Origin of the sequence: Polynucleobacter sp. AP-Kolm-20A-A1, assembly GCF_018688315.1 — a bacterium.
Lineage (GTDB): Bacteria > Pseudomonadota > Gammaproteobacteria > Burkholderiales > Burkholderiaceae > Polynucleobacter.
Window position 1 is genome coordinate 57,672 of record NZ_CP061315.1, and the last position, 112,026, is coordinate 169,697.

Genomic DNA, 112,026 nt, shown 5'->3' on the forward strand with positions numbered 1-112,026 from the left:
TTCCGGTCTTTTTGCTTGTCAAGATTGGGTTTTCGGGATAGAATCTAAGGCTTCGCTCATTTATTTGGGCGAAAATCTTAGTTTTATCAGCACTAAAAACGTTGTAAGTTATTGATTTAGAAGTACTTTTACTTGTAAATCACTTAAATTAATTTTGCCGACCAATCGAAGTCGGCGTGGAGCATGAATATGAGCTTAGGCTTAATCGGCCGCAAGGTCGGCATGACCCGTCTATTTACGGACGAAGGGGATTCAATCCCTGTAACCGTAATTGACGTGAGCGACAACAGAATCGCTCAAATCAAGACCCAGGCAACTGATGGCTATGATGCTATCCAGTTGGCACATGGCACACGTAGAGCTACTCGCGTTACCAAAGCAATGGCTGGTCACTTCGCCAAAGCTGGTGTGATGGCTGGTAATGGCCTCAACGAATTCCAATTAGACGCAGCGAAAATCGCAGAAATGACACCAGGACAAGTAATTCCTGCTGACACTGCATTTACTGCTGGTCAAAAAGTGGACGTACAAGGCGTGTCTATCGGTAAGGGCTACGCAGGTACCATCAAGCGTTATCACTTCGCTTCTGGTCGTGCATCCCACGGTAACTCACGTTCACATAACGTACCAGGCTCAATCGGTATGGCGCAAGATCCAGGTCGTGTTTTCCCTGGTAAGCGTATGACCGGTCACTTGGGTGACGTTACACGTACAGTTCAAAATTTAGTCATCGCACGCATTGATGCAGAACGTAATCTCATCATGGTTAAAGGCGCTATTCCAGGTGCCCCAGGCGGTAAAGTTATTGTTACTCCAGCGGTTAAGACACCGTTGAAGAAGAAATAAGGAGAGCGAATATGGAACTTAAGCTTCTCCAGGACAACGGTACTTTAGGTGCAGGCGTACAAGCTTCACCAGAAGTATTCGAACGTGAATATAACGAAGCATTGGTACACCAAGTTGTAGTGGCTTACCAAGCAAATGCACGTAGCGGTAATCGTGCGCAAAAAGACCGTGAGCAAGTTAAGCACACAACCAAGAAACCTTGGCGTCAAAAAGGTACTGGTCGTGCACGTGCTGGTATGAGCTCTTCCCCGCTGTGGCGCGGAGGCGGTCGTATATTCCCAAATTCTCCAGAAGAGAATTTCAGCCAAAAAGTAAACAAGAAAATGTACCGCGCTGGTATGAGATCAATTTTGTCTCAGTTAGCTCGCGAAGGTCGTTTGAATGTTGTTGATCAATTTTCTCTTGATGCTCCAAAGACTAAAGTTTTAGCTGACAAAGTTAAAGCAATGGGCTTGGATTCAGTGTTGATTATTGTTGATCAAGTTAGCGAGAATTTGTACTTGGCATCACGCAACTTGCATAAGGTTGCTGTATGTGAGCCACAGCATGCAGATCCATTAGCTTTAGTTCAATACAAAAAAGTATTGGTAAGCAAAGCTGCGATCGCAAAAATTGAGGAGTTGCTGAAATGAGCCAAGTCCGTAAAAACGATCACAACCTGATGAAGGTTCTGCTTGGACCGGTGATCTCTGAAAAAGCCACAATGGTTGCAGAGAAAAACGAACAAGTAGTTTTCCAAGTAGCTCGCGACGCAAACAAGAGCGATGTAAAACAAGCAGTTGAATTGCTCTTTAAAGTGCAAGTTGACTCAGTTCAAATCGTGAATCAAAAAGGTAAGCCTAAGCGCTATGGCCGTTTTGAAGGTCGTCGTGACCACACTAAGAAGGCCTATGTGAATTTGAAGCCAGGTCAAGAAATTAACTTTGAAGCGGAGGCGAATTAATCATGCCTTTGATGAAGACAAAACCGACCTCACCAGGTCGTCGTTCAATGGTCAAGGTGGTAAATCCTGACCTGCATAAAGGTAAACCTTTTGCAGCGTTGGTAGAGCCACAATTCCAAAAAGCAGGCCGTAACAATAATGGCCACATCACTACCCGTCATAAGGGTGGTGGTCATAAGCATCACTATCGTGTTGTTGATTTCAAACGCAACGACAAAGACGGTATTCCAGCAAAGGTTGAACGCTTGGAATACGATCCAAACCGCAGCGCAAATATTGCACTGATTTTGTTTGCTGATGGTGAGCGTCGCTATATTCCTGCTGCTAAAGGCATGACAGTTGGCCAGGCAATCATGAGTGGTGCAGAAGCGCCAATCAAGTCTGGTAATAACTTGCCAATTCGCAATATTCCAGTTGGTAGCACTATTCACTGTGTAGAAATCATGCCAGGCAAAGGTGCACAAGTTGCACGTTCAGCCGGTGGTTCAGCAGTATTGTTAGCTCGTGAAGGCGTATACGCTCAAGTGCGTTTGCGCTCCGGTGAAGTTCGCCGTGTTCTGATTGAGTGCCGCGCCACTATTGGTGAAGTTGGTAACGAAGAGCATAGCTTGCGTCAAATTGGTAAAGCAGGTGCAAATCGCTGGCGTGGTATTCGCCCAACCGTTCGCGGTGTGGCAATGAACCCAGTAGATCACCCACACGGTGGTGGTGAAGGTAGAACTGGCGAAGGCCGCGTACCTGTATCTCCATGGGGCACTCCAACCAAAGGTTATCGCACACGTCGCAATAAGCGTACAACTTCGATGATCGTTCAACGTCGTCAAAAACGTTAAGCGATAAGGATAAATAGATATGACACGTTCAGCTAAAAAAGGCCCATTTTGCGAAGCCAGCTTAGTAAATAAAGTTGAAGTCGCACAAGCCAATAAAGACAAAAAACCGATTAAAACTTGGTCACGCCGTTCAACAATCCTCCCAGACTTTATTGGTCTGACGATTGCTGTGCATAACGGTCGTCAACACGTTCCGGTATATGTATCAGAAAACATGGTGGGTCATAAGTTAGGCGAATTTGCCTTGACCCGTACTTTCAAAGGTCACGCTGCTGACAAGAAAGTAACGAAGAAGTAAGGGGATGATGATGGAAGTTAAAGCTATTCACAAGGGCGCCCGCATTTCTGCGCAAAAGACACGTTTGGTCGCAGACCAAATTCGTGGTTTGCCGATTGCCCGCGCATTAAACATTTTGAACTTCAGCCCCAAAAAAGCTGCCTTCATTGTGAAAAAAGTTGTTGAGTCCGCAGTGGCCAACGCTGAACACAATAAAGGTGCTGATATTGATGAGCTTAAGGTTTCAGCAATTATTGTTGATAAAGGCACTTCATTGAAGCGCTTTACCGCACGCGCTAAGGGTCGTGGCAATCAAATTGAAAAACAAACTTGTCACATTAGCGTGACCTTGAGTAACTAAGGAAATATATGGGCCAAAAGATAAACCCAACCGGATTCCGACTCGCGGTAACGAAGAATTGGACATCACGTTGGTATGCAAACAATACTGACTTCGCAAAGATGTTGAAAGAGGACGTTGACGTTCGCATCTATCTGAAGAAGAAGTTGAAGAATGCATCCGTTAGTAAAGTTGTGATTGAGCGTCCTGCAAAGAATGCCCGTATCACTATCTATAGCTCACGTCCAGGCGTTGTAATCGGTAAAAAAGGCGAAGACATTGAAGTTCTCCGCCGCGAATTACAAAAGCGTATGGGCGTTCCAGTTCACGTGAACATCGAAGAAATTCGTAAGCCTGAAGTTGACGCGCAATTGATCGCCGACTCTATTACTCAACAGTTAGAGAAGCGCATTATGTTCCGTCGTGCGATGAAGCGCGCAATGCAAAATGCAATGCGTCTTGGCGCACAAGGTATCAAGATCATGTCATCCGGTCGTTTGAACGGTGCTGAAATTGCACGTCGCGAATGGTACCGTGAAGGTCGCGTTCCACTTCATACATTGAAGGCTGATATTGATTACGCAACATCAGAAGCGGAAACAACATACGGCATCATCGGTGTAAAAGTTTGGGTATACAAAGGCGACACATTGGGTCGTGGTGCAGAAGCTCAAGTAGCCGCTCCATCCGCTGAACCAGCTGCCGAAGAAAAGAAAACTCGTCGTGCTCCAAGCAAGACAGCTGCTCGTAAACCAGCTGCTGGCACAGACAAGCCATTAGTTGCTGCTAAACCAGCAGTAAAGCGTGTGCGTAAGGTTGAAACACCAGCCGCAGATACGCAGAAGTCAGGAGAGTAAGCATGCTACAACCAAAGCGTCGCAAGTATCGTAAGGAACAAAAAGGCCGTAACACTGGCGTGGCAACACGCGGTAGTTCTGTAGCCTTTGGTGACTTTGGATTGAAGGCCGTTGGCCGTGGTCGTTTGACTGCTCGTCAAATTGAGTCAGCACGTCGTGCAATGACTCGTCACATTAAACGTGGTGGCCGTATTTGGATTCGCATTTTCCCAGATAAGCCAATTTCACAAAAACCTGCTGAAGTACGTATGGGTAACGGTAAAGGTAACCCAGAGTACTACGTAGCTGAAATTCAACCAGGCAAAGTGCTCTACGAGATGGACGGTGTTGATGAGCAATTGGCGCGCGAAGCTTTCAAGCTTGCTGCTGCTAAGTTGCCTTTACAGACCACTTTCGTGATTCGCCACTTAGGTTGATCGGGATAGAGATTATGAAAAATACAGAATTAGCTTCAAAAGATCTGAATGCATTGAATGCAGAGTTAACCGAGTTGCTTAAGACCGGTTTCAAGCTCCGTATGCAAAAAGGCACTCAGCAACTCACAAATACCAGCCAATTGGGTAAAAATAAGCGCGACATCGCTCGTGTGAAGACTTTTATCGCCCAAAAGACTGCACAGAAATAAGGAAAAAGGGATATGACAGAATTATCTAAACCCTTGCGCCGCACCCTTGTGGGCCGCGTTGTTAGCGACAAAATGCAAAAAACTGTGACGGTGTTGGTTGAGCGTCAAGTTAAGCATCCAGTGATTGGTAAGTACGTTGGCCAGTCCAAAAAGTACCACGCTCATGACGAAGCTGGCACATACAAGATGGGTGATACCGTTGAAATTGCTGAATCTAAGCCAATTTCACGTACTAAATCTTGGGTTGTGACCCGTTTAGTTGAAGCTTCAAAGGGTATTTAAAGAAATATTGGGGATTTTGGCGAAGTTTCTTCCCAAATCCCTGTTTTACGTAGTAGAATAGAAGGCTTCTCTGGTTTTATTGGAGAAGCAGTGTTTTTCATTAATTCCGGGTTTTAGCTTTCGTTAAAACCCATAGACGGAACCAAGACTGTTTGCCTTTGGCCAATAAGTTGGGGATTAGAAATGATACAAACCGAAAGTAGATTACAGGTTGCCGATAACACAGGCGCCAGTGAAGTGTTGTGCATCAAGGTATTGGGCGGCTCTAAGCGTCGTTACGCCAGTATCGGTGATGTCATCAAAGTCAGCGTTAAGTCTGCTGCTCCACGTGGCCGTGTAAAAAAAGGTGACATTTATAACGCCGTAGTAGTGAGAACTGCTAAGGGTGTTCGCCGTCCAGATGGTTCATTGATTAAGTTCGATGGCAACGCTGCGGTATTGCTCAACGCTAAGTTAGAGCCAATTGGCACACGTATCTTTGGACCAGTGACGCGCGAGTTGCGTACTGAAAAGTTCATGAAGATCGTTTCTCTCGCCCCCGAAGTTATTTAAGAGGCTGATATGAAAAAGATTCGTAAAGGTGATTCCGTAGTTCTGTTGACTGGCCGCGATAAGGGCAAGCAAGGAACTGTTACAGCCGTTCTCGAGAACAAACTAGTGATCGAAGGCGTAAATATTTATAAAAAGAGCGTTAAGCCAAATCCAGCAGCCGGTGTTACTGGCGGCATGATTGACAAGACGATGCCTGTTCACATTTCTAATGTGGCTGTGGTTGACGGTAACGGCAAACCATCACGTGTTGGTATCAAACTCGTGGACGGTAAAAAGCAACGTTTCCTCAAAACCACTGGCGCAACTTTAAGCGCATAAGGGGCACGGAGAAATTATGAGCACACGTTTTCAAGAGCACTATCAAGCTAAAGTTGTTGCAGATTTGATCGCCAAGTTTGGTTACAAGTCTGTAATGGAAGTTCCACGTATCACTAAGGTAACCCTGAACATGGGCTTAGGCGATGCAGTGAACGACAAGAAGATTATCGAAAATGCAGTTGGTGATTTAACTAAAGTTGCCGGCCAAAAGCCTGTTGTAACTAAAGCTAAAAAAGCGATTGCAGGATTCAAAATTCGTCAAGGCTACCCAATCGGTGCCATGGTGACATTGCGTGGTGCACGCATGTACGAATTCTTGGATCGTTTCGTTACTGTTGCATTGCCACGCGTACGCGACTTCCGCGGTATCTCTGGTAAAGCATTTGACGGCCGTGGTAACTACAACATCGGCGTTAAAGAACAGATCATTTTCCCTGAAATCGAATACGACAAGATTGATGCCCTCCGTGGTCTCAATATCAGTATTACGACGACTGCTAAAACCGACGAAGAAGCAAAAGCTTTGTTGGCAGCATTCAAATTCCCTTTCCGCAATTAAGAGGCTAACGTGGCAAAACTATCCCTGATTGAGCGCGAGAATAAGCGCGCAAAAACTGTAGAGAAGTACGCTGCCAAGCGTGCTGAACTCAAAGCGATCATTGCTGATCAATCACGCAGCGATGAAGAGCGCTATGAAGCTCGCTTGAAACTACAGGCACTTCCACGTAACGCAAGCCCGATTCGTCAAAGAAATCGTTGTTCATTAACCGGTCGCCCACGTGGCACATTCCGTAAGTTCGGTTTGGCTCGTAGCAAGATTCGTGAAATCGCCTTCCGTGGCGAAATCCCCGGTTTAACCAAGGCCAGCTGGTAAGCGGCGAAAGAATTAGGAGAACTCATGAGTATCAGCGATCCAATCGCCGACATGTTGACAAGGATCCGCAATGCGCAAGCAGTGCAGAAACCCGTAGTCTTGATGCCGTCGTCAAAAGTTAAAGTAGCCATCGCAAAAGTTTTGCAAGATGAAGGCTATATCGAAAGTTTCGAAATCAAAGGTGAAGCAGCTAAGCCAGTGCTCCACATTGATCTCAAATACTATGCAGGCCGTCCTGTTATTGAGCGTATTGACCGTGTATCTACACCAAGTCTGCGTATCTATAAAGGCCGTCATGACATTCCAGAAGTAATGAATGGCTTGGGCATTGCAATTATTTCAACCCCTCAAGGCGTAATGACAGACCGTAAAGCACGTGCAACAGGCGTGGGCGGCGAAGTTATTTGCTACGTAGCTTAAGGAGCGAAATATGTCCCGCGTAGGTAAATCACCAATTACAGTTCCTAAGGGCGCTGAAATCAGCATCAACGGTGCAAACATTACTGTTAAAGGTCCATTGGGCACTTTGACACATAACTTGCATCCTTCTGTTGGTTTGAAACAAGAAGATGGCGTATTGACAGTTGTTTTAAATAACGACTCACCAGAAGCTGGTGCTCAGTCAGGTACAGCCCGCGCCTTGGTTAACAACATGGTTGTTGGCGTAACTACTGGCTTTGAGCGCAAGCTCAGCTTGGTAGGCGTTGGTTACCGTGCTGCTGCTCAAGGCGAAACATTGAAATTGCAGTTGGGTTTCTCACACGACATTATTTACAACCTGCCAAAGGGTGTAAAGGCTGAGACTCCAACTCAAACTGAAATCATTATCAAAGGTTCCAACAAGCAGCAAGTTGGCCAGGTCGCAGCTGAAGTTCGCGCATACCGTTCACCAGAGCCATACAAAGGCAAGGGTGTTCGCTACGTGGATGAGGTTGTGCATCTGAAAGAAACTAAGAAGAAGTAAGCGAGATTAGAAAATGAATAAAGACGAATCCAGACAAAGACGTGCTAGGCAGACTCGTATTCGCATTGCCGAAGCATTGGCAAATCGCTTAACAGTTATCCGTAGCAACACACATATTTCTGCTCAGGTTTATAGCCCATGCGGAACCAAAGTTGTGGCAGCTGCTTCAACAATGGAAAAAGATTTGCGCCAAGCGATCAAAAACGGCGGCAACGCTGAAGCTGCAAAACAAATCGGCAAGTTAGTTGCTGAGCGTGCTGTTAAGGCAGGCGTTGTTGATGTTGCTTTTGATCGTTCCGGTCATCGTTACCACGGCCGTATCAAGGCCTTAGCTGAAGCTGCGCGTGAAGCCGGCCTGAAGTTCTAATAGGGTTTAGGAAAAAACATGGCAAAAATGCAAACTAAGATGCAAAACGAAGAGCGTGATGATGGTCTTCGCGAGAAGATGATCGCTGTTAATCGTGTAACTAAAGTGGTTAAGGGTGGTCGTATTCTCGGCTTCGCTGCACTCACTGTAGTTGGCGATGGCGACGGCCGCATCGGCATGGGTAAAGGCAAGTCAAAAGAAGTTCCAGTTGCTGTTCAAAAGGCAATGGACGAAGCTCGTCGCAAGATGATCAAGGTTACTTTGCGTAAAGGTACTTTGCAGCACACTGTTACTGGTCAGCATGGCGCGTCACGCGTTTTGATTTCTCCAGCTAAAGACGGTACTGGAATTATTGCCGGCGGCCCAATGCGCGCGATTTTCGACGTAATGGGTGTAACAAACGTGGTTGCTAAGTCACTTGGCTCTACAAACCCATACAACTTGGTTCGTGCAACGATTGATGGTTTGAGCAAGATGAGTACTCCTGCTGAGATTGCTGCTAAGCGCGGCAAGTCAGTTGAAGAGATTCTCGGCTAAGACCAAAAGATTAGGAATCTATAAATGACAACATCTAACTCCAAAGTCAAACTGCAATTAGTACGCAGCTTGATCGGCACACGCGAAAGCCATCGTGCAACTGTACGTGGCTTAGGCCTTGGTCGTATCAATTCAGTTTCTGAATTGGAAGACACTCCAGCTGTTCGCGGCATGATTAATAAAGTTTCTTATCTAGTTAAAGTCATTGGCTAATAACTAGCAAGTAAATAGGCGAAGAATATGCAACTCAATACAATCAAACCAGCAGAAGGCTCCAAGAAAAACCGTCGTCGCGTAGGTCGCGGCATTGGTTCTGGTCTTGGCAAAACTGCAGGTCGTGGTCACAAAGGTCAAAAATCCCGTTCAGGTGGTTTCCACAAGGTCGGGTTTGAAGGCGGTCAGATGCCTATGTACCGTCGTTTGCCAAAGCGTGGTTTCGTGTCTTTGACACGTCGTCATGTTGGTCAAATCACTTTGAATGACTTAGCAAAAATCAACTTGCCAGAAGTAGACTTATTGGTATTGAAAGCACACGGCTTTGCTGGTGAGCAAATCAATGCAGTAAAAGTAATCAAAACTGGCGAACTCAAAATTGCTGTAACCCTCAAGGGCATCACAGCAACTGCCGGCGCTAAAGCAGCTATCGAAGCAGCTGGCGGCAAATTGGTTGAATTGGCTTAATAGGTCTTTTTAGAAAAATGGCATTAGCACCTACCAATAACGCAAGCACTTCAACAGCAGGAGGCAAGTTTGGCGAATTACGCCATCGCTTGATTTTCCTGGTGTTGGCTTTGCTCGTGTTCCGTTTGGGTGCGCATATTCCAGTTCCTGGAATTGATCCAGACCAATTGGCACAGTTATTTGCAGGACAAAAAGACGGCATCTTGGGAATGTTCAATCTGTTCTCAGGCGGTGCATTATCGCGCTTTACAGTCTTTGCCCTGGGAATCATGCCCTATATCTCTGCATCGATCATCATGCAATTGATGACCATTGTTGTTCCATCATTGGAGTCTTTGAAAAAAGAAGGTCAGGCTGGTCAACGCAAGATTACGCAGTACACCCGTTATGGCACTGTATTCTTGGCAACCTTCCAAGCATTAGGTATTTCTGTTGCTTTGCAGGCTCAACCAGGTTTGGTTGTAAACCCGGGCTTGATGTTTGAATTAAATACCGTAGTGACTTTAGTTACTGGCACGATGTTCTTAATGTGGCTCGGCGAGCAAATTACTGAACGCGGCTTAGGTAACGGCATTTCCATCATTATTTTCGGCGGCATTGTTTCTGGCTTGCCAAATGCATTAGCTAGCTTGTTAGAGTTGGTTCGTACCGGCTCTATGAATATTATTTCTGCATTGCTGATCGTAGTAATTTGCGTGGCAGTAACTTATTTTGTGGTGTTTGTTGAGCGCGGTCAGCGCCGCATCTTGGTTAACTACGCTAAGCGTCAGGTTGGGAACAAGATTTACGGTGGCCAGTCTTCTTACTTCCCATTGAAGTTAAATATGGCTGGTGTTATCCCCCCAATTTTTGCTTCTTCAATCATTTTGTTTCCTGCAACGATTGCTGGCTGGTTTACTTCAGGTGAGCCAACCAATATGTTCAGCAGAATTATTAAAGATTTAGCGGCAACTTTGGCCCCTGGTCAGCCCGTGTACACAATTTTGTATGCAGCAGCGATTATTTTCTTCTGTTTCTTCTATACCGCACTGGTATTTAACAGCCGCGACACTGCTGAGAATTTAAAGAAGAGCGGTGCTTTTGTTCCAGGCATTCGTCCTGGCGATCAAACAGCGCGTTACATCGACAAGATCTTGGTGCGTTTGACTTTGGCTGGTGCAATTTATATGGTTCTGGTTTGCTTGTTGCCAGAATTCTTGGTGTTGAAGTACAACGTGCCGTTTTATTTCGGCGGTACTTCATTGTTGATTATTGTTGTTGTTGCAATGGATTTCATGGCTCAAGTTCAGTCATTTGTCATGCAACAGCAGTACGGCTCTTTGATGAAAAAAGCCAACTTTAAGATGGGCGCTTAACTGAATGTCTAAAGACGATGTAATTCAGATGGCGGGAGAAGTTGTAGAGAATTTGCCGAACGCGATGTTTCGCGTGAAGCTGGAAAACGGACATGTGGTTCTAGGGCACATTTCCGGAAAGATGCGGATGCATTACATCCGTATTTTGCCGGGAGATAAGGTGACGGTGGAGATGACTCCTTACGACCTGACGCGCGCCAGAATCATTTTCCGTGCGAAGTAAAGATTAAGTAGTACCTATTTTTAAGAGGTGAGTTATGAAAGTTTTAGCATCCGTTAAGTGTATTTGCAGAAATTGCAAGATCATTAAGCGCAAACGCGTTGTGCGCGTGATCTGTTCTTCAGACGCACGTCATAAGCAGCGTCAAGGCTGATCTGGTTAATTAAGAGGAAATCTCATGGCACGTATCGCTGGGGTAAATATCCCAAATCATCAACATACTGTTATCGGTTTAACAGCAATTTTTGGCATTGGCACAACTCGTGCTCGCAAAATTTGTGAAACCACAGGTGTTGCTATCGACAAAAAAGTTAAAGACCTTACTGACGGTGACTTGGAAAAGTTGCGTGATGAAGTAGGTAAGTTCATCACTGAAGGTGACCTTCGTCGTGAAGTAACTATGAACATCAAGCGTTTGATGGACTTAGGTTGCTATCGCGGTGTTCGTCATCGTAAGGGCCTGCCTGTACGTGGTCAACGTACAAAGACTAACGCGCGTACCCGTAAGGGCCCACGTAAGTCTGGCGTGCAACTGAAGAAATAATCAAGAAAGTTTATTGACATGGCAAAACAACAATCCGCTTCCGCCGCTTCACAGCGCGCTCGTAAGAAGGTTAAAAAGAACGTTGCTGACGGTATTGCACACGTTCACGCTTCTTTTAATAACACCATCATTACGATCACTGATCGTCAAGGAAATGCTCTTTCATGGGCAACTTCTGGCGGACAGGGCTTCAAAGGCTCACGTAAATCAACACCTTTTGCTGCTCAGGTAGCTGCAGAAGTTGCTGGTAAGACAGCCATTGAATGCGGTATCAAGAACTTGGAAGTTCAGATCAAAGGCCCAGGCCCAGGTCGTGAATCAGCTGTTCGCGCATTGAACTCATTGGGCATCAAGATCACTGAGATTCAAGACGTAACTCCAGTTCCACATAATGGTTGCCGTCCTCCTAAGCGTCGTCGTATCTAAGCTAGGAAGTTGGCAGTACAAGTTTTAGTAGTTTTTTATTAAAGCCCACTGTTCGCCTGATTTAAAGGGCGAACTCACCGCCGGTCGTAAGACTGCGGCAAAGAAAGGAAAGCATCGTGGCACGTTACTTAGGGCCTAAGGCCAAATTAGCACGTCGGGAAGGTACCGACTTATTTTTAAAGAGCGCACGTCGCGCCCTGTCAGACAAGTGCAAGTTAGATACTAAGCCTGGTCAACATGGCCGTACATCTGGCTCAAGAACATCTGATTACGGTAATCAATTGCGTGAAAAGCAAAAGGTTAAGCGTATCTATGGCGTATTAGAGCGTCAATTCCGTCGTTACTTCGCAGAAGCTGAGCGTCGTAAGGGCAACACTGGTGAAACATTGCTCCAGTTGCTTGAGTCACGTTTAGATAACGTGGTTTATCGCATGGGCTTTGGTTCAACTCGCGCTGAAGCACGTCAGTTGGTTTCCCACTGCGCAATTTTGCTCAATGGCAACCCTGTGAATATTCCATCAATTCAGGTTAAACCTGGTGATGTAGTTGCTATTCGTGAAAAAGCGAAGAAGCAAGCGCGTATTACAGAATCACTCAATTTAGTTGGACAAATGGCAGCTGTTACTTGGGTTTCAGTAGACGCAGCTAAGCTCGAGGGAACATTTAAGCAAGTGCCTGACCGTGAAGATATTAGCGGTGAAATTAATGAAAGTTTGATCGTCGAATTGTATTCACGCTAATTAGGCACTCTCAAGGAAAAAATATGCAAACAAATTTGCTCAAGCCAAAGATTATTTCTGTTGAAGCGCTTACCGCCAACCAAGCTAAGGTTGTTATGGAGCCGTTCGAGCGTGGCTATGGCCACACACTCGGAAATGCATTACGTCGTGTACTTTTGTCCTCGATGGTTGGTTATGCGCCAACTGAAGTAGCTATTGCTGGTGTTGTTCATGAGTACTCCACATTGGATGGAGTTCAAGAGGACGTAGTAAACCTCTTGTTGAACCTCAAAGGTATCGTATTTAAGTTGCAGTCACGTGACGAAGTTACTATCAATTTGCGTAAAGAAGGTCCAGGCGTTGTTACTGCAAAAGATATCGATTTGCCACATGATGTAGAAATCATGAACCCTGATCACGTGATCGCTCACTTGTCAGCTGGTGGCAAGTTGGACATGCAGATCAAGGTTGAAAAAGGCCGTGGTTATGTGCCAGGTAACGTACGTCAGTACAGCGACGAAGCTACTAAGATTATTGGCCGTATCGTGTTGGATGCGTCATTCAGCCCGGTAAGCCGTGTTAGTTATGCTGTTGAGTCTGCTCGTGTTGAGCAACGTACCGACCTCGATCGTTTAGTAATGACGATCGAAACTAACGGTGTGTTGTCTCCTGAAGAGGCGATTCGTCAAGCAGCTAGCATCTTGGTTGATCAATTAGTTGTATTCGCAGCCCTCGAAAGCAGCGAAGTTTCTGGTGATTTAGCACCAAGCCGCTCATCAATGGTTGATCCAATGTTGATGCGTCCGGTTGATGATCTCGAGCTCACAGTTCGCTCTGCAAACTGCTTGAAGGCTGAGAACATTTACTACATCGGTGACTTGATTCAACGTACAGAGAATGAATTGTTGAAGACGCCTAATCTAGGTCGCAAATCTTTGAATGAAATCAAAGATGTTTTGGCGGCTCGTGGCTTAAGTCTTGGCATGAAACTCGAAAGCTGGCCTCCAGCTAACCTCGAGAAATAATTAGAAAGGAAGCATCATGCGTCACGGAAACGGCTTACGCAAACTTAACAGAACATCATCACATCGCTTAGCGATGCTGCGCAATATGTCCAATTCACTCTTGGAGCACGAAGTTATTAAAACAACTTTGCCAAAAGCTAAAGAATTGCGCATGGTTGTTGAGCCTTTGATTACCTTGGGTAAAAAAGATAACTTGGCAAACCGTCGCTTGGCATTCAATCGCACTCGTGATCGCGATATCGTAACCAAGCTCTTTACAGAACTCGGCCCACGTTACGCAACACGTCCAGGCGGCTACCTTCGCATTTTGAAGTTTGGCTTCCGTCATGGTGATAATGCACCTATGGCTTTGGTTGAGTTGGTTGATCGCCCAGAAGTTGAAGAAACAGCAGCAGTAGCTGAAGAGGCTTAAGTCTCCCAGTTACACTAAAAAGCCAGGCTTCGGTCTGGCTTTTTTCATTTATCGGTTTATAAATACAGAATGTCTGAAAACCTCCCAGTCAACCCCAGCAAGCTTTTGGTGGTGCTAACCAGTCTTCCTAATATGGAGGCCGCCAAGGGCTTGGCAAGGTCCTTGGTGGAGGAGAATTTAGCCGCTTGTGTGCAAATTACTGAAGGAGCTCACTCAATTTATCGTTGGGAGGGCAAGGTTTGCGAAGAATGCGAAGTATTGCTTTGCGCGAAGACAGCTAAAGCAAAGTGGCTTGAGATCTCCACCTTTATTAAAAATACACATCCATACGATCTTCCAGAGATATTGGCCTTTTCTCCTGAGCAATATGAAGAGCAGTACGGCAAGTGGGTAGAGTCTGAGGTAAATTCGAAGTCATGAAATTACATTCTTCCCTCGTGAGAATTTTTGCGCTCCTGTTGTTTTTCTCTGCACAAGTATTTGCCGCACAGGACTTCTTGTCTCCAGAAAAGGCCTTTCGAGTTGAAGCTAGTTGGCTGGAAAATTCCAACCAAGTCGAGCTGGAGTTTCTGCCTGCAAAGGGCTATTACATCTACCAAGAATCTTTAAAGTTTCAAGTGGGTACACAGGCTGCGAAGCTAGATAATATAAGGCCCACATTGCCAAAGGGCGTAGAAAAGTTTGATGATACTTTTCAGAAAAAACTGCAGGTATACAAAGATCCGTTCTTAGTTTTTTTAGAGATCAAGTCGGTGGCTGGACAGCCCGTTCATTTGGAGGCCACTCTTCAGGGATGCGCTGAAGCAGGTATTTGCTATCCACCCATGACCCTTAAATTTTTACTTGCTGGACCTGGTGTGAAAGCAGCACCAATTCCGGATGTATTAGATGGCGTTCCCTCGTCTAGCGTGAAGGCGAATGACCAATTTAGCTTGGCAGATTTATGGCGTGAGCGCGATGACGTTAATGCTATTGGCCGATTCTTAGAGAGCACATCCACAGGATATTTATTCTTAGCATTTTTTGTTTTGGGTTTGGCTTTAGCTTTTACGCCTTGCGTGCTTCCAATGCTGCCTATACTTTCAAGCGTTATCTTCGGCACCCAGGGTGGTAAAGCTGTATCCAAGAGCCGTGCTAGCGTCTTAGCGCTGGCTTATGTGCTGGGCATGGCTTTGGTATATGCCTTAGCTGGCATGCTGATGGCGGCTCTAGGGGGTAGCGTGCAGCGCGCCTTACAAAGCCCTTTTGCGCTGGCAATATTCGCCTTATTGCTCTTAGCGCTTTCAGGAAGTTTGTTTGGTCTCTACGACTTACGTTTACCGCAATCCTGGCACCAGCAGATTGATAATTTGGCTGGTCGACAAAAGGGCGGCAGTGCAGTAGGCGCTTTTGCGTTGGGGGGCATCTCTACTTTAGTGGCTAGCCCATGCATTACTGCTCCGTTGGCCGGTGTGTTGGCGTTTATTGCGCAAACAGGCTCTATGAGCCTGGGCGCTGGATTGCTCTTCGTAATGGCCTTGGGAATGGGATTGCCATTGCTATTTATTGCAGTTGAAGCCCGTATTTTGATACCGTCTACCGGGATTTGGATGGTGTGGTTGCAACGTACCCTAGGTGTTTTATTGGTAGCGACAGCAGCTTGGATTGCATCTCCCTTGCTGCAAAAAAGTGACACTGCTAGCACTATACAAACAGTGAATGGCCAGAGAATTCATCAGGTCGGAGAACTTTCATTTGTGGTTATTCAGTCTCCAGCAGAGCTTGATGCGCAATTAAGCAAAGCTCGAGCAGAAAAGAAATTTGTCCTCTTAGATTTCTATGCTGACTGGTGTATCAGCTGCAAAGAGATGGAAGTGAATACTTTTGCAAATCCAGAGGTTAGCAAGGAGCTAAAGCAGTTTGTTTTATTGCAGGCAGATGTAACTGCAAATAGCCCTGAGAACCAAGCATTACTTAAGCGCTTTGGTTTATTTGGCCCGCCAGGTATTTTGATCTTTAATCAAAATTCAGAAGAGCAAAAAGAGCAACGCGTTATTGGTTATATGCCGCCACAGCGCTTTATTGAGCGCTTAAGAAATATATTGAAAAATTAAAGCGGCTAAAAATTATTTAGTCGCTTTAATTAAACGTGCAGCTTCTAGCGCAAAGTAAGTAAGAACGCCGTCAGCGCCCGCACGTTTAAATGCAAGTAATGATTCCATCATGACGGCATCGTGATCTAGCCAACCATTTTGTGCGGCCGCCTTAAGCATGGCGTATTCCCCGCTCACTTGGTAGGCATATGTCGGGTAATTAAATTCTTCTCTTACGCGACGCACGATGTCCAGGTAAGGCATGCCAGGCTTGACCATCACCATATCAGCACCTTCGCTAATATCGAGCGCAACCTCCCGCAAAGCCTCGTCGCCATTGGCACAATCCATTTGATAGGTTTTTTTATCGGCCTTGCCAAGATTCTTTGCAGAGCCTACGGCATCTCTAAATGGGCCGTAAAAAGCAGAGGCGTACTTTGCTGAATAAGCCATGATGCGTGTATGAATCAATTGCTTTTGTTCAAGTGCTTCACGAATTTTTCCAATACGACCATCCATCATGTCTGATGGTGCAACGATATCGACACCGGCCTCAGCTTGAGTGACTGCTTGCTTTACCAAGATTGCAGTGGTCTCATCATTTAGGATTCTGCCTTGCTCATCGAGTACGCCATCTTGACCATGGCTTGTGTAAGGATCAAGTGCTACATCAGTCATGATGCCTAAATTAGGGAAGCGTGTTTTAAGTTCGCGAACAGCAGTCGGAATGAGGCCATTTGGATTAAAGGCTTCCTTGCCATCAGGTGTTTTTAGGGTGCTATCGATTACTGGAAATAATGCGAGGACTGGAATACCTAGGTCAACACACTCTTGCGCAACAGAAAAGAGTAGATCCAAAGAAACGCGATAGACACCAGGCATTGAAGCAACAGCTTCAGACTTACCTTGGCCTTCAAGTAAAAATACTGGGTAAATCAGGTCACTTGCGCAGACACTATTTTCTTGCATGAGACGACGTGACCAATCATCGCGGCGCATCCGGCGCGGACGATGCCCTGGAAAGTTAAGCAATGATTTAGCTGGTGATCTCATCTTCTTTAGTCTCTGCTTCAAATAACCATTTAATGACAATATTGTCGGCCTCTTCAAGACCAATACGTTTGGTGCTCGAAAATAATTGTGCCGTAAGTTGTGTGGACTCGCCATTACCATCGGGTAGGGCTGGGTCATATTGCTGCAATTGCTTGCGCACTGCCTCCAGCGCATGTTTGCATTCGCTTTTGTTGAGTTTGTCGCATTTGCTGAGCAAAACGTGGATTGGTTTGCCGGTGGGTACAAACCACTCAATCATTTGCTCGTCCAGGTCGGTGATACCGCGCCTAGAATCCACAATCAGGATCATGCCTACCAACTGCTCTCGCTCTTGGAGATAGTCGCTTAGAAGCGCATTCCAGTGGTATTTGGTCTCATGATTGACGGCTGCATAGCCATATCCTGGTAGGTCGACTAAGTAGCCCAATAAGTCATCTTTTGCAAAAATCCCAAAATAGTTGATATGTTGGGTGCGCCCAGGCGTTTTACTGGCAAAAGCGAGCCTTTTTTGGTTGCAAAGGACGTTCAGAGCGCTAGATTTGCCCGCATTTGAGCGGCCAGCAAAGGCTACCTCGCGCAGGGGAGTGGCAGGCAGGCAATGGGTGTCATTGACTGTGGTGGCGAATCGGGCTTGAAAGAGTTTAGACATGTCCAGAAGCTATTGTAAAATCACGCAAAATCATGAAATATCTCATGGTGTTGGGTAAAAGGTTGTAAATGCAGGGCCCAAACACTTTTAGGAATTTTTGCCAAGGTAAACATAATGCGTCAAACCTCTCAAATCTCCAAATTAACTAGCTTGCGTGCTGGTTTTGCGGCCGTCTCTATTTTCGCTCTGATCGGCGTTTCAGGTGCAGTTTTTGCTGCCGATGCCGCTCCAATGGCTCCTGCTGCAGAAGCCAAGGCTGCTGTGCCAGGTAAACCAAAGGTTGACCCGGCTGCTGGTGAGGCGCTCTATTCCAATGGCGATGCGTCACGTGGCGTTACTGCCTGTCTTACTTGCCATGGCCCAAAGGGTCAAAGTGCAACAGGTACTTGGCCTAAGTTATCTGCTCAGCATGCGGCTTACACAACCAAGCAATTGAAAAATTTCAAAGATGGCAGTCGCGCAAATCCTGTGATGATGGGTATGGCAGCAACTTTGACAGAGCAAGATATGCAGAACATTGCAGCATTCCTATCTAAGCAACCAATCTCACAAGGCGTTGCTCAAAACAAAGCATCGATTGAGTTGGGGCAGAGTATCTACCGTGGCGGTATTGCTGCTAAAGGCGTTCCAGCTTGTGCTGCATGTCATAGCCCAACTGGCGCTGGCATCCCTGCTCAGTACCCACTCTTAGGCGGTCAATGGGCTGAATATACAAATACACAACTGCTCGCGTTCCGTGAAGGCATTCGTAAAAATAGTAGCCAAATGACTACTATTGCTACCAAGCTTTCTGATCAAGAAATGAAAGCAGTTTCTGATTACATCGCTGGTTTACATTAATTAGCGCAAGACTTGAAACAAAAAACCCCGCTGAGTTAGCGGGGTTTTTTGTTTCTCATGATTTGCTGTTAATTCGGCAGCACCGTTTCACTTGCAAATAAGTCGGCTGTTTTTTCACGAGCACGAATAACGTAAGCATTCTTTCCATCAACCATAATTTCTGCAGGTTTAGGGCGCGTGTTGTAGTTAGAGGCCATGACAAAACCATAAGCACCGGCAGATAAGATGGCGAGTAAATCACCTTCTTCTACTGCAAGGTGGCGATCTCTACCCAGCCAGTCACCGGATTCGCAAACAGGACCAACAACATCATAGGCCACGCTCTTTGCCGGTTTAGTTTGTACGGGAACGATGCCGTGATGAGCTTCATAGAGGGCGGGCCGCATCAACTCAGTCATTGCTGCATCAACAATACAAAAGTTTTTCTCAACACCTGGCTTTAGGTATTCCACAGTAGTTAGCAATACACCAGCATTACCTACTAGTGATCTGCCGGGCTCCAAAACGATATCGAGATGTCCAAAACCACGCTCAGTCACATGGTTCAACAGCGTGTTCGTGAACTCAGTAATATCCGGCGGAGTTTCATCGCTGTAAGAGATTCCAAGGCCACCACCCAGATCCAGATGATGAATCACAATGCCTTCGCGTTTGAGATGTTCCACTAGATCCAACACTTTATCTAAGGCATCTAAATAGGGTGCGGTGGTTGTGATTTGAGAGCCGATATGGCAATCGATACCAACAACATCAATTTGAGAAAGTTGCGAAGCCTCGCGATAGGTTTTTAAAACTTCGTGATAGGCAATACCAAACTTATTACCCTTTAATCCGGTAGAAATATAAGGATGTGTTTGTGCATCGACATCTGGATTCACGCGTAAAGAAATCGGCGCACGGCAGTTCATTTCTGTCGCTACGCGATTAATCTGGTGAAGCTCGGCAATTGACTCCACGTTAATGCATTTGACGCCGGCTTTTAGTGCGGCCGCAATTTCTGAGGCGGATTTGCCAACGCCAGCAAATACCAGGCTTTTTGGGTCGGCGCCAATTGCTAATGCGCGGGCTAGTTCGCCACCGCTGACCAAATCAAATCCTGCACCAAGTTTTTTAAAGCAATCAATTACCGCTAAATTGCTATTGGCTTTCATGGCGTAATGCACTCGGGCACGACGCTTTCCTTTGCCGTCTACGCAGGCCTTATCGTAGGCTTGATAAGCTTCAGTCAACGCCTTCTTGCTGTAGATGTAGAGCGGTGTACCAAATTCTTTTGCTAAATCGGCCAATGGAATTTCTTCGGCATACCAGTTGCCATCACGCTCTGTAAATCCAGATAACTTAGGGAGTGGAATTGCTTTCATTGTCATTGCTTGGTCGATGTCGAATTGCTTGGGCTGGCAGAGGTTTGAGGTGGGTAAAGCTTGCCCTTAGGTTCTGGCTCGGTAGGAGCAGGAGGAACTGGTGGCACATTTGGCAAATATAGCTGACCCCTAACCCCACATCCAGCAAGGGCTATTAGAAGGCTAATACCGAGGGCTCTATTAAGAATCGCTATCATGAATGTCTCTAAAACGAATGATTGAATATAGCATGCAGGACTCGACTATGAATCCAAATAATTCAGGCGTAGAAGCCATTGATGACAAGCAGTTTTATCAGCTGGGAAGCAATTTATTGCATTCTATTGAGGTGGCATTAGAGGCTGCTGATGATGCGCTTGATCTTGATTTAGACGTAGAGCGTCAAGGCGGCAATGTCATCAATATTCGCTTCAGGGATAAAAGTGTCATCGTAGTGAACACTCAGCCCCCTTTGCATGAAATTTGGGTGGCTGCCAAATCAGGTGGTTATCACTATCGCTGGGCTGGAACGATGGCACAGCCCTTGTGGCTAGATACCAAGACTGGGAAAGAGCTTTTGAGTGACCTGACTGAATTTGCAAGTGCGCAAGCAGGTCAGGCAGTCAAGATCGGCCTTATAAAAGGCTAGCAATAAATTAAGCGGCACCTGTGGCGTTTAAGGTGTCGATGACCTGAGCATCTGGCGCACTTTTAATTTGAGCTTTGCCAATCTTTTCGAGCACTACGTAACGAATCTGGCCACCCTCAGTTTTTTTGTCGACCTGCATCAGCTCCATATATCTAGCGGCACCAAATTTTGGTGGAACAATCGGCAAGTTCATTGACTGAATAATGTTAGTAAGTCTTGCTACATCATTGGCACTAATCAGATTTAAGCGATGGGATAGATCGGCACCCATCACCATTCCACAGCCAACAGCTTCGCCATGCAACCATTCGCCGTATCCCATGCCAGCTTCAATCGCATGACCAAAGGTATGACCAAAGTTTAGAGTTGCACGAATGCCACCCTCTCTTTCATCGGCGGAAACTACTGCAGACTTAATTTCACAAGAGCGCAATACTGCATGACCCATAGCCTCGGTGTCACACGCTAATAAAGCTTTTGCGTTTGACTCAATCCAATCTAAAAATTGCGCATCAGCAATGGCGCCATGTTTGATTACTTCAGCTAGGCCGGCAGATAGCTCTCTTGGGGGCAGAGTTTTCAGGGTATTGAGATCGGCAATAACGGCGGCAGGCTGATGAAAGGCGCCAATCATGTTTTTCCCAAGGGGGTGATTGATGCCTGTTTTGCCGCCTACAGAAGAGTCAACCTGCGCCAGCAATGTGGTGGGAACCTGAATAAAGCGAACGCCACGCATAAAGCTTGCCGCGGCAAATCCGGTCATATCTCCAATGACGCCACCACCCAATGCAACCAACATCGTTTGACGGTCGGCGCCAAATTTTAGGAGGTCATCAAAAATCAGTTGGAGGTTTTTCCAGTCCTTATATGCTTCCCCGTCAGGAAGAATGATGGTTCTAACTGACTTGCCAAAGCTCTCCAAAGTTTTGCTTAAGCGCTGCGCGTAAAGCGGCGCTACTGTTGTGTTTGTAACGATGTAAATCGATGTGGCTTTTTCACAAGCGGAGAATAGACTGGGTTGATCAATGAGATCGGTGCCTATGTATATAGGATAGCTACGATTGCCAAGATCAACTTCTAGTGTTTTCATCATAGTGCCAATGTATTTAAGCGGATAGTTCAAGTTGCATGATTAAAGTGTTGACCAATTGATTGACGCTTGGTTTACCGGTTTCAATCACATGGTCTGCAATTTCTCGATAGAGTGGATCGCGGATAGCATACAAATTTTCAAGTATTTTTTTTGCGTCACCATTCTTTAAAAGAGGGCGTCCCTCACCACCTTTGGTGCGATGCCAAAGTTCGATGGGGTTTGCATGTAAATAAATAACAGTGCCGCGCTCTTTTAATGCCGCGCGATTTTCGGGTAGCAAAACGGCGCCACCACCGGTTGCTAAAACAATATCTTGTTCGCTAGTGACTTCCCGAATGGCTTGTGCCTCGCGTTTGCGAAAACCATCCTCACCTTCCATTTCAAATATGACTGGAATTTTGACGCCACAGCGTTCCTCAATGACATGATCGGCATCTAAAAAGCGACGCCCCAGTTTCTTTGCCAATACTTTTCCAACGGTCGACTTCCCGGCACCCATGAGGCCGATTAGAAAGATGTTGTTTGTCGAAGAGTTCACCCTTCGATTTTATTAGGGTTTGTCGAGAACGGTCGGGGTTAAGAAGACAAGCAGCTCAGTTTTGTCTCGTAATTTAGATTTATGACGAAATAAGTGCCCAATTAGAGGAATATCGCCAAGCAAGGGGACTTTGACCTCATCCTCTCGTTCGGTTGTCTGAAAAATCCCCCCGATGATCGCCGTACCCCCATTTTCAACCGTTATTTCTGAGCTCAAACTTTTGGTGTCTATGGCATAACCCTGCTCGGTTTTCATGCCGATAGTGTCTTTATTGATTCCAACAAGCAATGAAATGTTCCCGTCTGGATGAATTTTGGGAATTACCTCTAAACGGAGGTTTGCTTTTCTAAATTGCAGCTTGCTGCCATTTTGGGATGTGGTTTGGTAAGGGAGCTCGGTACCTTGTTCGATAGTGGCTTTGACCTGATCCCCAGTCATGATTCTGGGATTAGAAAGAATCTTTCCCTGACCATCGGACTCGAGGGCAGACAACTCCATTTGTAAAAGGCGGCTGGCGTTTTTTGAAACCAGTGTCGCTGCTACTGTCGCTGGATTAAAACCATTGAGACCTGCACCGCCTAAATCAAAGCCCCCGGAAATTTTTTGATCTGGATTTCCTTGAATTGAATTGGCTTGATACCCAAGCTTTACCCCTAGCTCACGGGCAAAGCGTTCATCTGCCTCAACAATACGGGCCTCAATCAGAATCTGCCGTGGACTATGAATATGATCGCCGCCAAAGGGTAGGGCGGCATCTTCGCGACGATATTTTTGAAAGGCCAAAATTTCTGCATGGGGCCCAATCCAGTAAATGTCACCGTTTCGCACTATTCGTAAACCTTTGCTTGCCAGTATCGAATGGACTGCGGTTTGCCATGGCGTATGGATAAGATCTATCGTAATCTTGCCCTTAATGGAATCACTCAGTAGGAAATTGGTGTTGCCAAGTTTGGCCAAAATTTGCAAAAGCTCAACCAGATCGATATCGGTAAATTGCAAACTAATTGGTGTTTGCAAGGGGTTTTGCGAAGGAGCGTTTCCTTGTGCGGGGCATGCTAAAAAAATGAGGGCAAGGGCCACACTCCCCAAATATTTTTTTAATCTTTCTCGCATGTTTTTTGGGTTCAAGTTCATTCACTCTTAGATGCTGTGAGCGCGAGAGATTTCCCCTGGGGGTGCGTCAGAGTGACGACATCCTTTTGAATGTGACTTAGACGCCAATCGCCTAAAACAGATGCTCCCATTTCGAATGTAGACCCACCCTTGCCGGTATGGAAATAAGCGCGCTGGGAGTGACCCATTTGAAGGCTCCCCAAATATCTCCAACGCCGTAATTCAGCCTCATGGGGAATGGGCGGAGGTTTGTAGATAACCTTGTTTTCTGCCTTCTTTTCTTTAAAAGAGTGAATACTCACTTCTAATGATTCTATTTCTTTATATATATCATCCAGGCCATCTTGTAGCTCATTGCGCAAAACAGCTACTTCTTTTTGAAGCTCAGTTAGTTGGTTTTGGGCGCTTTCAATCTGTGCTTGAGAGTTTGATTTCAATGATTCATAGGCACCAAAAAACACCAATCCGAGGACAGCTAGAAAGGCAAATCCAGCGACTAATCCGCTTATCTTTTTGAGTTGAGGTGTTAAGTGAAGACTTTGGAGAGCGTCCAATTTTGGCTGGTTTGTATGTATGCCCAAGGTCTCTGAATGATTATTTTTGGCGGTCTTGGGTTTGCGGATTCCATGGGGATCTGGGATTGCAGGATCGTCACCAAGATCACTCAAAATCTCATCAAATGCATGGTTGGGAATATGGCGTGATGGCATGCCCACATTTTCAAAGTGAGGGCGTTCAATATCTATAGGCCTAACTTGAATGGCTCGTCAGAATATGACTTGAAAAAAGACAAAAACAAGGGTTTTGGAGCTTTTAGGTAAATTGTCCAAGCACCCTATAATTTGAACATATGGCGCTACCCCCAAAAGACAAGCCGACGCTCAATCAGAGACCAACCCGTCCAATCGACAGACGTCCTCGGCAACCGCGAGTTGATGGCGGCATACCTCGCAAGTCTTCCAGCAATCCACTCGTTAAGGCGTTACTCATTATTGGCGTGGTTTTTGCTTTGGTGGTTACCCTTCTGATGGGGTACGCGTTTTTGGTTGCAAAACCAAACTTGCCAAAAATTTCTGCATTAACGGATTACAACCCGAAAACACCATTGCGCATTTATACAGCTGACAAAGTGTTGATTGGCGAATTTGGTGAAGAGCGTCGCAAAGTGATTCCGCTCAATGAAATTCCGCAAAATATGCGCAATGCAGTCTTAGCTATTGAGGATGACCGCTTTTACTCTCATGGTGGTGTCGATTATGTTGGCATTCTGCGCGCTGCTGTCACGAATTTACGAGGTCACCTCTCACAGGGCGCCTCAACAATCACTATGCAGGTGGCCCGCAATTTTTTCTTGAGTAATGAGAAGACCTTTAGTCGCAAAATTTATGAGGTGTTGCTCGCGTGGGAAATCGAATCGCAACTCACTAAGGACAAAATTCTCGAAATCTACATGAACCAGATTTTCTTGGGCCAGAGAGCATATGGTTTTTCTAGTGCAGCACAAATTTACTTCGGCAAGGATCTAAAGGACATTACGATCGCTGAGTCTGCAATGTTGGCGGGCTTGCCTAAGGCGCCTTCAGCTTATAACCCCGTGACAAATTTCCGTCGCGCCAAGATTCGTCAAGAATATATTCTGCAGCGCATGCGTGATCTGGGATACATCTCCTCAGATGAATATCAAAATGCCATGATTGAAGAGTTGCGTATCCGTGGCCTTGGCAATGAGTTTGCGGTACGCGCAGATTTCCCTGCGGAGATGGTTCGCCAACTTCTCTTTACGCAATACGGCGAGGCAATTTACTCGCAGGGCATTGATGTCTACACCACTATTCTGAAGGCAGATCAAGACGCTGCATATAAAGCAGTGCGTCGCGGTATTTTTGAGTACGACTTACGTCATGCTTATCGTGGCCCAGAAGGATTTATTGATCTTCCAGAAGACCCTGTAAAACGTCAGCGCGCAATTGATGAGGCTTTGTTGGCCTACCCCCAATTAGATGATTTGCAGTCTGGTGTAGTGCTTGATGTAAAGCCTAAAGAAATGCAAGTCATGATTGCTACCGGAGATACCATCACCCTCAAAGGCGAAGGCATGAAGTTAGCGGCAGCCTCCTTAACGGATAGTGCGCAACCAAAGAAGCGTTTGCGTCCAGGTGCTGTTGTTAGGTTGCTTTCTGATGCGGGCGTTTGGAAGCTTGCGCAGTTGCCACAAGTGGAGGCTGCCTTCGTTTCCATGAATGCGGAGACGGGCGCGATTCTGTCTTTAGTTGGAGGCTTTGATTTCCGTCGCAATCAATTTAATCACGTGACTCAGGCGCTGCGTCAGCCGGGCTCATCCTTCAAACCATTTATCTATGCCGCCGCACTTGAAAAAGGTTTTGCACCCAGCACAATGGTGAATGACGCGCCTTTATCTATTGGCAGTATGGAGACGGGTAGCCAGGCATGGGAGCCAAAGAACTACGATGGCAAATATGACGGCATGATGCGTCTACGCACTGCCTTAGCAAAGTCTAAGAACTTGGTTTCCGTAAGAATTATCCGGGCGATCGGCCCATCCTACGCTCAAGAATATATTCAGCGCTTTGGATTCGAGCCAGAGAAACACCCACCTTATTTGACAATGGCTTTGGGTGCTGGCTCGGTAACACCTTTGCAAATGGCATCAGCCTATAGCGTCTTTGCAAATGGCGGTTATCGTGTTGATCCTTTCTTAATCGATAAGATGATTGACTCCAAGGGCACAGTTTTGTTTGAGGCAAAACCGACGCATGCACGGCAAGATGCACCTAGGGTATTGGATGCCAGAACTGCATTTGTAATGGATAGCATGCTGCAAGAGGTTACAAAGTCAGGTACCGCTGCAAGTGCACGAGGCAAATTAGGGCGCACTGATATTGCTGGAAAAACCGGAACAACCAACGAGTCTCATGACGCATGGTTTGCAGGCTACAACCCCAAGGTGGTTGCGATTGCCTGGATTGGTTTTGATAAGCCCGCTAGCTTAGGTGATCGAGAAACAGGTGGCGGCTTAGCATTACCAATGTGGATTTCTTATATGTCAGTTGCTCTAAAAGATTCACCACAAGAGGCACGCGAAGTACCTGAGGGCGTAACCCAATTTGATGGCGATTGGTTTATTCCAGAGTTCTCGCGCAATAGCGGTCCACGCGAACTGCAGTAGTGCATCTTTAAAATGGCTCGGCAAGCGCGCACTGTAATACCCGGCCAAGCAATGCATGTCATGGTGCGCGGAAATAATCGAGAGATGCTTTTCTTTGGTGATGAGGATCGTCGCATTTATTTAGAGTGGTTGCGCGATGCGGCAAAACAATTTGCATGTGCGGTACATGCATTTGCTCTAATGCCAAATCACGTGCACTTATTGATGACACCCCAAAATGAAGATTCGCTTGCCAAGACCATGCAGTCTTTGGGGCGTCGTTATGCGCAATATTTCAACCAGCAACATCATCGCTCTGGGACTATTTGGGAGGGGCGCTATCGCTCGTCTTTGATTGACCCAGAATATTTCTTACGTTGTCAGCGCTACATCGAGCTAAATCCAGTGAGGTCTGGTTTTGAATCAAGCCCCCAGGATTCTGGATGGACTAGCTTTTCGAGCCATATTGGCGGAAACCTTGAGCCATGGCTTGTAGATCACCAGTATTTTTGGAAATTGGGTAATACGCCATTTGAGAGGCAAATGGCATGGGCTAGCTTTGTAAAAGAGGGCGCCCCTCACTGGGAAGATAAGCAGATTACGGAATCCTTAATTCGTTCTAAGCCTTGGGTGAGCGATATTTACGCTAATAAGCTATTTAAAGACAATCCAGAACTTGCTCAGATCCGTCATCGTGGGCGCCCAAAGAAAATTACCTCTTTAAATTCAATAGCTTAAGAAATTTCTTGCTATCCCTCCCTTGTTTTAATGGGATTGAATTTATTGACTCTGTCCCCATATATGTAATTCATATTGGTGCGACATCGAATTAAATGGGACAGACTCATTTTATTTCTATTGCATCAGCATGGGTATTCACCTATATTTGATCCTCCAAAAGTAATCAGGCCTTTGTCGCCCCTCGGAAACACTATGACTACACAATTGAATTCAGATCTTCGTCCAATCGCTCAAGGTCTATATGACCCACAAAATGAGCATGATGCCTGCGGCGTAGGATTCGTAGCGCACATTAAAGGCAAGAAATCCCATGAGATCGTTTCTCAGGGTTTGCAGATTCTTGAGAACTTAGATCACCGGGGGGCGGTTGGTGCCGATCCTTTGATGGGTGATGGCGCTGGTATTTTGATTCAGATTCCAGATACCTTATATCGCGAAGAAATGGCCAAGCAAGGTGTGACATTGCCACCCTTGGGCGAGTATGGCGTTGGCATGATTTTCTTGCCTAAAGAGCACGCCTCTCGTTTGGCTTGCGAACAAGAATTAGAGCGCACAGTTCGCTTAGAGGGCCAGGTTGTTTTGGGCTGGAGAGATGTTCCGGTTGATGTGAAATTGCCGATGTCTCCAACAGTGCAAATGACAGAGCCATTCATCCGCCAAATCTTTATTGGCCGTGGTCGCGACATCATGACAACCGATGCGCTTGAGCGTAAGTTATATGTGATTCGCAAAACAGCAAGTCATGCTATTCAAGATTTACATTTGAAGCATGGCAAAGAATATTTTGTTGCTTCAATGTCTGCTAGAACCATTGTGTATAAGGGCTTGCTGTTGGCTAACCAGGTCGGCGCTTACTACCAAGATTTGCAAGATAAGCGCACTGTATCGGCGCTTGCTTTGGTTCATCAACGCTTCTCTACAAATACTTTCCCTGCATGGGAATTAGCGCATCCATATCGCATGATTGCGCACAACGGTGAGATCAATACCGTTAAAGGCAACGTAAATTGGGTGAATGCACGTGAAGGCGCAATTAGCTCCCCAGTGCTTGGCGATGATCTCCAAAAATTGTGGCCACTGATTTATCCAGGACAGTCTGACACTGCATGTTTTGATAACTGTTTAGAGTTGTTGGTGATGTCTGGCTATCCATTGGCTCAAGCCATGATGATGATGATTCCCGAGGCATGGGAACAGCATGCATTGATGGATGACAATCGTCGCGCCTTCTATGAATATCACGCAGCGATGATGGAGCCATGGGATGGCCCTGCTGCAATGGCATTTACCGATGGTCGTCAAATCGGCGCAACTTTGGATCGCAATGGTTTGCGCCCAGCCCGCTATTACGTTACTGATGATGATTTAGTCATTATGGGTTCTGAGGCAGGTGTATTGCCTATTCCAGAAAGCAAGATTGTTCAAAAGTGGCGCCTGCAACCAGGCAAGATGTTCATGATTGATATGGAACAAGGCCGCATCATTGATGACGTTGAGCTCAAGAACGCCGTTTCTAAAGCGAAGCCATATAAGAGTTGGATTGATGCCGTTCGTGTGAAGTTGGACGAGGTTGATGCAAGCAAGGCCGACTTGGTTGATGAGAAAACGACTATTCGTCCAGCCGCAAAATTGCTAGATCGCCAACAGGCATTCGGCTACACCCAAGAAGATATCAAGTACCTCATGGCTCCAATGGCCATGAATGGCGAAGAGGCAATTGGTTCAATGGGTAACGATAGCCCATTGGCAGTTCTCTCTAATAAGAACAAGCCACTTTACAACTACTTTAAGCAATTATTTGCGCAAGTTACCAATCCCCCGATTGATCCGATTCGCGAGAATATGGTGATGTCATTGGTGTCGTTTATCGGACCAAAGCCGAACTTGTTAGATACAAACAACATCAATCCACCAATGCGCTTGGAAGTTAGTCAGCCAATTTTGGACTTTGATGACATCACCAAGATTCGTCACATTGGTCACTACACCAATGGTAAGTTCCGCTCATATGAGTTGGATATCTGTTACCCGGCTGCATGGGGCAAGGCTGGTATCGAAGCGCGTTTGGCGTCTTTGTGCGCTGAAGCGGCCGATGCAGTTCGCTCTGGATACAACATCTTGATCGTGAGCGATCGTCAGGTTGACGAGAAGCACGTAGCAATTCCTGCGTTGTTAGCTACTTCTGCAATTCATCAGCATTTGGTGCAAAAAGGCTTGCGTACTAGCGTTGGTCTAGTGGTTGAGACAGGTAGCGCTCGCGAGACTCATCACTTTGCCCTCTTGGCTGGTTATGGCGCGGAAGCTGTTCACCCGTACCTCGCTATGGAAACTTTGGCTGAAATGGCCAAAGGTTTATCTGGAGATTTGTCTGCCGAAAAGGCAGTGAAGAATTTTGTAAAAGCAGTTGGTAAGGGCTTGCAAAAAGTAATGTCCAAAATGGGCATCTCTACTTACATGTCTTACACCGGCTCACAAATTTTTGAAGCCATTGGTTTAAACCGCGACATCATTGATCAGTATTTCAAGGGCACCCCATCAAACGTTGGTGGTATCGGTGTATTTGAAGTTGCTGAAGAAGCCTTGCGCATGCACACTGCTGCGTTTGGTAATGATCCAGTGTTAACCAATATGCTGGATGCTGGTGGTGAGTACGCTTTCCGTATTCGTGGCGAGAACCATATGTGGACTCCTGACACGATTGCGAAGCTGCAACACTCCACCCGTATTGGTGCAGAGAAGGGTTATCAGACTTATAAAGAGTACGCAAACATCATCAATGATCAGACCAAGCGTCAAATGACTTTGCGCGGTTTGTTTGAATTCAAGATTGATCCAGCAAAAGCTATTCCGTTGGATGAGGTTGAGTCTGCAAAAGAAATCGTTAAACGTTTTGCAACGGGCGCGATGTCTTTAGGTTCTATCTCTACTGAAGCCCATGCTACTTTAGCTGTGGCAATGAACCGTATTGGCGGCAAGTCTAATACCGGTGAGGGTGGCGAGGATCCAAATCGTTATGTAAATGAACTCAAAGGCATTCCAATCAAGAAGGGCGAGACTTTAGCCAGTATCTTGGGTAGCGATGTTGTTGAAGCCAATATCCCGTTGCTCGATGGCGATTCATTGCGCTCCAAGATCAAGCAAGTAGCTTCTGGCCGCTTTGGTGTGACAACAGAATATTTGCGCTCAGCTGATCAGATTCAGATCAAGATGGCTCAAGGTGCTAAGCCTGGTGAAGGCGGTCAATTGCCTGGTGGAAAAGTTTCTGACTACATCGGTAAGTTGCGCTTCTCAGTGCCAGGCGTAGGTTTGATTTCACCTCCTCCACATCATGACATTTACTCAATTGAAGATATTGCTCAATTGATTCATGACTTGAAGAACGTCAATCCAAAAGCTGATGTTTCTGTGAAGTTGGTATCAGAAGTGGGTGTTGGTACTGTTGCTGCTGGTGTTGCTAAGGCAAAAGCTGATCACGTTGTGATTGCTGGCCACGATGGCGGTACTGGCGCATCTCCTTTATCTTCAATTAAGCATGCCGGTTCTCCATGGGAATTAGGCTTAGCTGAAACACAGCAAACATTGGTTCTCAATGGTTTGCGTAGCCGTATTCGTGTTCAGGCTGATGGTCAAATGAAGACTGGGCGCGACGTTGTAATCGGCGCACTATTAGGCGCAGATGAATTTGGTTTTGCTACTGCGCCATTGGTGGTTGAGGGTTGCATCATGATGCGTAAGTGTCATTTGAATACCTGCCCAGTAGGCGTAGCAACACAAGACCCAGAATTGCGTAAGAAGTTCTCTGGAAAACCAGAGCATGTCGTGAACTTCTTCTTCTTTATTGCTGAAGAAGCTCGCGAGATCATGGCGCAATTGGGTATTCGTAAGTTCGATGATTTGATTGGGCGTGTAGATTTACTCGATACCCGCAAAGGTATCGAGAACTGGAAAGTACATGGCTTAGATTTCACTAAGATCTTTGCTGCTCCACAAGTCGCTGCAGAAGTTCCACGATATCAAGTGCTTACTCAAGATCATGGCCTGTCAAATGCACTCGACAATATCTTGATCGAGAAAAGCGAGCCTGCACTAGAGCGCGGTGAAAAAGTTTCCTTCATCGTTCCGGTGAAAAACGTGAACCGTACTGTGGGTGCAATGCTTTCAGGTGAAGTTGCTCAACGCTATGGTCATGCAGGCTTGCCTGATGACACCATTCATATTCAATTGAATGGCACTGCGGGTCAGAGTTTTGCGGCATTCCTTGCGCGTGGCATCACTCTAGATTTGGTGGGCGATGGCAACGACTATGTTGGTAAAGGTCTCTCTGGTGGACGTGTCATTGTGCGTGCTCCGCATGAATTCCGTGGCGATACGGCTAAGAACATTATTGTTGGTAATACCGTTCTCTACGGCGCAATCGCCGGTGAAGCATTCTTTAACGGTGTGGCTGGCGAGCGTTTCGCAGTTCGTAATTCTGGCGCTACTACTGTTGTTGAAGGCACTGGTGATCACGGTTGTGAATACATGACTGGTGGAACAGTAGTTGTGTTGGGCGCAACAGGTAGAAACTTCGCGGCAGGTATGAGTGGCGGTATTGCTTATGTTTATGACGAAGATGGTTTATTCGATAAGCGTTGCAATACCAGCATGGCAAGTTTAGAAAAAGTATTGCCTTCGGCTGAACAGATCGCCAAGATTCCTCAGTCTCAGTGGCATGCCCCTGTTGATGTGAAGGATGGCGGTGAGCGCTTAACTGACGAGCAAATTCTGAAGACTTTGATTGAGCGTCATTTCCGTCATACAGGCTCAGAGCGTGCAAAAGCGCTCTTGGCTGATTGGGAAAACGCCCGTGGCCGTTTTGTGAAGGTGCTTCCTACTGAGTACAAGCGCGCTCTTGGTGAGCTGTGGGAAAAAGCTCAGAACAAAGCAGTCGTTGCTTAAGTCACTTAACAACCTAGACAGATATTAAGAAAAGATACTAAGGATTAGATATGGGTAAGGTCACTGGATTCATGGAGTTTGAGCGCGTTGATGAAACATACGAAGCGCCGGTTAAACGTCTCCACCATTACAAAGAGTTTGTAGCGGCATTAACTGATGAAGAGGCAAAAGTTCAGGGTGCACGTTGTATGGACTGCGGCATTCCGTTTTGTAATAACGGCTGCCCAGTAAACAACATCATTCCTGACTTTAACGACTTGGTATTTCATAACGATTGGAAGAATGCATTGGATGTATTGCAATCTACCAATAACTTCCCTGAATTTACTGGACGTATTTGCCCTGCACCATGCGAAGCGGCTTGCACCTTAGGTATTAATCGCGCCCCTGTTGGCATTAAGTCAATTGAGCACGCCATTATTGATAAGGGCTGGGAGAACGGTTGGGTTAAACCACAACCATCTAAGACTAAGACTGGCAAAAAAGTGGCTGTTGTTGGTGGCGGCCCGGCAGGCATGGCAGCTGCACAGCAATTAGCGCGCGTTGGTCATGACGTTACCGTATTTGAGAAGAACGATCGTGTTGGCGGATTGCTGCGTTATGGCATCCCTGATTTCAAAATGGAAAAGTGGTTAATTGACCGTCGCGTTGAGCAAATGCAAGCTGAAGGCGTGAAGTTTGAGACAGGTGTATTTGTTGGTAAAGAAGCAATTGGTGCGGAAGTAAAAAATTACTCCACTAAAACAGTTTCGCCTGAGCAGTTGATGAAAGACTTTGATGCAGTGGTCATTACTGGTGGTGCAGAGCAGCCACGTGATTTGCCTGTGCCTGGCCGTGAATTGGCTGGAGTGCATTACGCATTGGAATTCTTGATTCCACAGAACAAAGAAAATGCAGGCGACTTTAAGAATGAAATTCGTGCAACTGATAAGCACGTAGTTGTTATTGGCGGTGGAGATACAGGCTCTGATTGCGTAGGAACCTCAAATCGTCATGGTGCTACGAAGATCACTCAGTTTGAGTTGTTGCCACAGCCACCAGAAGTTGAGAATAAGCCTTTGGTGTGGCCATATTGGCCAACTAAGTTGCGCACTTCTTCATCTCATGAAGAGGGCTGTGATCGTGATTGGTCAGTTGGCACTAAGCGTTTTGAAGGCAAAAACGGCAAAGTTGAAAAACTGATTGGCGTTCGTTTGGAGTGGAAAGACGGCAAGATGGCAGAAGTGCCAAACTCTGAATTTGAGATCAAGGCAGATTTAGTACTTTTAGCGATGGGTTTTGTATCCCCAGTGCAACAAGTGTTGAATGCTTTTGGTGTTGAAAAGGACGCGCGCGGTAATGCTAAAGCTACTGTAGATGGTCAAAACGCTTATCAAACTAATGTTCCGAAGGTATTTGCAGCCGGCGATATGCGTCGCGGCCAGTCTTTGGTGGTCTGGGCGATTCGCGAAGGACGTCAATGCGCTCAAGCAGTGGACGAGTATTTAATGGGATCATCTGTTTTGCCCCGATAATATCGAGGATATGAACAGTGACCAGTTAAACCCTTTGGATGTAAGCAAGCAAGCTACGGGTGAAGTTGTCGTTTCGATCAAGGACGTCAACTTCTCTTACGCTCCAGGTGAGCGTCAAATTCTATCTGGCCTGAATATGGAGTTTCGTCGCGGCCAAGTAGTTGCCGTAATGGGCGGCTCTGGTTGCGGCAAGACAACGATTCTGCGTCTCATTGGCGGACAATTTACCGCACAATCTGGACAAGTTTTATTTGAAGGTAAAGACATTGGCAATATGAGCGGCGACCAGCTAATGGCCGCTCGTCGTCGCATGGGAATGCTGTTCCAGTTCGGCGCTTTATTTACAGACTTAAGTGTTTTTGAAAATGTCGCATTTCCTTTGCGCGAGCATACTGATTTAAGTGAAGAGTTATTGCGCTCTTTGGTGCTCATGAAATTAAATGCAGTAGGTTTGCGTGGGGCGCGTGATTTAATGCCTTCACAAATTTCCGGCGGCATGGCAAGACGCGTTGCGCTTGCTAGAGCGATTGCCTTAGACCCACCACTCATCATGTACGACGAGCCGTTTGCCGGTTTAGATCCTATTTCCCTTGGCATCACGGCGCGCTTGATTCGCGATCTTAATAACGCCCTGGGAGCCACGAGTCTATTGGTTACGCACGATGTCGAAGAGACCTTTGAAATCGCAGACTATGTTTACTTTATTGCAAATGGACAGATTGGTGCACAAGGCACTCCAGAAGAGCTCAGTCGATCAACCGATCCTTTTGTAAGACAGTTTTTGGATGCATCACCTGATGGTCCAGTACCTTTCCACTATCCAGGAAAAAGCTTGGCAGAAGATTTTGGAGTGAGATCCGAATGATCATCCTTCAAAAAATTCTCAATCTCTTTGGCGATCTCGGATTTTTTATTCGTCGCAATTTAACGAGTCTTGGTCTCGCTGCCAGAATGTTTGCGGCAGTGATTTTGCGCTCCGGATTTTTGCTCAAGAGGCCGCGATTAGTGGTTGATCAGATTCTGTTTGTGGGCAATCACTCGTTTGTCATCATTGCGGTATCTGGTTTATTCGTTGGCTTTGTATTGGGTCTGCAGGGTTACTACACCTTAAATCGATATGGCTCAGAACAGGCTCTAGGATTATTGGTAGCTTTATCTCTCACTCGTGAATTGGGCCCAGTAATCACGGCCTTATTGTTTGCTGGTAGAGCTGGCACCTCACTGACCGCAGAAATCGGCCTGATGAAGGCTGGCGAACAGCTGAGTGCAATGGAGATGATGGCTGTGGATCCTTTGGGGCGCGTGATTGCTCCGCGATTATGGGCTGGCATTATTTCAATGCCTATTTTGGCTACGATTTTTACTGCGGTTGGCGTTATAGGCGGCTACTTTGTGGGCGTTCCTCTGATTGGCGTGGATTCAGGGGCATTCTGGTCTCAGATGCAAGGTGGAGTCGATCTTTTCTCTGACATTGGAAACGGCTTAATTAAAAGCATGGTCTTCGGTGTTGCTGTGACCTTTATCGCGCTTTATCAGGGCTATGAAGCCAAACCAACGCCAGAAGGCGTTTCGCAAGCCACCACACGTACTGTGGTGATCTCTTCTTTGTCGGTTTTAGCATTGGACTTCTTGCTGACCGCGATGATGTTCTCAAATTAGAAAGAATAAACTGGGGCTCTTATGAGAAAAAGTGCAATTGATATTTGGGTAGGCATCTTTGTTGCCATTGGTCTATTGGCCGCATTATTTTTGGCGCTCAAAGTAGGCAATATGAATGCAGTTTCATTCGCGCCAACATACAAAATTTCCGCTCGCTTTGACAATATTGGTGGGTTAAAGCCGCGCGCACCAGTGAAAAGTGCTGGCGTAGTGGTTGGAAGAATTGCCAACATCTCGTTTGATGACAAAACTTATCAAGCTACTGTAGTGATGACCATTGAAGAGGCTTATAAATTTCCAAAAGATTCTTCAGCTAAGATTTTGACCTCAGGGTTATTGGGCGAACAGTACATTGGTCTTGAGGCAGGCGGGTCAGATGATATGTTGACCGGCGGTGAAAAGATTGCACAAACTCAATCCGCTATTGTTTTGGAAAATTTGATTAGTCAATTTCTTTATAATAAGGCGGCAGATAGCGGCCAAGACAAGGGCGCAACAAAGTGATGCAGGTAGTTTTGCATAAAGCCAGGCGATTTTTCTTGCTTGGCTTTGCCGCTTTATTAGTCGGCTGCGCCTCAATTCCTGCGGGCGTAGAGCGCTCCCCTCAAGATCCTTGGGAGCCGTTTAATCGCTCAGTATTCGAGTTTAATGAAGGCTTGGATGCTTATGTGCTTAAGCCAGTAGTTGCAGGTTATCGCTTTGTGTTGCCGGAATTTGTGCGCGAAGGTGTTTATAACTTCTTTAGTAATTACAGTGATATCTACACGGCCCTCTATAACTTATTGCAGGGCAAGCCTGGCTATGCCTTTAATGATTTTATGCGGGTAGTGGTTAACACAACAATGGGTTTAGGTGGTCTTCTCGATTTGGCGTCATCCGGTGGCCTTGAAAAACACAAAGAAGACTGGGGTCAAACCTTTGGTGTTTGGGGTGTGCCTGCTGGACCATATGTGGTTTTGCCTTTCTTTGGGCCAAGCAACGTGCGCGATACATTTGGAACGGTTGCCGACTTAGAGTCTGACTACCTGTTCCGCTTGCTGCCAGACGTTGCCTTACGAAATAGTTTGACGGGTTTGCGAGTTATCAATGCGCGAAATACCTATTACGAAGCCGGCGATTTATTAGATGGCGCCGCAATTGATAAATACAGCTTTATGCGCGATGCTTATATTCAAAGACGTGCCTATCAAATTAATGAGGGCAGGGATGATGAAGAGCCGCAGATGCCTGTATACGAAAATCCATACGAATAAGTAATGCGGTTTAAAGGGCTAAAATTGGCTCTAAACCAGTTTAGATAATGGCAGCAAATGAATAGGGCGGGACAAGGGATTATGAAAAGCTATAAAAGAATTTCTCAATGCTTGGTTGCAGGTTTATTTCTGATCTCGAGTGCTATTTTTGCGCAAACTCCGGATCAATCTACTCCTCCTGATGCCCTTATTAAGATGGTTGTCACCGATGTAATGGCCACAGTGAAATCTGATCCGGATATTCAAAAAGGAAGCATTCCTAAGATCGTGGATTTGGTTGAGAAAAAAATTGTTCCTTATACCGATATGCGTCGTACGACTGAAATGGCGATGGGTCCTAATTGGAAAAAGGCGACACCAGAGCAGCAAGCTCAACTCTCAATGGAGTTTAAAAATTTATTGATACGCACATACTCTGGCGCCTTAAGCCAGTTGCGTGATCAAACTGTTCAATTTAAGCCATTGCGTGCCGCCCCTGATGACAAGGAAGTTGTTGTAAAAACTGTTGTAATGGGGCGTGGAGACCCAGTTCCACTCGACTACCGTTTAGAAAAAACGGCGAACGGTTGGAAGGTCTATGACATGAATATCATGGGCGTTTGGTTAGTTGAGGCTTATCGCAATCAGTTCTCTAATCAGATTAGTCAAAATGGTATTGAGGGTTTGGTGAAATTCTTGCAAGATCGCAACAAGCAATTGGCTGCTGCCAAGCCATCTAACTAATCGAAAAGTACACACACCATGCCTTTTCTATTGCCCAAAATTGTCACGCAGGAAAATGCCCTGCAGTTGCAAAAAGAGGGCTTGTTGAATGCTGCCACATTAAGAACGGTTGACTGTTCTTCACTCAAGGACTTTGATTCGACGGTGCTAACAGTGCTGTTGGCATGGCAAAAAAAGCTGCAAGCTGATGGACATTCCATTGCGGTAGAGCATGCCCCTGAAAAATTAAAAGTCTTGGCTGGTGTTTACGGCGTTTCCGCGTTGCTAGGTTTGTAACGGCATGCATCCAGCCATTTCAATTAAAAATATATCGAAGCATTACGGAGCACTACAGGCTTTAGATGATGTTTCTTTGGCGATAGAGCAGGGCGAATTCTTTGGCCTGCTAGGCCCAAATGGCGCCGGTAAAACAACCTTGATTTCTATTTTGGCCGGCTTAGTCACGCCAGATAGTGGGCACGCAGCCATCTTGGGTGCTGATGTACAAAAGTCATTCCGTGAGGCTCGTCGCATGTTGGGCGTAGTCCCCCAAGAGTTGGTGTTTGATCCTTTTTTCACTGTTCGCGAGACTCTGCGCTTTCAGTCTGGCTATTTCGGTATTCGCAATAACGATGCATGGATTGATGAGATTCTGGCCAACTTAGATCTCACCTCAAAAGCAGATAGCAATATGCGTTCTTTATCTGGCGGCATGAAGCGACGTGTATTGGTTGCGCAAGCTTTAGTTCATAGACCACCAGTAATTATTTTGGATGAGCCCACTGCCGGTGTTGATGTGGAGTTGCGTCAATCTTTATGGCAATTTATTAGTAGATTAAATCAAGACGGCCATACGATCGTTTTGACGACGCACTACTTAGAGGAAGCCGAGGCTTTATGTCAGCGCATCGCCATGCTGAAGCAGGGTGAAATTGTCGCTTTGGACACCACCGCTAACTTATTGACTCGCTATGGCTCAGTTAAAAAAGATGGTGAAGGTAAAACAGATCTTGAGGATGTATTTGTCAATATTATGTCTGGAGGCGCCTTGTGAAACAGGGGTTAAATAGACCTCCTCTTGAGTATGGCAGCGGTTTTCCGACGCTTTTACATAAAGAAATAAAGCGTTTTTATAAAGTTGCTTTCCAAACGGTTGCTGCACCAGTCTTAACGGCAGTGTTGTATCTCATGATCTTTGGCCACGTGCTCGAAGGTAGAGAAGTTTATGGTCGTCTGAGTTATACGGCCTTCTTGATACCGGGTTTAGTCATGATGAGCGTTTTGCAAAATGCCTTTGCAAATACTTCCTCATCGCTGATTCAGTCAAAAGTAACCGGCAACCTCGTGTTTGTCTTGCTTGCCCCATTGAGTCACTTAGAGTTTTATGCGGCTTATATTTTGGCGGCAGTATTTCGGGGTGTGGTTGTTGGATTCGGCGTGTTTTTGATTACCGCCTGGTACGGTTTGCCGACCTTGGAATACCCTTTATGGATTTTGACGTTTGCATTTTTAGGTGCAGCAATCTTAGGAAGTTTGGGATTAATTGCCGGTATCTGGGCTGACAAATATGATCAGCTAGCTGCCTTCCAGAACTTCATCATCATGCCTGCCACGATGTTATCTGGTGTTTTCTATTCAATTCACTCATTGCCGCCAGCCTGGCAAGCTGTTTCCCATTTCAATCCATTTTTCTACATGATTGATGGATTTCGCTACGGCTTCTTCGGGGTTTCTGATATCTCACCTTGGAATAGCTTGGCGATCGTTGCTTTCTTTTTTGTAGTGGTGTCAGCAATCGCTCTGAGATTGCTTCAAAAGGGCTATAAGCTTAGACATTAAGTGTTTTAGGAGAAAAAATGTTACCAACCCCAGAGCAAATTGAAGGCTACATCAAACAAGGTATCAATTGCACCCATATTCAAGTTGAGGGTGACGGTCAGCATTTTTTTGCCACGATTGTGAGCCCAGAGTTTGATGGCAAACGTTTAGTGCAACGTCATCAATTGGTATATGGTGCAATGGGCGATCGGATGAAAGCCGAGGTGCATGCTTTGTCCATTAAAGCATTTACACCCGAAGAGTTTGCACAAAATTCTGCCGCATAAATATATTAGTTATTAATTACCTGTTTTTTCTGGAAGTGTTTCATGGATAAATTACGAATGGTTGGTGGGACCCCACTCAAGGGTGAGGTGCTTATCGCTGGCGCAAAAAATGCTGCATTACCAATTCTTTGTGCCTGCTTATTGACCGATCAACCTGTTGTGTTGCGCAATGTTCCAGATTTACAAGATGTGCGCACCATGCTCAAGATTTTGCAAGAAATTGGTGTGTCAGTTGGCTTTCCAGATGCTGGTGATCGCAGTCATGTTGTTTTAAGTGCAGCAGTAATTAAAAGCGCAGAGGCAACATACGAGATGGTTAAGACCATGCGTGCCTCTATCCTGGTTCTTGGGCCGCTCTTAGCCAGAATGCATTCTGCCAAGGTCTCCTTGCCAGGCGGCTGCGCAATTGGCGCACGTCCAGTTGACCAGCACATTAAAGGCTTAAAGGCTATGGGTGCTGTGATCAAAATTAAGAGTGGATATATCCAGGCAGAGACAAAGTCGCAAAATGATCGCCTTAAAGGCGCCTCGATTTTGACCGACATGATTACGGTGACTGGTACAGAAAATTTATTGATGGCAGCCACGTTGGCATCCGGAACAACCATTTTAGAAAATGCTGCGCGTGAACCTGAAGTTGGTGATTTGGCTGAGTTGCTAGTGAAGATGGGCGCCAAAATTACTGGAATTGGCAGTGATCGTCTCGTTATTGAAGGCGTTGAAAAGTTGCATGGTGCAGAGCATTCGGTGATCCCTGATCGCATTGAAGCGGGCACCTTCTTGTGTGCAGTTGCAGCTACTGGTGGCGAGATCGTAGTGAAGCGCTGTCGTCCAGATACATTAGATGCAGTCATCGTGAAGTTAAAAGAAGCTGGCCTCACCATGGAAGTCGGTCCAGACTGGATCAAGGCCTCAATGCAAGGACGCCCAAAGGCTGTAAGTTTTCGCACTTCCGAATATCCCGCCTTCCCAACCGATATGCAGGCTCAATTAATGACGGTCAATGCGGTGGCGAGCGGAAGCTCAACAATTACCGAGACGATTTTTGAGAACCGATTTATGCACGTTCAAGAATTAAATCGCCTAGGTGCTGATATTGCAATTGAAGGTAATACCGCTATTGCCCAGGGGGTAGAAAAGCTTTCGGGGGCAATTGTGATGGCCACCGATCTGCGTGCCTCAGCCAGTTTGGTGATTGCAGGTTTGGCGGCCCAGGGCGAAACCCAAGTCGATCGGATCTACCATTTAGATCGGGGTTATGACCGCATGGAGCAGAAATTAACACTCTTGGGCGCCAACATTGAGCGTGTGAAGTAAGCCTGAGAGATAATTAGGTCATGAAATTGACTTTAGCCCTCTCTAAAGGGCGCATCTTCGAAGAGACCGCAGAGATCCTATCCAAGGTTGGTATCGTGCCGCTGGAGGATCCCGAGAAGTCACGCAAGCTCATTATTGAAACGACTAACCCCGATGTTCGTTTAATTATTGTTCGCGCCTCAGACGTTCCCACTTATGTTCAGTTTGGTGGTGCAGATTTTGGCGTTGCTGGTTTAGATGTATTGATGGAAAAAGGTGCTGATGGTTTGTATGTGCCTTATGACTTAAACATCGCGAAGTGCCGTATGTCAGTTGCTGTGCGCGAAGGTTTTGATTACGCTGGTGCAGTCAAACAAGGCTCTCGTCTTAAAGTTGCCACCAAGTATGTCAATTGCGCGCGTGAACACTTTGCTAATAAAGGTGTGCATATCGACACTATTCAGCTCTATGGCTCTATGGAGCTTGCGCCTTTAGTTGGCTTGGCTGACGCTATCGTGGATTTAGTTTCCACTGGCAATACACTCAAGGCGAATGGCTTAGTTGAGGTAGAGCCGATTGCTGACATCAGCGCACGTTTAGTTGTTAATCAAGCTTCTTACAAGCGTAAGCGTGCACAGCTACAACCCATTTTTGAGTTGCTAAAGTAATTAACGACCATATAGAAGTCTTCAATCCATGTCTTCATCAATCAACGTTAAGCGTTTAAACAGCAAGGATGCTGGCTTCAGAGAGGTTTTGCTGTCCAGCCTTTCTTTGCCCATGGCTGATGACGAAGCTATTGATACTGCGGTGGTCAAAATTTTGGCAGCGGTAAAAACAAAGGGTGATGAGGCGGTATTGGGTTTTACGAAGCAATTTGATCGCTTAGATGTTGCAGCGGTTTCTGATTTAGAAATTCTCCGTAAGGATTTAGAGCAAGCCTATAAATCTTTATCCGCCGAACAAAAGAATGCGCTTGATATTGCTGCACAAAGAGTGCGGGCGTATCACGAGAAGCAAAAAATTGAAGCGGGTTGCCACTCTTGGGAATATGAAGAGGCGGATGGTACGCGCTTGGGTCAAAAAGTAACGCCATTAGATCGAGTGGGCATTTATGTGCCAGGCGGTAAGGCTGCTTACCCATCCTCTGTATTGATGAATGCTATTCCCGCGAAAGTGGCCGGTGTTGCTGAGGTCATTATGGTTGTGCCCACCCCTGATGGCGCACGCAACCCATTGGTTCTAGCGGCGGCATATCTTGCGGGCGTGGATCGTGTCTTTACGATTGGCGGTGCTCAAGCTGTTGGTGCATTAGCCTACGGCACCAATACGATACCTGCGGTAGATAAAATTGTTGGCCCTGGCAATGCATATGTGGCGGCAGCTAAGCGCAGAGTATTTGGAACTGTGGGTATTGATATGATCGCCGGCCCATCAGAAATCTTGGTACTTTGTGATGGCTCTAGCAATCCGGATTGGATTGCGATGGACTTGTTTTCTCAAGCCGAGCACGACGAGCAAGCGCAATCGATTTTGCTTTGCCCTGATCTAGCCTTTATTGAGCAAGTTCAAGCAAGCATCAACAAATTGCTCTCAGAAATGCCGCGCGCAAAAGTTATTGAAGCATCGTTAACAAATCGCGCATTATTGATTCAGGTAAAAGATATGCAGGAGGCTTGTGAGATAGCCAATGCTATTGCAGCAGAACATTTAGAAATTTGCGCCCTCGATCCGCGTAAGTGGGCGGATCAAATTCGCCATGCTGGCGCAATCTTTATGGGTAACTACACCAGTGAGTCACTCGGTGATTACTGTGCTGGGCCCAATCACGTATTGCCAACCGCACGCACTGCGCGCTTCTCTTCACCTCTGGGTGTTTATGATTTTATTAAGCGCTCTAGCATGATTGAGGTGAGTGAGGCTGGCGCTCAAACGCTGGGCGCGGTAGCGAGCACATTAGCTCATGGCGAAGGCCTGCAGGCCCACGCGCGTGCAGCTGAGATGCGTCTTAAAAAATAATCTAAAAATTTATTCGCTGTTTGATTAAGCGAGGATTTCTTTTAAAGCGGCGACGAGTTCGCCGCTTTGCTCATCTGTGCCAATCGTAATACGCAAGAACGCATCTATACGTGGTGACTTGAAATGGCGCACGATGATGCCGCGATCCCGCAATGCCTGATATAGCTTGGCGCCCGCATGCGTAGGATGACGAGTAAAAATAAAATTTGCAGTAGATGGCAGTGTTTCAAAGCCTAAGGCGCTTAACTCAGTTACTAATGAGGTGCGAGTGTTGATAACTTTTTTAGAGGTTTTCTCGAGATGTGCTTGATCTTCAATTGCAGCTATTGCTCCCGCTTGCGCTAGTCGACCGAGTGGATAAGAATTAAAACTATTTTTTACACGCTCTAGACCTTCAATTAAGGTAGGGTGACCAACAGCAAAACCAACTCGAAGTCCTGCTAGTGCTCTCGATTTAGAAAGTGTATGCACTACTAAAAGATTTTCTGGGCAAGCAGCACCTTGTAAAAGTGGGATGCAAGATTCTGTACCGTAATCGACATAAGCCTCATCAATGACTAGTACTGAATCTTTGTTGCTTGCAAGGAGTGACTCAATTTCTGAGCGCGGAATAGATCTACCAGTTGGCGCATTAGGATTGGGGAAAATAATTCCTCCATTAGGCGCTTTGTATTGAGTTGTATTGATCTCAAAGTGATCACCTAGCGGCACAGTTTTATAGTCAATGCCAAAGAGTTTGCAGTACACCGGATAAAAGCTGTAGGTGATGTCTGGAAAATGAACGGGTTTACTTTGTTTGAGTAGGCCGGCAAAAACATGAGCCAGCACCTCATCCGAGCCATTACCTAAAAAAACCTGATTTGGGTTCAATCCATGTAACTTTGCGATTGCTTGCTTAAGGGCAACGCCCTCAGGGTCTGGGTAAAGGCGCAAATCATCGTTATTTTGAGCCTCAATTGCAGCAAGCGCCTTGGGCGAGGGTCCGTATGGACTTTCATTGGTGTTGAGCTTAACCAACCGCTGCATTTGCGGCTGCTCCCCCGGGACATAGGGGGTTAGGGTTTGAACAACGGGGCTCCAAAAACGGCTCATGAGGGTACTCGGGTCAAAAATCACAAGGAAAATGCTGCAGCATCCATATTTATATTGCTTCTAGGAATGATATTATGAGGCTTCAATCAACACTTCGCCTCGCGGCGCAATGAAGCATGCGGCAAGCCGACGTTACCCGAAACACTTCGGAAACCAAAATTCAGATTTCCATCAATTTGGATGGTACCGGTAAGGCTCAGCTAGCCTCCGGCGTTCCTTTCCTGGATCATATGCTGGATCAGATTGCCCGTCACGGCATGATTGATCTCAAAGTGGTTGCGCAGGGCGATACCCATATTGATGATCACCACACCGTTGAAGATGTCGGCATTACTCTAGGCCAGGCCTTTGCCAAGGCTGTAGGTGATAAAGCTGGCATTACACGTTATGGCCATTCTTATGTGCCCTTGGATGAAACTTTGTCTCGCGTTGTGGTCGACTTCTCTGGTCGTCCAGGACTTGAGTTCAATGTTCCATTTACTCGTGCTCGTGTAGGTGACTTTGATGTTGATCTCAGTATTGAGTTCTTCCGTGGATTTGTGAATCACGCCGGCGTTACTTTGCATATCGATAATTTGCGCGGTATCAATGCGCATCACCAGATTGAGACCGTATTTAAAGCCTTTGGCCGTGCGTTGCGCATGGCCTTGGCGCTTGATCCACGGGCATCCGGATCTATTCCCTCAACTAAAGGAAGTCTGTAATCTAGACCTCTTTTAGTTGCTCAGCAGACAACAGTAGACAACAGGTAAATTTTGGCGCAAACCATTGCGATCGTTGATTACGGAATGGGTAACCTTCGTTCCGTTTACCAGGCATTCCATCACGTTGCGCCTGATGACAATGTATTGATTGCCCATAAGCCTGAAGAAATTCGCTCTGCCGATCGCGTTGTTTTGCCGGGTCAAGGGGCGATGCCTGATTGCATGAAGCACCTTGAGGAGTCTGGTTTATTGGAGGCCTTATTAGAAGCCTCTAAAAACAAGCCACTTTTGGGCGTTTGTGTTGGTGAGCAAATGTTATTTGATCAAAGCGCTGAAGTGCGCGCAAATGGAGTTGATCATTGGACGCCTTGTTTGGGTTTAATCCCTGGAGAAGTTCGTCGCTTTGAGTTGGCAGGCAAAAAGCAGGCTGATGGGTCTGCTTATAAAGTGCCGCATATGGGCTGGAATCAAGTACGCCAAGACCGTAAGCACCCTCTATGGGTCGGTATTCCGGATTTAACGAGCTTTTACTTTGTGCACAGCTACTATGTTGTGCCGCAGCGCAGTGAAGACACTGCTGGCTCTACAGAATATAGCGATTGGTTTACATCTGCTGTGGCAAGGGATAATATTTTTGCTACACAATTTCATCCTGAAAAAAGTGCAGAATACGGATTAAAGCTTTATCAAAATTTTGTTTCTTGGCAACCTTAAAAATTTTTAACCTATTGTTATGCTGCTGATTCCCGCAATTGATCTTAAAGATGGCCACTGTGTTCGACTCGAACAGGGTGATATGGATAAGGCCACAGTTTTTTCTGAAGATCCAGGTGCAATGGCTGCGCATTGGATTAGTAAAGGTGCGCGACGTTTACATCTCGTAGATCTGAATGGCGCTTTTGCCGGCAAGCTAAAAAACGAATCTGCAATTAAATCTATTCTTAAAGCGGTTGGAAATGAGATTCCAGTTCAATTGGGTGGCGGTATTCGTGATCTTGAAACAATTGAGCGTTTATTAGACGACGGAATTAGCACTGTCATTATTGGTACTGCGGCCGTGAAAAATCCTGGCTTTGTACAAGATGCTTGCACTGCCTTTCCGGGTCATGTGATGGTTGGCTTAGATGCAAGAGATGGCAAAGTCGCTACTGACGGCTGGAGCAAGATTACAGGGCATGAAGTGGTTGATCTTGCTAAGAAATTTGAAGACTGGGGCGTTGAAGCCATCATTTATACCGATATTGGTCGGGATGGCATGCTCAAGGGCGTTAACGTTGAGGCTACGATGAAGCTAGCGCAAGCCATTCGTATTCCGGTAATTGCCAGTGGCGGCCTTTCCAATAACCAAGACATCGAAGCCTTATGCAAAGCTGAGGAAGAGGGTGTGATGGGCGTGATTGCTGGGCGCTCTATTTATTCAGGCGACCTTGATCTCGCCGCCGCTCAAAAATATGCTGATGAGCTAACGCTTAAGTACGCAAAGAAAACTATCTAGTGTTAACCAAAAGAATTATTCCCTGTTTAGATGTCACCGCAGGGCGCGTGGTTAAGGGTGTAAATTTTGTTGGGTTGCGTGACGCAGGTGACCCAGTAGAAATCGCCAAACGTTATGACACTCAGGGTGCAGACGAACTCACTTTTTTAGATATCACTGCGACCTCTGACGGACGTGATCTGATTTTGCACATCATTGAGGATGTGGCATCGCAAGTATTTATCCCATTGACAGTTGGTGGTGGTGTGCGTGCAGTGGCTGATGTGCGGCGCCTGCTTAATGCTGGCGCAGATAAGGTCAGCATGAATTCATCTGCGGTTGCTAACCCCGATTTAGTTTCTGATGCGGCTGCATATTATGGTTCGCAATGTATCGTTGTCGCAATTGATGCCAAACAAACCGAGGCTGGTAATTGGGAAGTCTTTACGCATGGCGGTAGAACTGCTACCGGCATGGATGTAGTGGAATGGGCGACAGAAGTGGCTAAGCGCGGTGCCGGCGAAATTCTGCTAACCAGCATGAACCGTGATGGCAGTAAAGATGGTTTTGATTTGGCATTGACTGCCGCCGTTAGTGATGCAGTGTCTGTGCCTGTAATTGCCTCTGGTGGAGTGGGAAATCTTCAGCACTTGGTCGATGGCATTACAAAGGGCCATGCCGATGCGGTTCTTGCTGCCAGCATTTTTCACTACGGTGAATACACGGTGGGACAGGCAAAAGAATATATGGCGGCCCAGGGAATCCCAGTCCGCATTTAAGTTGTATCAACACTTTGGCAAGATTTCCAAAGCCCTCAAGATTCCCTGTAAAGTTCAGATATGAGTCAAATTACATTTCAACCAATTGAATCTATGCAACCCGGTCAGTGGCTCGATGCTGTTGCCTGGAATGAGCAAGGTTTAGTTCCGGTGATTGCCCAGGAAGTTGGTAGCAAGGACATCTTGATGATGGCCTGGATGAATCGCGATGCTTTATTGGCTACCTTACGTTTGGGCGAGGCCGTTTACTGGACACGTTCCAGACAAAAGCTTTGGCATAAAGGGGAAGAATCTGGCCATACCCAAAAGGTTAAAGAAATTCGCTTAGATTGTGACGGGGATACGATATTGCTCTTGGTTGAGCAAAAAGATGGGATTGCCTGTCATACAGGTGAGCATAGCTGCTTCTTTTTGCAATGGGATTCCGCTAAATCAGCTTGGGTTGATGAGTCCAAATCAAAGAAGTGAATCTTCTGAATAAACAACATAAAATACCTAGATGACTAGCGCTGCAAATAAACCCTCTTCTTTAGACTCTGGATTGGCTCACTTGGCTGACGTGGTAGATCAACGTCGAGACGCTTTCAAGGCGGGTCAATCCGATCCCAAAACTTCTTATACCGCTTTGCTCTTTTCTAAGGGTGATGACGGCATCTTAAAAAAGATTGGTGAAGAGGCAACCGAGGCAGTAATGGCGGCCAAAGACGCCCGCAATTCTAATTTGGCGGCTGAGCAGCAAAAACTCTTGGTCGGCGAAATGGCCGATTTATGGTTTCACTGCTTAATTGCACTCTCGCAATTTAACCTGCGACCAGAAGATGTGATTAGCGAGCTTGACCGTCGATTGGGCACTTCAGGGATTGAAGAGAAGGCAGCCAGAAAAGCCGCCGGCAAGGAGTAGTCATGTCGCACGACCCCAATTGCTTGTTTTGTAAGATTTCTCAAGGATTGATTCCATCCCAGAAGGTTTATGAGGACGAAGAAATTTTTGCTTTTAAAGATATCAACCCGGCTGCACCGGTGCATTTTTTGATGATTCCTAAAAAACACATTCCCATGTTGGAATCCACGGAAAGCATTGATGCGCCATTGCTGGGTAGAATGATGGAATTAGCACCCCGTCTTGCCAAAGAGCAGGGCTGTCGACCTGGAAAGGATGGCGGCTTTCGATTGATGGTAAATAATGGGGTAGATGGTGGGCAGGAGGTTTATCACTTGCACCTGCATGTGATGGGCGGTCCGCGCCCCTGGAAAAAATAATCCAAGGAGATTAAAGATGGGTTCATTTAGCATTTGGCATTGGTTAATTGTTTTGGTCATCGTGATGTTGGTATTTGGTACCAAGAAATTGCGCAATATTGGCCAAGATTTAGGTGGAGCTGTAAAGGGCTTTAAAGACGGCATGAAAACTTCTGAAGAGCCTAAAGAGCAAATTCAGCAAAGTGCTACATCTACTGAAAAAACAGTTGATGTGCAAGCTAAAGACGTCAACAAGTAACCATTGATAGCGCAGATAGAAACTCATGCGGTTCTTAGTTAGCTTGTTCAGATGATTGATCTTGGAGTTTCAAAGCTTGCGCTGATTGCTGTGGTTGCTTTGGTCGTAGTTGGACCAGAGCGCTTGCCCAAAGTAGCTCGTATGGCTGGAAATTTATTTGGTCGCGCTCAACGCTATATGGCTGACGTTAAAGCTGAAGTGAGCCGCCAGATGGAAGTTGAGGAGTTTAAAAAATTCCGCGAAGAGAGTGCCACCACTCTCAAAGAAGTCGAAAATAGCATTCACTCGACTGTACAAGAGGCTAGCTCAAGCCTTAGTGATCAAGCCGATATCTTCGAAACCAGCTTTGAAAAACCCCCGCTTGATGAAAGCGAAGTGCTTCGCAAGACGAAGCGGCAAGGCCGCAATAGTTGGGGTGTTAGGCGTGCAGCTAGGCCTATATGGTTCAAGCGTTCATCCGGGGTGCGTACGCGCGTGCAATCTGGTGCTGCAAGAATGAAGCGCTTTCATCATGCTGCTGGTAAATAAAAAATAATCTTCGTATGACGCAAAATAATTCCACCGAAGATTCAGGTTTACAAGAAACTTTTCTATCGCATTTATTTGAATTGCGCGATCGCGTAATCAAGGCGGCCCTGGCAATTATTGTTGTCTTCGTCTGCTTGGTGTATTGGGCGCCAGATATTTTTCATATATTTGCGCAACCTTTATTACAGGCCCTGCCTGCTGGCGGCAAGATGATTGTGACAGACGTCACTGGCTCATTTTTTGTGCCTATGAAAGTTACGATGCTGGTGGCATTCTTAATTGCATTGCCTGTAGTGATGTATCAGTTGTGGGCCTTCATTGCGCCTGGACTGTATTTGCACGAGCGTAAATTAATTTTGCCCTTGGTAATCAGTAGCTATAGCTTGTTCATTATTGGTATGGCGTTCGCATACTTTTTAGTATTCCCAACCGTATTTAATTTCATGGCAAGTTATAACGCTCCATTAGGCGCAGAAATGTCTACTGACATTGATAACTACTTAAGCTTTGCGATGACGACTTTCTTGGCGTTTGGTATTACGTTTGAGGTGCCGGTAGTGGTAGTTGTTCTAGTGCGCATGGGCATGGTCCCTTTGGCTAAGCTAAAAGAGATTCGCCCTTATGTGATTGTTGGGGCATTTGTGATCTCAGCGATTGTGACGCCCCCGGATGTGCTTTCTCAACTACTTCTTGCTGTGCCAATGACCTTACTCTACGAACTCGGTCTTTTGATTGCGCGGTTTTATGTGCCCAAGTCTTCTGAGAATGACTCCGAAGATAAAGCGGGCGCTGAAATTTAAGTCATTGACTTAAATTAAGCAGGCTCTGCGTCAGTCGGGGCTTTAGAAAAGGTGCTTGTTAACCAGCTGGTCACTCGATCAAAGCGGTAACGTCTCTGACGCAAATTTCCTTCAATATCCAATTCTGATCCTGCAAATGCTTTGCCCGCGGCCAATAAGGCGCGACGTTGCTGAATCGTTTCAATCTGAATTAATCTGGGCAAAATCTTCGGTAATTCCCAGCGAATATCCACCACCACGCAATGTTCATGTTGTAGCTGGCCTACCTCGCAAAGAAGTAACTCGGCTTTGGTGAAATTGAATTGGTTGGCGATGACAATGCGATGGCATAGCAATAGCCAGTCTTCATCTAGCTTATGTTCCGCATGGTGATTAATGGCTTGTTCAGCGAATTGCGCAAGTTCCAGCCAGTCGTTTGCCTTTGGGTTAGGACAACTCTCTAAAATTTTGCCAAGCAATTCTTTTGCTTCTGGAACGCCCTGTTGATGTGCGTGCCAAACCCAGTAGGATGCTTGCAGGCCGCGTACTTTTTCATCGCTCTTCTCGCGCTTACGCCAGAGATTTGCCCCTTTGCGAAGTTGTGCTTGCGGGTGAGCAAGGTCGGCTGCGCGATCAAAACAGCGATCACTCTCTGTTGCGTTGTATCCAGAAAATTGCGGACGGCGATAGATTTCGCCTAGCGCATACCAAGCATCGCGATCACCATCTTTTGCAGCAAGCTCCAGCCAGTGAGCTGCTTTTTTCAGAGACGCGTTTGGCTTTCCTTCTGTGGAGGCTTCACTGCCATCTAGTTGAGCAAGACGCAAACCAAGCGTGAGTTTTGCAATGGTTAAGCCAAGCTCTGCCGCCTGAGCCAGAGCATCTTCATTCTGCTCCTCAAGCCAGGCATTCCAAAGTGAGGTGAGCGCCTCATTCTTAGGCTGTAATTTAATTAGCAACTCTTTGGCATTCGAAGCAAAAACTGAATCGCTTTCTGCCAATTCTTGCAAATACTGCTTCACTATTTTTTGCAGCCCAGTGAAATCTAGGTGATTAATCTTTTCGAGAGATGTTTTTTCTTTTCTGGTTTTGATCCAATCGACCAGGCTAGATTGGATCTCTTGATTGAGTGGGTTAACCAACAAATTAACTAGTTGCCATTTGGCCGCAAGCTGGATCGCGGAGTCGACATTCTCTTCCGCCAATCTCCAGAAGGTATCCCAACCAAAGCCAAATGCTGGGGAACCAAAGGTCTCAGCTAGCGGGATATTGGCAATTTGGGATACAACATCCAGGATGGCTGGGTTGTAGGCGCTTTGCCCTTCAAGCTTTTGATTTGTAATGGAAAAATAGGATTTCTCTAGCCAAATCAAGGCATTAGCAGGCTGTATAGGGGTTTTAAATGCCCCTGTAAGGTAAGCTTCGGCCAATTTTTGTTGCGCTGATACATCACCCAAGCGGGCTGAACTGAGTATTTTTAAGAATTCGCGACTTGCCATATGACAATTTTGGCATTGCAAGGGCATAAAAGACAGAAAACAAAGGTCTTGTTGCCGAGATACAACGACAAAAGCCAAAAAACTACCTTTTGACAAGCAAAAAGAGGTCCTAAATACCCTTACCCCCAGTCTAGTGGGGCAAAAGAAGCAAAATTCGTAGGTCCCAGTTTTATTTGGGCATTACTTTTAATTTTTGGAGATTTAAAGAATGAAAAAATCGCTATTCGCTCTCGCAGCTACAACAGCTATCGCTGGCGCTGCTCAAGCTCAGTCCAGCGTAACCGTTTATGGTTTATTGGACGCGGGCTATGTTGGTGGTAACAGCAAGACTGTTACTGCTGCTGGTGCAACAACCAAACAAACTGTTAGTGCGTTTGGTCAAAACCAAGAGAACACTTCACGTTTGGGCTTCAAAGGTACTGAAGACTTAGGCGGCGGTTCTTCTGCGTTCTTCACCGTTGAAATGGGATTGACACCACAAAACCCTAACCTCAGCGGCGCATCAACAGGCTGGGACAAGTTGCAAAACAACCAAAACGGTGGCGGATCTGCATTGGATAACCGTCAAGCATTCCTCGGTTTGAAGAAAAACGGTATCGGTCAATTCGCTTTCGGTCGTCAATACACCCCAATCTTTAACCAAGGCGCTGCTACTGACCCTTCACAATATGCAAACGTTGCTGGTAACGTTATCTATTTGAGCCCTGGCATCACTGCTGATGCAAACAGTGGTCAAGCAGCTGGTTATGGCTTTACAAACCGTGCATCAAATGCGCTCACATTCAAGACTGATAACTTTGCTGGTTTCAGCGCTTCAGGTATGTACGCATTGAACAACTCTAACTCTACTGTTACTACTGCGGCTGGTACAACAGCTGGTGGCAATGCTAACTGGAACGGTTGGGGTCTTGCTGCTGACTTTACATGGAAGAAATTGTATGCAACTGCTGCATATCAGTCTTTCAAAACTGCATACACAAACATTCAACAGCAAGCTGCTGCTGAAACTAACTTGAACGGTGCTGGCGTAACTAGCGGCCAGGTTGTTCCTGCTGCCGCTTCTTTGTTTGCTGCACAACAAACTGCTGATAAGCAAACTTATGCTGCTGTTACTTATGACTTCGGTATCTTGAAGGCATACGCTCAATGGATTGGCCGTAAGATTCAAAATGACTACACTGTAACTGCTGGTGCAGCTGGTCAACAGTTGAATCGTACTGCACAGCAGATCGGTGTCCGTAGCTATATCACTCCAACAATCGAGGCTTGGGCTTCTGTTGGTACTGGTAAGGTTAAGGGTCCTATCGCTGCTAACGTAGAGCCATCATCTGTTAACATCTTCGGCTATCAGTTGGGCTCTAACTACTACTTGAGCAAGCGTACAAACTTGTATGCTATCTATGGTCAATCACAATCTACATCATCAGCTTCTTCAACAGCTGGTTCTGGTGCTAGCGTGAACCAATACACAGTAGGCTTGCGTCACACTTTCTAATTTTTGCGGTTAACTAACCGCTTAACTTAGAATTGCAACAAATTAACCACCCCTCGGGGTGGTTTTTTATTTCTGAGTTTTAGTTCGCTTTCTTATAGATTTGCTATGGAATTTAAGATTGTTGCTTGAATCTTATCCAACGGCCAAATACCGCGTTGTTCTTGGCGGATTAATTGGGTGTTGGGGTACCAGGGACTTATTTTCACCTCAGTCATAAACATAAAGTCTGGTGGGTCGGGTAGCAAAAGAAGTGTTTGATTACCCAATGCGCCGGCAAGATGCCCTACAGCGGTATCGATGGAGATAATGAGGTTTAGCTCTGCAATGAGCGCAGCCGTATCTGCAAAGTTATTGAGCAAATGAGAATGTAGGAAAAGGTTTCTTGGACATCCTTTACTTGGAATATCTTCCAAATCCTTTTGTATTGCATGAAATTCGATGGGATATGTCTCCATGGAGTTTATTAAAGAGCATATTTCGTCAAAAGAAACATCTCTTTTATGATTTTTCTTGCCGGCATAGTGACCAGAGCCTGACCAGGCAATGCCCACTCGGAATGGTTTATCTATTGCGGAGGCTTGATTTAATCTGTTTTCCCAGGACAGTCTTTTCTCTGAAGTGGCGAATAAGTAAGGTGTTTGATTCGGAACTGTGTCTAGCGTGGTCCGCAGCGCAAGGGGTAGACTCATTACTGGGCACTGAAATTCTGGCGCGTCCTGTATTTGTTTCTCAAGTGACGAATTGGAGCTAATCACTGCAATCTCGGACCCCAGTGAGCGCATCAGTTCGGTAAGGGAGGGAGGAACTTCAAAAATTACCTTGGCGCCATTTTCTTTGGCGAGAAGCGGTAGGTAGCGACTCATTTGAATGGCGTCACCAAAGCCCTGTTCCGCGTGAATCAAAATGGTTTTTCCTGCCAGCGATTGATTTCCAAGCCATAATTGAATGTTTTGATGCCTCGCATGCTCCGCCATTCCAGAGATGTGCCAGCGCGATTCATAAAGTTTCCATCCCTCTTCGAATTGACCCAAGCGTAATAGCGAAAGCGCTTTATTCCATTGGGCTTGAAAGTTCTGAGGGTTAATTGAAAGAGCTTCAGATAAGTGCGCCAGTCCCAGTGAATATTCTTTAAGCTCATTATGCAGATTGGCTAAACCTATGTGCGCCTCTTCCAGGTGCTGTCCTAGCTTGTGGGCTGTTTCGAAGCAGCTACGCGCATCGGCAAATAATTCTTTTTCCAGCAAAATATTGCCTTTGTTGACCCAGGCTGAGCTTGAGTTGGGATCGATTGCCAGCGCTTGATTAAAGTAGTCAAGAGCACTGTCAAGGTTATTAGTATTCTGTGCGCAGATTCCTAAATTAATAATGCCTTCAATGCTATTGGGTTCAACGACTAATAATTCAGCACAAATATCTTTAGCATCACCCCACTTGCTTTGGCGTATCAGTACTGCAGATAAATTGGCTAGGATTGAAGGTCTGGCGGGTGCGCATTTCAATGCTTTGCGTAGCTCAATTTCAGCTTGTGCATCATTATTTTCTTCAAGAGCAGTGAGTGCAGCCTCAAAGTGGTGCTTAGCAACTTCCAGATTTTCAGTCATTGAATACTGTTCTTGACGAATGTTTTGTATAGATGCACTTCTATTTACTCTGCTAATTTTTTCGGTTTTGGCCGCTTGCCAGTTTGAACTTTTAAATTGAAGTCTTTACCATTACGTAAAATTTTAAGTTCAACCTCCGTTCCAGGGGCAATGCTCGCAATAGTATCTAGCAGATCTCTAACGCTATTAGTTGGGGTGGCATTGACTGAAAGCAGAACATCCCCAGGCTTTACGCCGCCACGCGATGCCGGCCCACCCTCCAAAATTCCGGATATCAATACACCCTTTGCATTTGCGGGCAGCCCTAGCGATTCGGAAAGTTCAGGATTGAGATTTTGAGGTTCGACCCCAACCCATCCCCGGGACACGCTCCCATTTGCCAAAATGGATTGCATTACTTGTTTTGCTAGACTGATTGGGATTGCAAACCCAATACCCATCGATCCGCCATTATTTGAAAAAATAGCCGTATTAATTCCAATTAAATTTCCGCGAGTATCAATTAAAGCGCCTCCAGAATTTCCGGGATTGATTGCTGCGTCTGTTTGAATAAAGTTTTCAAAAGTATTGATGCCTAAGTGATTTCGGCCTAGAGCAGAAACAATGCCTGAGGTCACGGTTTGTCCAACACCAAAAGGATTGCCTATGGCCAATACAACATCGCCGATACGAACGGATTCCGAGTTTCCAAACGTTATAGGTGTTGGCAGCTGTTTTCCGTCAATTTTTAAAACTGCGATGTCAGTCTCGGGATCGCTGCCAACCACTTTTGCTTTTAGTTTGCGCCCATCAGAAAGTGCAACATCGATATTGTCTGCATTACTGATGACGTGATGATTAGTAAGAATGTATCCTTCGGCGCTCACAAGCACGCCAGATCCGAGGCTTGAGCTGGGCTCTTCTGGCGGTTGGTCGCCAAAGAAGAATTTAAAGAGTGGGTCTGCTGAATTAGGTTTGTTGCCGGAGCGTGCCCTAGGTTTTACTGTGCTTTTGCTAGTAAAGATATTTACTACAGCTGGCATGGAGCGTTTTACGGCTTCATGATAAGATCCCGGACTTACTTGATCTTGCTGTCTAATTTCGTTAATCGGAATGGTATTTGCCAAAGAGCTCACACCCGAGCTGGGTATCCAGTCTGGCTGGAGAGTGACAACAATAAATACGGCCGCTAGAAGGATAGTGACGGTTTGCGCAAACAAGAGCCAGAGCTTATTAAATGTAGTGGGCATATTTATTGTTGTTTTCTCATTTGCCCGATTAAAAAAGCTTCAAGGCTACGAATAGGTTCTAGATTATTAAAAACTCTATGAAGATTTTCTTTGATACGTTTTTTATAGATCTTTTGTATTTCTGGATTTTGAATCAATTCCACTGCTCGATCAATATACTCTTCGTCTGAGTGGCAGATGAGGTCTAAAAGTGCCATTCGCCTCAAAATGGCGCTAGCAAGTCTGCCGCGCATGAAGTCACCCTCGATGGTGACAATGGGCAAGTTGCAACTCAGCGCCTGTATAGCAGTATTAAAGCCAGAAAATCCAATGGTGTCCAAGTAAAGATGAGACTGCTGCATGAGACTGTGAAATTCTTCTTTCTGTAAAAAAGGAATGAAGTGAATAAACGACTCTGCATGGAGGCTTTCTTTTATGAATGCAGTGTGCAATCGTTCTTTTAGGGTGCTGGTGAGGGTTTCAGAGAAATCAAAAAAGATAAATTGGCAGCGCCCTAGTCGTTTGGCAATTTGAGTAAAGACATGGTCGTTCTTGGGGTTGTATTTAGAGGGTGATCCAGCGCAGATCAGTATCGGTAGATTGGCGTCTATCCCGAGCTGGTCTAAATTAATATCAGCAGTTTTAGTTGATTGGGATTCAATATAAGTCCCAAGGCTAGGTAGCTTAATTAACCCTTCGCTGTAAAACAGCTTTGATGTCTCGCCCTCAAAGAGTTCTGCAGACAGGTAATAGTCGATGGTTGAGAGACCGGTTGTTTCAGGATGTCCCCATGCCACCATCTGTGTGGGCGCTAATCTAAGGCATGCCAAGGCCCTAGTGGCGGTATCCATGCCAATTTCTGGGTAGAGTAAAACATCTAGTTCGTGGCTTTTAATGAGGCGGGCAGCATCGATAGTGGATTGCCCGCAATTAAGGTACCTCCCTTTTAATTTGGCTATGGACGTTTCTTCATCTTCGGCTCCATTGGTATTAAAGAGGAAAACTTCAAATTGCCCGGGATTTAAATGGCTTACCAATCCCTTTGTGATGGCATGCCAGACGGGATGATTGCAAAAATAGTTGCTGACAATACCGATACGAATCTTCTCTGAAGAAATTAGGCAATTCTGGATTGAATCAACCTGGTGCTGAATTGCCTGCGCATGGCGTATTCCGAATGCCCCAAATTGTGAGAGCAGGGGCTTATTATTAAGATCTTGATAGGCAAGGTAAAAGGGGTGCCGATATAGAATTTTTTCGTCAGCTTTGAACGGCTTTAACGAGTCATCACCTAACGGAAAGAAATCCAGATGCTGTGCAAATGCATTCCTGGATTCTTTAATCTCATCTTGGCTGCTATATACCTTGGGTATTTGTGCGATAGTCAATGCAACCCGCACCTCAAGATTTTCTGGGTCCAGGGCCAATGATTTTGAATAGTTCTTCTTAGCCGAGTTTGACTCACCCATCTCGTAGTAAGTCTCACCCAATAAATTACAAGTAACTGGGTTGTTGGGATCGAGTTGCTCTGCACGTTGATAGCATTCAATGGCGCCACTAAACTGCTTGCACTTTTTTAGACAATTACCAAAGTTGAGATAGGCCTCTAAATAATTGGGGTTTAGTTGAATAGCGCGTTCAAAACACTGAAAGGCAACGTCATAATTCTCGATTTGAGTCAGAGCATTTCCGAGGTTGTTAAAGCCAATAGAGAATTGAGGATTTGCATGAACCGCTTGCTCCAAAAATTCAATTGCTTTCCCAAACTTTTCATCTTCTAAAAAGATTACGCCTTGATTATTAAGGGCTTCAGCGTAATTAGGCCTTAGAGAAATTGCTTTTGCATATGCTTCTAAAGCCTCTGATTTTCTAGTCAATCCCTTTAGCGCGTTTCCGCGATTGTTGTGCGTCTCAGCAATGCGGCTATCCGCCGATATAGAGAGATCAAAAAAGTGAAGTGCTTCGGAATATCGTCCAAGCGCATTTTGAACCAGGCCAATGTTTCCAAGGGTTGGAGCGAAGTGAGGCACACGTAGATTGGCCTTATTTAAAAAATCTAAGGCTTTTTCAAATGATTGGTTTTGATAATGCCGAATACCTAAGAGATTAAGTACATCGACATTGCTAGGATCAAGCCTGAATGCCTCATTAAGCAATTCATCAGCTTTTTCAAGCTCACCCTTTTGAAGCAATGAAAAACTATTGTGCAAAATTTGTTTTGCACGTGCTTCTTCCGTTAACGTTTTTTCAGAAGGCAAGTGTTATAACCTTGGGCGCGCGAATGAATGGGTGATTAGCAATTTATTTATTCAGACTATCGCGAATTTCACGCAACAAAACAATATCTTCTGGTGTTGGGGGTGCAGGGGGCGCATCGAGAAGCCGCACTTTATTGACAACCTTGACCATTTGAAAAATCACAAATGCCAAGAGGATAAAATTGATGGAAATAGTGATGAAGTTTCCGTAGGCAAAAATTGGGACGCCTGCTTTTTTTAGGGCATCAAAAGTTCTTGGCACGCCTTCAGGAATATGGCCTAAAACGACAAAAAGATTTGTAAAGTCGATATGACCGCCCAAAAGGGTTGAAATGACGGGCATCACGATGTCGTTGACGAGGGAATCCACGATTTTTCCAAATGCACCGCCAATAATGACACCCACCGCCAAATCGATCACATTTCCCTTAACGGCAAAGTCCCGAAACTCCTTTAAAACGCTCATAAATGCTTCCTTTTTTGATTTGATACTGATTAACCCGAGATTAACCCCAGAACTTTCTTGCTTACCCCACTTTTTACTTTAAAATCCTACCTTTAAGCAATTTCCACCCATAAATACCCTTTTTAGGAATTTTGTAAATGAGTGACAAGCCCTGTATGGACAAGGATCGCCGCAATTGGCTGATCGCCACTTCGGCAGTTGGTGGCGTAGGTGCAGCCGCAGCCCTTTACCCTTTTGTGGACAGCTTTGAGCCTTCTGAGCGTGCTAAAGCCGCTGGAGCAGCTGTTGAGATCGATATCGCGGGCATGCAGCCTGACGAAATGAGAATGGTTGAATGGCGCGGTAAGCCTGTATGGGTGGTGCGTCGTACGCCTGAGCAGGTTGCTGAACTCTCTAAAATTGATGGCGAATTGGCTGACCCTGATTCATTGCGTGATCCAGCCCAATTTACCCCTCCTTACGCCCAGAACCAATGGCGCTCAATTAAGCCTGAGTACCTTGTGGTTGTTGGTATTTGCACCCATTTAGGCTGCTCCCCAACACCAAAATTCGAGTCAGGTGCTCAGCCATCCCTCCCAAATACTTGGCCAGGCGGCTTCCTCTGCCCATGTCATGGCTCTACATTTGATATGGCAGGCCGCGTATTTAAGAACAAACCAGCCCCAGATAACCTTGAAGTGCCGCCACATATGTATTTGAGCGACACCAAGATTCTGATTGGCGATGATAAGAAGGCCTAAGGAGAAATAAATGGCATTTCACGAAAAAGAAGTCCCAGCAAACGCTCCTGTTGCCCAGAAGGTGTTGGCTTGGGTTGATTCCCGTTTTCCTCTCACTTCCTCGATTAAGGCTCATTTAACCGAGTATTACGCACCTAAAAACCTCAATTTTTGGTACTTTTTTGGTTCCTTAGCGATTGTGGTTTTGGCTTTACAAATCATTACCGGTATTTTCTTGGTAATGAACTACAAGCCTGATGCTGCCAAGGCTTTTGAGTCTGTTGAGTACATCATGCGTGAAGTTCCATGGGGTTGGATGATTCGTTACCTCCATTCCACAGGCGCTTCAATGTTCTTCGTGGTTGTGTATTTGCACATGTTCCGTGGTTTGATCTACGGCTCTTATCGCAAGCCACGTGAGTTAATTTGGATCTTCGGTTGCGCAATTTTCTTGTGCTTGATGGGCGAGGCTTTCTTTGGTTACTTGCTCCCATGGGGCCAAATGTCCTACTGGGGCGCTCAAGTAATCGTGAACTTGTTCTCTGCAATCCCATTCATTGGTCCAGACCTTTCTTTATGGTTGCGTGGTGACTATGTTGTGGGTGATGCAACCCTCAATCGCTTCTTTGCATTCCACGTGATTGCAATTCCATTGGTATTGATTGGTTTGGTTGCTGCTCACATTATTGCTTTGCATGAAGTTGGCTCAAACAATCCTGATGGCATTGAAATCAAAGAGAACTTAGATGCAAATGGTCACCCTGTAGATGGCATTCCATTCCACCCTTACTACACCGTCCATGACGTGTTTGGTCTTGGTGTGTTCTTGATGATTTTTGCTTGCATCGTGTTCTTTGCACCAGAGATGGGCGGTTACTTCCTTGAAGCTAACAACTTCATCCCTGCAAATCCATTGCAAACGCCTCCGCACATTGCACCGGTTTGGTATTTCACGCCGTTCTACTCTATGTTGCGTGCGACAACTACCAACTTCCTGTTGCCTCTGTGGATCTTCTTGGCAGTCATTCTTGGAATGTTTGCTAAAACTTCAAACGATAAGAAAGTCAAAGGCGCTTGCGTAGCAATTGCTGTTATTTTGGCCGCTGGTTTCTATTTGTTTGATGCGAAGTTCTGGGGTGTTGTGATCATGGGCGGTTCAGTTGTGATCATGTTCTTCTTACCTTGGCTTGATAAATCACCGGTGAAATCGATTCGCTATCGTCCACAGTTCCATAAATATATTTATGGTGTGTTCGTAGTGAGTTTTGTGATCTTGGGCTATTTAGGTATCGAGCCACCATCACCAGTATTTGAAAAGATTTCTCAGGTATGCACTATTTATTATCTGGGCTTCTTCTTGGCAATGCCGTTCTGGAGCACGCGTGGCACGTTCAAGCCTGTTCCAACACGCGTTACTTTTAAGTCCCATTAATTCACGCCTGAGATATTGGCAAAGAGAAATTAGGAATTAGCATGAAACGAATCCTGCAAACTTTGATGGGCGTCTGCCAAGCTACGGTTTTGGTTGCTGCCCTTGGCTTTGGTGTTGCTGCCAATGCAAACGAAGGCGGCTTTCCATTGGATAAAGCCCCTGACCGTGTAAGCAGCAATGCTTCATTGCAAAACGGCGCCAAGATATTTGTGAACTATTGCTTGAACTGCCACGCAGCTTCAAGCATGCGTTACAACCGCTTGCGTGATATCGGCTTGACCGATCAGCAGATTAAAGACAATCTCATTTTGAACGACGCTAAAGTTGGCGATTTGATGACCATCTCCATGACACCAAAAGAAGGCAAAGCGTTCTTTGGTAAAAACCCACCAGATTTATCAGTTGAGGCTCGTGCTCGTGGTACTGATTGGCTCTACACCTACTTCCGCACTTTCTACAAAGACGATACTACGCAAACGGGTTGGAATAACTTGGTTTACCCAAGCGTAGGTATGCCGCATGTTCTTTGGCAGTTGCAAGGTGAGCGTGCTGCGAAGTTTGAAGAGCACAAGGATCCGCATGACGAAGGCAGAATGGAAAAGGTTTTCGTTGGCTTTGAGCAGTTAACTCCAGGCACAATGAAGCCGCAAGAGTACGACGACAATATCGCCGACTTGGTTGCCTTTATGTCATGGATGGCTGAGCCAGTGCAGTTGGAGCGTAAACGTCTTGGCGTAATCGTGCTCCTATTCTTGGCAATCTTCACCATATTGGCATGGCGTTTAAATAAAGCCTACTGGAAAGATATTCACTAATTCGAATTAATGGGCCCTGAAGCTAGGGCCCATGAGTGAAAAGATTTAACGCTGTTGTGCGTTTGTTGTATTGAAGTAGAAATTTAAGGAAATAAATTTATGATGGTGTTGTACTCGGGTACTAACTGCCCATTCTCGCAACGCTGCCGTCTGGTGCTTTTTGAAAAAGGCATGGACTTTGAAATCCGCGATGTTGACTTGTTTAACAAGCCTGAAGACATTTCGGTAATGAACCCTTATGGCCAAGTGCCAATCTTGGTTGAGCGCGATTTAATTTTGTATGAGTCAAACATCATCAATGAATATATTGATGAGCGCTTTCCTCATCCACAGTTGATGCCGCCAGACCCAGTAGCTCGTGCCCGTGCGCGCCTTTTTCTCTTTAATTTTGAGAAAGAGCTGTTTGTACACGTAGCGGCTTTGGAAAATGAAAAAGGTAAAGCTGCTGAGAAGGTTCATGAAAAAGCACGTTTAGCTATTCGTGATCGTTTAACTCAGTTAGCCCCAATTTTTGTTAAAAACAAATACATGTTGGGCGATGAGTTCTCAATGCTTGACGTAGCAATTGCGCCATTGTTATGGCGTCTTGAGCACTACGGTATTGATCTTTCTCGAAATGCTGCGGCTTTGTTGAAGTACGCTGAGCGTATTTTTAGCAGACCTGCTTATATCGAGGCATTAACTCCTTCTGAAAAGGTAATGCGCCGCTAAGCATCAACTTGCGGTTCATTACAGGTCAGTATGTCTGACGTTCCAAGCAATAAACCCTACCTAATCCGTGCCCTACATCAGTGGTGCACGGATTTTGGTTTTACGCCCTTCATAGCGGTTTTTGTTGATGCCAGGGTTGAGGTGCCCATGGAGTTCGTTAAGAACGATGAGATCGTTTTAAACCTCTCCCTTGAGGCGTGCCATCAATTGCAGCTTGAAAATGATTGGATCAGCTTTCAGGCCCGATTTGGGGGAATTCCAAGGAAGATTATGGTTCCGGTTAGTCATGTCCTAGCAATTTATGCCCGGGAAAATGGCCAGGGAATGTCTTTTCCGTTTGACCCGGCGCAAGCTAGGGATTTGCATGTGGCAGACTCTTCAGATCAACCCCCAGAAAAGCCAAAATCCAAGAAACCATCCTTGACGATTGTGAAATAGGCTAAAATATCACCGTTGCCCCTTTAGCTCATCTGGTAGAGCAACTGATTTGTAATCAGTAGGTGGTCTGTTCGAGTCGGACAAGGGGCACCACTCATCTCATCATTTTTCAGAATTTTCCCCAGGAAAAATATGTCTAGAGGAATATTGTCTATCTATTGGGGTGATGAATCCAAGCTTCCTTTAGCTCGTCTTAAAGCGTCTGTTCAAAGATTTCATCCTGAGCTAAAGCATGAAATTATCAAAGTTGACGCTCCCACTGGAGATCTTGCTAGCTTAAATAAGAAAGCATCCATGTTTGAGCTTTCACCATTTGATGAAACTTTATTCTTAGATATTGACACGGTAGTAATGGGAAATCTAGATTTTGGATTTCGGAAAGCGGCGCAGTTTGGTTTAGCCATGAGCATCTGCGAGGCTCCATGGGCTAGAAGGTACCCAAGAATATTTGTTGGTGATGAAGTGGAGTACAACACTGGCGTAGTTTTCTTCTCAAGGAAGGCTGAGCCTTTATTCTGCGAGTGGAAGGGGCTTGCCTTGACTGCAGACACCACCTTGGTTGGCGCAAATGATGGCAAGGTCTATGAGGTTCCAGTGCAAGATCAAGGCTCATTCGCATTAGCAGTTGAAAAAACAGGCTTTCACCCGTTTGTTTTGCCTTTAAATTGGAACTTTAGACCGCTTTGGCATGGAAGCTTCTTTGGGCCCATTAAGGTTTGGCATGACTATGCTGACCCACCACCCTTCTTTGACGAGTTAAATACTTACTATTCCAAAAAAGATTCAGTCATCCAGTTTCATCGGGGATAATTTTTAAATGAATACAGTACAAATTCTTAGTACGCCCGACACTTTAAATTCTGCTTTAGAGACATGGTTTATTCAAAACAATCTTTTTGGGGGTGCGCCATATAGCCTTGGCGTAGATCAGGCAAAATTGGACAATTCACCTGTGGTGTATCTGGAGCTCCATCAAATTAATGTCGAACTGATTCGGTTCATCAAATCCTTAGGTAATAAAGTGGTCCTCTACCATATGGGTGGGGAAAGGCTTGATAAAGATATCTCGGCGTATGCCGAATGTGATCTAGTGATCCGAAACTATTATTTCTCTAGCATTATTGAAGGATATGGCCCTGGTAGCAAAGTTATGTGGGCCCCGAATGGCTTTAGAACTGGTGTTGGCCCTCGACATAAAGATTCTTTGAAAAAAGCATCGCAACGCCAGTGCTTGGCTGCATTTTTGGGTTGGATTAATAACTCAGCTTCTTACAATAATGAGCGCGCCAGCTTTTCTGGGCCTGCAACCGCTTGCGGCGAGAATTTGTACGTAATGCCTTCCAATGGATTCGCGGGTGGATATAACGTAGGCTTATATTCTGCAATCATGGAGGATAGTATTTTTGCCCCCTGTCCTTCGGGTAACAATCCAGAAACAATACGTTTGTATGACGCCTTAGAGTTGGGTTGCATCCCCATTTCCCTGCCCCATGAGTTTTTATCATCCCCGGACGCCTTGGGATTGGTTGGTCCCGCTCCCTTCCCAATTATTGAGTCGTGGGCTCTATTGCCGGAATTTTTGAATCAAATGAAAAGTAAAGCAGCCTCTAATCCAGAAGGGATTCTAGAGTTGCAGGCGCGCTGCATCAATTGGTGGGCAGCTTTTAAGGATGCCATTCAAAATAAAATTCTCGAAAGAATTCTTTCGCCCTGAATCTTTTCGCCTAGAAATCAAGTAAGAAGTTGAAGTTAATAATGCATCTTGCTTTAGAAGTTCTGGGTGGATGGTTTGCATGTAAAACCGTTTCATTGAAGTAAACCAGCGAACCTTTCTTTGGTGTGAAAGTATCCTCTACTTCATATACCCCAGAATCATTCTTTTCTTTAAAGAAAAGGGTGTCACCATCCGAATCATTCACGTAGTAAATCGCAACTACAGCCTTATCAGTCGTGTCGTAATGTGCCGGAAAGTGATCGTTTTCTCCAAACTCCGGATTGGGGAATGTTAGGTTTAACTTGCAGCTGGCAATTTTTGGTTCTAGGCCGAGCTTGGTCACTAGCGCTAACGCAATAGGCTCAATTAGACCCCACTCATTTGAGACTAGCTGACCTTCATGAACAAACATGTGATTAAGCCGATAACCATCTTTGGTGTTGGGATCAGAAAATGCTGTTTTGTTATCTAGGTTAACTGATCTTGGGTTTAAAAAGAGCGGGAAGTTCGGTCCTAAGAATCTTTCTTCAATAGCATTTTGTTGCTCTATGGGCACGATGTTTTCAATGACGTTCAATGACATATTTATGAATCTTTTTGAAGGTTACTAATTGAACTAAGTCTAATCTACTTATTAAGCAAATTGAGCTTAGTCTCTGGTAAATACATTGCGGCAATTATTGCGGCGCTCAATAAGAAAACGACAGGGTACCAAAGGCCGGTGAGATTATTTCCTGAAACTTGATTGATCCAGGTAACTGCCAAAGGGAGTAATCCGCCTACCCAGCCTGCGGCCAGATTATGGGGTAATGTGGCCGCGCTATTTCTATTTTTTGCAGGAAAGAGTTCTGCCAGTAGCGCAGTCTGGGGTCCTACTACTAAGGCTAGCGCCAAAGCTAGTGTCACGAGGACAATGCTTAAGCCCAAAAGAGAAGATGCGCTATTTGTTTGTATGTACGCTATTCCATAATTCTCTAAAAGCTTAAATGCCGGAATAATAAAAATGGCGCCAAGCATAACCCCTCCTACAATTACAGGCTTACGTCCAATCTTGTCCGAAAGCCAGCCTGAAAAAATAGTTAATGGAAAGAGCATTAGTGTGGCGCCAATACTCAGTTGATCAACCAACTCAGGCGGAAGCTGAATCGTAGTCTTTAAGAAAATGGCCACATAAACTTGAACGCAGAAAAACAAAATAGCTCCGCTAGATGAAATACAGAAGAATAATAAAAACATTCTTTTGCGTATCTCCGGATCTTTAAAGTTATTTGCTAGCTGCGATTCTGCTTTGCCATTTTTCTTCGTAATTTCTAAAAATACTGGCGTCTCTTCAAGGGACTTTCTTATCCAAAACCCAAATGCTAGCAGCAGTACTGAGAGCCAAAATGGCACACGCCAACCCCATGACTGAAATTCCTCAGGGGAAAGGTAGTTTCTAAGAAGTGCAATTTGTAAGGTAGAGAAGAGTATTCCTAAGGGGCCCATTAATTGCAGGAAGCTAGTCTTAAAACCGCGATGCTCATTTCCTGCATGTTCAGTTAGGTAAACAGCGCTTCCTCCAATTTCTCCACCGGCGGATAGGCCTTGCAAGAGTCGAAGGCTAACCAACAGAATGGGGGCCCAGATACCAATTTGGGCATAAGCGGGTAGAAAGCCCACGCTAACTGTCGCCAAACCCATTATGGCGATGGTGATCATGAATACAGGTTTGCGGCCTATACGATCACCCATAGAGCCGAAAAGGGCTGAGCCGATAGGGCGTACTACCATTCCAACGCCAAAGGTCGCCAAGCTCGCTAAAAGCCCGGCATTGGGGTCGCTAGAAGGGAAAAATAAAGGTCCAAATACAACTGCTAGGGTGGCGAAGGTCAGGAAGTCATACCACTCTAAAAAGGTCCCAAAACAGGCCGCAAGCGCTACCTTTCGATAGGAATGCAAATCCTCTTTTGATTCTAAGTTATTGATTTTATTCAATTTATATCTTTAAAAGTATTTATTTGTTGCATAGCAGCAAAAATTCCTTGCTTTGTCATATTCGCTCAGTTACAGTTTCATGGTGCAGTGCAATATTTAAGGTATCTACATCCTCCTTATTTAGCACTTAATTGACTAGTTGTACCACTTAATTTCTGGAGAAATATATGAACCAAGAACAAATCACCGCTAAATTGTCCCAAATTAACAGCAAGGGCCTCGAGGCTTCATTTTCTTTGAGCGAAGCTGCTTTGGAAAATGCTCAAAAATTGGCTGAATTGAACTATGCAGCATCCAAAGACGCTTTGGTAAATGCGCAAGACGGTTTTCAACAAGTTTTGACAGCAAAAGACCCAAAGCAAGTTACTGAACTTTTAAATGCTGAGACATTGCAAGCTGCGGGTAATCAAGCTGCTGCCTACCAAAAGAAAGTAAGCAAAGTGTTGCGTGATAGCAATAAAGAATTTGCAAACGTAGTTGATGCAAGCATCGACCAGTTGCAAGATGGTTTCCAGGACTGGATTAATACTGTTGCTTCAAATGCACCTGCTGGTTCCGAGACTTTCATCTCTTCTTTCAAGACTGTATACGGAAGTGCGTTGCAAGGTTTTGAACAGTTCCGCGCTGCTAGCAAAGAAGCTTTTGCAACTGCTGAGAAAACTGCTGATCAGGCACTCGAAACAGTACAAGGTCAAATTGCTCAAGTTAAGAAAGCTGCTACACCTGCATCACGTAGCCGCAAAGCTGCTTAATTAGAGAATTTACTAAAGCATTACGTTTTAAAAAACCCGCCTAGTGTGAGCTAGGCGGGTTTTTGTTTGTCTTGACTAAAGAAAATATTATTTATTTTGGGCGCTACTCAAAGTCTGAAGATGATTCGAGTAGCGGCGCCGCTATATTCTTACTGGGCTTAACGCCTAGTTCGCGAACTTTTTCGGCGGAGCGTATGAGATTGCCTTTGCCAGTCTTTAATTTATTGAATGCGTCGTGATAACTTGTCTGCGCCTGGTCTAGTCGTTGGCCAAGCTTCTCAAGATCATCTACAAATCCAACAAATTTGTCGTAAAGATTGCCGCATTGTTTCGCAATCTCAAGGGCATTGCGATTTTGATGATCCTGTCTCCACAAATGGGCAACAGTGCGCAAAGTAGCCATCAAGGTGCTGGGGCAAACCAGCACAATATTTTTTGCTAAAGCTTCTTGGTAAAGATTGGGCGCAGTCTTTAGTGCCAATAAGAATGCTGGCTCAATTGGTACAAACATTAAAACAAAGTCTACTGAGCCAACGCCATACAGGGCGCTATAGTTCTTGCCAGATAAGCCTTGAATATGTTGGCGCAGCGACTGGATATGGGCTGCCAACTCTTGTTCTGCTTTAGCTGGATCTGTGGCTTCAGCGTGCCTTGCATAGGCCGTAATAGATACCTTGCTATCGACAACCAGACTTCTACCTTCAGGCAGCTTGATAACAACGTCAGGTTGTAAGCGCGAGCCATCTGTTTGCGTATGGCTATCTTGCACAAGATATTCTTCGCCTTTGCGTAGACCCGAAGATTCCAAGATGGATTCCAGAACTAGCTCCCCCCAATTGCCCTGAACTTTAGAGTCGCCTTTTAAGGCTTGGGTTAAGGAACGGGTTTCGTCTGACATACGCAGATTGAGATTGGCGAGTCGCTCAATTTCACTTTTGAGTGCATGGCGCTCACGTGCTTCATTGCCATAGGAGTTGCTTACTTGTTCTTTAAATTCAGTGAGCTTGGTTTGTAGTGGTTTTAATAAAGCATCTAAGCTGGCTGCATTCTGTTCGGTAAAGCGCTTGGATTTGTCTTCCAAAATCTCATTGGCCAAATTTTTAAATTGGTTGGTCAGGGCTTCTTTTGCTTCATTGAGTGACTCGATCCGACCTAGACCTTGTTTTCGTTCTGAGTCGAGCTCTGCTTCAAGGCGAATCGCATTTTGAAGTGCCTTGTCACGTTCGGCGCGCATGCTTGCCGTCAGAGAGGCATCCGCTTGTACTTGTTGTTCTACGCGAGTCAGTGCTGAACGTAAATTGAGCGCATAAACCAAAAGGCCTGCACACAAACCTAAGGGCAGGCCAAACAGTAGAAGAGAGCTAAGATCGAAGGTCACAGCGAAAGAGCTTAGGCCTGAACCAATTTTTGTAGTTCACCGGATTGATACATCTCAGTCATGATGTCTGAGCCACCAATAAATTCACCATTAATGTAAAGCTGTGGAATAGTTGGCCAATTGGCATATTCTTTAATTCCTTGGCGGATTCCGGCATCTTCCAAAACATTCACGGTGTGTAGATTTTCGACTCCACTAGCGCGCAAAATATTTACGGCATTGCCGGAGAAGCCGCATTGTGGAAACTGTGCTGTGCCCTTCATAAACAACACCACTGGATGGCTGGTAACGATTTCTTTAATTTGAGCTTGTGTGTCCATAAATTCTTTCTAGTAAGGCAGCCTTTACTCAAAGGCAGTTTGAAAACAGGGTTTATTTGATTTTAAGACTTTATGCGAAATAGGGTTATTTATAAGCCTATTTTTCTGCCTGAAGCCACTCGAGTGTGCCCAGCCAAATCCTGGTGGGTTTGAATATCCGCAAGTCCGGCAGCTTTCATAATGGCAACAACAGCTTCGGATTGATCAAAGCCGTGCTCGACGGCAATTAAGCCATTGGAATTTAGATGCGTGGCTGCTCCGGCAATAATGACTTCAAGGCAAGTCAGACCACTGGCATGATCGGTAAGTGCTGATATTGGTTCAAAGCGTAAGTCGCCCTGAGTGAGGTGCTTATCCTGAGAGGCGATATAGGGCGGATTACTCAAGATGACGTCAAAGCGCTCATCAGGTTGCAAAGCTGAGTACCAGTTGCCTTGAGCAAATTGGACGCGTGAAGCGACGTTTAGAAGCTCAGCATTTTTTTTGGCAATCTCTAAAGCCCCTGGAGATTGATCTGTTGCAGTGACTGCTATATGAGGAGCTTCATGTGCAACTGCTAAAGCAATAGCACCAGAACCAGTGCCAAGATCAAGAATCTTCGCTGGCCCTCCTAAGGCTTGAATTTCACGCAATCCGATTTCAACTAGTAATTCTGTTTCTGGGCGCGGTATCAAAACACCAGGCGCAACATAAAGCTCAATGTTATGAAACCCTCTTTTCCCCACGAGGTATGCGATTGGTTCGCCATTCATTCGCCTGGACTCTAAGTTTTTCCATTGCGTGAGGGCTTCGGGGTTCAATGCCATCTCATCGCGAGAAAGTAATGCTGAGCGAGGGAGCTGGTAGTGCTGCTCGAGGACATGAGCCATCAGGATTCGTGCATCGCTAGGTGGAAGCAGGGAGGCGCTCAATAGCGAGCGCAGGCTAAATTCGGCACTCATAAAGTGTTTTAGTTATCGCCTAGTGCGGCAAGCAATTCAGCTTGATGTTCGGATGCAAGTGCGTTACAAAGATCATCGATATCGCCATCCATCATGGCATCAATCTTATAGAGCGTCAGATTAATGCGATGGTCAGTAATGCGCCCTTGAGGGAAGTTATACGTGCGAATGCGATCACTACGATCGCCGGAGCCAATTAAAGATTTCCTAGTTTGTGCCTCAAGCTGGTGTTTCTCGCGTTCGCGGGCATCCATGATGCGCGATACCAAAACCTTCATAGCTTGTTCGCGGTTGCGGTGTTGGCTGCGATCGTCTTGGCATTCGACTACTGTGCCAGTTGGCAAGTGCGTAATACGTACTGCAGAGTCAGTTTTGTTAATGTGCTGTCCACCGGCACCTGAGGCTCGGAAGGTATCAATTCGCAATTCAGCAGGATTAATCTTGACGGCTTCTAATTCATCCGCTTCTGGCATGACGGCAACTGTGCATGCTGATGTGTGAATACGCCCTTGTGTTTCGGTCTGTGGAACACGTTGGACGCGATGGCCGCCAGATTCAAATTTGAGTCGCGAGTAAACAGATTGGCCTACTAGGCGTAAGACAACCTCTTTATATCCACCTAAATCTGATTCAGCGGCGCTGACTACTTCGACCTTCCAGCCCTGTCGTTCAGCAAAGCGGGTGTACATACGTAGGAGATCGCCAGCGAAAAGGGCGCTTTCATCACCGCCTGTGCCTGCCCGTATTTCTAGAAAGACGTTGCGTTCGTCGTTCTCATCTTTTGGGAGTAATAGCTTTTGCAGGATCCCTTCAAGCTCTTCCATGGTGGCAAGAGCTTGTTTTTGTTCTTCGTCTGCAAAGTCCTTCATTTCGGGGTCTTTGCGCATCTCTTCTGCAGCTTGAGCATCCGCTTCCGCTTGCTTATAAAGGCCGAACTGTTCAACTACGGTCGCGATATCAGAATGTTCGCGCGTGAGCTTCCGATAGGCATCCATATCTTTGGTTGCTTCTTCGGAAGTTAAAAGGGAATTGAGTTCGGCTAAGCGCGTGTCTAGGTGGTCTAGCTTAGCCCGCATGCTGGGCTTCATCTAATGGTCTTCTGGCTTGGAGTGTGAGGCAAATAGTTTTGGTAGCAGCTTAATAAGAGCGTCGCGCTCTGCGCCATTGGAGTGTTGTAGTGCATGCAAAGAGCCATGCAAGAATTTATTGGTAAGACCTTGAGCCATTGCATTAAGGACTTCTTGAGGGTCGTCGCCACGCATTAAGCGTTTCATAGCACGCTCTAATTCAAGTTGACGTAAACGTTGGCCTTGCTGCTGAATATCTTGAATCAGAGGCACTGTTTTGCGGCCCTGCATCCAATGCATAAAATTTCCAACCCGATCTTCAATGATCGCTTCAGCTTGACTTACTGCTGCTTGACGTAAGTTGGCACCAGTCTGAATCATGACGCCTAAATCATCGACGGTATAAAGATAGATATCTTCGAGCCTTGAGATCTCAGGTTCAAAGTCACGTGGCACCGCTAAGTCAATCATCACCATCGGTTTGTGGCGACGTTGCTTGAGTGCGCTTTCAACCATACCAAGACCAATAATTGGTAGGGAAGAAGCCGTACTTGACACGATGATGTCGAATTCATGAAGACGCCCTGGCAGCTCTGAGAGCTTGAAGGATTCTGCCTGTACATCTTGTTCGGAAATGGAGTCAGCCAATTCTTGGCCACGCTCGATAGTGCGGTTAGCAATTGCAACACTCTTGGGCTTGCGCGACACAAAGTGCGTTGCGCATAAAGTGATCATGTCGCCAGCGCCGATAAATAAAACGCGTTGCTCAGAAATTTTTTCAAAGATGCGCTCTGATAGGCGTACCGATGCGGCTGCCATTGAAATAGAGTGTGCGCCGATCTCTGTAGAGCCGCGAACCTCCTTAGCTACGGAAAATGTTTTTTGAAAAAGATGATTTAAGTAGGTGCCTAGTACGCCAGCATCATTTGCAGTACGAACAGCATCTTTCATTTGCCCCAGGATTTGGGTTTCACCAATCACCATTGAATCTAATCCGCAAGCAACTCTAAACGCATGTCGTACAGCGTCCGATTGGGGTAGCGAATAAATATGAGGCTGAAGGCTGCTGGGCGCAAGTTGTTGGGTTTTAGCCAGCCAGTCGAAGGTGGCTTCGTGCAAAAGTCCTGCGGCACTATCGTCATTGGCTGCGCAATAGACTTCAGTGCGGTTGCAAGTAGACAAAATAGTTGCTTCTGGCAGCCCGGCCTGATTCGCGCCAACTAAATGTTGGCGTAGGTCGTGCAACGCTTCTTGAAGAAATTCAGGGTCAAAGGCGACCTTTTCCCGAATGGCGACCGGCGCTGTGTGATGATTGATGCCGAGTGTCAACAACTTCATAATGGCGATTATAGATTTGATGGCAGCATTATTGGGGGTAAGAATGGGGTTTTTAGCTTTTCTGGTGATTGGGGCTATATCCGGGGCATCGGCTTGGATGTTTTATCCTGGCCGCTCCAGTGGCTCTGGGCTTGGAAAGTTCTTGCTAGCTATGCTGGTGGGCTTTATTTTTGCCGCTGCAGGCGCATATTTTGGGCAGTACATGGGCTTTTTCGAGTCTGGACAAATGTTGGAGTGGCTGAGCGCCATATTTGCCTCCTGCCTGGCAAGTTGTGTTTATAGCGCTTTAGCTAAATAAGTCTGTTTGCGTCTGGCCGACCCACTGAATGGGTGTGCGGGCATGAGCTATTAACCATTGATTCGTTTTGGAGAAGTGTCCACAACTCATTTTTCCGCCGGGCTCTAAAAAAGGCTTATCCGTCTTATAGACTCCAAGCCCCGATGGGTGGGATGATTGCAAGATCAGCTGATTAGCTTCAGATTGAATGAGAGGCAATTTTGATTGGGCATGTCCTCCCCACAACATCCAAACCAAATGTAAATTTTTTTGTGCAAGAGCAGCTATTAGTTTGTCTATCAAACTTCTCCATCCCAAACTTGCATGACTACCAGCCTCGCCTAGTTTGACACTAAGGGCGGTGTTAAGAAGTAGCACACCTTGATTGGCCCAGTGATGTAAGTCACCATTTGGCAAATAACCAAAACCCTCAAGAGCAAGTGCTTTACTGATATTGCGAAGTGAGCTGGGAAATTCTCGTGAGTTTGTAGGAATAGTTGCTGGAATTGAAAAAGCCAATCCCTGAGCTAGGCCAGGTGAGTGATAGGGATCTTGTCCGAGAATGACGGCACGAACTGATTCAACGGGAGTAAGCTTCAGTGCTTTGAAGAAATTCTCTGGCTCAGGTCGAACTTCTTGAGAGTCTAAGACAAGACGTAAATTGTCTTGGAGTCTTTTCCAATCGGAAGATTCGAAGTAGTTGCCCAACAAGGCTTGCCAATCACGGGGAATATCTTCTTTGGAAAAAGATTGCATCTGCTTGCTTATTAGGAGCGCGGACTTAATTCGTATTGCATCGGAACCTGGGGGGCTTGCAATATCAAGATGCGCTCATGTTCCATGTCGTCTCGATAAAAGGAGATCTCTAGGCTCTGATTTTCGGAGAGACTTCCTAGAACCTTGTCCCATCGAGCGCTTGTAATTCGCTGACCATTGATGCTTGCTAGTAAATCTCCTGCTGCAAGACCTGCGGCTTGGGCTGCTCCGCCATCTAAGACGTGAGTCACCTTAAGCCAACCACTCACTTCGGCATGACGCAACCCAAGTTGAAGCTTGATTTTTTCGAGTTTTGTATGAGTCTTAGTGGCTACCGAGACCACTTTAGAGTTAAGCCATTTCTGCAGTGGGATATCTTCAGTCCCAAAGATATAGCGTGACTTCATTTCATGCCAAATCTTATTGAATCCATCGCCCAATAATTGATGTATTAATGCATCTAATCCATCCTCGGAAATTCCATCCATCGTTTGGCCATGCATCTTCCAAATGAAGCGCATCAAGTCATCGAGAGATTTCTGATTTTTCGAGAAAGCGCGAATTTGTAGATCAAGACCTAGCGCAAGTAGTGCGCCTTTACCGTAGTAACTCACCACTGCATTCGGGGTATTTTCATCGGCCTGGTAATACTTGGTCCAGGCATCAAATGAGCTGTCAGCCAAACTCTGCTTTTGTCTGCCGGGACCCCGTAAAACGCCATTCCAGTTGTCGGCAACCAATCTTAGGTAAGTCTTAAGATCTATGCGCTTGCTGCGAAAGAGTTGAAGATCGTCGTAATAGCTGGTGAAGCCTTCAAATAACCAAAGTAAACGGGTGTGATTACGCTGAGATAGATCGTAAGGTTGAAATACTTTTGGTTGAATACGCTTGACTAGCCATGCATGAAAATATTCATGGCTGCATAAGCCCAGAAATTCACGATAGGCATTCTCTTCAAAAAGAACGCCTTCCTGTGGAATTTGATCGCGACGACACAGTAGCGCAGTGCTATTGCGATGTTCTAGTCCGCCATATCCATTTAGTACTGCATTGACCAAGAACAGGTAATTGGGGAAGGGCGTCTTTTTGGTTTTAGGTTCAAAAAGATTAATAGTGGAAGCGCAGATGGCTTGCAGATCATTTTCTAAACGCGCTTTATCTATAGGGTGAATGCACCCCTGTATTGCCATAGAGTGTGCAGTGCCATTTGAGATCCAGCGGGCAATTTGAAATTCACCAATGGCAACAGGATGATCCAATAAGTCATCGTAGTTTTGCGCAAGATAAAAACCAAAACCTTGATCGTCAGTTTTTGCTGACCGCAAGCTTGTTTGTACTGACCAATGATCAGCAAAAGAGCTTTCAGGTCGAATAATGGCAAGAGAGCAAGGAATATCTTCTTGTCCCTGCACTCCTAGGCAAAGGCTGGTGGCATTAAAGAATGCACGCTCGGTATCAAGATAAGCTGCACGTACTGACGAGTCGAAGGCGTAAACCGTTGTGAGGATCTCTACTGCAGTATTTATGTTAGGTAGTCGCCATTGATCGTTGCTTAATCTTTCAAGAGCAATTTTTTTCTTGGTATCACCTGCAACAAATGCTTCGATTGATTCAATGTGCTTGCTGAAATCACGAATCAAATAGCTGCCTGGAATCCATGCTGGCACCTGCAATATCTGCCCCTCTGGATTGGGGTTTGATATGTGAAGCTTTACTTTAAAGCGGTGACCCTGAAGATCTGCTGGCCATATGGTGTACTGAATTGCTGGTAAGTCAGAGTTCTTCATATGAATTATTTCAGTGAGCTAAATTTCTTTTCGATATCAGTAATTTGAACTGCGCCAGGAAAGCGGCTGCCATCAGTAAAGAAGAGTGTTGGTGTGCCAGTAATGCCATAGGTCTTCGCAAAAGCCATATTTTTATCTAGGGCTGTAGCGCAATCACTCTTTCCGCTGGGAGTGACACCATTAACCATCCAGTCCATGTATGACTTATAAGGGTCTGCTGAGCACAAAATTTGTTTTGATTTTTGTGCCGAGTCCGGAGAGAGAATCGGAATGAGATAGGTGTAGATGGTGACGTTATCCAATTGTTGTAGGGATTTTTCTAGGCGTTTGCAGTAACCACAATTAGGGTCAGAGAAAACGGCGAGCTGGCGACTACCATTTCCGCGAACATTTTTAATGGCGTTGGCTGGATTCAGATCGGTCCATTTAATGCGATTTAAATCGGCCTGCCTTTGCTCGGTAATATTTTTACCGGTGGCCAATTCAATGACTTCGCCTTGAATGAGATATTTCCCGCTAGCATCGGTATAAACGATTTCGTTGCCAACAATTACCTCATATAAGCCGGTGATGGGCGCAGGAGCGACATTTTTGACTTTGACATTGGAGCCCAATTTTTTCTGTAATTCGGCTTTTATTTGTTGCTCTGCTTGCGCGTGGGCATGTCCACCAAAAAAAATAGTGGCACCAATTAATGCGGCGGTGGATAAGAATTTAATCAAAATCGATTTCCCCTAAAGCGCGTTCAATAAGACGCTGTTTTATAAAGTGACTTTTATTTACAAGACCAAGTCCCCAATTGCGAATTTGTTTTTCAGTGCTGCTGCTTGCAGAAAATAATTTCTTCAGCTTATCGGTAACCCACAGGAGTGCGCTGGTGTCACCTTGTCTTTGGCGCTCATATCGACGCAAGAGTACCAAGTCGTTTGGCGAGCGAAATGATTCACGCCTACCTAAAATGTTGAGTAACACCGCTACGTCTCGTAGTCCTAAATTTAAGCCTTGCCCTGCCAACGGGTGCATCACATGAGCTGCATCACCAACGAGTACAGCCTTAGGAGAGTTATCCGGACCAATAAAACGTTTGGCACGAATTCTTCTCAGGGGAAAAGCGCCAGGTTCTGAGTTGAGAGTAAGTTCACCAAGTTGCTTGCTGATTGCGCCATTTGCAATGGTAGAAAAGCGGTCTAGCCATTGCTGTTGATTGAGCTTTAATAGATCGGCTGCGTTATCTGGCGATGTTGACCATACCATCGATACTTGTTTGCCTGGTAGCGGCAACATTGCCACAATATCTCCACCAGGTAAGAACCACTGAAAAGCAGTTTCAAGATGTGGATAGGTACAAAGCCAATTGGCAACAACAGCGCTTTGCGAATAACTTTCTTCGGTTGCAGTAATTCCTAGTTCTGTGCGTATCGGAGAATTAGCGCCATCAGCGGCAACAAGAAGTTTTGCGCGAATAGCGCCGCCATGGTTGAGGTACGCAGTAACACCGTCGTCATCCACCTCTATCTTTTTGACTGCATCACTAATGCGTTCCAATTTACTTTGAAAGCGTGAGGCTTGATCAAGGGTGTGTTCGATTAAATTCGATTCACCAATCCAGGCCAATTGCGGCGCACCAGCTTCAAACGCTGAAAGATGGAGTTGATCATTTTTTTCGCCACGATCACCATAAATACGCATATCGCGGACTGGTTGCAGTCGGCTGTGATCAAGTGCATCCCAAATTTGCAAATGGGCGAGTAGTTTTTGGGTGCTAGGCGAAAAAGCATAGATTCGTTGCCCCCACTGAGATCCTTGTGGGCCAGCAATGCTTTTTTCTAGGTCGGGGGCAATCTCGATTGTTTGCAGGCCGAGTTGAGCCAAACCCAGGGCGCAAGCCTTACCAGCAATGCCGCCGCCCACCACAAGCACGTCTACAGAGCGAGTAGGGGCTGAAAGTCCAGAGGTTTTGGAGGGGGAGTTTTGGTTAACTTCTGACATAACTCGATGATATCGAAACAAGCCCCTTTACAATAAGGCCATGTCTTTGAAATGTGGCATCGTCGGCCTGCCTAACGTCGGCAAATCTACCCTCTTTAATGCGCTTACCAAAGCTGGAATCGCAGCGGAAAACTATCCTTTCTGCACGATCGAGCCCAATGTAGGCGTTGTTGAGGTTCCTGACCCTCGTCTAGCCCATTTGGCTGAGATCGTGAAGCCGGAGCGCATCCTGCCTGCAGCAGTCGAATTTGTCGATATCGCAGGCTTGGTAGCGGGCGCCTCCAAAGGCGAAGGTCTAGGCAATCAATTTTTGGCAAATATTCGAGAAACTGACGCAATTACCCACGTGGTGCGTTGTTTTGAGGACCCAAACGTGATTCACGTTGCCGGAAAAATCGACCCAATCGCTGATATCGGCGTGATTGACACTGAATTAGCGCTTTCGGATTTGGCAACTGTTGAAAAAACTCTGAATCGCTCTACGAAAGCTGCGAAATCCGGTAATGACAAAGAGGCTGCTGCTTTAGTTGCGGTGCTTACCAAAGTGCAAGCGCATCTGGATTCTGCTCAGCCGGTTCGTAGCCTCAATTTGACTGAAGAAGAAAAATTGGTGATTAAGCCTCTTTGCTTAATCACAGCTAAACCTGCTATGTATGTAGCCAACGTGAAAGAGGATGGGTTTTCGAACAATCCTCATCTTGAAGCAGTCAAGCAGCATGCAGCAAAAGAGGGTGCCCCAGTAGTTGCAGTCTGTGCCGCAATTGAGGCTGAGATCGCTGATTTGGATGATGCTGATAAAACGGAGTTCTTAGCTGATCTTGGCATGGAAGAGCCAGGCTTAGACAGAGTCATCCGTGCTGGATATGCATTGCTAGGTTTACAAACGTACTTTACAGCCGGCGTCAAAGAAGTGCGTGCTTGGACTATTCATGTGGGCGACACAGCTCCTCAGGCTGCTGGAGTAATTCATACGGATTTCGAGCGTGGCTTTATTCGTGCCCAGACTATTTCTTATGAAGACTTTATTCAATTTAAGGGTGAGTCCGGTGCTAAAGAGGCGGGCAAGATGCGCGCAGAGGGTAAGGAGTACGTCGTGAAAGATGGCGATGTCTTGAACTTCTTGTTTAATGTTTAGCATTCCTGCGACAGCTCGTTGAAATAAAAAAGCCCTTCAAACAAGGGCTTTTTTATTGCCTGCACAAAGGCAAAAAGTGTAGAGAGTTTTCTTAGCCTGCTTTAGCGGCTTTCTCGAGGCACTTAGAAATTTCTTCGTAACGTTTTAACGCTAACTTAGTCGGCAGCACTTGCTTTTTGCGACCATCTTCATTGCTACCCATCTTGATGTAGCCCATTGCACTCAGATTCTTGAGTCGCCCATGCAGCGTGGCTTGAGAGCCTAACTCTGATAGTGAAATCAAGTCCCCTACCAACACAGTTTCTTTGAGGTGTGCATGAGCAACCACTTTATCCAGCAAGCCTTCCTCGATGCAATCGAGTTTCTTCCCAGGGTTAATGCGATCGAGAGCGTCAATTAAGTTCAGGAAGCGCAAATAGGGCGGTTGCTTAGGTGAAGACATTAGTTGAATTATATAGTTGAGTTTTTATTAGCTGTAGGGCTAATGCTATTCTATTCCTTAAATACGATTTGTGCGATTTATCTTTGTCAAATGAAATCATCCATACTCTGAGTAATGTCTAAAGTTATTTCACAACCTATACGCACATGGCTCTTGGGAATGTTCGTTAGTGCACTCGCCTATGCAGCACTCTTCTATTTCAATTCGTGGCTTACGAGCAGTCTTGTAGTTGGTGCCGGTGTTAACTGGATATATCTTCCTGCTGGTTTGCGACTTTTTCTTATTTTAATTTTTGGCTTGCCAGGGGCCGTCGGAATTGCCCTAGCCTCATTTCTGATTAGCTATTCTGGTTCGCTGTCAGATGATCTGATGGTATGCATTGGAACCGGTTTGATATCAGGCTTCGCACCTTACCTCGCCAGAATATTTGTGCTGAGCAATTTGGAGTTGGATTCCGATCTCAGCAACCTAAATTTATCTAAATTACTGAATTGTATTTTGGTATTTGCTGCATTAAGCGCTGGGCTGCATCAGTTTTGGTACGCCACAGTCAATATTGATGACTCTGGCACCATGAATCATTTCATTGCCATGTTCATTGGCGATATATTAGGATCAGTACTGCTGATCTCACTAATTAAATATAGCCTCGATCTTTTAAGGCGATTTAGGAAAACAGCTCACTAAGGGCGGCGCCCGGATCAGGTGCCCGCATAAAAGCTTCGCCAACCAAAAATGCATTAACTTGGTTATCACGCATTAATTGCACATCAGCGCGGCCTAGAATCCCTGATTCAGTCACTAACGTTTTATTACTAGGAACCATCGATAAGAGTGAAAGCGTTGTTTGTAGTGTGACCTCAAAAGTTTTGAGATTGCGATTATTGATTCCAAGCAGCGGGGTTTTTAATTCAAGCGCTTGTTCTAGTTCTGGTGCGTTATGTACCTCAACCAACACATCTAAACCTAATTCATGCGCACACGCTTCAAGCTCTTTCATTTGATTAAGTTCGAGGCAGGCAACTATCAGAAGAATGGCATCAGCGCCGATCGCACGCGCTTCATAAACTTGATAAGGGTCTATCGTGAAATCTTTACGCAAGACGGGAATGCTACACGCAGCCCGAGCTTGTTGAAGATAGGTGTTGCTGCCTTGAAAGTAATCTACGTCCGTAAGGACCGATAAACAGGCTGCTCCATGTTTCTCATACGATTTAGCAATGTCGGCAGGCATGAAGTTCTCGCGCAATATTCCTTTACTGGGACTGGCCTTCTTGATTTCGGTAATGACGCCTGCCTTACCCGCGGCAATCTTTTGTTCAATTGAGTGAATGAAGCCGCGCGGCTTCATTAAGACATCTTGATTATTTGCCCCTGCTTTTTCTCGCTGATTGCTAAGAGAAATTTTTTGCAGGCAATTAGCAACCTCGATCTTTTTGGTTGCAACAATTTTTTCGAGGATATCGCTCATGTATAAGAACTTAATTAGATTGAGTTGCGGCAACAAAGGCGTCAAGCTTTTGGCGTGCAGCCCCAGAAGCAATAGCTGCCTTGGCAAGGGCAATACCGCTGGCAATATCTTTAGCCACTCCAGCTACATATAGGGTGGCACCGGCATTTAGGCAAACAATATCGCTGGCAGCGCCCGGCTGGTTATTGATGACATCCAAAACAATTTTTTTAGATTCTTCTGCATTGGCTACTTTGAAGCTATTTGTCAGTGCAGTACTGAGTCCAAAATCTTTCGGGTGGATTTCATATTCACGAACCACGCCATCCTTAAGTTCGCCTACTAAAGTCGCACCTTCAAGCGATATCTCATCCAAGCCATCTCGCCCATAAACGACTAAGGCATGGTCCATACCTAAGGCTTGTAATACCCGCGCCTGAATACCTACTAGATCGGGATGGAACACACCCATCAGAATGCGCTTGGCATCAGCAGGGTTCGTTAGTGGGCCCAGGATGTTAAAAATTGTGCGGACACCCAATTGCTTGCGAATTGGCACCACATTCTTCATGGCGGGATGGTGATTTGGGGCAAACATAAAGCCCGCACCTACTGTAGAGATGCATTTAGACACTTGCTCTGCTGAGAGTGCTAGATTTACTCCCAGCGCCTCCAATACATCGGCGCTGCCGGACTTGCTGCTTACGCTACGATTTCCATGCTTAGCAATTTTCGCTCCGGCTGCTGCTGCAACAAACATGGCTGCGGTGGAAATATTAAAAGTATGTGCACCATCACCACCGGTACCAACTACATCCACCAGATGGGAGCGATCGTCAACCTGCACTGGAGTAGCAAACTCACGCATTACTTGTGCGGCAGCTGCGATTTCACCAACAGTTTCTTTCTTCGTTCGCAATGCAACGAGCAAGCCAGCCACTAATTCAGGAGGCATTTCGCCACTCATAATAAGGCGCATCATTGCGGTCATTTCATCGTGGAAAAGTTCACGATGTTCGATGCAGCGTTGTAGTGCCTCTTGAGGTGTGATTGACATAGCGCTATTTAATTATTTATTAAGCAAAAAATTCTTGAGAAGGGCGTGACCGTGCTCAGACAAAATAGACTCAGGGTGAAACTGAACGCCCTCAACAGCCAATTCGCGATGGCGCACACCCATGATCTCGCCGTCTGAAGATGTGGCGGTGACCTCGAGAACATCCGGTAATGAACTCTTTTCAATTGCAAGAGAGTGATAACGCGTGACCTTAAATGGGTCGGGCAAATTCTTAAATACCCCAACGCCAGTGTGATGAATGCTATCGGTTTTGCCATGCATCACCTTATGAGCGCGGATCACTTTTCCGCCAAACGCTTCGCCAATAGCTTGATGACCTAGACAAACACCAAGGATTGGAATTTGACCTGCATAGCGTTTAATTGTGGCAACGGAAATACCGGCCTCGGCAGGACTGCATGGCCCAGGAGAAATGCAAATGCGGTCTGGATTGAGTTTTGCAATTTCTTCCACTGCAATTTCATCATTCCGAAATACCTTCACCTCTTCGCCTAGTTCAGCAAAATATTGAACGAGGTTGTAGGTAAATGAATCGTAGTTATCAATCATTAGGAGCATCAAGCCCTCCTTGTACCAGCTCAGCTGCTGTCAACACTGCGCGCGCTTTTGCTTCGGTCTCTTTCCATTCGGCGGTAGGGTCAGAGTCTGCAACCACACCTGCTCCAGCTTGAGAGTGCAGCATGCCATCACGAATAACGCCAGTGCGGATGGCAATCGCAACGTCCATATCACCAGAGAATGAGAGGTAACCAACTGCGCCGCCATATACACCGCGTTTCACAATTTCCATTTCATCAATGATTTCCATTGCACGAATTTTTGGGGCTCCAGACAATGTGCCTGCTGGGAAGGTTGCGCGTAAAACATCCATATTGCTCATATTGTCGAGCAGATCACCTTCAACAGAGCTCACAATATGTTGCACGTGGGAGTACTTTTCAATAGACATGGAGTCGGTGACTTTTACGGAGCCAGTTTTTGCAATCCGTCCCACATCATTGCGCGCAAGATCGATCAACATGACGTGCTCTGCAATTTCCTTAGGATCTGCGAGCAATTCTTTGGCCAAACGCTCATCTTCCTCTGGGTTTGCACCGCGAGGGCGGGTGCCGGCGAGCGGTCTAATAGTGACAATCTTTTCAGATGCACGTTTTTCCTGGCGGACCAAAATTTCTGGCGAAGATCCAACGATTTGCATGTCGCCAAAATCATAAAAATACATATAGGGCGACGGGTTCAGTGAGCGCAAGGCTCTGTAAAGAGCTAACGGCGACTCAGTAAAAGGCTTGCTAATGCGTTGTCCAATCACGACTTGCATACAGTCGCCGGCCAAAATGTATTCTTTGGTTTTTAGTACGGCTGCTTCGAAGTCTGCGGCTTTAAATTTACGAATGAGTTCGGTCTTGGTGCTAGGCAATGAAGCAGGCATATTTGCCGGCTTACCAAGACAAGTCATTAATTCTTTTAAGCGGTTCTGTGCCTTTTCAAAACCATCGTCAATGCTTGGGTCTGCATAGACGATGAAATAAATTTTTCCTGCAATGTTATCAATGACTGCCAATTCTTCGGTCAACATCAGTTGAATATCGGGTACACCTAATTCATCGGGAAGCTGATGTTTTGCAAGACGGGACTCAATATAGCGAACGGTATCGTAACCAAAGTAACCAGCAAGGCCACCACAAAAGCGTGGAAGGCCTGGCTGTAAAGCTACCTTAAAACGCTTGAAATATGTATCAACAAAGTCGAGTGGATTATCGGTATTGCTTTCAACTACTTTACCTTCAGTCACGACTTCATTGATAGGTGCAGAAGGTGTGCCAACAGTTCTGACAATAGTCTTGGCAGGCAGGCCAATAAAGGAGAAGCGCCCAAAGCGCTCGCCGCCAAGAACAGACTCCAAGAGATAAGTATTTTTGCTGCCAAAAGCCTGACTTAGCTTGACGTAAAGCGAGAGCGGAGTCTCTAAATCAGCCAAGACCTCTTTAACAAGAGGAATCCGATTGAACCCCTGTTTTGCTAGAGCATGAAATTCTTCGCGCTGCATCAAGCTTTTCCTGACTTGCCTAATTCGCTGCGCATCTTCTCGATTACTTGAGCGTAATTGTCTTGGCCAAAAATTGCAGAGCCAGCAACAAAAGTGTCGGCACCAGCTTGTGCAACTTGTGCAATATTGTCTGATTTAATTCCACCGTCTACCTCAAGACGAATGTGGCGACCTGTCTCAGCTTGATAGCGATCTAATCTTGCGCGCACTTGCGTAATTTTATTGAGAGTGCTCGGAATGAATGATTGCCCACCAAATCCGGGGTTGACCGACATGAGCAAAACCAAATCTAGTAATTCCAGCGTGTGATCAAGATGATCAAGCGGTGTTGCGGGATTGAGAACTAACCCTGCTTGACAACCTTGATCGCGAATTAAATTGAGAGTGCGATTAACGTGAGGGCTCGCCTCTGGGTGAAAGCTGATTAAGTTAGCTCCAGCTTTTGCAAAGTCAGGGACGATGCGATCAACAGGCTCAACCATGAGATGAACATCGATCATGGCGGGCTTGCCGTTTTTGACAGCGTATGGGCGAATAGCCTCACATACCAGAGGGCCAATAGTGAGGTTAGGGACATAGTGGTTGTCCATCACGTCAAAGTGAATCCAGTCAGCTCCTGCGCTCAAAACATCCTGCACCTCTTTGCCTAAGCAGGCAAAGTCGGCCGACAAAATGGAGGGGGCAATAACAAATTGGCTAGTAGATGGTGATTTTTGGCTTTCCATCCCTAGATTCTAGCTTGCAGTTGGCTCTTGGATGGAGCAGAATTCGAGCATGAATCCCCACGAAATGAGCGTTACGGTCAAAGCCCAGTACCTTCCTGACCAATCTGACCCCGATAACCGCCAATTTGCCTTTGCTTATACGGTCACTATTCGCAATACAGGTAGCGCCAGTATTCAGCTAATTGCCCGCCATTGGTTCATTACTGACGGGGATAACGACGTTCAGGAGGTTAAAGGGCTAGGGGTGGTTGGGCAGCAACCCCTTTTGCGCTCTGGAGAGCATTTTGAGTACACCAGTTGGGCTACTTTGCCCACACCAGCCGGGACTATGCGTGGGGAATATTTTTGCGTCACGGAAGACGCTCAATTCTTCCAGGCCCCTATTCCGGAATTCGCTCTAGTAATGCCTCGAACGCTGCATTAATAGGCTTGGCATGAGATTACTTCTTTCCCTTGCCGGTCCATAGGACAATAAACAATAAGAGTCCGAGAGCAATGGCTCCTTCAACGGCAAAGAGGATCATTGGGTATTCATCGAGTAAATTGGCGATCATGAGTTCTAAATTTAAATTAGCGCAATCTGTTGCGAAAGAAGTGACTTTGTTTAGTGTATTCGCTATCTTGCTAGCGAGTTTGATTTCTGGTTGCTCGGCCCCTCCAACGCGTGGATCAGGATTTCGCTCCGGATCAGGTGCAGGGCCTGCCTCCTACAGTTCGTCTATCGCTAGTTTTAGTGCAGTCTCTTGGCAGGCTTTGCCAGGCTGGCAGGACGATGATTTATCGCAAGCTTGGCCTGCTTGGCAAAAGAGTTGCGATGGTTTGCGCAAACGTAATAGTGAGATTAATTGGCGTCAAGTCTGCGCTCAAGCGACAAGCGTATCAAGTGGAGATGCCCAAGCAATTCGCCGATATTTTGAAAGCAACTTTCAAGCTTATGAGATTCGCAATAGCGCGGGTAGCGATACGGGAATGATTACCGGGTATTACGAACCAGTGATGAATGGATCATTAACTCGCACAAGCACCTTTAGCGTTCCGCTCTACGCCTATCCAAATGCTTGGAAAAAATCAAAACCCAATCCAGGCCCTACACGTGCAGAATTAATGAGCTCTGGAGCCTTGCAGGGTACTGAAATCGCTTGGGTACAAGATCCTGTTGCCGCAGCATTTATGCAAATACAGGGCTCTGGAAAAATCCGACTGCAAGATGGCCGAGTGCTGCGACTGGGTTATGCAGGCACAAATGACCAACCCTTTAAATCATTTGCTCAGTGGCTGCTTGACCGAAAAGAGATTTCTCGAAGCGAGGCAACTATGCAAGGTATTTCACAATGGGCTAAACGCAATCCCGATCGCGTGAATGAAATGCTCAATGCAAACCCCCGATTTGTTTTCTTTAAAGAGTTGCCTGGCAATGTCGCTGCAGATTTAGGTCCCAATGGCGCACTGGGAGTGCCCTTAACTGGCGAGCGAAGTATTGCGATTGATCTTCAGGCGATGCCTTTGGGTGCACCTGTATTTTTGTCCACCACAAAACCTTTGAGTGCGCAGCCCTTACAAAAATTGGTGATGGCACAAGATACTGGTAAAGCTATTGTGGGTGGGGTGAGGGCTGATTACTATTGGGGTTCGGGTGAGGCTGCTGGGGAAATGGCGGGTCGCATGAAACAAAATGGCAAGATGTGGTTATTACTGCCGCGTTAATTGATTGCATATTAGAAAGAAAAACATGAGTTACAAGACAATTTTGACTGAAGTGGAAGGTAAAGTTGCCACCATTACCTTAAACCGCCCTGAAGTACTGAATGCATTAAATGATCAGTTGATGGATGAGCTTGGCGCTGCATTGCTGGGTTTTGATGCGGATGACAATATTGGTTGCATCATCGTGACCGGTAGCGAGAAAGCATTTGCTGCGGGCGCTGATATTGCATCGATGGCAAAGTATGGATTAAAGGATGTTTATCGCGAAGACTTCATTTCTCGCAACTGGGAAGAAATGAAAAAAGTTCGCAAGCCAGTTATTGCAGCCGTGTCTGGGTATGCACTAGGCGGCGGTTGTGAATTGGCCATGATGTGCGACACGATCATGGCTGCAGATAATGCGAAGTTTGCCCAACCTGAAGTGAAGCTGGGAATTATTCCGGGGGCTGGTGGCACGCAACGCTTGCCACGCGCGGTTTCCAAGGCAAAGGCAATGGACTTGGCACTTACAGGTCGGATGATGGATGCCGCCGAAGCAGAGCGATCTGGATTAGTGTCCCGCGTATTTCCTCAGGCTGATTTGCTTAAAGAGGTAAAGGCGATTGCCAAGGGGATTGCCGATATGCCTTTGCTCACTGCGATGATGGTGAAGGAAAGCATTAATGCTGCTTATGAAACCACTCTTTCAGAGGGTATGCATTTTGAGCGACGCTTATTCCACACTTGCTTTGGAACTAATGATCAAAAAGAAGGCATGGCTGCATTTATGGAAAAACGGCCAGCAAAATTTACGAATTCTTAAACTTGAATTCGTAAAGCAGTGAAGCAAATTAGTTTTTTGCTAGGTAGCGTTGAGCTAGTGTGACCCAGTAGCTCACGCCTACCGGAATCAATGCATCATTAAAGTCATAAGATGGATTGTGTAGGTGACATGGACCCATGCCATGGCCTACTGAGCGATGATCGCCATCACCATTGCCTAAGAATACGTAACAACCAGGCTTTTCTAGCAACATAAAAGCAAAGTCTTCTGCACCCATGGTTGGGTCAATTGCCGTATTTACATTTTGCTTGCCAACCAATTCACTCATTACTTCACTAGCAAATTCAACTTCGTTGTCATGATTAATTAGAGGCGGATAGTTTCTAGCAAAGGAAATCTCCGCCTGGCAATCAAACGCGCTAGCAACATTATGTGAAATCTCTCGCAGACGTCGTTCAATCAGATCTAAAACTTCTAGCGTAAAGGTGCGTACGGTGCCCCCAATAAATGCGCTATCAGGAATAACGTTGCTAGTTTCACCCGCATGAAATTGTGTAACCGATATGACGGCTGCATCTACTGGGCGCTTGTTGCGAGTGATGATGCCTTGGAGTGCAAGTACAACTTGTGCACCAGTAAAGACTGGATCAGCGCTATTGTGAGGTAATGCAGCGTGCCCACCTTTGCCTTTAATCGTAATCTCAAAACTATTACTGGAGGCCATCATCGGCCCAGAGGTTACCCCAAAGTGACCTTCAGACAGGCCTGGCCAATTGTGCAAGCCAAAGACGGCATCGCATGGGAATTTTTCAAAAAGACCATCTTTGATCATTTCGCGTGCGCCTGCACCACCTTCTTCTGCTGGCTGGAAAATAAAGATAACAGTGCCCTTGAAATCGCGATGATTCGATAAATATTGGGCTGCTCCTAAGAGCATTGCGGTGTGGCCATCATGGCCGCAAGCATGCATCTTGCCCGCATTGCGGGACGCATGTGCAAAGTTGTTGTGTTCTTGTAGGGGGAGCGCATCCATATCGGCGCGCAGGCCAATCATTTTTCCCGGACCCAAATCACCATCAAGGCGACCTACCACTCCAGTCTTACCCATGCCACGGAATACAGTAATACCCCAGCTCGAAAGTGCCTCAGCAACTAAATCAGACGTACGGTTTTCTTCGAAACGCAATTCAGGATGAGCATGAATATTGCGTCGAATTTCTTGAATGGCTTCTGCAGAAGCAATGATTTCAGAAGGTAAATGCATCCCTTCATCTTATCCGAAAGTCTTTTGATATGCACCTTTGGGGTTAATTAGTGCAAACCAATCCAATTAATAAGGCAATTTAATTTTTTGGTAGTTGTATGTGCTGTGCAGCAAATTCAAGAGCCTCAATCGAGTAAGGGCTATCAATAGATTTTTGAAATTGTTTTGGTAACGCAGGTATTAAGCCCAAAAAAGGCGCTTTGATTCTCGTCTTTAAAGTCTCAATATTTTCTTGAAGTAGTGGCATTTCACTTGCGAGAGTATTGGCAACCCAGCCGGCAATATTGAGCTTTCTGGCTACCATTGCTTCATAAGTCAGTAAGGCGTGATTTAGGCAGCCCAACTTCATTCCCACTACTAAGATGATCGGAAGGTTCATCTCTTTTGCAACATCAGCCAAGTCCTGAGTCTTATTGAGTGGAATTAAAAATCCTCCAGCTCCTTCTGCCACTACAACATCGCTTTGGCTCTGCACTTTGGCGAGTGCTTGCATGATGCGGTTTATCTCTAGCTCTTGACCTATGCTGGCAGCCACTAAATGCGGTGCGGCAGGCATATCGAGAACGTAAGGACACAAATCTAATTGGCCTGGATTGAGATTGGAGGCAATGCGTAAAGTTTCCAAATCTTCGTTTAAAACTGCGCCTTTGATATCTTGATAAGTACCAGCAACTACTGGTTTGAAGCCAATAGCTTTTTTCCCTTGTGCACGCATTTTTAGAATGAGGGCGCCACTTACCAAAGTTTTACCAACTTCGGTATCAGTTCCAGTAATAAAAAATCCAGTGGGAAAACTCATGATGATTTGCTAATCACTTTCTGCTCGATTTCTTTTAGGGTGCTTATCAATTCACGTAAATCTTCAGTGCTATGGTTTGCCGAAAAGGTAATGCGCAAGCGAGAGCTGCCAAGAGGTACGGTGGGCGGTCGAATCGCTGGGATCCAGTAACCCGCTTCATCCAATAACTTTGCCGCCATCAGTGCGCTGGCATTATTGCCTAGGATGATTGGTTGAATAGGTGTGCAAGAGGGAACTTTTACCCAGTTTGCAAAGTGCATTTCTTCCTGCCAAATGCGAATGAGTTGGTTTAAATGCTTACGACGTTTTGAGCCTGCTTCACTCTCAATGAGATCTAGGCTTTTGAGTAATGTGTGGGCGATAGCAGGTGGAGTTGCGGTACTGTAAATGTATGGTCGCCCTTTTTGAACAAGCCATTCAATGAAAGAGTCTTGTGCGCAAATAAAGGCGCCACTCACGCCCGCAGCCTTGCCTAGGGTGCCAATATAAATGATGCGATCAGAGAAGAGCTTTTCTTGCTCTAAAATTCCATGACCATTTTCACCAAGCACGCCAAATCCATGAGCATCATCGACTAATAACAGTGCATCATGTTGCTCAGTAATTTTTAGTAGCTCTTTCACTGGAGCTAGATCACCATCCATACTAAAGACGCCATCAGTCACAATGATTTTGAGTGGTTTTTTATCAGCTTTCAGTGGCTCAACTAATTCACTGGGGCATGCGTGATCAAAAAGCGTGACTGCAGTATTTGTTTGGGCGCTAGCTAAGCGGACGCCATCAATGAGTGAAGCGTGATTGAGTTTGGCTGAATAGAGGCTAACCTCGCCCCGACCCGCCAGTTTTGCGAAGCCAGTAATTGCGGCCAGGTTTGCCATATAGCCAGTGCTAAAAAATAGCGCGCGAGCTTGCGGGATGTGTGTTGCTTGAAATGAAGCCAGTCGCTTTTCTAGCAATTCATGAGCAATGCTATGTCCGCTAATTAAATGAGAGGCTCCGCTGCCAACACCATACAGCTTTGCCCCTTCGGCTAATGCGCTAGCTAAATCTGGGTGATTAGCGAGTCCGAGATAGTCATTGCTACAAAATGCCTTGAGCTTTCTTCCCGCAACCTGAGTCTGGGTATCGCAAGGCGTCTCTGTAACGCGTAATGTGCGCTTCAGGAGTTGCAGATCTAGATCTGCAATTTGCTCTTGCGCCATGGTGAGGGCATTAAATCGATTCGTCATATCAAGGTCTTATCGAGTGCGTTCTTGATAGAGCTACCCATTTGCATTGCTTCTTCGGTGGTCAAAATATACGGCGGCATTACATAAACAGTATTACCTATTGGTCTGATTAGTGCGCCATTTTCAAGTCCGTTTGAAAACATTTCTCGTGCGAAGATGCCTGGATTCTTGATGCACTCATTCTTGATATCGAATGCCAAAATCATTCCCTGTTGTCGCCAATGAGCAATGCGAGAGTCTGATTTTGCCCATGAGAAAGCATTGGCCAAATCCTGGGAGAGCATCTTATTTTTCTCTAAGACGTTCTCGGATTCAAAAATTTCAAGACAGGCTAAGGCAGCTGCACAAGCCAACGGATTGCCGGTGTAAGAATGCGAATGTAAAAACCCATGACGAGTTTGATCGCTATAAAAAGCACGATAAATTTTTTCTGTCGTCATGCAAAGAGAAAGAGGGAGGTAGCCGCCACTGATACCTTTGGATAGAGTGAGGAAGTCAGGCCAAATTCCAGCATGCTCACAAGCAAAGAATTTACCGCTACGTCCACACCCTACGGCGATTTCATCGGCGATGAGATGCACTTCGTAACGATCACATAGCGCGCGAACTTGGCGTAAATATTCCGGTGAATACATTGCCATTTGTCCGGCGCATTGAACTAGCGGCTCAACGATGATGGCGGCAATGTGCTGATGCTCTTTTTCAAGTAGCCGTTGTAATTTATCTGCTGCTTGCCGTGCAACATCCTCGGCACTTTCTCCAGGTTTTGCTTTACGCGCATCTGGAGAGTCAACCGTATAAACATCTTGCAAAAGAGAGCCATAGGCCTCTCGAAAAATGGCAACATCAGTTACCGCTAATGCACCAAGTGTTTCCCCGTGGTAACCATTTTCTAAGCAAATAAATTTTTTCTTTTGCGCTTTACCATTGAGTTGCCAAAAGTGGTGACTCATCTTTAGTGCAATTTCAACTGCAGATGCGCCATCAGATGCATAGAAGACATGGCCTAAATTACCATTAGTGAGTGCGGTGAGTTTTTCTGAAAGTTCAACAACAGGAGCGTGAGTAAATCCTGCAAGCATCACATGCTCAATTTTTTCTAGCTGCTCTGTGATCGCTTTATTGATGCGCGGATTTGAGTGCCCAAATAGATTTGTCCACCAGGAGCTAATGCAATCTAGCAGTGCATTTCCCTGCTCGTCATAAAGCCATGCACCCTTACCTTTGGCAATCGCAATCAAAGGAAAAGACTCGTGCTGCTTCATTTGCGTGCAGGGGTGCCAAACGGCTGCCAGGCTGCGATCTACTAACGAAACTGGATTTGGATCGGAAATAACCTTCATGTTTGATATTTGACCACTAGTTTTTCCAAACTTAGGCTTGTATCTGTTATGTTTATGGCTTGAATTGACCTATTTTCTGGAATTTACCCATGCTGGACACCCAAAGCGCTGAAAAACCCCTTACCCAATTTAAAACTAAGGCTGATTTGCATCAGGGCGCGAACGCATCTGCAGAGTGGTCAGTAGCCCAAATTGAAGCCCTTTTTGCGCTGCCATTTAACGAATTAATGCTTAAAGCCCAAGAAACCCATAAGGCTTATTTTCCTGAGGGTGATGTGGAATTAGCTACGCTTTTATCCATTAAGACTGGCGGGTGCCCAGAGGATTGTGGTTATTGCCCTCAAGCAGCCCGTTACGACACTGATGTCAAGGCCGAGAAGTTGATGGGCCTCGAAGAAGTCCTTGAGGCTGCTAAAGCCGCTAAAGCGGCTGGCTCAAACCGTTTCTGTATGGGTGCTGCATGGCGTGAGCCTAAGGACCGTGATATCGAAAAAGTGACCGCCATGATTAAGGGCGTCAAAGCTTTGGGCCTTGAAACATGTGCAACTCTGGGAATGCTAGAGGCCGATCAGGCCCAAGCTTTACAGGAGGCGGGGCTCGATTTCTATAACCACAACCTAGACACCAGTGAAGATTTTTATCGCTCAGTGATCTCCACCCGCGGCTATCAGGATCGACTCGATACCATTTCAAATGTGCGCGCAGCTGGAATGTCTGTATGTTGTGGCGGCATCGTTGGCATGGGTGAGTCTCGCGAGCAGCGTGCGGCATTCTTAGCGCGTCTAGCCAACTTGAGCCCTTACCCTGAGTCAGTGCCTATCAATCACTTGGTGCCAGTTGCAGGCACGCCTTTGGCTGAACAAAAGCCATTAGACCCTCTGGAATTTGTCAGAACCATTGCAGTAGCCCGTATTACGATGCCTAAGGCACGAGTGCGCTTATCTGCAGGCCGCCAAGAGCTAGGAAGAGCTGTTCAAGCCATGTGCTTCATGGCAGGCGCCAATTCAATTTTCTATGGTGAGCAACTACTCACTACCGGGAATCCGGAGGCAGAACAAGACCGTGAACTCCTTGCAGAGCTTGGTTTAAAGACAAAACAGAGCTGCAAGGCTGAAGTTTTAGTCTAATTTCTGCCTTTATGAGTCCGATCGACCGCGCCATTATTGAGTTTGATACGGCCTTGCGCTCGATTGTTGGAGGGGCAAATGCAGGTCGCCCAACCCCCGGGTCTGAGGTTGGGGCAAATAATGATCTTGATGCTGCGCAGCGACAGCATGCTGCCGGATTAATGCGCGTCAATCATGTGGGTGAGGTTTGCGCCCAGGCGCTTTATCAATCACAGAAATTGGTAGCACGAAATTCACAAATTCAGGAGATGCTCGATCACTCCGCTCAAGAAGAAATGGATCACTTAGCTTGGTGTGAAACTCGTCTTCAAGAATTGGGTTCGCATACAAGTTATCTCAATCCACTTTGGTATGCCGGATCCTTTGCGATCGGCTTGGCAGCTGGCTTAGCGGGTGATAAGTGGAGCTTAGGATTTGTTGTTGAAACAGAAAAGCAAGTTGAGAATCACTTAGAAAGTCATCTCGAAAAATTACCAAAAGAAGATCAACGTTCTCGTGCAATAGTTGATCAAATGCGCATTGATGAAATTGAACATGGACAAGCAGCAAAAGATGCTGGCGGAGTAGTTTTACCCGAGCCAATTCAGAAAATAATGCAGGCGATGTCAAAGGTAATGACTACGACGGCTTACAAAATTTAAAAGTCGATTAATTTAAATATATTTTTATTTAACTACTGTTTTTAAATACAGTATATTTAGGTATTAATTGGCCTAATAGCTAAGACCTATTCTTAAGTGTATTTTCCAAGCCATTGTTTTAAGTAGCTATTTTATTCCCACCATTTTGTGAACAGACGACGCTAAGTGTTTGTAAACATTAGAGAAATTCCTAAAAAAACTCCCAAAAACACTTGACCCTCTTAGTGCGATCCTCTAAAGTGGGAGGAAGTGTGAAAAAGTGGGGTAAATGGTGTTTCAAGGTGCGTCAGCTCTCAATTTGGATGCAAAAGGCCGCATGTCTGTGCCGGCAAAGCATCGTGACGCCTTGTTGGTGCAGGGCGAGGGCCGAATCACGCTTACCAAACACCCGGATGGCTGCCTACTTCTCTTTCCACGCCCAGAGTGGGAAACCTTCAGGGCAAGAGTTGCTCAGCTCCCAATGGATGCACATTGGTGGCGCAGAATTTTTCTTGGTAATGCAGCCGAAATAGATTTAGATAGCGCGGGTCGTGTTTTGGTGAGCCCAGAATTGCGTGCAGCCGCAGGCATTGAAAAAGAAGTGATTCTGCTTGGCATGGGAAGTCACTTGGAGTTGTGGGATGCAGCAACATACGCTGCAAAAGAACAGGCTGCGATTGCGCAAGGCATGCCTGAAGCACTCAAGCAATTTAATTTTTGATGACAGGGTGCCATGAACATAACTCATCGCCCAGTGTTACTGGCCGAGGCGGTGACGGCGCTAGTCAGCAGCCCGCTCATTCAAAATCAAAACACAACAAACAACGTTTTAGTAGTCGATGGAACTTTTGGGCGCGGTGGTCATACCCAAGCTTTACTCAAAGAGTTGAGCAGCAATGCGCGCATGATTTCATTCGACAAAGATTTGGATGCAATAGCAGTAGCAAAGCAAATCAACGACCCGCGTTTAACGATAGTGCACGACAGTTTTGCGCATATGGATCAGTACGCACAAGCGCAATCAGTCGATGGAATTTTGTTGGACTTAGGGATCAGCTCTCCGCAGGTCGACGAGGCGCATCGCGGGTTTTCATTTCGACGCGACGGTCCGCTCGATATGCGAATGAATACCGACCAAGGTTTAACGGCAGCACAGTGGTTAGAGCAGGCGCCGCAGGAGGAAATCACGCACGTGATTAAGACTTACGGAGAAGAACGCTTTGCATTTCAAATCGCTAAAGCCATTGTGGCTAAGCGAGAAGAGGGCTTGTCGCCAAAAACTACATCTGAATTGGCGAGCCTGGTGGCTAGTGTTGTGCGCACTCGCGAAGCTGGCCAAGATCCTGCCACAAGAACGTTTCAAGCGTTACGCATCTTTATCAATCGCGAGTTGGAAGATTTAGAGTTGGGTTTGAAAGCTGCATTGAATTTATTGAAGCCTGGCGCAAGACTTGCAGTCATTAGCTTTCACTCTCTCGAGGATCGTATCGTTAAGCAGTTCTTACAGGCGCATGCAAAAGTAGAAGTGCCACGTGGATTGCCTGTGCGCGAAAAAGATTTGCCTAAAAGCGCTTTAGAAATCATTTCACGTATAAAACCAAGCGAAGCCGAAATTCTTGAGAATCCCCGTGCTCGTTCAGCGATTATGCGTGTTGCTGAAAAGCGTATTGAGGTGCCAGCATGAATCGCGCAACCTTAACTTTGCTTGCTCTCTTGCTAATTTGCGCACTTTCACTGGTAGCTGCACAGCAACGTGCCCGTAAATTATTCATTCTCCAAGAGCGCGCGCAAATTGAAGAGCGTAAATTAAATCAAGAGTGGTTGCGTCTTGAGTATGAGCAGCGCAACCTATCTAAATCTGCCCGCATTCGTGATGTGGCACGCAATCAACTACGTATGTCCCCGATTTCTCCCGAGCGTACTTTGTATTTGAGGGAGGCTAAATGAGAACGGTGAGATTTTCTACAACGCCGAACTTAGTGTTGCGTCTGCCAATGTGGCGGTCACGCTTAATGCTGTTCCTTTTGTTCTTTGTGTTCATGATGTTGCTACTGCGTGCCTTTTGGATTCAAGGTCCAGGAAATGCATTTTATGAAGCTAAGGGTATCCGCGGTACACAGCGTGAGTTAGAGCTGCCTGCAAGTCGTGGAAAAATTTTGGACCGTAATGGCCAAGTAATTGCTACGAGCTTGGAAGCAAAATCTGTTATTGCGTATAACGATACAGTGCCGGATGATTTGGCTGCTGACAAAGTGCAGAAGCTTGCTAGTTTGTTGCAGATTAGCGAGTCAGAGCTACGCAAAAAATTACGAGAAGAGCGTAAGCAGATTTTCTTAAAGCGTCAGGTTGAGCCAGAAGTCGCCCAACAAATTAAGCAATTAGAAATTCCAGGCATTGGCTTGAATAATGAATACCGTCGCTTTTATCCTGAGGGCGAGGCAATGGCTCACGTGGTGGGCTTTACCAACGTGGAAGATCGTGGGCAAGAGGGTATGGAGCTCTCTAGAGAAAAAGAGTTGGCTGGTCGCCCAGGGCAAAGACGCGTTGTAGTGGATCGTCTTGGCAGAGTTGTGGAAGAGATGGCAATTTTGCAGTTGCCGCAGAATGGTAAAGATTTAAATCTTTCCATCGACAGCAAAATTCAGTTCTTGGCTTACAACGCTGTGAAGGATGCTGTAGAGAAGCATCATGCTAAAGCTGGCGGCGCAGTTGTTTTGGATACGCAAACCGGTGAGATTTTGGCACTTGCAAATTATCCTAGCTACAACCCAAATAACCGTAAGTATTTGACTGGTGAACAGCTTCGCAATCGCGTACTGACAGATACCTTTGAGCCTGGCTCAACCATGAAGCCTCTAACTATTGCAATCGCATTAGAAAAAGGCGCAGTTAAGCCTGACACCAATATGGTGATCGGCGCAAAGTATTTAGTGGGACCTAAGCCGATTACCGATACACATCCTTATGGAAATTTAACTGTTGCTCAGGTTATTCAAAAATCTAGCAATATCGGTACCGCAAAGATCGCAATGAATAGCCTCTCCGCAGAAGAGATGTGGGATTTTTATACTGCGGTGGGTTTGGGTCAGGCGCCAAAAATTGGCTTCCCTGGCGCGGTTGCTGGAACCGTTCATCCATTTAAGAAGTGGATGCCTACTGACCAAGCGCGTATTGCCTTTGGTTATGGAATTTCTGCATCTTTGTTCCAGGTCGCACGTGCTTACACAGTATTTGCACGTGATGGCGAGTTAGTACCACTAACGATTGAGCGTAGTCCCGATTTCAAGCCGGGCACTAAGGTGCTATCACCAAAGACTGCCATTGAGATGCGTGCAATGTTGGAGACAGTTACTGAGCCTGGTGGAACTGCAATCAAGGCGCAAGCAGAAGGCTTCCGTGTGGGTGGCAAGACAGGAACGGCACATAAATTAGTTGGTAAGGGATATGGCAATAAATACCGCGCTTACTTTGCTGGTTTAGCGCCTATTAGTGCGCCTCGTATTGTGGTTGCAGTAATGATTGATGAGCCAACTGGTGGAAGTCACTACGGCGGCGATGTTGCTGCGCCGGTGTTTTCAACTATTGTGAGTGAAACCTTAAATACTTTAAATGTTTTGCCTGACAGTAAGGCAAAACAAATGGTTCTCCAGGATAAGAGTCCTGAAGAAATTCGTACGGCAAATGTACAGCCTCAGCAAGTGGTCTTAAAGAGATGAGGGTGGCATTGAAAATAGATACCAATCACCTGATTGAGCACTTACGAAGCATGGCAAACTCCTCTGCCAAGTTAAGTGCGGATAGTCGCCAGATTGAATCTGGCGATATCTTTTTTGCCTATTCAGTAGGTCATGGAAAAGCGTTGTGTGATAGCCGCCAATTTATTAATGCAGCCTTAGAGCAGGGTGCAGCTGCAGTTGTGTTTGATCCATTAGGTTTGGATGGCGAATTCGCAAATCATCCTTTGTGCTTTGCTGTAGAAGGACTGGCGGAAAAAGTAGGCAGTCTTTGCGCCCAATGGTATGACTACCCTAGCAAGCAATTGAATGTGATTGGTGTCACGGGCACTAATGGCAAGACCAGCATTACTCAGTGGCTAGCCCAGTCGCTCAATACGAATTCACATCGCACCGCAGTGTTGGGAACTTTAGGGGCTGGATTTCCTGGATCTTTGATTCAGACTGGCTACACCACGCCTGATGCTCCAAAGTTGCAAACGCAGCTGAAGGAATTATTAGATGCAGGTGCTGCGCAAGTGGCGATGGAAGTTTCATCTCATGCCTTGCATCAAGACCGTATTGCGGGAACAGAATTTAATTGCGCCGTTTTCACCAATTTGACACAAGATCATTTGGATTACCACGGCAATATGGCTGACTATGCCGAAGCAAAGGCTAAATTATTTCATTGGGCCGAACTTCAACATGCTGTCATTAATTTGGATGATGCATTTGGCCGCGAATTAGCAATGAACCTTTTGGCGAAGGGCGAGGCCAAGGTTTGGGCTTATGCATTAAATCAACAAGCTTTTAATGGTTTTGAAAAGTTTGGTAATCGTTTGCAGCGTATTTATGCAAAAGATAGCGTCATTCATGGCGCTGGTTACGATTCAGTCTTTACTCATGAAGGCGTTGCTGCCAATTCTTTGCATATTCCTTTGGTAGGCGAATTTAATTTAAGTAATGCGCTTGCTGTATGGGCCGTATTGCTGAGTCAAGGCTATACGTGCGACGAGGCAAGCAAAAAAGTAAGTCAACTTACTCCAGTTTTGGGTCGCATGGAGTTAATTCATCTCGGCAAAAATCAAAAGACCGAGGGTGTATTGGCAATTGTTGACTATGCGCATACGCCAGATGCCCTTGAGAAAACATTGCAAGCATTGCGTCCAATTGCACAGCAACGTAATGGAAGAATTTGGTGTGTATTTGGATGTGGTGGAGATCGTGATGCGGGAAAACGCCCTCAAATGGGTGGTGTAGCAGCCCGTTATGCCGACCACGTATTAATTACTAGTGACAATCCGCGCTCTGAAGATCCACAAGCAATCATGCAAATGATTCGTGATGGCATTGATGCAGATGCGCAGAATGTGCGGATGATTGCTGATCGAGCCGCGGCAATTATGGCCGCAATTCGAAATGCTGATCCATGCGATATTGTTTTGGTTGCGGGCAAAGGCCACGAAACAACACAAGAAATTAGTAGCAAGAAATTTGATTTCTCTGACCAAGAGCACATTCGCTTGGCTGCGGGAGGAGGGGTCTGATGTCTGTAATGACCACGCTCGCTCAAGTGCATGCTATGTTGCCTGGCAGCAGTCTGGTGAATATTTCCGCTGATGATGCAAAAGAGTTGGTCCTCAGTAGAGTGGGTACGGATAGCCGTCAAATTGACTCCGGTGAATTATTTATTGCATTAACGGGCGATCGCTTTGATGCGCACGATTTTTTATCGGACGTAGCTCAAGCAGGAGCGGCTGCGGCACTCATTAGCAATGTAGAAAAGTGCCCAAGTAGTTTGCCGGGGGTAAGCGTTCCTAATACACGCATAGCATTGGGTGAGCTAGCTAAAGCATGGCGTTTGAAGCATCCTATTCCTTTAGCGCTAGTGACTGGCAGTAACGGTAAAACTACCGTTAAAGAAATGATTGCCTCTATTTTTAAAGCAGCCGTTGGTGAAGATAAGACCTTGGTTACTAAAGGTAATTTGAATAACGATATAGGGCTGCCTCTCACGATACTAAAGTTAAGCGCCAGTGATCGTCTTGCCGTGGTGGAGTTAGGAATGAACCATCCTGGCGAGACAGCTCAGTTAGCTGGAATCGCACAAGCCAATATTGCCTTGATTAATAATGCCCAGAGAGAGCACCAGGAGTTTATGGCAACAGTAGCCGCTGTTGCAGAAGAGCATTCCGATGCAATACGCGCCTTACCAAAAGATGGTGTTGCTGTATTCCCGGCTGAGTCAGAGTTTGCAAATGTATGGCGTACAGCTGCTGCTGGTCGCAAGGCTCTCGACTTTATTTTGTTATCTAGCCAAGTCAATACAAAGGCAGCTGTTACTGGACAACTTTTAAGCAATGGTCATGTGCAAGTTCAAGCAGAGCAGGGGACAGTTGAGATTCAGTTAAATACATTAGGCAGCCATAACGTGCGTAATGCATTAGCCGCGAGTGCGGTGGCATTAGCCGCAGGTATAAGTCTTGAGAAAATTAAGCAAGGCCTTGAATCATTCGCTCCAGTCAATGGCCGCATGCAAGCCAAGAAGATTGATCCTAATCACACCTTAATTGACGATAGTTACAACGCTAATCCAGACTCGGTAAGGGCCGCAATTGATGCACTAAAGCAGTCTGGCAATCCATCTTGGTTGGTATTAGGAGATATGGGCGAAGTTGGTAATCAGGGCCCAGAGTTTCATCGCGAAGTGGGCGCTTACGCTGCGGAGCAAGGCATCTCTAAATTATTTGCGCTTGGTGAGCAATGCCAATTTGCGATTCGTGGATTTGATGAGGCTAAGAAGCCTTCTGCATCTTCAAGTGCAAAGCATTTCTCAGATATGGATAGTCTGATCGTGCAAGTAAGAGATGCATTTCATGCACAGTCTAGTGGCAGCAGTCAGCATTTGAATATTTTGGTTAAAGGTTCGCGATTTATGCGCATGGAGCGTGTAGTACAGGCCTTATTAGAGGAGGCTAAAACATGCTCTTGATGTTGGCGCAATGGCTGCAGGATGATTTCGGATTTTTCCGGGTATTTAACTACATCACTTTTAGAGCGGTGATGGCAACAGTGACTGCGCTATTAATTGGTTTGGCTGCGGGCCCATGGGTTATTCGCAAATTGGCTGCATTAAAGATGGGCCAAGCAGTGCGAACTGATGGACCGCAAACTCACTTAGTGAAATCTGGCACCCCAACAATGGGTGGCGTATTGATTTTGATCGGCATCTTTATCTCCTGCATGTTGTGGGCTGACCTCAGCAATAGATTTATTTGGATTGTGATGATCGTCACATTTGGATTTGGTTTGGTGGGTTGGGTGGATGACTACCGTAAGGTTGTTTACAAAGACCCTAAAGGCATGGCATCAAGAGAAAAATTCTTTTGGCAAACCTTGATTGGTTTGTTTGCGGCAATTTATCTGGCCTTCTCTGTTTCCGAGGTGAATAACCTCAAGGTATTACAGCTTTTCTATGAATGGTTGAAGAGTGGTTTTGCATTGGATCTTCCAGCAAAAACCAATCTACTTTTGCCTTTTATGAAAGAGGTTAGCTACCCATTGGGTGTGATGGGCTTCATTATTTTGAGTTACCTGGTAATTGTTGGCAGCAGTAATGCGGTTAATTTGACTGATGGTCTAGATGGCTTGGTCATCATGCCGGTGATTTTGGTGGGCGCTGCATTGGGTGCATTTGCTTATGTCATGGGTAATGCTATTTACGCAAAGTATCTTTTGTTCCCGTATATTCCTGGCGCCGGTGAATTGATGATCTTCTGCGGCGCGATGGGTGGTGCGGGCCTGGCATTCCTTTGGTACAACACTCACCCAGCACAAGTATTTATGGGTGATGTCGGTGCGCTTGCATTAGGCGGCGCACTCGGAACCATTGCCGTTATTGTTCGCCAAGAAATAGTGCTCTTTGTTATGGGTGGAATTTTCGTTGCCGAAACAGTTTCAGTGATGTTGCAAGTTTTTTGGTTCAAGGTAACCAAAAAGCATTTTGGTGAAGGCCGCCGTATTTTCCGTATGGCGCCGCTGCACCATCACTTTGAATTAGGTGGCTGGAAAGAGACTCAGGTAGTTGTCCGTTTCTGGATCATCACTATTTTGTTGGTATTAATTGGTTTATCTAGTCTGAAATTACGGTGAGCCAAAAGTAAATATGCTGATCTTAGAAAATACTTTCGCTAACGCAAGCCTTATGGCTGATGCAGGCTATGAGGCTCCTGCACGCTTCCTTATTTTAGGATTGGGTGAATCAGGTGTGGCTATGGCGAAGTGGTGTTTACGTAACGGCGGAAGCGTTCGTTTTGCGGATACTCGAGATCCAGCTAAATTTTCTGATCGCCAGCATGCTTGGTTAGAGGAGCTAAAGTTTGCTGGATTAAAAGATATCCAGTTTGGTCCTTTGTCTGAGGAATTACTTGGGGACATTGATGTCATTGGCATCAGCCCAGGCTTATCTCCACTGCAGGAGCCAACAGCATCATTTTTAGTGGCGGCTCGTAAAGCTAGGATCGATGTTTGGAGTGAAATTGAATTTTTTGCTCGTGCAATCGCCGCCTTGAGTCGGATGGCTCAAGCTCAAGAATATAGCTACGAGACTGCGGTGTTGGCAATTACTGGCACCAATGGAAAAACTACTACTACAGCGCTTACTGGACAGTTATGCGAGCGCGCCGGCAAGAAAGTAGCTGTCGCTGGAAATATTAGCCCGGCCGCCTTAGAAAAAATGATGAGCTGTTTAGATGGGGCTGATCAGATTGAGGATATGCCTGATATTTGGGTGTTAGAGCTGTCGAGTTTTCAGTTGGTTTATACGCATACCCTTAACGCAACAGCTGCGACGGTTTTAAATCTTACCCAAGATCATCTGGATTGGCATGGTGATATGCAAGCTTATGCAGAGGCCAAGGCTAAGATATTTGGTGATGACACTGTATGCATCCTCAATAGAGATGATGCTTTGGTGATGGGTTTAATTCCTGAGACACAAAGAGTGGAAAGATCGATTGTTACCTTTGGTTCAAATCGTCCGGATGAGCAAGGTGCTTTTGGTATTGAGCATGATTTGCGAGCGGGCGGTATTGATTGGCTGGTATGGGCTGAGGTGGATGAAGATGTTGAGCCTCAACCGAAGCGTCGTCGTAAAACTGCTGCAATTGAAGAAGACGAGCCATTACGCTTGAAGCGCTTGATTCCGGCTGATGCTTTGCGTATTCGCGGTCGCCATAATGCATTAAATGCATTAGCAGCGCTTGCACTAGCGCGTGCAGCTAAGTTACCAATGAATGTCTTGTTGCATGGCTTGCGTGATTATCACGGAGAGCCACATCGAGTTCAAAGCATAGCGATCGTTAAAGATGTTGAGTATGTAGATGACAGCAAGGGCACCAATGTGGGCGCTACTGTTGCTGCATTAAATGGCCTTGGCAGTAATGAAGCCGGCAAGAGAATTTGGTTGATTGCTGGCGGTGATGGTAAGGGTCAGGATTTCAGTCCGTTGCGCGAACCATCATTACGTTTTGTTAAAGGCGCATTCTTGATCGGTAAAGATGCTGAGGCTATTTGTCAAGCGCTTGGTGACAGCATTCCTTGCGCGGTTAGTGGTGATTTGGTTGCGGCCGTCCAGGCTGCTGCTGCAGAGGCTGTATCAGGGGACTTGGTCCTGTTATCTCCTGCTTGCGCAAGCCTCGATCAATTTAAAGATTATGTAGAGCGTGCGCAGGTATTTGCTGCAGAAGTTGAAGAATTAGGGATGCGCTTTGAAGGAGTACAGGCATGAACTTAAAAGATAAATTGTTCCCTGAAAATCGTTTAGGCCTAAATCGTTTTTGGGATTTTTCCAGAGGCGGTATTGATAACTTCCGCACTGGCCTAAGGGATGCTGTTTCTGGTGTGGAGCAAACACGCTCTCGCATGATGGAGTACGACCAATTACTTGTATGGGCAGTTTTATCTTTGATGCTTATTGGCCTGGTGATGGTTTATTCAGCCTCTATTACTTTGGCTGATGGCCCTAAATATGCTAATTACAGCAGCAACTTCTTCTTGATTCGCCACATGATTTCTTTGGTGATTGCAATAAGCGTAGGAATATGGGCTTTTAAGATCCCTACAAAAGTTTGGGATCGCTATTCTCCAGTAATTTTCGGATTTACAGTCCTTTTATTAATTGCAGTGTTAATACCTGGAGTTGGTAAAGGCGTGAATGGCGCTAAGCGCTGGATACCTTTGGGCTTAATGAACTTTCAGCCCTCTGAGTTGATGAAATTTGCGGCAGTCATTTTTGCTGCAAGCTATACCGTGCAGCGCCAAGAATATTTGCACTCCTTTGTGAAGGGCATGCTTCCTATGGGAATTGCAGTTGCTCTAGTTGGTGGCCTCCTAATGGCTGAGCCTGATATGGGTGCATTCGTAGTGGTTGCCTTGATTGCCTTTGGCATTCTCTTTTTGGGCGGAATCAATGCAAAATTATTCGGCGGCTTGATTCTTGTTGGCTTGATGAGCGGCGCAACGATGATTGCGCTTTCTCCTTTCCGTCGTGGGCGCATGCTCGCGTTTATGGACCCATGGCAAGTTGATAACGCTGCGAATAAAGGCTATCAGTTAACGCATTCGCTGATGGCATTTGGGCGCGGGGAGTGGTTTGGTACTGGTCTAGGTGGAAGTGTAGAAAAATTACATTACCTACCAGAAGCTCATACCGACTTCATCATGGCTGTGATTGGTGAAGAGTTGGGTTTTGTTGGTGTGGTTGTAATGATTTTCTTGTTTTACTGGATCGTGCGACGCGCATTCCTGATTGGACGCACCGCCTTGCAATTGGACCGTAGTTTTGCAGGCCTTGCTGCTAAAGGTGTGGCTATTTGGATTGGCTGGCAGGCATTTATCAACATGGGTGTGAACCTGGGGCTCTTGCCCACTAAGGGGTTGACCTTGCCGTTGGTTAGCTACGGCGGCTCTGGAATTTTGATGAATGCTGTTGCGGTTGCAATGTTGTTGCGAATCGATTTTGAAAATCGCATTCTCATGCGTGGAGGGCAGTTGTGACAAAACCCTCGATTTTGGTGATGGCTGGCGGTACTGGTGGGCATATCTTCCCAGGACTTGCTGTCGCTGAATATTTACGGATCTGCGGTTGGAATGTTTCTTGGTTGGGAAATCAATCTGGAATGGAATATCGCCTAGTTAAATCATGCGATTTTCCATTTGAAGCGGTTGATTTCGGTGGTCTGCGTGGAAAAGGCTTAAAAGCAAAGCTCATGTTGCCGGTGAACTTAATGCGCGCAAGCTTCCAGAGTTGGAAAATCATACGCCGTTTAAAGCCAAGCGTTGTGCTTGGAATGGGTGGTTATATAACCTTCCCTGGAGGCTTGGTAACGAAGTTATTAAAGCGGCCGCTGGTATTGCATGAGGCAAATTCAGTGGCGGGTAGCGCAAACCGAGCGCTTGCAAAAATAGCGATGCGAGTTTTGACTGGCTTCCCTAATACGATGGAGCATGCGGAATGGGTGGGCAATCCTATACGCGAGGAATTTGATCGTATTGCACCTCCTGCCCTAAGGTATGAGCAGCGCCAAGGTCCTTTATCTATTTTGGTTGTTGGCGGAAGCTTGGGCGCGGCTGCGCTGAATGAAAATATTCCTGCAGCACTAGCTTTGATTCCCCAAGAGTCTCGTCCGCAAGTTATTCATCAGGCAGGAGATAGACATATAGCGGAGCTGGAAAAGCGCTATGCAGAGTTGGGCGTGCTTGCAGATGTCCGTCCATTTATCGACGATATGCCAACGGCCTATGCACAAGCAGATCTGGTTATTTGCCGCTCTGGCGCAATGACAGTTTCTGAATTGGCGGCTTGTGGAGTGGCGTCATGCTTAATTCCTTTCCCGCATGCAATTGATGACCATCAAACTGCCAATGCTCAGTTTTTATCAGATGCAGATGCAGCAGTTCTGTTGCCGCAGGCATTTTTGAATCCTCAAGACTTGGCACAGATGATTCAAAACCTTAATCGGTCAGACTTAAAAGACATGGCATTGCGAGCACATGGTTTGGCTAAGCCTCATGCAACTCAGCGTGTCGCCGAAGTGTGCGCTGATTGTGCAGGAGTGGGTATATGAAACATATTGTTCAGCAAATTCACTTTGTCGGCATTGGTGGCGCAGGCATGAGCGGCATCGCAGAAGTGCTCTTGAACTTGGGTTACCAAGTTTCTGGATCTGATTTGGCTGAAGGTGCAGTTACCAAGCGCCTAAAAGAATTGGGCGCTGTTATTCATATTGGCCATGACCCTAAAAATATTGGCACTGCTGAAGCGGTAGTAATTTCTACGGCAGTTGCTGGAAACAATCCAGAAGTATTGGCTGCACGTGCGGCAAAAATTCCGGTTATTCAGCGTGCAGTGATGTTGGGTGAGTTAATGCGCCTAAAACAGGGTATCGCTATTGCGGGCACGCATGGTAAGACCACTACAACGAGCCTAGTTGCATCGGTATTGGCTGAGGGTGGTTTAGATCCAACCTTCGTTATTGGTGGAAAGCTCAATTCAGCTGGCGCCAATGCACGCTTAGGACGCGGAGACTTCATTGTTGTTGAGGCAGATGAGTCAGATGCATCATTCTTGCAGCTGTTTCCAGCAATGGAGGTGGTAACCAATATTGATGCTGATCACATGGATACCTATCAGCACGATATGGCCCGCTTAAAACAGGCATTTGTGCAGTTCATTCAACGCATGCCGTTTTATGGCGTTGCAGTGCTTTGTATTGATGACGCCAATGTGCGCGACATCATGCCATTTGTTTCTCAGCCGGTGCTGCGTTATGGCTTATCTGAGGACGCTGATATTCGCGCGAGCAATGTCCGGGCTGATGGTACATGTATGCACTTTACGGTTGATCGACGTACGGTACGTAGACACGGCAACAAGCCAGGTCCATTGAATATCACCCTGAATTTACCTGGCTTACATAATGTTCGAAATGCACTTGCTGCAATTGGAATTGCAACAGAGCTGGGTGTTGGTGATGAAGCAATTACAAAGGCACTTGCCGAGTTTGGTGGTGTTGGTCGCCGCTTCCAGCGTTACGGTGATATTCCTTTGGCCTCAGGCGGCAGCTTCACTCTTATTGATGATTATGGTCACCATCCTGTTGAGATGGCTGCTACCTTAGCGGCAGCACGGGGAGCTTATCCAGACCGCCGCTTGGTGCTGGCGTTCCAGCCGCATCGCTTTACAAGAACACGCGATTGTTTTGGCGAGTTCGTTCAGGTAATTAAAAATTTTGATGCCTTAGTTTTGACTGAGGTGTACCCAGCTGGTGAGGCAAAAATTCCAGGTGCAGATGCAAAAAGCTTGATGAAAGCTGCGCTTGCAGAAGATAAAAATACGAAAGCACTATTAAATTCTGCCGCCGTTGCTTATGCGGCAAATGTGGCAGAGATGCCAGAAAAATTAACTCAAGTTTTAAAAGATGGAGATGTGTTGATTACGATGGGCGCAGGTTCAATTTCTACTTTGCCACATACCCTGTCGGAGATTAAGAATGTCTAAGACTGGTATCCAATTGACCTCTTGGGGTGAGCGTGTAAAGAGTCAGCTATCTGGCTTGGATGTGAAATCCTTTGGTCGCGTTGGCGTATTGTTGGGTGGAAAATCTGGCGAGAGGGAAATCTCTCTGATGTCTGGTAATGGGGTGTTAGAAGCCTTGATGTCAAAAGGGGTTGATGCCCATGGATTTGATCCAGGTTTACGTTGCCCCACTGAATTAGCCAAAGAAAAATTTGATCGTATTTTTATATCCCTCCATGGTCGCTATGGTGAAGATGGCACGATTCAAGGATTATTGGAGTTGTTAGGTCTACCGTACACAGGCAGTGGTGTTTTGGCCTCGGCTTTAGCGATTGATAAGATTGTGACCAAGCAAGTTTGGATCAGCAATGGCTTATCAACACCGAAGTTTGAAGAACTCACCGCCGCCAGTGATTGGAACGCTGTTGCAAAAAATCTCGGTTTGCCCTTGATTGTCAAACCTGCAAACGAGGGATCATCCCTAGGCTTAACAAAAGTGAAATCCGTTGAGGAGCTCCCAGCAGCTTACAAACTGGCTGCGGGTCTAGATAAAAAAGTCATTGCAGAGACATGCATTATTGGTGATGAGTTGACTTGTCCATTAGTTGGTCAAGGTGATGCAGCTGAAGCATTGCCTGTGATCAAAATTATTCCACCGCAAGCAAATTACGATTTTCATAACAAGTATTTCTCTGATGAAACTCAGTATCTTTGTCCGACAGGTCTGGCGCCCGAAGTGAATGCTGCAGTCCAGGACTTGGCGCTAGCAGCATATAAAGCCTTGGGTTGCCGTACCTGGGGCCGAGCTGATGTGATGCTGGATCAAAAAACTGGCAAGCCGTATTTATTGGAGATGAATACCTCACCCGGCATGACGTCCCACTCTTTGGTGCCAATGGCTGCTAAGGCTGCCGGTATCGAGTATGCAGATTTGGTCTTGTGGCTTTTGAGTCAGACCTTGCAGCAGAAAGAGGGCGCTAGCGCATGAACAACTTCATGGACCGGTTCGGAGAAATATTCTCCATGCTGATGTCGCCGCTCTGGAATCATCCAGAACGGATGCAAAAGCTTAGCCGTTTCTTGATGCGCTGCTTTACTGTCATGTTGGTAGTTGGTGTATTGGTATGGCTGAGTCAACGTCCTGTCTTTGCGTTAAAGCAAATTCAGATTGAGCCAGTTGCAGGACAAACGTTAAAGCATATCAATAGACCTATTGTGAAGCAGCAGGTTCTGGAAACAGTTCATGGCAATTTCTTTAGTGTTCGATTGGAAGATGTGAAGCGTGGATTTGAGAGTATGCCGTGGGTGCGACATGCCAATGTCCGTCGTGTTTGGCCGAATGGTTTGGTTGTCAGTATTGAAGAGCAGAAGCCATTTGGCACATGGGGCGGAGCTGATAGCCACACCCTAATCAACTCACATGGCGAAGTCTTTGCTGGTCGAGTTTCGGAAGTAGGGGAAGACACACGCTTGGTGGACTTTTATGGCCCCGAAGATTCGGGCAAAGAAGTAATGAGTTTGTATGAGAAAGCAAATAACTGGTTTAAGCCATGGGGCGCTGAAGTTACCAGTCTTGCTCTTACAGAGCGCTATGCCTGGCACGTCAAACTTTCGAATGGAATGAAAGTGGAGTTTGGGCGCGACGAAGAGAGCTCAGACAAAAACTTGACGGAAGAACGTGTTGCGCGCTTGTTTAAATATTGGCCGCAGGTACAAGAAAAGTGGGCGAATCGAATTGATGCAGTCGATTTGCGTTACGCAAATGGTTTTGCAGTTCATCTTGCGTCCGCAAGTTTGAAAAAGAATGAAGTGGATGGCAAAAAAAGTGAGCAGAAGCAATGAGGAATGGCAATGAGTAAAGACAATCGTGACCTTTTAGTTGGTTTGGATATTGGCACCTCTAAGGTTGTTGCCTTGGTTGCTGAATTGGCCCCAGATGGTCAATTCAACGTAGTTGGTGTTGGTCAAACAGCATCCAAAGGATTGAAGAAGGGTGTGGTTGTCAATATTGAGGCAACTGTTCAATCCATTCAAAAAGCGCTTGAAGAGGCCGAGGTAATGGCTGATCGTCAGATTGTGCAAGTCTTTACCGGTATTGCTGGTAACCACATTGTGAGTTTCAACTCAAGCGGTATGGTTGCCATCCGCGACAAAGAAGTTGGATCCGGCGATGTGGAGCGCGTACTCGAGACTGCAAAAGCAATCAATATTCCAACTGACCAACAAATTTTGCACATCCTAGTTCAAGAATTCATTATTGATGGACAGGAAGATGTGCGTGAGCCAATCGGTATGAGTGGTTTGCGCTTAGAAGTGAAGGTGCATATTGTTACTGGTGCTGTCAGCGCTGCACAAAATATTGTGAAGTGTGTTCGCCGTTGTGGCTTAGAAGTTAATGACTTAATTTTGCAACCCTTGGCTTCAAGCTTGGCAGTGCTCACTGAAGATGAAAAAGAGCTAGGCGTTGTGTTGGTTGATATTGGCGGCGGTACCACTGACATTGCTATTTATTGCCAAGGATCCATTCGTCATACTGCCGTCATTCCAATCGCAGGCGATCAAATTACCAATGACATTGCAATGGCATTGCGCACCCCGACTATTGATGCTGAAGATTTAAAGATTGCGCATGGCATTGCTCGTCAAGATATGGCTGACCCAACCGCAATGATCGACGTGCCTGGTGTTGGTGATCGCGAGCCTCGCCCAATGTCTAAGCAAGCGCTTTCTGCTGTGATTGAGCCCCGTGTTGAAGAGCTATTCACACTGGTTAGAGGTGTAGTGCGTGACTCTGGCTATGAAGACATGGTTTCTTCGGGAATCGTATTAACTGGTGGCACTTCATTGATGCCCGGAATGGTCGAATTGGCTGAACAAGTGTTCTTGAGACCTGCTCGAATTGGCACTCCGGAATATCGCGGTCATTTGCATGAAGTGTTACGTAGCCCAAGATATGCCACCAGCATTGGCTTGCTGATGGAAGGCCAGGCGCAGTTATTGCGTGGCCGTCGTGTTTCTCAATCAGGCGCGTTGCAAGGAGTTATCTCGCGCATGAAGGAATGGTTTGCAGGAAATTTTTAAGTTTTTTCGTCGTCGTCAATGTAGTACGTTTATTACCTAGGAGGGTATATGGAATTTGAAATGTTAGATCAAGAAGTAGCTGGCAAGACCATTATTAAAGTGGTTGGAGTCGGTGGTGCTGGTGGTAATGCTGTTCAGCACATGATCCGTCGTGGTGTTAATGGCGTAGAGTTCATTTGCATGAACACCGATGCTGGCGCTTTACAGCGTTCTGAGGCATCTGTGAATTTGCAACTGGGCTCTAGCGGATTAGGTGCTGGCGCTAAACCAGAAATCGGTGCAGCTTCAGCTGAAGAAGCCCGTGCTCGTATTGCAGATACATTGCAAGGCGCGCACATGGTGTTCATCACTGCTGGTATGGGCGGTGGCACTGGCACTGGTGCTGCTCCAATCGTGGCTCAAGTAGCTAAGGAAATGGGTATCTTGACCGTTGGCGTGATTAGCAAGCCGTTTGATTTTGAGGGTGTAAAGCGTTTGAAGGTTGCTGAGAACGGTGCTGCTGAACTCGAGTCATATGTGGATTCATTAATTGTTGTGCTCAACGAAAAACTCTTTGAAGTAATGGGTGAAGATGCTGAGTTCGACAAGGCATTTGCATGCGCAGATGACGTATTGCACAACGCAGTTTCTGGTATTGCAGAAATCATCAATGTTCAAGGTTTGATTAACGTTGACTTTGAAGACGTAAAAACTGTGATGGGCGAGCAAGGCAAGGCCATGATGGGTACTGCAACTGTTTCTGGCATGGATCGTGCTCGTTTGGCTGCAGAAGCCGCTGTTGCTTCTCCATTGCTCGAGGGTGTTGATTTATCAGGTGCGCGTGGCGTATTGGTGAACATTACTGCAAGTCGTTCATTAAAGTTGTCTGAAACTCGTGAAGTGATGGCCGCGATTCGTGGTTACGCTGCCGATGACGCTACTGTGATCTTCGGTACTGTGTACGACGAGAGCTTAGGCGATGCATTGCGTGTGACGGTTGTTGCTACTGGCTTGAATAATCCACAAGCTCGTCAAAATCATCAACCAGAAGTAGTGTGGAGACAGGCTACTGGTACACATGATGCAATGCCAACTATGGCTGATCTAAATAGCTTTGCGCCTGCAAGTGCATCTGCAGCAATGAGCAAGGTCAGTTTAGATTCAGCTTTGTCCACTAGTGCTGGATTGGCGATGACAGGTACTGGCAGTGCCCCTGCAATGGCGGCTCAACCTGCTAGTGCTGGCGTTGACTACAGCCAATATGATTTGCCACGTGTTTTTCGTAGCTCTCGTGAAGCGACTCCTGCGCCTACATTAGGTGCAGATAGCTCCCCGCAGGCTAAATCCATGTTGGACAAAGGGGCTGATTACTATGAAATCCCAGCCTTTTTGCGTAAGCAAGCAGATTAATTGGCTGCTTAATACAATAGGTAATTGCGAAATGCCAGCGCGGCGCCCCTCCGGACGACGAATCCCGCGCTTGCGTTGGCATGCTTACTAACAATTATTTATTGGAGATGTCATGATTGCTGTTGGACAAAAATTACCAAACGCTACGCTTTATGAGTTTTTTGACGAAGAGAGCGAAGGCTGCTCCTTGGGGCCAAATGCATTTGAAGTTGAGAAATTGGCAGCAGGAAAAAAAATTGTGATCTTTGCTTTGCCTGGTGCCTTTACACCAACTTGTTCTGCAAAGCATGTACCTGGATATGTAGAGCACGCTGATGCGATCAAAGCAAAAGGCGTTGATGAAATCTGGTGTATTTCCGTGAATGACCCATTTGTGATGGGCGCATGGGGACGCGACCAAAAGGTTGGTAAAAAGATTCGCATGTTAGGTGACGGTAGTGCTGAGTTCACCAAGAAGCTTGGTTTGGAGTTGGATCTCACTGCCCGCGGTTTGGGTGTGCGTTCAGATCGTTACGCCATGATTGTTGAAGATGGCGTAGTGAAATCTTTAGATCGCGAAGCTCCTGGAAAGTTTGAAGTGAGTGATGCTGCTTCTATTTTGAAAAAGCTGTAACTCAAATTTATTAATAGATACCCCCTGAATTTAGAGATATCAAGATGATGAAGCAAAGAACCATTGCTGCTCCGGTGAAAACCGTGGGCATTGGTTTGCACTCTGGCCGCAAGGTCACGATATCCATTAAACCTGCGCCAGTAAATTCAGGGGTTCAGTTTGTTAGAGTGGATACGCCTGAGCAGTCCGTTGTTCCTGCAACTGCTTTGGCTGTATGCGATACCAGGCTTGCCTCCGTCATTCAAAAGGATGGGGTGCGCGTCTCCACAGTAGAGCATTTGTTATCGGCTTGTGCTGGTTTGGGCCTTGATAATTTATTGATTGAGTTGGATGGTGAAGAGGTACCCATCATGGATGGGAGCGCTGCATCATTCTTGTTTTTGATTGAGTCTGCTGGCATTGCTGAACAAGATGCACCACGTCAGTTTGTGGTGATTAAAAAGCCGATAGAGGTACGTGAGGGCGACAAGCTTGCACGCCTAGAGCCTTTCTTCGGATTCAAGTTAGATTTTACGATTGACTTTAAACATCCGGCCGTTGATAAAACAGGTCAACGATTTATTGTCGATTTTGCAGAACATGCTTACCGCAGTGAAATTGGTCGTGCGCGAACTTTTGGTTTTGCGCATGAAGTTGAGGCATTACGTGAAATGGGTTTAGCTCGCGGTGGAAGTTTGGATAACGCAATTGTTTTGGATGAGCACCGAATTTTGAATAACGAAGAACTTCGTTATGAGGATGAATTCGTGCGCCACAAAATCTTGGACGCTATCGGAGATTTGTATCTGATTGGCCACCCAATTGTTGGGGCTTATGTAGCCGAAAAATCAGGCCATGCTCTCAATAACGCACTGTTACGTAAGCTTTTGGAAGATCCAAGCGCTTACGAAATTAGTCCATATGCGCAAAATAAGGCGCCTGCGGCCTATTCTCAAGAGAACCAACCACTCTTTTTTTAAAGTACTAAGTTTTTAGCTACTTAGGCTTGTTCTGCAAAAGTCGTTCAACTGCCTTGCGTAGGTTTGAATCTGGCGCCAATTTATTTAACAAATCTTCCCAGGATTTCTTGGCTACCTCATTGAGGCCTTTAGGCTTTTCGCGTTTTTGAGCGTCGGGGCGCGGCTTTACTTCCCATGCTGGGGCGGCAGGCCTTACGCGCACTTTAATGGCACTGCAAACCAGGCCTAATTTTGATAACTCATTGATTAGACTGGGTAAAATCTGTTGGAGTCGGCTGGCAATACTAGCGCTACCTACTAGTAAAAACAGCTCATTTTGGGCTCCTGACCGCCATCCCGCCTCAATTTTGGAGTTCAGGTGCTCTAAATCCAGCCTTCCTAGTGCCAGCCCAAGGATGGTCTTGAGTTTGGCCAAATCTTCGGTCTTGGCCAAAATACC

128 protein-coding genes and 1 tRNA gene (1 of these 129 cut by a window edge) are annotated in these 112,026 nt (G+C 46.0%); 93 read left to right on the plus strand and 36 right to left on the minus strand.

All coding sequences use genetic code 11. The features are described from left to right. Positions 1-189: 189 nt before the first annotated feature. The 30 genes from rplC to dsbD all read left to right on the plus strand — a co-directional run bounded on the left by rplC (position 190) and on the right by dsbD (position 16,090). Positions 190-846, plus strand: coding sequence for a 50S ribosomal protein L3 (gene rplC, locus C2745_RS00305; protein ID WP_011901900.1), 657 nt, complete (start codon positions 190-192; stop codon positions 844-846). Between the two features lie 11 nt (positions 847-857). Further along, entirely contained in the window at positions 858-1,478 is a 621-nt protein-coding gene (gene rplD, locus C2745_RS00310; protein ID WP_011901901.1) for a 50S ribosomal protein L4, read from the plus strand. Beyond that, the gene (gene rplW, locus C2745_RS00315; RefSeq protein WP_068947693.1) at positions 1,475-1,789 is read left to right on the plus strand and encodes a 50S ribosomal protein L23; all 315 of its coding nucleotides are present in this window, start codon (positions 1,475-1,477) and stop codon (positions 1,787-1,789) included. Before rplD ends, rplW begins: the two co-directional genes overlap by 4 nt. Before the next feature lie 2 nt (positions 1,790-1,791). Beyond that, on the plus strand, positions 1,792-2,622 hold the full coding sequence (gene rplB / locus C2745_RS00320; RefSeq protein ID WP_215384398.1) for a 50S ribosomal protein L2: 831 nt from the start codon (positions 1,792-1,794) through the stop codon (positions 2,620-2,622). A gap of 19 nt (positions 2,623-2,641) precedes the next feature. Next, positions 2,642-2,920, plus strand: coding sequence for a 30S ribosomal protein S19 (gene rpsS / locus C2745_RS00325; RefSeq protein WP_046329379.1), 279 nt, complete (start codon positions 2,642-2,644; stop codon positions 2,918-2,920). Between the two features lie 7 nt (positions 2,921-2,927). After that, a complete protein-coding gene (gene rplV, locus C2745_RS00330) occupies positions 2,928-3,260 on the plus strand; it encodes a 50S ribosomal protein L22 (protein WP_198929325.1) in 333 nt (110 codons plus the stop codon). A gap of 8 nt (positions 3,261-3,268) precedes the next feature. Then, the gene (rpsC, locus tag C2745_RS00335; protein ID WP_072582068.1) at positions 3,269-4,096 is read left to right on the plus strand and encodes a 30S ribosomal protein S3; all 828 of its coding nucleotides are present in this window, start codon (positions 3,269-3,271) and stop codon (positions 4,094-4,096) included. 2 nt (positions 4,097-4,098) lie between these two features. After that, positions 4,099-4,512 (plus strand): 50S ribosomal protein L16, encoded by a 414-nt coding sequence (gene rplP / locus C2745_RS00340; RefSeq protein ID WP_011901907.1) that lies wholly within the window; start codon positions 4,099-4,101, stop codon positions 4,510-4,512. 14 nt (positions 4,513-4,526) lie between these two features. Continuing rightward, positions 4,527-4,721 carry a 50S ribosomal protein L29 gene (gene rpmC / locus C2745_RS00345; protein ID WP_068320118.1) on the plus strand — a complete coding sequence of 65 codons (195 nt, stop codon included), beginning with the start codon at positions 4,527-4,529 and terminating at the stop codon, positions 4,719-4,721. A 12-nt stretch (positions 4,722-4,733) separates the two neighbouring features. Beyond that, positions 4,734-5,003, plus strand: a complete 270-nt coding sequence (gene rpsQ / locus C2745_RS00350; protein ID WP_011901909.1) for a 30S ribosomal protein S17 — start codon at positions 4,734-4,736, stop codon at positions 5,001-5,003. A 183-nt stretch (positions 5,004-5,186) separates the two neighbouring features. Then, the gene (gene rplN, locus C2745_RS00355; protein WP_072582069.1) at positions 5,187-5,555 is read left to right on the plus strand and encodes a 50S ribosomal protein L14; all 369 of its coding nucleotides are present in this window, start codon (positions 5,187-5,189) and stop codon (positions 5,553-5,555) included. Positions 5,556-5,564: 9 nt separating this feature from the next. Beyond that, positions 5,565-5,873 carry a 50S ribosomal protein L24 gene (gene rplX / locus C2745_RS00360; protein WP_011901911.1) on the plus strand — a complete coding sequence of 103 codons (309 nt, stop codon included), beginning with the start codon at positions 5,565-5,567 and terminating at the stop codon, positions 5,871-5,873. Positions 5,874-5,889: 16 nt separating this feature from the next. Then, positions 5,890-6,432, plus strand: coding sequence for a 50S ribosomal protein L5 (gene rplE, locus C2745_RS00365; RefSeq protein WP_046329383.1), 543 nt, complete (start codon positions 5,890-5,892; stop codon positions 6,430-6,432). Positions 6,433-6,441: 9 nt separating this feature from the next. After that, positions 6,442-6,747: a 30S ribosomal protein S14 gene (gene rpsN / locus C2745_RS00370; protein WP_071464445.1), complete on the plus strand. Its 306-nt coding sequence runs from the start codon at positions 6,442-6,444 to the stop codon at positions 6,745-6,747. A gap of 24 nt (positions 6,748-6,771) precedes the next feature. Further along, the gene (rpsH, locus tag C2745_RS00375; RefSeq protein ID WP_011901914.1) at positions 6,772-7,167 is read left to right on the plus strand and encodes a 30S ribosomal protein S8; all 396 of its coding nucleotides are present in this window, start codon (positions 6,772-6,774) and stop codon (positions 7,165-7,167) included. 10 nt (positions 7,168-7,177) lie between these two features. Then, positions 7,178-7,711 (plus strand): 50S ribosomal protein L6, encoded by a 534-nt coding sequence (rplF, locus tag C2745_RS00380; protein ID WP_068320122.1) that lies wholly within the window; start codon positions 7,178-7,180, stop codon positions 7,709-7,711. Positions 7,712-7,724: 13 nt separating this feature from the next. Further along, on the plus strand, positions 7,725-8,078 hold the full coding sequence (gene rplR / locus C2745_RS00385) for a 50S ribosomal protein L18 (protein ID WP_215360615.1): 354 nt from the start codon (positions 7,725-7,727) through the stop codon (positions 8,076-8,078). Positions 8,079-8,096: 18 nt separating this feature from the next. Then, positions 8,097-8,615, plus strand: coding sequence for a 30S ribosomal protein S5 (gene rpsE / locus C2745_RS00390; RefSeq protein ID WP_011901917.1), 519 nt, complete (start codon positions 8,097-8,099; stop codon positions 8,613-8,615). A 24-nt stretch (positions 8,616-8,639) separates the two neighbouring features. Next, positions 8,640-8,828 (plus strand): 50S ribosomal protein L30, encoded by a 189-nt coding sequence (gene rpmD / locus C2745_RS00395; RefSeq protein ID WP_015420249.1) that lies wholly within the window; start codon positions 8,640-8,642, stop codon positions 8,826-8,828. Positions 8,829-8,855: 27 nt separating this feature from the next. Then, positions 8,856-9,296, plus strand: coding sequence for a 50S ribosomal protein L15 (rplO, locus tag C2745_RS00400; RefSeq protein WP_068320126.1), 441 nt, complete (start codon positions 8,856-8,858; stop codon positions 9,294-9,296). Between the two features lie 17 nt (positions 9,297-9,313). Beyond that, positions 9,314-10,651 carry a preprotein translocase subunit SecY gene (gene secY / locus C2745_RS00405; protein ID WP_215384399.1) on the plus strand — a complete coding sequence of 446 codons (1,338 nt, stop codon included), beginning with the start codon at positions 9,314-9,316 and terminating at the stop codon, positions 10,649-10,651. Positions 10,652-10,655: 4 nt separating this feature from the next. Beyond that, positions 10,656-10,874: a translation initiation factor IF-1 gene (gene infA / locus C2745_RS00410; RefSeq protein ID WP_068320132.1), complete on the plus strand. Its 219-nt coding sequence runs from the start codon at positions 10,656-10,658 to the stop codon at positions 10,872-10,874. Positions 10,875-10,908: 34 nt separating this feature from the next. After that, positions 10,909-11,025, plus strand: a complete 117-nt coding sequence (gene rpmJ, locus C2745_RS00415) for a 50S ribosomal protein L36 (protein ID WP_012357167.1) — start codon at positions 10,909-10,911, stop codon at positions 11,023-11,025. Positions 11,026-11,049: 24 nt separating this feature from the next. Continuing rightward, positions 11,050-11,415 (plus strand): 30S ribosomal protein S13, encoded by a 366-nt coding sequence (rpsM, locus tag C2745_RS00420; protein ID WP_215305638.1) that lies wholly within the window; start codon positions 11,050-11,052, stop codon positions 11,413-11,415. Positions 11,416-11,433: 18 nt separating this feature from the next. After that, on the plus strand, positions 11,434-11,841 hold the full coding sequence (gene rpsK / locus C2745_RS00425; protein ID WP_015420254.1) for a 30S ribosomal protein S11: 408 nt from the start codon (positions 11,434-11,436) through the stop codon (positions 11,839-11,841). Positions 11,842-11,957: 116 nt separating this feature from the next. Then, the gene (gene rpsD, locus C2745_RS00430; RefSeq protein WP_068320135.1) at positions 11,958-12,581 is read left to right on the plus strand and encodes a 30S ribosomal protein S4; all 624 of its coding nucleotides are present in this window, start codon (positions 11,958-11,960) and stop codon (positions 12,579-12,581) included. Positions 12,582-12,604: 23 nt separating this feature from the next. Then, complete coding sequence (gene rpoA, locus C2745_RS00435; protein ID WP_215321281.1) at positions 12,605-13,585, plus strand: DNA-directed RNA polymerase subunit alpha; 981 nt, start codon at positions 12,605-12,607, stop codon at positions 13,583-13,585. Between the two features lie 16 nt (positions 13,586-13,601). Continuing rightward, the gene (gene rplQ / locus C2745_RS00440) at positions 13,602-13,997 is read left to right on the plus strand and encodes a 50S ribosomal protein L17 (protein ID WP_215384400.1); all 396 of its coding nucleotides are present in this window, start codon (positions 13,602-13,604) and stop codon (positions 13,995-13,997) included. Between the two features lie 69 nt (positions 13,998-14,066). Then, entirely contained in the window at positions 14,067-14,417 is a 351-nt protein-coding gene (cutA, locus tag C2745_RS00445) for a divalent-cation tolerance protein CutA (protein ID WP_215384401.1), read from the plus strand. Next, the gene (gene dsbD, locus C2745_RS00450; RefSeq protein WP_215384402.1) at positions 14,414-16,090 is read left to right on the plus strand and encodes a protein-disulfide reductase DsbD; all 1,677 of its coding nucleotides are present in this window, start codon (positions 14,414-14,416) and stop codon (positions 16,088-16,090) included. Before cutA ends, dsbD begins: the two co-directional genes overlap by 4 nt. Positions 16,091-16,102: 12 nt before the next feature. On the opposite strand, the gene hemB is transcribed toward dsbD, so the two are convergent. Then, positions 16,103-17,122 (minus strand): porphobilinogen synthase, encoded by a 1,020-nt coding sequence (hemB, locus tag C2745_RS00455; protein WP_215384403.1) that lies wholly within the window; start codon positions 17,120-17,122, stop codon positions 16,103-16,105. After that, positions 17,106-17,771 carry a ribosome biogenesis GTP-binding protein YihA/YsxC gene (yihA, locus tag C2745_RS00460; protein ID WP_215384404.1) on the minus strand — a complete coding sequence of 222 codons (666 nt, stop codon included), beginning with the start codon at positions 17,769-17,771 and terminating at the stop codon, positions 17,106-17,108. The genes hemB and yihA overlap by 17 nt, the downstream gene beginning before the upstream one ends. A 114-nt stretch (positions 17,772-17,885) precedes the next feature. Here yihA and C2745_RS00465 point away from each other — a divergent pair, with 114 nt between their 5' ends. After that, positions 17,886-18,611, plus strand: coding sequence for a cytochrome c (locus tag C2745_RS00465; RefSeq protein WP_215384405.1), 726 nt, complete (start codon positions 17,886-17,888; stop codon positions 18,609-18,611). Between the two features lie 68 nt (positions 18,612-18,679). Here the strand turns inward: C2745_RS00465 and lysA are convergent, their stop codons facing one another. Both lysA and C2745_RS09645 read right to left on the minus strand, forming a co-directional pair. Further along, positions 18,680-19,978 carry a diaminopimelate decarboxylase gene (lysA, locus tag C2745_RS00470; RefSeq protein WP_215384406.1) on the minus strand — a complete coding sequence of 433 codons (1,299 nt, stop codon included), beginning with the start codon at positions 19,976-19,978 and terminating at the stop codon, positions 18,680-18,682. Beyond that, positions 19,975-20,169 carry a lipoprotein gene (locus C2745_RS09645; protein ID WP_251368335.1) on the minus strand — a complete coding sequence of 65 codons (195 nt, stop codon included), beginning with the start codon at positions 20,167-20,169 and terminating at the stop codon, positions 19,975-19,977. Before C2745_RS09645 ends, lysA begins: the two co-directional genes overlap by 4 nt. 47 nt (positions 20,170-20,216) lie before the next feature. Here C2745_RS09645 and cyaY point away from each other — a divergent pair, with 47 nt between their 5' ends. Next, complete coding sequence (gene cyaY, locus C2745_RS00475; RefSeq protein ID WP_215384407.1) at positions 20,217-20,600, plus strand: iron donor protein CyaY; 384 nt, start codon at positions 20,217-20,219, stop codon at positions 20,598-20,600. Between the two features lie 7 nt (positions 20,601-20,607). Here the strand turns inward: cyaY and aroB are convergent, their stop codons facing one another. The 4 genes from aroB to C2745_RS00495 form a co-directional block, all read right to left on the minus strand. Continuing rightward, positions 20,608-21,690: a 3-dehydroquinate synthase gene (aroB, locus tag C2745_RS00480; RefSeq protein WP_215385535.1), complete on the minus strand. Its 1,083-nt coding sequence runs from the start codon at positions 21,688-21,690 to the stop codon at positions 20,608-20,610. A 16-nt stretch (positions 21,691-21,706) separates the two neighbouring features. Beyond that, positions 21,707-22,192, minus strand: a complete 486-nt coding sequence (locus C2745_RS00485) for a shikimate kinase (RefSeq protein ID WP_251368412.1) — start codon at positions 22,190-22,192, stop codon at positions 21,707-21,709. Positions 22,193-22,243: 51 nt separating this feature from the next. After that, on the minus strand, positions 22,244-23,248 hold the full coding sequence (locus tag C2745_RS00490; protein WP_251368336.1) for a type II and III secretion system protein: 1,005 nt from the start codon (positions 23,246-23,248) through the stop codon (positions 22,244-22,246). A 113-nt stretch (positions 23,249-23,361) separates the two neighbouring features. Continuing rightward, a complete protein-coding gene (locus tag C2745_RS00495; RefSeq protein WP_215384409.1) occupies positions 23,362-24,012 on the minus strand; it encodes a DUF948 domain-containing protein in 651 nt (216 codons plus the stop codon). A gap of 182 nt (positions 24,013-24,194) precedes the next feature. Here C2745_RS00495 and C2745_RS00500 point away from each other — a divergent pair, with 182 nt between their 5' ends. The 16 genes from C2745_RS00500 (at position 24,195) to hisD (ending at position 42,737) form a co-directional block, all read left to right on the plus strand. Continuing rightward, positions 24,195-26,531, plus strand: coding sequence for a penicillin-binding protein 1A (locus C2745_RS00500; RefSeq protein ID WP_215384410.1), 2,337 nt, complete (start codon positions 24,195-24,197; stop codon positions 26,529-26,531). A 12-nt stretch (positions 26,532-26,543) separates the two neighbouring features. Next, positions 26,544-27,248 (plus strand): transposase, encoded by a 705-nt coding sequence (locus C2745_RS00505; protein WP_215384411.1) that lies wholly within the window; start codon positions 26,544-26,546, stop codon positions 27,246-27,248. Between the two features lie 195 nt (positions 27,249-27,443). Beyond that, positions 27,444-32,189, plus strand: coding sequence for a glutamate synthase-related protein (locus C2745_RS00510; protein ID WP_215384412.1), 4,746 nt, complete (start codon positions 27,444-27,446; stop codon positions 32,187-32,189). Positions 32,190-32,239: 50 nt separating this feature from the next. Further along, complete coding sequence (locus tag C2745_RS00515) at positions 32,240-33,703, plus strand: glutamate synthase subunit beta (protein ID WP_215384413.1); 1,464 nt, start codon at positions 32,240-32,242, stop codon at positions 33,701-33,703. 10 nt (positions 33,704-33,713) lie between these two features. Next, the gene (locus tag C2745_RS00520; protein ID WP_215384414.1) at positions 33,714-34,568 is read left to right on the plus strand and encodes an ABC transporter ATP-binding protein; all 855 of its coding nucleotides are present in this window, start codon (positions 33,714-33,716) and stop codon (positions 34,566-34,568) included. Next, positions 34,565-35,362, plus strand: coding sequence for a lipid asymmetry maintenance ABC transporter permease subunit MlaE (gene mlaE / locus C2745_RS00525; RefSeq protein ID WP_251368337.1), 798 nt, complete (start codon positions 34,565-34,567; stop codon positions 35,360-35,362). Before C2745_RS00520 ends, mlaE begins: the two co-directional genes overlap by 4 nt. 21 nt (positions 35,363-35,383) lie before the next feature. After that, positions 35,384-35,866, plus strand: coding sequence for an outer membrane lipid asymmetry maintenance protein MlaD (mlaD, locus tag C2745_RS00530; RefSeq protein WP_215384415.1), 483 nt, complete (start codon positions 35,384-35,386; stop codon positions 35,864-35,866). Continuing rightward, positions 35,866-36,615 (plus strand): VacJ family lipoprotein, encoded by a 750-nt coding sequence (locus C2745_RS00535; protein WP_215385541.1) that lies wholly within the window; start codon positions 35,866-35,868, stop codon positions 36,613-36,615. The genes mlaD and C2745_RS00535 overlap by 1 nt, the downstream gene beginning before the upstream one ends. Before the next feature lie 81 nt (positions 36,616-36,696). Further along, a complete protein-coding gene (locus tag C2745_RS00540; RefSeq protein WP_215384416.1) occupies positions 36,697-37,338 on the plus strand; it encodes a phospholipid-binding protein MlaC in 642 nt (213 codons plus the stop codon). An 18-nt stretch (positions 37,339-37,356) separates the two neighbouring features. After that, positions 37,357-37,614, plus strand: coding sequence for a lipid asymmetry maintenance protein MlaB (locus C2745_RS00545; RefSeq protein ID WP_215384417.1), 258 nt, complete (start codon positions 37,357-37,359; stop codon positions 37,612-37,614). 4 nt (positions 37,615-37,618) lie between these two features. Then, entirely contained in the window at positions 37,619-38,371 is a 753-nt protein-coding gene (locus C2745_RS00550; protein ID WP_215384418.1) for an ABC transporter ATP-binding protein, read from the plus strand. Next, entirely contained in the window at positions 38,368-39,156 is a 789-nt protein-coding gene (locus C2745_RS00555) for an ABC transporter permease (protein ID WP_215384419.1), read from the plus strand. The genes C2745_RS00550 and C2745_RS00555 overlap by 4 nt, the downstream gene beginning before the upstream one ends. A 17-nt stretch (positions 39,157-39,173) precedes the next feature. Beyond that, positions 39,174-39,422: a BolA family protein gene (locus tag C2745_RS00560; RefSeq protein WP_215384420.1), complete on the plus strand. Its 249-nt coding sequence runs from the start codon at positions 39,174-39,176 to the stop codon at positions 39,420-39,422. 42 nt (positions 39,423-39,464) lie between these two features. Continuing rightward, positions 39,465-40,739: a UDP-N-acetylglucosamine 1-carboxyvinyltransferase gene (murA, locus tag C2745_RS00565; protein ID WP_215384421.1), complete on the plus strand. Its 1,275-nt coding sequence runs from the start codon at positions 39,465-39,467 to the stop codon at positions 40,737-40,739. A gap of 20 nt (positions 40,740-40,759) precedes the next feature. Next, entirely contained in the window at positions 40,760-41,386 is a 627-nt protein-coding gene (hisG, locus tag C2745_RS00570) for an ATP phosphoribosyltransferase (RefSeq protein WP_215384422.1), read from the plus strand. Positions 41,387-41,414: 28 nt separating this feature from the next. After that, on the plus strand, positions 41,415-42,737 hold the full coding sequence (gene hisD / locus C2745_RS00575) for a histidinol dehydrogenase (protein ID WP_215384423.1): 1,323 nt from the start codon (positions 41,415-41,417) through the stop codon (positions 42,735-42,737). A 24-nt stretch (positions 42,738-42,761) separates the two neighbouring features. On the opposite strand, the gene hisC is transcribed toward hisD, so the two are convergent. Continuing rightward, complete coding sequence (gene hisC / locus C2745_RS00580) at positions 42,762-43,829, minus strand: histidinol-phosphate transaminase (protein WP_215384424.1); 1,068 nt, start codon at positions 43,827-43,829, stop codon at positions 42,762-42,764. A gap of 116 nt (positions 43,830-43,945) precedes the next feature. Here hisC and hisB point away from each other — a divergent pair, with 116 nt between their 5' ends. The 10 genes from hisB to tatC are packed head-to-tail and all read left to right on the plus strand — an operon-like array spanning position 43,946 to position 49,612. Continuing rightward, on the plus strand, positions 43,946-44,533 hold the full coding sequence (gene hisB, locus C2745_RS00585) for an imidazoleglycerol-phosphate dehydratase HisB (RefSeq protein ID WP_215384425.1): 588 nt from the start codon (positions 43,946-43,948) through the stop codon (positions 44,531-44,533). 51 nt (positions 44,534-44,584) lie between these two features. Beyond that, on the plus strand, positions 44,585-45,247 hold the full coding sequence (gene hisH / locus C2745_RS00590; protein WP_215384426.1) for an imidazole glycerol phosphate synthase subunit HisH: 663 nt from the start codon (positions 44,585-44,587) through the stop codon (positions 45,245-45,247). Between the two features lie 19 nt (positions 45,248-45,266). Next, positions 45,267-46,028 (plus strand): 1-(5-phosphoribosyl)-5-[(5-phosphoribosylamino)methylideneamino]imidazole-4-carboxamide isomerase, encoded by a 762-nt coding sequence (hisA, locus tag C2745_RS00595; RefSeq protein WP_215384427.1) that lies wholly within the window; start codon positions 45,267-45,269, stop codon positions 46,026-46,028. Beyond that, positions 46,028-46,786 carry an imidazole glycerol phosphate synthase subunit HisF gene (gene hisF, locus C2745_RS00600; protein WP_215384428.1) on the plus strand — a complete coding sequence of 253 codons (759 nt, stop codon included), beginning with the start codon at positions 46,028-46,030 and terminating at the stop codon, positions 46,784-46,786. The genes hisA and hisF overlap by 1 nt, the downstream gene beginning before the upstream one ends. Before the next feature lie 60 nt (positions 46,787-46,846). Further along, a complete protein-coding gene (hisI, locus tag C2745_RS00605) occupies positions 46,847-47,254 on the plus strand; it encodes a phosphoribosyl-AMP cyclohydrolase (RefSeq protein ID WP_215384429.1) in 408 nt (135 codons plus the stop codon). A gap of 31 nt (positions 47,255-47,285) precedes the next feature. Further along, positions 47,286-47,687, plus strand: coding sequence for a phosphoribosyl-ATP diphosphatase (locus tag C2745_RS00610; RefSeq protein ID WP_215384430.1), 402 nt, complete (start codon positions 47,286-47,288; stop codon positions 47,685-47,687). A 2-nt stretch (positions 47,688-47,689) separates the two neighbouring features. After that, positions 47,690-48,046, plus strand: coding sequence for a histidine triad nucleotide-binding protein (locus tag C2745_RS00615; protein WP_215384431.1), 357 nt, complete (start codon positions 47,690-47,692; stop codon positions 48,044-48,046). A gap of 16 nt (positions 48,047-48,062) precedes the next feature. Next, positions 48,063-48,284 carry a Sec-independent protein translocase subunit TatA gene (gene tatA, locus C2745_RS00620; protein WP_215384432.1) on the plus strand — a complete coding sequence of 74 codons (222 nt, stop codon included), beginning with the start codon at positions 48,063-48,065 and terminating at the stop codon, positions 48,282-48,284. Between the two features lie 51 nt (positions 48,285-48,335). Next, the gene (gene tatB, locus C2745_RS00625) at positions 48,336-48,812 is read left to right on the plus strand and encodes a Sec-independent protein translocase protein TatB (RefSeq protein ID WP_215384433.1); all 477 of its coding nucleotides are present in this window, start codon (positions 48,336-48,338) and stop codon (positions 48,810-48,812) included. 14 nt (positions 48,813-48,826) lie between these two features. Next, positions 48,827-49,612, plus strand: coding sequence for a twin-arginine translocase subunit TatC (tatC, locus tag C2745_RS00630; RefSeq protein WP_215384434.1), 786 nt, complete (start codon positions 48,827-48,829; stop codon positions 49,610-49,612). A gap of 14 nt (positions 49,613-49,626) precedes the next feature. Here tatC and C2745_RS00635 read toward each other — a convergent pair whose 3' ends face one another. Next, positions 49,627-51,090: a tetratricopeptide repeat protein gene (locus C2745_RS00635; protein ID WP_215384435.1), complete on the minus strand. Its 1,464-nt coding sequence runs from the start codon at positions 51,088-51,090 to the stop codon at positions 49,627-49,629. A gap of 208 nt (positions 51,091-51,298) precedes the next feature. On the opposite strand from C2745_RS00635, the gene C2745_RS00640 reads away from it, so the two are divergent. Beyond that, positions 51,299-52,585 (plus strand): porin, encoded by a 1,287-nt coding sequence (locus C2745_RS00640; RefSeq protein ID WP_215384436.1) that lies wholly within the window; start codon positions 51,299-51,301, stop codon positions 52,583-52,585. Positions 52,586-52,677: 92 nt separating this feature from the next. Here the strand turns inward: C2745_RS00640 and C2745_RS00645 are convergent, their stop codons facing one another. From C2745_RS00645 to mscL, 4 genes are read right to left on the minus strand one after another with little or no spacing between them, the layout of a single operon-like run. Then, on the minus strand, positions 52,678-54,186 hold the full coding sequence (locus tag C2745_RS00645; protein WP_215384437.1) for a tetratricopeptide repeat protein: 1,509 nt from the start codon (positions 54,184-54,186) through the stop codon (positions 52,678-52,680). Positions 54,187-54,230: 44 nt separating this feature from the next. After that, on the minus strand, positions 54,231-55,415 hold the full coding sequence (locus tag C2745_RS00650; protein WP_215384438.1) for a Do family serine endopeptidase: 1,185 nt from the start codon (positions 55,413-55,415) through the stop codon (positions 54,231-54,233). 2 nt (positions 55,416-55,417) lie between these two features. After that, positions 55,418-57,652 (minus strand): glycosyltransferase family 41 protein, encoded by a 2,235-nt coding sequence (locus C2745_RS00655; RefSeq protein ID WP_215384439.1) that lies wholly within the window; start codon positions 57,650-57,652, stop codon positions 55,418-55,420. Positions 57,653-57,695: 43 nt separating this feature from the next. After that, positions 57,696-58,118 (minus strand): large conductance mechanosensitive channel protein MscL, encoded by a 423-nt coding sequence (gene mscL / locus C2745_RS00660; protein ID WP_215384440.1) that lies wholly within the window; start codon positions 58,116-58,118, stop codon positions 57,696-57,698. A 137-nt stretch (positions 58,119-58,255) separates the two neighbouring features. Between mscL and petA the strand changes: the two genes are divergently transcribed. The 8 genes from petA to C2745_RS00700 all read left to right on the plus strand — a co-directional run bounded on the left by petA (position 58,256) and on the right by C2745_RS00700 (position 63,947). Next, complete coding sequence (gene petA / locus C2745_RS00665; RefSeq protein ID WP_215384441.1) at positions 58,256-58,858, plus strand: ubiquinol-cytochrome c reductase iron-sulfur subunit; 603 nt, start codon at positions 58,256-58,258, stop codon at positions 58,856-58,858. 10 nt (positions 58,859-58,868) lie between these two features. After that, the gene (locus tag C2745_RS00670) at positions 58,869-60,269 is read left to right on the plus strand and encodes a cytochrome bc complex cytochrome b subunit (RefSeq protein WP_215384442.1); all 1,401 of its coding nucleotides are present in this window, start codon (positions 58,869-58,871) and stop codon (positions 60,267-60,269) included. A gap of 41 nt (positions 60,270-60,310) precedes the next feature. Beyond that, on the plus strand, positions 60,311-61,084 hold the full coding sequence (locus C2745_RS00675) for a cytochrome c1 (protein WP_371742989.1): 774 nt from the start codon (positions 60,311-60,313) through the stop codon (positions 61,082-61,084). A 99-nt stretch (positions 61,085-61,183) separates the two neighbouring features. Continuing rightward, positions 61,184-61,795: a glutathione S-transferase N-terminal domain-containing protein gene (locus C2745_RS00680; RefSeq protein ID WP_068320223.1), complete on the plus strand. Its 612-nt coding sequence runs from the start codon at positions 61,184-61,186 to the stop codon at positions 61,793-61,795. Between the two features lie 30 nt (positions 61,796-61,825). Continuing rightward, on the plus strand, positions 61,826-62,233 hold the full coding sequence (locus tag C2745_RS00685) for a ClpXP protease specificity-enhancing factor (protein ID WP_215384443.1): 408 nt from the start codon (positions 61,826-61,828) through the stop codon (positions 62,231-62,233). A gap of 17 nt (positions 62,234-62,250) precedes the next feature. Continuing rightward, positions 62,251-62,326, plus strand: a tRNA-Thr gene (locus C2745_RS00690). Positions 62,327-62,365: 39 nt separating this feature from the next. Then, complete coding sequence (locus tag C2745_RS00695) at positions 62,366-63,043, plus strand: hypothetical protein (RefSeq protein WP_215384444.1); 678 nt, start codon at positions 62,366-62,368, stop codon at positions 63,041-63,043. Positions 63,044-63,050: 7 nt separating this feature from the next. Continuing rightward, entirely contained in the window at positions 63,051-63,947 is an 897-nt protein-coding gene (locus C2745_RS00700) for a glycosyltransferase family 47 protein (protein WP_215384445.1), read from the plus strand. A 10-nt stretch (positions 63,948-63,957) separates the two neighbouring features. Here C2745_RS00700 and C2745_RS00705 read toward each other — a convergent pair whose 3' ends face one another. Together C2745_RS00705 and C2745_RS00710 are read right to left on the minus strand one after the other, a co-directional pair. Next, on the minus strand, positions 63,958-64,530 hold the full coding sequence (locus C2745_RS00705; RefSeq protein WP_215384446.1) for a 2OG-Fe(II) oxygenase: 573 nt from the start codon (positions 64,528-64,530) through the stop codon (positions 63,958-63,960). A 44-nt stretch (positions 64,531-64,574) separates the two neighbouring features. Continuing rightward, positions 64,575-65,921, minus strand: coding sequence for an MFS transporter (locus C2745_RS00710; RefSeq protein ID WP_215384447.1), 1,347 nt, complete (start codon positions 65,919-65,921; stop codon positions 64,575-64,577). 167 nt (positions 65,922-66,088) lie between these two features. Between C2745_RS00710 and C2745_RS00715 the strand changes: the two genes are divergently transcribed. Continuing rightward, positions 66,089-66,673 (plus strand): phasin family protein, encoded by a 585-nt coding sequence (locus C2745_RS00715; RefSeq protein WP_215384448.1) that lies wholly within the window; start codon positions 66,089-66,091, stop codon positions 66,671-66,673. A 103-nt stretch (positions 66,674-66,776) separates the two neighbouring features. Here the strand turns inward: C2745_RS00715 and rmuC are convergent, their stop codons facing one another. The 5 genes from rmuC to hemA form a co-directional block, all read right to left on the minus strand. Beyond that, positions 66,777-68,051 carry a DNA recombination protein RmuC gene (gene rmuC, locus C2745_RS00720; RefSeq protein WP_215384449.1) on the minus strand — a complete coding sequence of 425 codons (1,275 nt, stop codon included), beginning with the start codon at positions 68,049-68,051 and terminating at the stop codon, positions 66,777-66,779. An 11-nt stretch (positions 68,052-68,062) separates the two neighbouring features. Further along, on the minus strand, positions 68,063-68,371 hold the full coding sequence (grxD, locus tag C2745_RS00725) for a Grx4 family monothiol glutaredoxin (protein WP_215384450.1): 309 nt from the start codon (positions 68,369-68,371) through the stop codon (positions 68,063-68,065). Between the two features lie 89 nt (positions 68,372-68,460). Next, entirely contained in the window at positions 68,461-69,312 is an 852-nt protein-coding gene (gene prmC / locus C2745_RS00730) for a peptide chain release factor N(5)-glutamine methyltransferase (RefSeq protein ID WP_215384451.1), read from the minus strand. Positions 69,313-69,320: 8 nt separating this feature from the next. Next, a complete protein-coding gene (prfA, locus tag C2745_RS00735; protein ID WP_215384452.1) occupies positions 69,321-70,400 on the minus strand; it encodes a peptide chain release factor 1 in 1,080 nt (359 codons plus the stop codon). Beyond that, positions 70,401-71,717 (minus strand): glutamyl-tRNA reductase, encoded by a 1,317-nt coding sequence (gene hemA / locus C2745_RS00740; RefSeq protein WP_215384453.1) that lies wholly within the window; start codon positions 71,715-71,717, stop codon positions 70,401-70,403. A gap of 1 nt (position 71,718) precedes the next feature. Between hemA and C2745_RS00745 the strand changes: the two genes are divergently transcribed. Then, a complete protein-coding gene (locus tag C2745_RS00745; RefSeq protein ID WP_251368338.1) occupies positions 71,719-72,015 on the plus strand; it encodes a GlsB/YeaQ/YmgE family stress response membrane protein in 297 nt (98 codons plus the stop codon). Here the strand turns inward: C2745_RS00745 and C2745_RS00750 are convergent. The 4 genes from C2745_RS00750 to C2745_RS00765 are packed head-to-tail and all read right to left on the minus strand — an operon-like array spanning position 72,004 to position 76,526. Next, positions 72,004-72,750 carry a uracil-DNA glycosylase gene (locus C2745_RS00750; RefSeq protein ID WP_215384454.1) on the minus strand — a complete coding sequence of 249 codons (747 nt, stop codon included), beginning with the start codon at positions 72,748-72,750 and terminating at the stop codon, positions 72,004-72,006. The two genes, C2745_RS00745 and C2745_RS00750, sit on opposite strands and share 12 nt — an antisense overlap. A gap of 11 nt (positions 72,751-72,761) precedes the next feature. Further along, a complete protein-coding gene (locus C2745_RS00755) occupies positions 72,762-74,537 on the minus strand; it encodes a M61 family metallopeptidase (protein ID WP_215384455.1) in 1,776 nt (591 codons plus the stop codon). Positions 74,538-74,542: 5 nt separating this feature from the next. After that, a complete protein-coding gene (locus C2745_RS00760) occupies positions 74,543-75,259 on the minus strand; it encodes a DsbC family protein (RefSeq protein WP_215384456.1) in 717 nt (238 codons plus the stop codon). Further along, on the minus strand, positions 75,252-76,526 hold the full coding sequence (locus tag C2745_RS00765) for an FAD-dependent monooxygenase (RefSeq protein ID WP_215384457.1): 1,275 nt from the start codon (positions 76,524-76,526) through the stop codon (positions 75,252-75,254). Before C2745_RS00765 ends, C2745_RS00760 begins: the two co-directional genes overlap by 8 nt. A 40-nt stretch (positions 76,527-76,566) precedes the next feature. Here C2745_RS00765 and ychF point away from each other — a divergent pair, with 40 nt between their 5' ends. Further along, positions 76,567-77,661, plus strand: a complete 1,095-nt coding sequence (gene ychF / locus C2745_RS00770) for a redox-regulated ATPase YchF (RefSeq protein ID WP_215384458.1) — start codon at positions 76,567-76,569, stop codon at positions 77,659-77,661. A 91-nt stretch (positions 77,662-77,752) separates the two neighbouring features. On the opposite strand, the gene C2745_RS00775 is transcribed toward ychF, so the two are convergent. Beyond that, a complete protein-coding gene (locus tag C2745_RS00775) occupies positions 77,753-78,103 on the minus strand; it encodes a hypothetical protein (protein WP_215384459.1) in 351 nt (116 codons plus the stop codon). Positions 78,104-78,217: 114 nt separating this feature from the next. Here C2745_RS00775 and C2745_RS00780 point away from each other — a divergent pair, with 114 nt between their 5' ends. Beyond that, positions 78,218-78,790 (plus strand): hypothetical protein, encoded by a 573-nt coding sequence (locus C2745_RS00780; protein ID WP_215384460.1) that lies wholly within the window; start codon positions 78,218-78,220, stop codon positions 78,788-78,790. Here the strand turns inward: C2745_RS00780 and trpC are convergent. The 5 genes from trpC to rpe are packed head-to-tail and all read right to left on the minus strand — an operon-like array spanning position 78,771 to position 83,403. Further along, positions 78,771-79,574: an indole-3-glycerol phosphate synthase TrpC gene (gene trpC, locus C2745_RS00785; protein ID WP_215384461.1), complete on the minus strand. Its 804-nt coding sequence runs from the start codon at positions 79,572-79,574 to the stop codon at positions 78,771-78,773. The genes C2745_RS00780 and trpC overlap by 20 nt on opposite strands. Positions 79,575-79,584: 10 nt before the next feature. Further along, positions 79,585-80,610, minus strand: coding sequence for an anthranilate phosphoribosyltransferase (gene trpD, locus C2745_RS00790; protein ID WP_215384462.1), 1,026 nt, complete (start codon positions 80,608-80,610; stop codon positions 79,585-79,587). Positions 80,611-80,622: 12 nt separating this feature from the next. After that, on the minus strand, positions 80,623-81,189 hold the full coding sequence (locus C2745_RS00795; RefSeq protein WP_215384463.1) for an aminodeoxychorismate/anthranilate synthase component II: 567 nt from the start codon (positions 81,187-81,189) through the stop codon (positions 80,623-80,625). Beyond that, entirely contained in the window at positions 81,173-82,678 is a 1,506-nt protein-coding gene (gene trpE, locus C2745_RS00800) for an anthranilate synthase component I (protein WP_215384464.1), read from the minus strand. The genes C2745_RS00795 and trpE overlap by 17 nt, the downstream gene beginning before the upstream one ends. Then, positions 82,678-83,403, minus strand: coding sequence for a ribulose-phosphate 3-epimerase (rpe, locus tag C2745_RS00805; protein WP_215384465.1), 726 nt, complete (start codon positions 83,401-83,403; stop codon positions 82,678-82,680). Before rpe ends, trpE begins: the two co-directional genes overlap by 1 nt. Positions 83,404-83,452: 49 nt before the next feature. On the opposite strand from rpe, the gene apaG reads away from it, so the two are divergent. The 3 genes from apaG (at position 83,453) to C2745_RS00820 (ending at position 85,909) form a co-directional block, all read left to right on the plus strand. Continuing rightward, positions 83,453-83,827 (plus strand): Co2+/Mg2+ efflux protein ApaG, encoded by a 375-nt coding sequence (gene apaG / locus C2745_RS00810; protein ID WP_215384466.1) that lies wholly within the window; start codon positions 83,453-83,455, stop codon positions 83,825-83,827. A gap of 128 nt (positions 83,828-83,955) precedes the next feature. Continuing rightward, on the plus strand, positions 83,956-85,107 hold the full coding sequence (locus C2745_RS00815; RefSeq protein ID WP_215384467.1) for a murein transglycosylase A: 1,152 nt from the start codon (positions 83,956-83,958) through the stop codon (positions 85,105-85,107). A 25-nt stretch (positions 85,108-85,132) separates the two neighbouring features. Beyond that, positions 85,133-85,909, plus strand: coding sequence for an enoyl-CoA hydratase (locus C2745_RS00820; RefSeq protein ID WP_215384468.1), 777 nt, complete (start codon positions 85,133-85,135; stop codon positions 85,907-85,909). 28 nt (positions 85,910-85,937) lie between these two features. On the opposite strand, the gene C2745_RS00825 is transcribed toward C2745_RS00820, so the two are convergent. The 4 genes from C2745_RS00825 to bioA all read right to left on the minus strand — a co-directional run bounded on the left by C2745_RS00825 (position 85,938) and on the right by bioA (position 90,505). Next, positions 85,938-87,134, minus strand: coding sequence for a M20 aminoacylase family protein (locus C2745_RS00825; protein WP_215384469.1), 1,197 nt, complete (start codon positions 87,132-87,134; stop codon positions 85,938-85,940). Positions 87,135-87,213: 79 nt separating this feature from the next. Further along, entirely contained in the window at positions 87,214-87,933 is a 720-nt protein-coding gene (gene bioD / locus C2745_RS00830; RefSeq protein ID WP_215384470.1) for a dethiobiotin synthase, read from the minus strand. Continuing rightward, complete coding sequence (locus C2745_RS00835; RefSeq protein ID WP_215384471.1) at positions 87,930-89,162, minus strand: 8-amino-7-oxononanoate synthase; 1,233 nt, start codon at positions 89,160-89,162, stop codon at positions 87,930-87,932. The genes bioD and C2745_RS00835 overlap by 4 nt, the downstream gene beginning before the upstream one ends. Continuing rightward, entirely contained in the window at positions 89,159-90,505 is a 1,347-nt protein-coding gene (bioA, locus tag C2745_RS00840; RefSeq protein ID WP_215384472.1) for an adenosylmethionine--8-amino-7-oxononanoate transaminase, read from the minus strand. The genes C2745_RS00835 and bioA overlap by 4 nt, the downstream gene beginning before the upstream one ends. Positions 90,506-90,594: 89 nt before the next feature. Here bioA and bioB point away from each other — a divergent pair, with 89 nt between their 5' ends. From bioB to lpxC, 19 genes are all read left to right on the plus strand, one after another. Then, complete coding sequence (gene bioB / locus C2745_RS00845) at positions 90,595-91,632, plus strand: biotin synthase BioB (RefSeq protein WP_215384473.1); 1,038 nt, start codon at positions 90,595-90,597, stop codon at positions 91,630-91,632. Positions 91,633-91,643: 11 nt separating this feature from the next. After that, complete coding sequence (gene coq7, locus C2745_RS00850; protein ID WP_371742990.1) at positions 91,644-92,273, plus strand: 2-polyprenyl-3-methyl-6-methoxy-1,4-benzoquinone monooxygenase; 630 nt, start codon at positions 91,644-91,646, stop codon at positions 92,271-92,273. Between the two features lie 271 nt (positions 92,274-92,544). Further along, positions 92,545-92,973 (plus strand): division/cell wall cluster transcriptional repressor MraZ, encoded by a 429-nt coding sequence (gene mraZ / locus C2745_RS00855; protein ID WP_215385547.1) that lies wholly within the window; start codon positions 92,545-92,547, stop codon positions 92,971-92,973. A 12-nt stretch (positions 92,974-92,985) separates the two neighbouring features. Next, positions 92,986-93,936 (plus strand): 16S rRNA (cytosine(1402)-N(4))-methyltransferase RsmH, encoded by a 951-nt coding sequence (gene rsmH / locus C2745_RS00860; RefSeq protein ID WP_215384474.1) that lies wholly within the window; start codon positions 92,986-92,988, stop codon positions 93,934-93,936. After that, positions 93,933-94,199 carry a cell division protein FtsL gene (gene ftsL / locus C2745_RS00865; protein ID WP_068320283.1) on the plus strand — a complete coding sequence of 89 codons (267 nt, stop codon included), beginning with the start codon at positions 93,933-93,935 and terminating at the stop codon, positions 94,197-94,199. The genes rsmH and ftsL overlap by 4 nt, the downstream gene beginning before the upstream one ends. Further along, positions 94,196-95,968, plus strand: coding sequence for a penicillin-binding protein 2 (locus tag C2745_RS00870; protein ID WP_215384475.1), 1,773 nt, complete (start codon positions 94,196-94,198; stop codon positions 95,966-95,968). The genes ftsL and C2745_RS00870 overlap by 4 nt, the downstream gene beginning before the upstream one ends. After that, the gene (locus C2745_RS00875; protein WP_215384476.1) at positions 95,965-97,515 is read left to right on the plus strand and encodes a UDP-N-acetylmuramoyl-L-alanyl-D-glutamate--2,6-diaminopimelate ligase; all 1,551 of its coding nucleotides are present in this window, start codon (positions 95,965-95,967) and stop codon (positions 97,513-97,515) included. Before C2745_RS00870 ends, C2745_RS00875 begins: the two co-directional genes overlap by 4 nt. Beyond that, complete coding sequence (murF, locus tag C2745_RS00880; protein ID WP_215384477.1) at positions 97,515-98,960, plus strand: UDP-N-acetylmuramoyl-tripeptide--D-alanyl-D-alanine ligase; 1,446 nt, start codon at positions 97,515-97,517, stop codon at positions 98,958-98,960. Before C2745_RS00875 ends, murF begins: the two co-directional genes overlap by 1 nt. Then, the gene (mraY, locus tag C2745_RS00885) at positions 98,951-100,120 is read left to right on the plus strand and encodes a phospho-N-acetylmuramoyl-pentapeptide-transferase (protein WP_215384478.1); all 1,170 of its coding nucleotides are present in this window, start codon (positions 98,951-98,953) and stop codon (positions 100,118-100,120) included. Before murF ends, mraY begins: the two co-directional genes overlap by 10 nt. A 52-nt stretch (positions 100,121-100,172) precedes the next feature. Then, positions 100,173-101,756 (plus strand): UDP-N-acetylmuramoyl-L-alanine--D-glutamate ligase, encoded by a 1,584-nt coding sequence (gene murD, locus C2745_RS00890; protein ID WP_251368413.1) that lies wholly within the window; start codon positions 100,173-100,175, stop codon positions 101,754-101,756. Next, entirely contained in the window at positions 101,753-103,024 is a 1,272-nt protein-coding gene (ftsW, locus tag C2745_RS00895) for a putative lipid II flippase FtsW (RefSeq protein WP_215384480.1), read from the plus strand. Before murD ends, ftsW begins: the two co-directional genes overlap by 4 nt. After that, positions 103,021-104,094: an undecaprenyldiphospho-muramoylpentapeptide beta-N-acetylglucosaminyltransferase gene (gene murG, locus C2745_RS00900; protein WP_215384481.1), complete on the plus strand. Its 1,074-nt coding sequence runs from the start codon at positions 103,021-103,023 to the stop codon at positions 104,092-104,094. The genes ftsW and murG overlap by 4 nt, the downstream gene beginning before the upstream one ends. After that, positions 104,091-105,527 carry a UDP-N-acetylmuramate--L-alanine ligase gene (murC, locus tag C2745_RS00905; RefSeq protein WP_215384482.1) on the plus strand — a complete coding sequence of 479 codons (1,437 nt, stop codon included), beginning with the start codon at positions 104,091-104,093 and terminating at the stop codon, positions 105,525-105,527. Before murG ends, murC begins: the two co-directional genes overlap by 4 nt. Beyond that, a complete protein-coding gene (locus C2745_RS00910; protein ID WP_251368339.1) occupies positions 105,520-106,533 on the plus strand; it encodes a D-alanine--D-alanine ligase in 1,014 nt (337 codons plus the stop codon). The genes murC and C2745_RS00910 overlap by 8 nt, the downstream gene beginning before the upstream one ends. A 35-nt stretch (positions 106,534-106,568) precedes the next feature. Beyond that, the gene (locus C2745_RS00915) at positions 106,569-107,387 is read left to right on the plus strand and encodes a cell division protein FtsQ/DivIB (RefSeq protein WP_251368340.1); all 819 of its coding nucleotides are present in this window, start codon (positions 106,569-106,571) and stop codon (positions 107,385-107,387) included. Positions 107,388-107,396: 9 nt separating this feature from the next. Next, positions 107,397-108,626, plus strand: coding sequence for a cell division protein FtsA (gene ftsA, locus C2745_RS00920; RefSeq protein WP_215384484.1), 1,230 nt, complete (start codon positions 107,397-107,399; stop codon positions 108,624-108,626). 48 nt (positions 108,627-108,674) lie between these two features. After that, positions 108,675-110,015 carry a cell division protein FtsZ gene (gene ftsZ / locus C2745_RS00925; protein ID WP_215384485.1) on the plus strand — a complete coding sequence of 447 codons (1,341 nt, stop codon included), beginning with the start codon at positions 108,675-108,677 and terminating at the stop codon, positions 110,013-110,015. Between the two features lie 112 nt (positions 110,016-110,127). Continuing rightward, entirely contained in the window at positions 110,128-110,628 is a 501-nt protein-coding gene (locus tag C2745_RS00930; RefSeq protein ID WP_215384486.1) for a peroxiredoxin, read from the plus strand. A 44-nt stretch (positions 110,629-110,672) separates the two neighbouring features. After that, the gene (lpxC, locus tag C2745_RS00935; protein ID WP_215384487.1) at positions 110,673-111,587 is read left to right on the plus strand and encodes a UDP-3-O-acyl-N-acetylglucosamine deacetylase; all 915 of its coding nucleotides are present in this window, start codon (positions 110,673-110,675) and stop codon (positions 111,585-111,587) included. Positions 111,588-111,603: 16 nt separating this feature from the next. Here lpxC and C2745_RS00940 read toward each other — a convergent pair whose 3' ends face one another. Continuing rightward, positions 111,604-112,026: the 3' portion of a hypothetical protein gene (locus C2745_RS00940; RefSeq protein WP_251368341.1), read on the minus strand. 111 nt of this gene lie beyond the right edge of the window; only the last 423 of its 534 coding nucleotides appear in the window; its start codon lies off the right edge, out of view; its stop codon occupies positions 111,604-111,606.

Bases quoted from the DNA above. Each gene is read 5' to 3' on its own strand.
- rpsE (WP_011901917.1), top strand. From the start codon at position 8,097: ATGGCAAAAATGCAAACTAAGATGCAAAACGAAGAGCGTGATGATGGT.
- apaG (WP_215384466.1), top strand. From the start codon at position 83,453: ATGAATCCCCACGAAATGAGCGTTACGGTCAAAGCCCAGTACCTTCCT.
- C2745_RS00500 (WP_215384410.1), top strand. From the start codon at position 24,195: ATGGCGCTACCCCCAAAAGACAAGCCGACGCTCAATCAGAGACCAACC.
- C2745_RS00780 (WP_215384460.1), top strand. From the start codon at position 78,218: ATGTCTAAAGTTATTTCACAACCTATACGCACATGGCTCTTGGGAATG.
- tatC (WP_215384434.1), top strand. From the start codon at position 48,827: ATGACGCAAAATAATTCCACCGAAGATTCAGGTTTACAAGAAACTTTT.
- hisI (WP_215384429.1), top strand. From the start codon at position 46,847: ATGAGTCAAATTACATTTCAACCAATTGAATCTATGCAACCCGGTCAG.
- hemB (WP_215384403.1), bottom strand. From the start codon at position 17,122: ATGAGATCACCAGCTAAATCATTGCTTAACTTTCCAGGGCATCGTCCG.
- rplC (WP_011901900.1), top strand. From the start codon at position 190: ATGAGCTTAGGCTTAATCGGCCGCAAGGTCGGCATGACCCGTCTATTT.
- rpsM (WP_215305638.1), top strand. From the start codon at position 11,050: ATGGCACGTATCGCTGGGGTAAATATCCCAAATCATCAACATACTGTT.
- C2745_RS00775 (WP_215384459.1), bottom strand. From the start codon at position 78,103: ATGTCTTCACCTAAGCAACCGCCCTATTTGCGCTTCCTGAACTTAATT.
- hemA (WP_215384453.1), bottom strand. From the start codon at position 71,717: ATGAAGTTGTTGACACTCGGCATCAATCATCACACAGCGCCGGTCGCC.
- C2745_RS00815 (WP_215384467.1), top strand. From the start codon at position 83,956: ATGAGTTCTAAATTTAAATTAGCGCAATCTGTTGCGAAAGAAGTGACT.
- C2745_RS00755 (WP_215384455.1), bottom strand. From the start codon at position 74,537: ATGAAGAACTCTGACTTACCAGCAATTCAGTACACCATATGGCCAGCA.
- cyaY (WP_215384407.1), top strand. From the start codon at position 20,217: ATGAATCCAAATAATTCAGGCGTAGAAGCCATTGATGACAAGCAGTTT.
- rpsC (WP_072582068.1), top strand. From the start codon at position 3,269: ATGGGCCAAAAGATAAACCCAACCGGATTCCGACTCGCGGTAACGAAG.
- rplO (WP_068320126.1), top strand. From the start codon at position 8,856: ATGCAACTCAATACAATCAAACCAGCAGAAGGCTCCAAGAAAAACCGT.
- rpsQ (WP_011901909.1), top strand. From the start codon at position 4,734: ATGACAGAATTATCTAAACCCTTGCGCCGCACCCTTGTGGGCCGCGTT.
- C2745_RS00700 (WP_215384445.1), top strand. From the start codon at position 63,051: ATGAATACAGTACAAATTCTTAGTACGCCCGACACTTTAAATTCTGCT.
- trpC (WP_215384461.1), bottom strand. From the start codon at position 79,574: ATGAGCGATATCCTCGAAAAAATTGTTGCAACCAAAAAGATCGAGGTT.
- aroB (WP_215385535.1), bottom strand. From the start codon at position 21,690: ATGAAAACACTAGAAGTTGATCTTGGCAATCGTAGCTATCCTATATAC.
- C2745_RS00795 (WP_215384463.1), bottom strand. From the start codon at position 81,189: ATGCTCCTAATGATTGATAACTACGATTCATTTACCTACAACCTCGTT.
- C2745_RS00615 (WP_215384431.1), top strand. From the start codon at position 47,690: ATGTCGCACGACCCCAATTGCTTGTTTTGTAAGATTTCTCAAGGATTG.
- ftsZ (WP_215384485.1), top strand. From the start codon at position 108,675: ATGGAATTTGAAATGTTAGATCAAGAAGTAGCTGGCAAGACCATTATT.
- prmC (WP_215384451.1), bottom strand. From the start codon at position 69,312: ATGAGTGCCGAATTTAGCCTGCGCTCGCTATTGAGCGCCTCCCTGCTT.
- C2745_RS00645 (WP_215384437.1), bottom strand. From the start codon at position 54,186: ATGACTGAAAATCTGGAAGTTGCTAAGCACCACTTTGAGGCTGCACTC.
- C2745_RS00820 (WP_215384468.1), top strand. From the start codon at position 85,133: ATGAGTTACAAGACAATTTTGACTGAAGTGGAAGGTAAAGTTGCCACC.
- hisD (WP_215384423.1), top strand. From the start codon at position 41,415: ATGTCTTCATCAATCAACGTTAAGCGTTTAAACAGCAAGGATGCTGGC.
- trpD (WP_215384462.1), bottom strand. From the start codon at position 80,610: ATGTCAATCACACCTCAAGAGGCACTACAACGCTGCATCGAACATCGT.
- yihA (WP_215384404.1), bottom strand. From the start codon at position 17,771: ATGTCTAAACTCTTTCAAGCCCGATTCGCCACCACAGTCAATGACACC.
- rplN (WP_072582069.1), top strand. From the start codon at position 5,187: ATGATACAAACCGAAAGTAGATTACAGGTTGCCGATAACACAGGCGCC.
- C2745_RS00750 (WP_215384454.1), bottom strand. From the start codon at position 72,750: ATGCAATCTTTTTCCAAAGAAGATATTCCCCGTGATTGGCAAGCCTTG.
- C2745_RS00670 (WP_215384442.1), top strand. From the start codon at position 58,869: ATGGCATTTCACGAAAAAGAAGTCCCAGCAAACGCTCCTGTTGCCCAG.
- petA (WP_215384441.1), top strand. From the start codon at position 58,256: ATGAGTGACAAGCCCTGTATGGACAAGGATCGCCGCAATTGGCTGATC.
- C2745_RS00505 (WP_215384411.1), top strand. From the start codon at position 26,544: ATGGCTCGGCAAGCGCGCACTGTAATACCCGGCCAAGCAATGCATGTC.
- hisA (WP_215384427.1), top strand. From the start codon at position 45,267: ATGCTGCTGATTCCCGCAATTGATCTTAAAGATGGCCACTGTGTTCGA.
- lpxC (WP_215384487.1), top strand. From the start codon at position 110,673: ATGATGAAGCAAAGAACCATTGCTGCTCCGGTGAAAACCGTGGGCATT.
- C2745_RS00510 (WP_215384412.1), top strand. From the start codon at position 27,444: ATGACTACACAATTGAATTCAGATCTTCGTCCAATCGCTCAAGGTCTA.
- C2745_RS00745 (WP_251368338.1), top strand. From the start codon at position 71,719: ATGGCGATTATAGATTTGATGGCAGCATTATTGGGGGTAAGAATGGGG.
- murD (WP_251368413.1), top strand. From the start codon at position 100,173: ATGGCTGATGCAGGCTATGAGGCTCCTGCACGCTTCCTTATTTTAGGA.
- C2745_RS00765 (WP_215384457.1), bottom strand. From the start codon at position 76,526: ATGTCAGAAGTTAACCAAAACTCCCCCTCCAAAACCTCTGGACTTTCA.
- murF (WP_215384477.1), top strand. From the start codon at position 97,515: ATGTCTGTAATGACCACGCTCGCTCAAGTGCATGCTATGTTGCCTGGC.
- cutA (WP_215384401.1), top strand. From the start codon at position 14,067: ATGTCTGAAAACCTCCCAGTCAACCCCAGCAAGCTTTTGGTGGTGCTA.
- rpmD (WP_015420249.1), top strand. From the start codon at position 8,640: ATGACAACATCTAACTCCAAAGTCAAACTGCAATTAGTACGCAGCTTG.
- C2745_RS00485 (WP_251368412.1), bottom strand. From the start codon at position 22,192: ATGGGTGCCGGGAAGTCGACCGTTGGAAAAGTATTGGCAAAGAAACTG.
- C2745_RS00465 (WP_215384405.1), top strand. From the start codon at position 17,886: ATGCGTCAAACCTCTCAAATCTCCAAATTAACTAGCTTGCGTGCTGGT.
- C2745_RS00825 (WP_215384469.1), bottom strand. From the start codon at position 87,134: ATGCATTTACCTTCTGAAATCATTGCTTCTGCAGAAGCCATTCAAGAA.
- C2745_RS00640 (WP_215384436.1), top strand. From the start codon at position 51,299: ATGAAAAAATCGCTATTCGCTCTCGCAGCTACAACAGCTATCGCTGGC.
- rpsH (WP_011901914.1), top strand. From the start codon at position 6,772: ATGAGTATCAGCGATCCAATCGCCGACATGTTGACAAGGATCCGCAAT.
- C2745_RS00695 (WP_215384444.1), top strand. From the start codon at position 62,366: ATGTCTAGAGGAATATTGTCTATCTATTGGGGTGATGAATCCAAGCTT.
- C2745_RS00550 (WP_215384418.1), top strand. From the start codon at position 37,619: ATGCATCCAGCCATTTCAATTAAAAATATATCGAAGCATTACGGAGCA.
- rplR (WP_215360615.1), top strand. From the start codon at position 7,725: ATGAATAAAGACGAATCCAGACAAAGACGTGCTAGGCAGACTCGTATT.
- ychF (WP_215384458.1), top strand. From the start codon at position 76,567: ATGTCTTTGAAATGTGGCATCGTCGGCCTGCCTAACGTCGGCAAATCT.
- rplX (WP_011901911.1), top strand. From the start codon at position 5,565: ATGAAAAAGATTCGTAAAGGTGATTCCGTAGTTCTGTTGACTGGCCGC.
- C2745_RS00875 (WP_215384476.1), top strand. From the start codon at position 95,965: ATGAGGGTGGCATTGAAAATAGATACCAATCACCTGATTGAGCACTTA.
- C2745_RS00535 (WP_215385541.1), top strand. From the start codon at position 35,866: ATGCAGGTAGTTTTGCATAAAGCCAGGCGATTTTTCTTGCTTGGCTTT.
- C2745_RS00635 (WP_215384435.1), bottom strand. From the start codon at position 51,090: ATGGCAAGTCGCGAATTCTTAAAAATACTCAGTTCAGCCCGCTTGGGT.
- C2745_RS00915 (WP_251368340.1), top strand. From the start codon at position 106,569: ATGCTGATGTCGCCGCTCTGGAATCATCCAGAACGGATGCAAAAGCTT.
- rsmH (WP_215384474.1), top strand. From the start codon at position 92,986: ATGAACATAACTCATCGCCCAGTGTTACTGGCCGAGGCGGTGACGGCG.
- rpsK (WP_015420254.1), top strand. From the start codon at position 11,434: ATGGCAAAACAACAATCCGCTTCCGCCGCTTCACAGCGCGCTCGTAAG.
- rpoA (WP_215321281.1), top strand. From the start codon at position 12,605: ATGCAAACAAATTTGCTCAAGCCAAAGATTATTTCTGTTGAAGCGCTT.
- hisC (WP_215384424.1), bottom strand. From the start codon at position 43,829: ATGAGCCGTTTTTGGAGCCCCGTTGTTCAAACCCTAACCCCCTATGTC.
- C2745_RS00910 (WP_251368339.1), top strand. From the start codon at position 105,520: ATGTCTAAGACTGGTATCCAATTGACCTCTTGGGGTGAGCGTGTAAAG.
- rpmC (WP_068320118.1), top strand. From the start codon at position 4,527: ATGAAAAATACAGAATTAGCTTCAAAAGATCTGAATGCATTGAATGCA.
- C2745_RS00715 (WP_215384448.1), top strand. From the start codon at position 66,089: ATGAACCAAGAACAAATCACCGCTAAATTGTCCCAAATTAACAGCAAG.
- lysA (WP_215384406.1), bottom strand. From the start codon at position 19,978: ATGACAATGAAAGCAATTCCACTCCCTAAGTTATCTGGATTTACAGAG.
- tatA (WP_215384432.1), top strand. From the start codon at position 48,063: ATGGGTTCATTTAGCATTTGGCATTGGTTAATTGTTTTGGTCATCGTG.
- mraY (WP_215384478.1), top strand. From the start codon at position 98,951: ATGCTCTTGATGTTGGCGCAATGGCTGCAGGATGATTTCGGATTTTTC.
- bioD (WP_215384470.1), bottom strand. From the start codon at position 87,933: ATGAGTTTTCCCACTGGATTTTTTATTACTGGAACTGATACCGAAGTT.
- rpsS (WP_046329379.1), top strand. From the start codon at position 2,642: ATGACACGTTCAGCTAAAAAAGGCCCATTTTGCGAAGCCAGCTTAGTA.
- C2745_RS00540 (WP_215384416.1), top strand. From the start codon at position 36,697: ATGAAAAGCTATAAAAGAATTTCTCAATGCTTGGTTGCAGGTTTATTT.
- rplP (WP_011901907.1), top strand. From the start codon at position 4,099: ATGCTACAACCAAAGCGTCGCAAGTATCGTAAGGAACAAAAAGGCCGT.
- mlaE (WP_251368337.1), top strand. From the start codon at position 34,565: ATGATCATCCTTCAAAAAATTCTCAATCTCTTTGGCGATCTCGGATTT.
- ftsA (WP_215384484.1), top strand. From the start codon at position 107,397: ATGAGTAAAGACAATCGTGACCTTTTAGTTGGTTTGGATATTGGCACC.
- prfA (WP_215384452.1), bottom strand. From the start codon at position 70,400: ATGAAGCCCAGCATGCGGGCTAAGCTAGACCACCTAGACACGCGCTTA.
- rpmJ (WP_012357167.1), top strand. From the start codon at position 10,909: ATGAAAGTTTTAGCATCCGTTAAGTGTATTTGCAGAAATTGCAAGATC.
- C2745_RS00675 (WP_371742989.1), top strand. From the start codon at position 60,311: ATGAAACGAATCCTGCAAACTTTGATGGGCGTCTGCCAAGCTACGGTT.
- C2745_RS00520 (WP_215384414.1), top strand. From the start codon at position 33,714: ATGAACAGTGACCAGTTAAACCCTTTGGATGTAAGCAAGCAAGCTACG.
- hisG (WP_215384422.1), top strand. From the start codon at position 40,760: ATGAAATTGACTTTAGCCCTCTCTAAAGGGCGCATCTTCGAAGAGACC.
- C2745_RS00705 (WP_215384446.1), bottom strand. From the start codon at position 64,530: ATGTCATTGAACGTCATTGAAAACATCGTGCCCATAGAGCAACAAAAT.
- C2745_RS00610 (WP_215384430.1), top strand. From the start codon at position 47,286: ATGACTAGCGCTGCAAATAAACCCTCTTCTTTAGACTCTGGATTGGCT.
- murA (WP_215384421.1), top strand. From the start codon at position 39,465: ATGGATAAATTACGAATGGTTGGTGGGACCCCACTCAAGGGTGAGGTG.
- C2745_RS00680 (WP_068320223.1), top strand. From the start codon at position 61,184: ATGATGGTGTTGTACTCGGGTACTAACTGCCCATTCTCGCAACGCTGC.
- C2745_RS00685 (WP_215384443.1), top strand. From the start codon at position 61,826: ATGTCTGACGTTCCAAGCAATAAACCCTACCTAATCCGTGCCCTACAT.
- trpE (WP_215384464.1), bottom strand. From the start codon at position 82,678: ATGCAGCGCGAAGAATTTCATGCTCTAGCAAAACAGGGGTTCAATCGG.
- rplF (WP_068320122.1), top strand. From the start codon at position 7,178: ATGTCCCGCGTAGGTAAATCACCAATTACAGTTCCTAAGGGCGCTGAA.
- hisB (WP_215384425.1), top strand. From the start codon at position 43,946: ATGCGGCAAGCCGACGTTACCCGAAACACTTCGGAAACCAAAATTCAG.
- dsbD (WP_215384402.1), top strand. From the start codon at position 14,414: ATGAAATTACATTCTTCCCTCGTGAGAATTTTTGCGCTCCTGTTGTTT.
- C2745_RS00650 (WP_215384438.1), bottom strand. From the start codon at position 55,415: ATGCCCACTACATTTAATAAGCTCTGGCTCTTGTTTGCGCAAACCGTC.
- C2745_RS09645 (WP_251368335.1), bottom strand. From the start codon at position 20,169: ATGATAGCGATTCTTAATAGAGCCCTCGGTATTAGCCTTCTAATAGCC.
- infA (WP_068320132.1), top strand. From the start codon at position 10,656: ATGTCTAAAGACGATGTAATTCAGATGGCGGGAGAAGTTGTAGAGAAT.
- C2745_RS00560 (WP_215384420.1), top strand. From the start codon at position 39,174: ATGTTACCAACCCCAGAGCAAATTGAAGGCTACATCAAACAAGGTATC.
- rplB (WP_215384398.1), top strand. From the start codon at position 1,792: ATGCCTTTGATGAAGACAAAACCGACCTCACCAGGTCGTCGTTCAATG.
- secY (WP_215384399.1), top strand. From the start codon at position 9,314: ATGGCATTAGCACCTACCAATAACGCAAGCACTTCAACAGCAGGAGGC.
- ftsW (WP_215384480.1), top strand. From the start codon at position 101,753: ATGAACTTAAAAGATAAATTGTTCCCTGAAAATCGTTTAGGCCTAAAT.
- C2745_RS00835 (WP_215384471.1), bottom strand. From the start codon at position 89,162: ATGACGAATCGATTTAATGCCCTCACCATGGCGCAAGAGCAAATTGCA.
- bioB (WP_215384473.1), top strand. From the start codon at position 90,595: ATGCTGGACACCCAAAGCGCTGAAAAACCCCTTACCCAATTTAAAACT.
- tatB (WP_215384433.1), top strand. From the start codon at position 48,336: ATGATTGATCTTGGAGTTTCAAAGCTTGCGCTGATTGCTGTGGTTGCT.
- C2745_RS00930 (WP_215384486.1), top strand. From the start codon at position 110,128: ATGATTGCTGTTGGACAAAAATTACCAAACGCTACGCTTTATGAGTTT.
- bioA (WP_215384472.1), bottom strand. From the start codon at position 90,505: ATGAAGGTTATTTCCGATCCAAATCCAGTTTCGTTAGTAGATCGCAGC.
- rplW (WP_068947693.1), top strand. From the start codon at position 1,475: ATGAGCCAAGTCCGTAAAAACGATCACAACCTGATGAAGGTTCTGCTT.
- mlaD (WP_215384415.1), top strand. From the start codon at position 35,384: ATGAGAAAAAGTGCAATTGATATTTGGGTAGGCATCTTTGTTGCCATT.
- rplE (WP_046329383.1), top strand. From the start codon at position 5,890: ATGAGCACACGTTTTCAAGAGCACTATCAAGCTAAAGTTGTTGCAGAT.
- grxD (WP_215384450.1), bottom strand. From the start codon at position 68,371: ATGGACACACAAGCTCAAATTAAAGAAATCGTTACCAGCCATCCAGTG.
- C2745_RS00545 (WP_215384417.1), top strand. From the start codon at position 37,357: ATGCCTTTTCTATTGCCCAAAATTGTCACGCAGGAAAATGCCCTGCAG.
- rpe (WP_215384465.1), bottom strand. From the start codon at position 83,403: ATGGAAAGCCAAAAATCACCATCTACTAGCCAATTTGTTATTGCCCCC.
- mscL (WP_215384440.1), bottom strand. From the start codon at position 58,118: ATGAGCGTTTTAAAGGAGTTTCGGGACTTTGCCGTTAAGGGAAATGTG.
- rplD (WP_011901901.1), top strand. From the start codon at position 858: ATGGAACTTAAGCTTCTCCAGGACAACGGTACTTTAGGTGCAGGCGTA.
- C2745_RS00515 (WP_215384413.1), top strand. From the start codon at position 32,240: ATGGGTAAGGTCACTGGATTCATGGAGTTTGAGCGCGTTGATGAAACA.
- rplQ (WP_215384400.1), top strand. From the start codon at position 13,602: ATGCGTCACGGAAACGGCTTACGCAAACTTAACAGAACATCATCACAT.
- murC (WP_215384482.1), top strand. From the start codon at position 104,091: ATGAAACATATTGTTCAGCAAATTCACTTTGTCGGCATTGGTGGCGCA.
- C2745_RS00870 (WP_215384475.1), top strand. From the start codon at position 94,196: ATGAGAACGGTGAGATTTTCTACAACGCCGAACTTAGTGTTGCGTCTG.
- ftsL (WP_068320283.1), top strand. From the start codon at position 93,933: ATGAATCGCGCAACCTTAACTTTGCTTGCTCTCTTGCTAATTTGCGCA.
- coq7 (WP_371742990.1), top strand. From the start codon at position 91,644: ATGAGTCCGATCGACCGCGCCATTATTGAGTTTGATACGGCCTTGCGC.
- rplV (WP_198929325.1), top strand. From the start codon at position 2,928: ATGATGGAAGTTAAAGCTATTCACAAGGGCGCCCGCATTTCTGCGCAA.